115 protein-coding genes (2 of these 115 cut by a window edge) are annotated in these 115,343 nt (G+C 48.8%); 114 read left to right on the top strand and 1 reads right to left on the bottom strand.

Annotated features, from left to right (window positions below):
- The 22 genes from fabD to IEW11_RS15905 all read left to right on the top strand — a co-directional run.
- Positions 1–888 carry the 3' portion of an ACP S-malonyltransferase gene (gene fabD / locus IEW11_RS16010; protein WP_188532075.1) on the top strand. Its footprint begins 48 nt before the window's first position, so 888 of the gene's 936 nt are visible here — the last part of the coding sequence; the start codon falls outside the window, past its left edge; its stop codon occupies positions 886–888.
- Positions 889–926: 38 nt separating this feature from the next.
- The gene (fabG, locus tag IEW11_RS16005) at positions 927–1,679 is read left to right on the top strand and encodes a 3-oxoacyl-[acyl-carrier-protein] reductase (RefSeq protein WP_188532074.1); all 753 of its coding nucleotides are present in this window, start codon (positions 927–929) and stop codon (positions 1,677–1,679) included.
- 126 nt (positions 1,680–1,805) lie between these two features.
- Positions 1,806–2,039 carry an acyl carrier protein gene (gene acpP, locus IEW11_RS16000; RefSeq protein WP_188532135.1) on the top strand — a complete coding sequence of 78 codons (234 nt, stop codon included), beginning with the start codon at positions 1,806–1,808 and terminating at the stop codon, positions 2,037–2,039.
- A 149-nt stretch (positions 2,040–2,188) separates the two neighbouring features.
- Positions 2,189–3,430, top strand: a complete 1,242-nt coding sequence (gene fabF / locus IEW11_RS15995) for a beta-ketoacyl-ACP synthase II (protein ID WP_188532073.1) — start codon at positions 2,189–2,191, stop codon at positions 3,428–3,430.
- Complete coding sequence (gene rnc, locus IEW11_RS15990) at positions 3,420–4,121, top strand: ribonuclease III (RefSeq protein ID WP_188532072.1); 702 nt, start codon at positions 3,420–3,422, stop codon at positions 4,119–4,121. Before fabF ends, rnc begins: the two co-directional genes overlap by 11 nt.
- Positions 4,122–4,261: 140 nt before the next feature.
- Positions 4,262–7,837, top strand: coding sequence for a chromosome segregation protein SMC (gene smc / locus IEW11_RS15985; RefSeq protein WP_188532071.1), 3,576 nt, complete (start codon positions 4,262–4,264; stop codon positions 7,835–7,837).
- 63 nt (positions 7,838–7,900) lie between these two features.
- On the top strand, positions 7,901–8,896 hold the full coding sequence (ftsY, locus tag IEW11_RS15980; protein WP_188532070.1) for a signal recognition particle-docking protein FtsY: 996 nt from the start codon (positions 7,901–7,903) through the stop codon (positions 8,894–8,896).
- A gap of 115 nt (positions 8,897–9,011) precedes the next feature.
- The gene (gene ylxM / locus IEW11_RS15975; RefSeq protein WP_188532069.1) at positions 9,012–9,383 is read left to right on the top strand and encodes a YlxM family DNA-binding protein; all 372 of its coding nucleotides are present in this window, start codon (positions 9,012–9,014) and stop codon (positions 9,381–9,383) included.
- 32 nt (positions 9,384–9,415) lie between these two features.
- Positions 9,416–10,804, top strand: a complete 1,389-nt coding sequence (ffh, locus tag IEW11_RS15970; RefSeq protein WP_188532068.1) for a signal recognition particle protein — start codon at positions 9,416–9,418, stop codon at positions 10,802–10,804.
- 42 nt (positions 10,805–10,846) lie between these two features.
- Positions 10,847–11,119 carry a 30S ribosomal protein S16 gene (rpsP, locus tag IEW11_RS15965; protein WP_188532067.1) on the top strand — a complete coding sequence of 91 codons (273 nt, stop codon included), beginning with the start codon at positions 10,847–10,849 and terminating at the stop codon, positions 11,117–11,119.
- A gap of 26 nt (positions 11,120–11,145) precedes the next feature.
- Entirely contained in the window at positions 11,146–11,376 is a 231-nt protein-coding gene (locus IEW11_RS15960; protein WP_188532066.1) for a KH domain-containing protein, read from the top strand.
- 107 nt (positions 11,377–11,483) lie between these two features.
- Positions 11,484–12,002, top strand: a complete 519-nt coding sequence (rimM, locus tag IEW11_RS15955; RefSeq protein ID WP_188532065.1) for a ribosome maturation factor RimM — start codon at positions 11,484–11,486, stop codon at positions 12,000–12,002.
- Positions 12,003–12,005: 3 nt separating this feature from the next.
- Positions 12,006–12,761, top strand: a complete 756-nt coding sequence (gene trmD / locus IEW11_RS15950; protein ID WP_188532064.1) for a tRNA (guanosine(37)-N1)-methyltransferase TrmD — start codon at positions 12,006–12,008, stop codon at positions 12,759–12,761.
- 207 nt (positions 12,762–12,968) lie between these two features.
- Entirely contained in the window at positions 12,969–13,310 is a 342-nt protein-coding gene (gene rplS / locus IEW11_RS15945) for a 50S ribosomal protein L19 (RefSeq protein ID WP_188532063.1), read from the top strand.
- Between the two features lie 204 nt (positions 13,311–13,514).
- Positions 13,515–14,210 carry a signal peptidase I gene (lepB, locus tag IEW11_RS15940; protein WP_188532062.1) on the top strand — a complete coding sequence of 232 codons (696 nt, stop codon included), beginning with the start codon at positions 13,515–13,517 and terminating at the stop codon, positions 14,208–14,210.
- A gap of 15 nt (positions 14,211–14,225) precedes the next feature.
- On the top strand, positions 14,226–15,098 hold the full coding sequence (gene ylqF, locus IEW11_RS15935) for a ribosome biogenesis GTPase YlqF (protein WP_188532061.1): 873 nt from the start codon (positions 14,226–14,228) through the stop codon (positions 15,096–15,098).
- Positions 15,099–15,137: 39 nt separating this feature from the next.
- Positions 15,138–15,749, top strand: a complete 612-nt coding sequence (rnhB, locus tag IEW11_RS15930; RefSeq protein WP_188532060.1) for a ribonuclease HII — start codon at positions 15,138–15,140, stop codon at positions 15,747–15,749.
- Between the two features lie 252 nt (positions 15,750–16,001).
- The gene (locus IEW11_RS15925) at positions 16,002–17,861 is read left to right on the top strand and encodes a TP0910 N-terminal domain-containing protein (protein WP_188532059.1); all 1,860 of its coding nucleotides are present in this window, start codon (positions 16,002–16,004) and stop codon (positions 17,859–17,861) included.
- Positions 17,858–18,157: an EscU/YscU/HrcU family type III secretion system export apparatus switch protein gene (locus tag IEW11_RS15920; protein WP_188532058.1), complete on the top strand. Its 300-nt coding sequence runs from the start codon at positions 17,858–17,860 to the stop codon at positions 18,155–18,157. The genes IEW11_RS15925 and IEW11_RS15920 overlap by 4 nt, the downstream gene beginning before the upstream one ends.
- A complete protein-coding gene (locus IEW11_RS15915) occupies positions 18,150–18,581 on the top strand; it encodes a YraN family protein (protein ID WP_229725336.1) in 432 nt (143 codons plus the stop codon). The genes IEW11_RS15920 and IEW11_RS15915 overlap by 8 nt, the downstream gene beginning before the upstream one ends.
- 190 nt (positions 18,582–18,771) lie before the next feature.
- A complete protein-coding gene (locus IEW11_RS15910) occupies positions 18,772–19,104 on the top strand; it encodes a PadR family transcriptional regulator (protein ID WP_188532057.1) in 333 nt (110 codons plus the stop codon).
- Positions 19,101–20,441, top strand: coding sequence for an FtsW/RodA/SpoVE family cell cycle protein (locus IEW11_RS15905; protein ID WP_188532056.1), 1,341 nt, complete (start codon positions 19,101–19,103; stop codon positions 20,439–20,441). Before IEW11_RS15910 ends, IEW11_RS15905 begins: the two co-directional genes overlap by 4 nt.
- Before the next feature lie 27 nt (positions 20,442–20,468).
- On the opposite strand, the gene IEW11_RS15900 is transcribed toward IEW11_RS15905, so the two are convergent.
- A complete protein-coding gene (locus tag IEW11_RS15900) occupies positions 20,469–22,073 on the bottom strand; it encodes a YifB family Mg chelatase-like AAA ATPase (protein ID WP_188532055.1) in 1,605 nt (534 codons plus the stop codon).
- A 365-nt stretch (positions 22,074–22,438) separates the two neighbouring features.
- Here IEW11_RS15900 and sucC point away from each other — a divergent pair, with 365 nt between their 5' ends.
- From sucC to rny, 92 genes are all read left to right on the top strand, one after another.
- Positions 22,439–23,599 (top strand): ADP-forming succinate--CoA ligase subunit beta, encoded by a 1,161-nt coding sequence (sucC, locus tag IEW11_RS15895; RefSeq protein WP_188532054.1) that lies wholly within the window; start codon positions 22,439–22,441, stop codon positions 23,597–23,599.
- A 45-nt stretch (positions 23,600–23,644) separates the two neighbouring features.
- On the top strand, positions 23,645–24,580 hold the full coding sequence (gene sucD, locus IEW11_RS15890) for a succinate--CoA ligase subunit alpha (protein ID WP_188532053.1): 936 nt from the start codon (positions 23,645–23,647) through the stop codon (positions 24,578–24,580).
- Positions 24,581–24,776: 196 nt separating this feature from the next.
- Positions 24,777–25,895, top strand: coding sequence for a DNA-processing protein DprA (gene dprA, locus IEW11_RS15885; RefSeq protein WP_188532052.1), 1,119 nt, complete (start codon positions 24,777–24,779; stop codon positions 25,893–25,895).
- Between the two features lie 31 nt (positions 25,896–25,926).
- Positions 25,927–28,026, top strand: a complete 2,100-nt coding sequence (topA, locus tag IEW11_RS15880; protein WP_188532051.1) for a type I DNA topoisomerase — start codon at positions 25,927–25,929, stop codon at positions 28,024–28,026.
- A gap of 36 nt (positions 28,027–28,062) precedes the next feature.
- Positions 28,063–29,400: an FADH(2)-oxidizing methylenetetrahydrofolate--tRNA-(uracil(54)-C(5))-methyltransferase TrmFO gene (gene trmFO, locus IEW11_RS15875; protein ID WP_188532050.1), complete on the top strand. Its 1,338-nt coding sequence runs from the start codon at positions 28,063–28,065 to the stop codon at positions 29,398–29,400.
- A gap of 97 nt (positions 29,401–29,497) precedes the next feature.
- Positions 29,498–30,040: an ATP-dependent protease subunit HslV gene (gene hslV, locus IEW11_RS15870; protein ID WP_188532049.1), complete on the top strand. Its 543-nt coding sequence runs from the start codon at positions 29,498–29,500 to the stop codon at positions 30,038–30,040.
- A gap of 49 nt (positions 30,041–30,089) precedes the next feature.
- Positions 30,090–31,484 carry an ATP-dependent protease ATPase subunit HslU gene (hslU, locus tag IEW11_RS15865; protein ID WP_229725334.1) on the top strand — a complete coding sequence of 465 codons (1,395 nt, stop codon included), beginning with the start codon at positions 30,090–30,092 and terminating at the stop codon, positions 31,482–31,484.
- A 26-nt stretch (positions 31,485–31,510) separates the two neighbouring features.
- The gene (codY, locus tag IEW11_RS15860; RefSeq protein ID WP_188532047.1) at positions 31,511–32,281 is read left to right on the top strand and encodes a GTP-sensing pleiotropic transcriptional regulator CodY; all 771 of its coding nucleotides are present in this window, start codon (positions 31,511–31,513) and stop codon (positions 32,279–32,281) included.
- Between the two features lie 226 nt (positions 32,282–32,507).
- Positions 32,508–32,930, top strand: coding sequence for a flagellar basal body rod protein FlgB (gene flgB / locus IEW11_RS15855; protein WP_188532046.1), 423 nt, complete (start codon positions 32,508–32,510; stop codon positions 32,928–32,930).
- Complete coding sequence (flgC, locus tag IEW11_RS15850; RefSeq protein ID WP_188532045.1) at positions 32,927–33,376, top strand: flagellar basal body rod protein FlgC; 450 nt, start codon at positions 32,927–32,929, stop codon at positions 33,374–33,376. Before flgB ends, flgC begins: the two co-directional genes overlap by 4 nt.
- A gap of 17 nt (positions 33,377–33,393) precedes the next feature.
- On the top strand, positions 33,394–33,699 hold the full coding sequence (fliE, locus tag IEW11_RS15845) for a flagellar hook-basal body complex protein FliE (RefSeq protein ID WP_188532044.1): 306 nt from the start codon (positions 33,394–33,396) through the stop codon (positions 33,697–33,699).
- A gap of 33 nt (positions 33,700–33,732) precedes the next feature.
- A complete protein-coding gene (fliF, locus tag IEW11_RS15840) occupies positions 33,733–35,310 on the top strand; it encodes a flagellar basal-body MS-ring/collar protein FliF (protein WP_188532043.1) in 1,578 nt (525 codons plus the stop codon).
- An 11-nt stretch (positions 35,311–35,321) separates the two neighbouring features.
- On the top strand, positions 35,322–36,335 hold the full coding sequence (gene fliG, locus IEW11_RS15835; protein ID WP_188532042.1) for a flagellar motor switch protein FliG: 1,014 nt from the start codon (positions 35,322–35,324) through the stop codon (positions 36,333–36,335).
- A complete protein-coding gene (locus IEW11_RS15830) occupies positions 36,328–37,173 on the top strand; it encodes a FliH/SctL family protein (protein ID WP_188532041.1) in 846 nt (281 codons plus the stop codon). Before fliG ends, IEW11_RS15830 begins: the two co-directional genes overlap by 8 nt.
- Positions 37,154–38,479 (top strand): flagellar protein export ATPase FliI, encoded by a 1,326-nt coding sequence (gene fliI, locus IEW11_RS15825; protein ID WP_373289332.1) that lies wholly within the window; start codon positions 37,154–37,156, stop codon positions 38,477–38,479. The genes IEW11_RS15830 and fliI overlap by 20 nt, the downstream gene beginning before the upstream one ends.
- A gap of 8 nt (positions 38,480–38,487) precedes the next feature.
- Positions 38,488–38,934, top strand: a complete 447-nt coding sequence (fliJ, locus tag IEW11_RS15820; protein WP_188532040.1) for a flagellar export protein FliJ — start codon at positions 38,488–38,490, stop codon at positions 38,932–38,934.
- A gap of 41 nt (positions 38,935–38,975) precedes the next feature.
- Positions 38,976–39,869 (top strand): MotE family protein, encoded by an 894-nt coding sequence (locus tag IEW11_RS15815; RefSeq protein WP_188532039.1) that lies wholly within the window; start codon positions 38,976–38,978, stop codon positions 39,867–39,869.
- A 36-nt stretch (positions 39,870–39,905) separates the two neighbouring features.
- A complete protein-coding gene (locus tag IEW11_RS15810) occupies positions 39,906–41,288 on the top strand; it encodes a flagellar hook-length control protein FliK (protein ID WP_188532038.1) in 1,383 nt (460 codons plus the stop codon).
- Positions 41,289–41,332: 44 nt separating this feature from the next.
- Complete coding sequence (locus IEW11_RS15805) at positions 41,333–41,785, top strand: flagellar hook capping FlgD N-terminal domain-containing protein (protein ID WP_188532037.1); 453 nt, start codon at positions 41,333–41,335, stop codon at positions 41,783–41,785.
- Entirely contained in the window at positions 41,782–42,165 is a 384-nt protein-coding gene (locus IEW11_RS15800) for a TIGR02530 family flagellar biosynthesis protein (protein ID WP_188532036.1), read from the top strand. The genes IEW11_RS15805 and IEW11_RS15800 overlap by 4 nt, the downstream gene beginning before the upstream one ends.
- Before the next feature lie 92 nt (positions 42,166–42,257).
- Entirely contained in the window at positions 42,258–43,076 is an 819-nt protein-coding gene (gene flgG / locus IEW11_RS15795) for a flagellar basal body rod protein FlgG (RefSeq protein ID WP_188532035.1), read from the top strand.
- A gap of 56 nt (positions 43,077–43,132) precedes the next feature.
- Positions 43,133–43,354: a flagellar FlbD family protein gene (locus IEW11_RS15790; protein ID WP_188532034.1), complete on the top strand. Its 222-nt coding sequence runs from the start codon at positions 43,133–43,135 to the stop codon at positions 43,352–43,354.
- A gap of 2 nt (positions 43,355–43,356) precedes the next feature.
- The gene (locus tag IEW11_RS15785) at positions 43,357–43,842 is read left to right on the top strand and encodes a flagellar basal body-associated FliL family protein (protein ID WP_188532033.1); all 486 of its coding nucleotides are present in this window, start codon (positions 43,357–43,359) and stop codon (positions 43,840–43,842) included.
- A gap of 46 nt (positions 43,843–43,888) precedes the next feature.
- The gene (fliM, locus tag IEW11_RS15780) at positions 43,889–44,887 is read left to right on the top strand and encodes a flagellar motor switch protein FliM (protein WP_188532032.1); all 999 of its coding nucleotides are present in this window, start codon (positions 43,889–43,891) and stop codon (positions 44,885–44,887) included.
- Positions 44,877–46,106: a flagellar motor switch phosphatase FliY gene (fliY, locus tag IEW11_RS15775; protein WP_188532031.1), complete on the top strand. Its 1,230-nt coding sequence runs from the start codon at positions 44,877–44,879 to the stop codon at positions 46,104–46,106. The genes fliM and fliY overlap by 11 nt, the downstream gene beginning before the upstream one ends.
- Before the next feature lie 25 nt (positions 46,107–46,131).
- The gene (locus tag IEW11_RS15770) at positions 46,132–46,494 is read left to right on the top strand and encodes a response regulator (RefSeq protein WP_188532030.1); all 363 of its coding nucleotides are present in this window, start codon (positions 46,132–46,134) and stop codon (positions 46,492–46,494) included.
- A 111-nt stretch (positions 46,495–46,605) separates the two neighbouring features.
- Positions 46,606–47,136 (top strand): FliO/MopB family protein, encoded by a 531-nt coding sequence (locus IEW11_RS15765; protein WP_188532029.1) that lies wholly within the window; start codon positions 46,606–46,608, stop codon positions 47,134–47,136.
- Positions 47,133–47,885, top strand: a complete 753-nt coding sequence (gene fliP / locus IEW11_RS15760) for a flagellar type III secretion system pore protein FliP (protein WP_188532028.1) — start codon at positions 47,133–47,135, stop codon at positions 47,883–47,885. Before IEW11_RS15765 ends, fliP begins: the two co-directional genes overlap by 4 nt.
- Before the next feature lie 23 nt (positions 47,886–47,908).
- On the top strand, positions 47,909–48,178 hold the full coding sequence (gene fliQ / locus IEW11_RS15755; RefSeq protein ID WP_188532027.1) for a flagellar biosynthesis protein FliQ: 270 nt from the start codon (positions 47,909–47,911) through the stop codon (positions 48,176–48,178).
- Between the two features lie 11 nt (positions 48,179–48,189).
- Positions 48,190–48,981: a flagellar biosynthetic protein FliR gene (fliR, locus tag IEW11_RS15750; protein ID WP_188532026.1), complete on the top strand. Its 792-nt coding sequence runs from the start codon at positions 48,190–48,192 to the stop codon at positions 48,979–48,981.
- A gap of 12 nt (positions 48,982–48,993) precedes the next feature.
- Complete coding sequence (gene flhB, locus IEW11_RS15745; RefSeq protein ID WP_188532025.1) at positions 48,994–50,085, top strand: flagellar biosynthesis protein FlhB; 1,092 nt, start codon at positions 48,994–48,996, stop codon at positions 50,083–50,085.
- A 24-nt stretch (positions 50,086–50,109) separates the two neighbouring features.
- Positions 50,110–52,143 carry a flagellar biosynthesis protein FlhA gene (gene flhA / locus IEW11_RS15740; protein ID WP_188532024.1) on the top strand — a complete coding sequence of 678 codons (2,034 nt, stop codon included), beginning with the start codon at positions 50,110–50,112 and terminating at the stop codon, positions 52,141–52,143.
- Positions 52,140–53,429: a flagellar biosynthesis GTPase FlhF gene (flhF, locus tag IEW11_RS15735; RefSeq protein ID WP_188532023.1), complete on the top strand. Its 1,290-nt coding sequence runs from the start codon at positions 52,140–52,142 to the stop codon at positions 53,427–53,429. The genes flhA and flhF overlap by 4 nt, the downstream gene beginning before the upstream one ends.
- Positions 53,422–54,294: a MinD/ParA family protein gene (locus IEW11_RS15730; protein ID WP_188532022.1), complete on the top strand. Its 873-nt coding sequence runs from the start codon at positions 53,422–53,424 to the stop codon at positions 54,292–54,294. The genes flhF and IEW11_RS15730 overlap by 8 nt, the downstream gene beginning before the upstream one ends.
- A 26-nt stretch (positions 54,295–54,320) precedes the next feature.
- Positions 54,321–55,607, top strand: a complete 1,287-nt coding sequence (locus IEW11_RS15725; RefSeq protein WP_188532021.1) for a protein-glutamate methylesterase/protein-glutamine glutaminase — start codon at positions 54,321–54,323, stop codon at positions 55,605–55,607.
- Positions 55,608–55,653: 46 nt separating this feature from the next.
- Positions 55,654–57,732 (top strand): chemotaxis protein CheA, encoded by a 2,079-nt coding sequence (locus tag IEW11_RS15720; protein ID WP_188532020.1) that lies wholly within the window; start codon positions 55,654–55,656, stop codon positions 57,730–57,732.
- A gap of 13 nt (positions 57,733–57,745) precedes the next feature.
- Positions 57,746–58,207 carry a chemotaxis protein CheW gene (locus IEW11_RS15715; RefSeq protein ID WP_188532019.1) on the top strand — a complete coding sequence of 154 codons (462 nt, stop codon included), beginning with the start codon at positions 57,746–57,748 and terminating at the stop codon, positions 58,205–58,207.
- Between the two features lie 9 nt (positions 58,208–58,216).
- A complete protein-coding gene (locus tag IEW11_RS15710) occupies positions 58,217–58,831 on the top strand; it encodes a chemotaxis protein CheC (RefSeq protein WP_373289335.1) in 615 nt (204 codons plus the stop codon).
- The gene (locus IEW11_RS15705; RefSeq protein WP_188532017.1) at positions 58,828–59,322 is read left to right on the top strand and encodes a chemotaxis protein CheD; all 495 of its coding nucleotides are present in this window, start codon (positions 58,828–58,830) and stop codon (positions 59,320–59,322) included. The genes IEW11_RS15710 and IEW11_RS15705 overlap by 4 nt, the downstream gene beginning before the upstream one ends.
- Before the next feature lies 1 nt (position 59,323).
- Positions 59,324–59,740 carry a hypothetical protein gene (locus tag IEW11_RS15700; protein ID WP_188532016.1) on the top strand — a complete coding sequence of 139 codons (417 nt, stop codon included), beginning with the start codon at positions 59,324–59,326 and terminating at the stop codon, positions 59,738–59,740.
- Between the two features lie 43 nt (positions 59,741–59,783).
- Positions 59,784–60,569, top strand: coding sequence for a FliA/WhiG family RNA polymerase sigma factor (locus IEW11_RS15695; RefSeq protein ID WP_188532015.1), 786 nt, complete (start codon positions 59,784–59,786; stop codon positions 60,567–60,569).
- Positions 60,570–60,588: 19 nt separating this feature from the next.
- Positions 60,589–61,995, top strand: a complete 1,407-nt coding sequence (locus tag IEW11_RS15690; protein WP_188532014.1) for a flagellar assembly protein A — start codon at positions 60,589–60,591, stop codon at positions 61,993–61,995.
- Between the two features lie 35 nt (positions 61,996–62,030).
- The gene (locus IEW11_RS15685) at positions 62,031–62,348 is read left to right on the top strand and encodes a hypothetical protein (RefSeq protein ID WP_188532013.1); all 318 of its coding nucleotides are present in this window, start codon (positions 62,031–62,033) and stop codon (positions 62,346–62,348) included.
- A gap of 23 nt (positions 62,349–62,371) precedes the next feature.
- Positions 62,372–62,983 carry a hypothetical protein gene (locus IEW11_RS15680; protein WP_188532012.1) on the top strand — a complete coding sequence of 204 codons (612 nt, stop codon included), beginning with the start codon at positions 62,372–62,374 and terminating at the stop codon, positions 62,981–62,983.
- Positions 62,976–63,473 (top strand): hypothetical protein, encoded by a 498-nt coding sequence (locus IEW11_RS15675; RefSeq protein ID WP_188532011.1) that lies wholly within the window; start codon positions 62,976–62,978, stop codon positions 63,471–63,473. Before IEW11_RS15680 ends, IEW11_RS15675 begins: the two co-directional genes overlap by 8 nt.
- A gap of 202 nt (positions 63,474–63,675) precedes the next feature.
- Entirely contained in the window at positions 63,676–64,374 is a 699-nt protein-coding gene (rpsB, locus tag IEW11_RS15670; protein WP_188532010.1) for a 30S ribosomal protein S2, read from the top strand.
- 120 nt (positions 64,375–64,494) lie between these two features.
- On the top strand, positions 64,495–65,145 hold the full coding sequence (gene tsf / locus IEW11_RS15665; RefSeq protein WP_188532009.1) for a translation elongation factor Ts: 651 nt from the start codon (positions 64,495–64,497) through the stop codon (positions 65,143–65,145).
- Between the two features lie 92 nt (positions 65,146–65,237).
- Positions 65,238–65,966 (top strand): UMP kinase, encoded by a 729-nt coding sequence (gene pyrH / locus IEW11_RS15660; protein ID WP_229725331.1) that lies wholly within the window; start codon positions 65,238–65,240, stop codon positions 65,964–65,966.
- Positions 65,966–66,520, top strand: coding sequence for a ribosome recycling factor (gene frr / locus IEW11_RS15655; RefSeq protein WP_188532007.1), 555 nt, complete (start codon positions 65,966–65,968; stop codon positions 66,518–66,520). The genes pyrH and frr overlap by 1 nt, the downstream gene beginning before the upstream one ends.
- A gap of 92 nt (positions 66,521–66,612) precedes the next feature.
- Entirely contained in the window at positions 66,613–67,377 is a 765-nt protein-coding gene (gene uppS / locus IEW11_RS15650; protein WP_188532006.1) for an undecaprenyl pyrophosphate synthase, read from the top strand.
- A gap of 22 nt (positions 67,378–67,399) precedes the next feature.
- On the top strand, positions 67,400–68,188 hold the full coding sequence (locus IEW11_RS15645; protein WP_188532005.1) for a phosphatidate cytidylyltransferase: 789 nt from the start codon (positions 67,400–67,402) through the stop codon (positions 68,186–68,188).
- A 61-nt stretch (positions 68,189–68,249) separates the two neighbouring features.
- A complete protein-coding gene (locus IEW11_RS15640; protein WP_188532004.1) occupies positions 68,250–69,389 on the top strand; it encodes a 1-deoxy-D-xylulose-5-phosphate reductoisomerase in 1,140 nt (379 codons plus the stop codon).
- 76 nt (positions 69,390–69,465) lie between these two features.
- The gene (gene rseP, locus IEW11_RS15635) at positions 69,466–70,746 is read left to right on the top strand and encodes an RIP metalloprotease RseP (protein WP_188532003.1); all 1,281 of its coding nucleotides are present in this window, start codon (positions 69,466–69,468) and stop codon (positions 70,744–70,746) included.
- A 68-nt stretch (positions 70,747–70,814) separates the two neighbouring features.
- The gene (gene proS, locus IEW11_RS15630) at positions 70,815–72,263 is read left to right on the top strand and encodes a proline--tRNA ligase (protein WP_188532002.1); all 1,449 of its coding nucleotides are present in this window, start codon (positions 70,815–70,817) and stop codon (positions 72,261–72,263) included.
- 38 nt (positions 72,264–72,301) lie between these two features.
- On the top strand, positions 72,302–76,609 hold the full coding sequence (locus IEW11_RS15625; RefSeq protein ID WP_188532001.1) for a PolC-type DNA polymerase III: 4,308 nt from the start codon (positions 72,302–72,304) through the stop codon (positions 76,607–76,609).
- A gap of 543 nt (positions 76,610–77,152) precedes the next feature.
- Entirely contained in the window at positions 77,153–77,614 is a 462-nt protein-coding gene (gene rimP, locus IEW11_RS15620; protein ID WP_188532000.1) for a ribosome maturation factor RimP, read from the top strand.
- Between the two features lie 27 nt (positions 77,615–77,641).
- Positions 77,642–78,739 carry a transcription termination factor NusA gene (nusA, locus tag IEW11_RS15615; protein WP_188531999.1) on the top strand — a complete coding sequence of 366 codons (1,098 nt, stop codon included), beginning with the start codon at positions 77,642–77,644 and terminating at the stop codon, positions 78,737–78,739.
- A 46-nt stretch (positions 78,740–78,785) separates the two neighbouring features.
- Positions 78,786–79,100, top strand: a complete 315-nt coding sequence (gene rnpM, locus IEW11_RS15610; RefSeq protein ID WP_188531998.1) for an RNase P modulator RnpM — start codon at positions 78,786–78,788, stop codon at positions 79,098–79,100.
- Complete coding sequence (locus IEW11_RS15605; RefSeq protein WP_188531997.1) at positions 79,084–79,416, top strand: L7Ae/L30e/S12e/Gadd45 family ribosomal protein; 333 nt, start codon at positions 79,084–79,086, stop codon at positions 79,414–79,416. Before rnpM ends, IEW11_RS15605 begins: the two co-directional genes overlap by 17 nt.
- Complete coding sequence (gene infB / locus IEW11_RS15600; protein ID WP_188531996.1) at positions 79,409–82,090, top strand: translation initiation factor IF-2; 2,682 nt, start codon at positions 79,409–79,411, stop codon at positions 82,088–82,090. The genes IEW11_RS15605 and infB overlap by 8 nt, the downstream gene beginning before the upstream one ends.
- Positions 82,091–82,097: 7 nt before the next feature.
- Entirely contained in the window at positions 82,098–82,451 is a 354-nt protein-coding gene (gene rbfA / locus IEW11_RS15595; protein WP_188531995.1) for a 30S ribosome-binding factor RbfA, read from the top strand.
- Complete coding sequence (locus tag IEW11_RS15590; RefSeq protein ID WP_188532132.1) at positions 82,451–83,440, top strand: DHH family phosphoesterase; 990 nt, start codon at positions 82,451–82,453, stop codon at positions 83,438–83,440. The genes rbfA and IEW11_RS15590 overlap by 1 nt, the downstream gene beginning before the upstream one ends.
- Positions 83,441–84,355 carry a tRNA pseudouridine(55) synthase TruB gene (gene truB, locus IEW11_RS15585; protein ID WP_188531994.1) on the top strand — a complete coding sequence of 305 codons (915 nt, stop codon included), beginning with the start codon at positions 83,441–83,443 and terminating at the stop codon, positions 84,353–84,355.
- 31 nt (positions 84,356–84,386) lie between these two features.
- Positions 84,387–85,352, top strand: a complete 966-nt coding sequence (locus tag IEW11_RS15580; protein WP_188531993.1) for a bifunctional riboflavin kinase/FAD synthetase — start codon at positions 84,387–84,389, stop codon at positions 85,350–85,352.
- Positions 85,353–85,507: 155 nt separating this feature from the next.
- Entirely contained in the window at positions 85,508–85,777 is a 270-nt protein-coding gene (rpsO, locus tag IEW11_RS15575) for a 30S ribosomal protein S15 (protein WP_111149039.1), read from the top strand.
- A gap of 169 nt (positions 85,778–85,946) precedes the next feature.
- Positions 85,947–88,046 carry a polyribonucleotide nucleotidyltransferase gene (gene pnp / locus IEW11_RS15570; RefSeq protein ID WP_188531992.1) on the top strand — a complete coding sequence of 700 codons (2,100 nt, stop codon included), beginning with the start codon at positions 85,947–85,949 and terminating at the stop codon, positions 88,044–88,046.
- A 139-nt stretch (positions 88,047–88,185) separates the two neighbouring features.
- The gene (locus IEW11_RS15565; RefSeq protein ID WP_188531991.1) at positions 88,186–89,178 is read left to right on the top strand and encodes a polysaccharide deacetylase family protein; all 993 of its coding nucleotides are present in this window, start codon (positions 88,186–88,188) and stop codon (positions 89,176–89,178) included.
- Positions 89,179–89,220: 42 nt separating this feature from the next.
- Positions 89,221–90,486, top strand: coding sequence for a M16 family metallopeptidase (locus IEW11_RS15560; protein ID WP_188531990.1), 1,266 nt, complete (start codon positions 89,221–89,223; stop codon positions 90,484–90,486).
- Complete coding sequence (gene dut, locus IEW11_RS15555) at positions 90,467–90,910, top strand: dUTP diphosphatase (RefSeq protein WP_188531989.1); 444 nt, start codon at positions 90,467–90,469, stop codon at positions 90,908–90,910. Before IEW11_RS15560 ends, dut begins: the two co-directional genes overlap by 20 nt.
- A gap of 123 nt (positions 90,911–91,033) precedes the next feature.
- A complete protein-coding gene (dpsA, locus tag IEW11_RS15550; protein WP_188531988.1) occupies positions 91,034–91,933 on the top strand; it encodes a dipicolinate synthase subunit DpsA in 900 nt (299 codons plus the stop codon).
- A complete protein-coding gene (locus IEW11_RS15545) occupies positions 91,930–92,523 on the top strand; it encodes a dipicolinate synthase subunit B (protein WP_188531987.1) in 594 nt (197 codons plus the stop codon). Before dpsA ends, IEW11_RS15545 begins: the two co-directional genes overlap by 4 nt.
- Before the next feature lie 57 nt (positions 92,524–92,580).
- Positions 92,581–93,621, top strand: a complete 1,041-nt coding sequence (locus tag IEW11_RS15540; protein WP_188531986.1) for an aspartate-semialdehyde dehydrogenase — start codon at positions 92,581–92,583, stop codon at positions 93,619–93,621.
- Between the two features lie 64 nt (positions 93,622–93,685).
- Positions 93,686–94,900 (top strand): aspartate kinase, encoded by a 1,215-nt coding sequence (gene dapG, locus IEW11_RS15535; RefSeq protein ID WP_188531985.1) that lies wholly within the window; start codon positions 93,686–93,688, stop codon positions 94,898–94,900.
- A 96-nt stretch (positions 94,901–94,996) separates the two neighbouring features.
- Positions 94,997–95,869 (top strand): 4-hydroxy-tetrahydrodipicolinate synthase, encoded by an 873-nt coding sequence (gene dapA, locus IEW11_RS15530; protein ID WP_188531984.1) that lies wholly within the window; start codon positions 94,997–94,999, stop codon positions 95,867–95,869.
- Positions 95,870–96,103: 234 nt separating this feature from the next.
- Positions 96,104–97,783 (top strand): ribonuclease J, encoded by a 1,680-nt coding sequence (locus IEW11_RS15525; protein ID WP_188531983.1) that lies wholly within the window; start codon positions 96,104–96,106, stop codon positions 97,781–97,783.
- A gap of 161 nt (positions 97,784–97,944) precedes the next feature.
- The gene (locus IEW11_RS15520) at positions 97,945–98,691 is read left to right on the top strand and encodes a ClpP family protease (RefSeq protein WP_188531982.1); all 747 of its coding nucleotides are present in this window, start codon (positions 97,945–97,947) and stop codon (positions 98,689–98,691) included.
- Positions 98,688–98,930, top strand: coding sequence for a YlzJ-like family protein (locus tag IEW11_RS15515; RefSeq protein ID WP_188531981.1), 243 nt, complete (start codon positions 98,688–98,690; stop codon positions 98,928–98,930). Before IEW11_RS15520 ends, IEW11_RS15515 begins: the two co-directional genes overlap by 4 nt.
- A gap of 49 nt (positions 98,931–98,979) precedes the next feature.
- Positions 98,980–101,565 (top strand): FtsK/SpoIIIE family DNA translocase, encoded by a 2,586-nt coding sequence (locus IEW11_RS15510; RefSeq protein ID WP_188531980.1) that lies wholly within the window; start codon positions 98,980–98,982, stop codon positions 101,563–101,565.
- A 93-nt stretch (positions 101,566–101,658) separates the two neighbouring features.
- A complete protein-coding gene (gene sleB, locus IEW11_RS15505) occupies positions 101,659–102,465 on the top strand; it encodes a spore cortex-lytic enzyme (RefSeq protein ID WP_188531979.1) in 807 nt (268 codons plus the stop codon).
- A 138-nt stretch (positions 102,466–102,603) separates the two neighbouring features.
- The gene (gene yfmF, locus IEW11_RS15500) at positions 102,604–103,887 is read left to right on the top strand and encodes an EF-P 5-aminopentanol modification-associated protein YfmF (protein WP_188531978.1); all 1,284 of its coding nucleotides are present in this window, start codon (positions 102,604–102,606) and stop codon (positions 103,885–103,887) included.
- Positions 103,888–103,890: 3 nt separating this feature from the next.
- Positions 103,891–105,177, top strand: a complete 1,287-nt coding sequence (gene yfmH / locus IEW11_RS15495; protein WP_188531977.1) for an EF-P 5-aminopentanol modification-associated protein YfmH — start codon at positions 103,891–103,893, stop codon at positions 105,175–105,177.
- Positions 105,174–105,920 (top strand): elongation factor P 5-aminopentanone reductase, encoded by a 747-nt coding sequence (ymfI, locus tag IEW11_RS15490; protein WP_188531976.1) that lies wholly within the window; start codon positions 105,174–105,176, stop codon positions 105,918–105,920. The genes yfmH and ymfI overlap by 4 nt, the downstream gene beginning before the upstream one ends.
- Before the next feature lie 109 nt (positions 105,921–106,029).
- Positions 106,030–106,284 carry a DUF3243 domain-containing protein gene (locus IEW11_RS15485; RefSeq protein WP_188531975.1) on the top strand — a complete coding sequence of 85 codons (255 nt, stop codon included), beginning with the start codon at positions 106,030–106,032 and terminating at the stop codon, positions 106,282–106,284.
- Between the two features lie 140 nt (positions 106,285–106,424).
- Positions 106,425–107,189, top strand: a complete 765-nt coding sequence (locus tag IEW11_RS15480; RefSeq protein WP_188531974.1) for a DUF3388 domain-containing protein — start codon at positions 106,425–106,427, stop codon at positions 107,187–107,189.
- A 13-nt stretch (positions 107,190–107,202) separates the two neighbouring features.
- The gene (locus IEW11_RS24930) at positions 107,203–108,093 is read left to right on the top strand and encodes a RodZ domain-containing protein (RefSeq protein ID WP_229725329.1); all 891 of its coding nucleotides are present in this window, start codon (positions 107,203–107,205) and stop codon (positions 108,091–108,093) included.
- Between the two features lie 134 nt (positions 108,094–108,227).
- Positions 108,228–108,719, top strand: coding sequence for a YajQ family cyclic di-GMP-binding protein (locus IEW11_RS15470; RefSeq protein ID WP_188531973.1), 492 nt, complete (start codon positions 108,228–108,230; stop codon positions 108,717–108,719).
- Positions 108,720–108,851: 132 nt separating this feature from the next.
- Positions 108,852–110,180: a 30S ribosomal protein S12 methylthiotransferase RimO gene (gene rimO, locus IEW11_RS15465; protein WP_188531972.1), complete on the top strand. Its 1,329-nt coding sequence runs from the start codon at positions 108,852–108,854 to the stop codon at positions 110,178–110,180.
- Positions 110,177–110,770, top strand: coding sequence for a CDP-diacylglycerol--glycerol-3-phosphate 3-phosphatidyltransferase (gene pgsA / locus IEW11_RS15460; protein WP_188531971.1), 594 nt, complete (start codon positions 110,177–110,179; stop codon positions 110,768–110,770). The genes rimO and pgsA overlap by 4 nt, the downstream gene beginning before the upstream one ends.
- Positions 110,771–110,850: 80 nt before the next feature.
- Positions 110,851–112,095 carry a competence/damage-inducible protein A gene (locus tag IEW11_RS15455; protein WP_188531970.1) on the top strand — a complete coding sequence of 415 codons (1,245 nt, stop codon included), beginning with the start codon at positions 110,851–110,853 and terminating at the stop codon, positions 112,093–112,095.
- A gap of 222 nt (positions 112,096–112,317) precedes the next feature.
- Positions 112,318–113,376, top strand: a complete 1,059-nt coding sequence (gene recA / locus IEW11_RS15450; protein ID WP_188531969.1) for a recombinase RecA — start codon at positions 112,318–112,320, stop codon at positions 113,374–113,376.
- 55 nt (positions 113,377–113,431) lie between these two features.
- Positions 113,432–114,106, top strand: coding sequence for a regulatory protein RecX (locus IEW11_RS15445; RefSeq protein WP_188531968.1), 675 nt, complete (start codon positions 113,432–113,434; stop codon positions 114,104–114,106).
- A gap of 205 nt (positions 114,107–114,311) precedes the next feature.
- Positions 114,312–115,343, top strand: partial view of a ribonuclease Y gene (rny, locus tag IEW11_RS15440; RefSeq protein WP_188531967.1) — the 5' portion only. It continues 510 nt past the right edge of the window; 1,032 of the gene's 1,542 nt are visible here — the first part of the coding sequence; the start codon lies at positions 114,312–114,314; its stop codon lies beyond the right edge, outside the window.

Genomic DNA, 115,343 nt, shown 5'->3' with positions numbered 1-115,343 from the left:
GGCATGGGGAAAGATGTATATGATTCGATTGCAGCATCGCGCAGCGTCATTGACCGTGCGGATGAAGCGCTTGGCTTTAAGCTCAGTGATATTATCTTTGACGGACCTGACGAGCTCTTGAAGCAGACGGCGAATACGCAGCCGGCATTGCTCGCCGTCAGCGTGGCGCTGCTCGAGGCGTTCCGCGAGCGCGGAATGACACCGGATTATGTTGCCGGCCACAGTCTTGGCGAATACAGCGCGCTTGTTGCGGCCGGTGTACTGAGCTTTGAGGATGCGGTGCGGACGGTTCGCGCCCGCGGTGAGTTTATGGAGCAGGCGGTTCCGGGCGGGCAAGGAGCAATGGCTGCCGTTCTGGGCGCCGAGCGCGAAGCGCTGGCCCAGCTGTGTAGTGCGGTCAGCGCTGAAGCCGGTGCGGTGGAGCTCGCTAACGTCAACTGCCCGGGGCAGATTGTGGTGTCGGGCTCGGCAAGCGGTGTGGCAGCTGTCGTGGAACGCGGCAAGGAAGCCGGAGCCAAGCGGGTCATCCCGCTTGAGGTTAGCGGCCCGTTCCATTCCTCGCTCATGCAGCCGGCAGCGGGGCGTTTGCAGGCGGTACTGGAGAGCTTGACGCTTCAGGATGCTGGCATTCCGGTCATCGCGAACGTTACAGCGCTGCCTGTCCAGGATGCGGAGTCGATCCGCAAGCTGCTGGTGGATCAGGTCGTATCTCCCGTATTATGGGAAGATAGTGTCCGTTATATGATCGAGCAGGGCGTTGATACCTTTGTTGAGATCGGTTCCGGTACGGTGCTGGCCGGCTTGATCAAGAAAATTGACAAAAGCGTAACCATCCTGTCCATCAACAGCCTGACTGCGCTCGAAGCGGCGGTATCCGCCGGTTCATAAGGGAACGCGAAGTATATATCAAGTTGGGAGGGGTTACAATGTTTGGAGATTTATCAGGCAAAAGAGCGCTTGTGACGGGTGCGTCAAGGGGGATCGGCCGGGCCATCGCATTGGCGCTTGCCGAAGGCGGCGCGGATGTGGCCATCAATTATTCCGGCAGTGAAGCCGCAGCCACCGAAACGGCGAAAGCTGTAGAAGCGCTCGGGCGCCGTGCGCTGATCGTTCAAGCGAATGTGGGCAAGCCCGATGAGTTCGACCGGATGGTAAGTCAAGTAATTGAATCGTTCGGTGCAATCGATATTCTTGTGAACAATGCCGGCATTACAAGAGATAATCTCATCATGCGGATGAAAGAGGAAGAGTTCGATCAAGTCATCGAAACGAATCTGAAGGGTGTATTTAACGGGATCAAAGCCGTTACCCGTCCGATGATGAAACAACGCTCAGGCCGCATTATCAATATTTCGTCTGTTGTGGGTGCGCTTGGCAACCCGGGACAAGCGAATTATGTTGCGGCCAAAGCTGGCGTGATCGGGCTGACAAAGGCCACGGCACGCGAGCTGGCATCGCGCGGCATCACGGTTAATTGCGTAGCGCCTGGTTTCATTGAAACGGATATGACCGACAAGCTTCCAGCCGAGATGCGGGAGCAGCTGTCCGGCCAAATTCCGCTGGCCAGACTCGGCCAGCCGCAGGACATTGCGTCGGCCGTGCGATTCCTGGCTTCCGATTCGGCTGCCTATATGACGGGCCAGACGATACACGTTGACGGCGGCATGTATATGGGATAAAATACGCAAAGCCGGCGTCTGGAATCGGTATGAAACAAGGGGACAAAGCAGTCCGTGAAGGATTGTGAATGCCGTATGGCAATTTGTCCACAATTCTCGTATAATACCAAAGAGGAGGTGAACCGGATGTCCGACGTATTTGATCGCGTAAAACGCATCGTCGTTGACCGCCTTGGCGTTGACGAAGCTGAAGTCTCGCTGGAAGCATCTTTTAAGGATGACCTTGGCGCTGATTCTCTCGATGTCGTTGAATTGGTCATGGAACTAGAAGACGAGTTCGACTTGGAGATCTCTGATGAAGATGCAGAGAAAATCACCAGTGTGGGAGAAGTAGTGAATTACATACAATCTCATACGTAAGGTTTACAGAGTCCCGTTAAGCCAACGGGACTTCTCTCCATTTCGAATGTTCAAGTTTTATCTAACATGAAGATGAAAGCGGAAGCTTTTACATAAAAATAATGCTGGCATAATGTACTCCATTTTGCTGTCCGTAGAGGTGATTGGGTATGAAGCAAAGAGTTGTAGTTACCGGCATGGGGGTCATGACCTCGCTCGGCCATGATTTAGAAGAATTCTGGGGCAACTTGTTGGCAGGGAAATCTGGCGTTTCGTTGATTGAAGCGTTTGACGTATCGGAATATCCGACGCGCATTGCAGCGGAGATTAAAAATTTCGATCTTGAACAGTTTGGCGTGGATAAGAAAGAAGCGCGCCGTATGGACCGGTTCGTGCAGTTTGCCGTCGCTGCGAGCCAAATGGCGATTAAGGATGCGAACCTGAAGATCGGCGAGGATGCCGATCCGGAACGCGTCGGCGTCATGATCGGCTCGGGAATCGGGGGCCTTGGCACTTGGGAAGACCAGCATAACCTGCTGCTCGAGAAAGGGCCAAAACGCGTGAGCCCGTTCTTTATCCCGATGATGATCGCGAACATGGCTTCCGGCCAAGTCTCGATGTCGACCGGAGCGAAGGGGCCTAATAGTACCGCAGTTACCGCATGTGCGACCGGTACGCATTCCATCGGCGACTCTTTCAAGATGATTCAGCGCGGCGATGCGGACGCCATGATCTGCGGCGGTGCGGAAGCGACGATTCGTCCGACCGGCATGGCCGGCTTTTGCGCGATGCGCGCAATGTCGACCCGCAATGACGAGCCTGCAAAAGCAAGCCGTCCGTTCGATACCGGCCGCGATGGCTTCGTCATGGGCGAAGGCTCAGGCGTTCTTATCTTGGAATCGCTCGAACACGCGCAAAAGCGCGGCGCGCGCATCTATGCTGAAGTCATCGGTTATGGCATGAGCGGTGACGCGCATCATATGACGGAACCGGATCCGGATGGAGCTGCCCGCTGTATGACCCATGCGCTGCGTGACGCCGGGTTGCAACCGGAGGAAGTGGATTACATTAACGCGCACGGAACTTCGACGCCGGTAGGTGACCGGTCCGAAACCTCCGCAGTCAAGAAAGCGTTCGGCGAGCATGCATACAAGCTGGCTGTTAGCTCGACAAAGTCGATGACTGGCCACTTGCTCGGTGCAGCCGGCGGCGTGGAAGCGGTCATTCTTGGCTTAACCCTTCAAAATGGCGTGATTGCTCCGACGATTAATTTGGAAAATCAAGATCCTGAATGCGATTTGGATTACGTGCCGAATACCCCGCGCGAAGCGGATGTGAAGACAGCGATGTCTAACTCCTTTGGGTTTGGCGGGCATAATGCAACTATCGTGATGAGGAAGTATGAAGGCTAATCGATTTAATGAGCTCCAGCAGCGGCTGGAGCTGCGTTTCCGGCGCGGCGCGCTTTTGAAGCAAGCTTTCACGCATACCTCCTATGTGAACGAACATCGGCACGGCTCGGTGGAGGACAATGAGCGCCTGGAATTTCTCGGAGACGCGGTGCTGCAGCTGCTGGTTTCCGAGCATTTATACGTATCTTATCCGCAGCGGCCCGAAGGTGAATTAACGAGGATGCGTGCATCGATCGTCTGCGAGCCTTCGCTGGCCCGGTTTGCCGAGCTGCTGGATTTCGGGTCCTACGTGCTGCTCGGTCGCGGCGAGGAACAGCTTGGCGGCCGGCAGCGACCTGCGCTGCTGGCGGATTTATTCGAGTCGTTTATCGGTGCATTGTATTTGGATCAAGGCTTGGAGCAGGTCAAATCGTTTCTCGCTGAGCGGGTATTCCCGCATATTGAGAATGATGGGCCTATGCTGGTCAAGGATTACAAATCCAAGCTGCAGGAACGCGCGCAGCACAGCTCGCTCGGCCCTGTGGAATATCGGGTTGTCGAAGAACGCGGACCTGCGCATGACCGGGAGTTTGTCGTTGAGGTCAATCTTGGCGACGAGCGCTTTGGCAGCGGGATTGGCCGCACGAAGAAAGAAGCCGAGCAGCAGGCAGCTTCAGAAGCATGGCGCCGTCTGCTTAGCAACGGAGAATAGGCACAGGTCCCGGCGGAAGCCGGGGCCTGTTATTGTTTTGCGGCGACAGCCGTTTCAGCTCATTAAGGGCTTTTACTTATTTTTGCTCTACGTTTTGGTTAGGCTTATGGTACAATAATCGTTGAGGTGAAGGTGCAAAAATGTTCCTGAAACGAATCGAACTATCCGGATTTAAATCGTTTGCCGATCGGACCGAGCTGGAATTCGTGCGCGGCATTACAGCGGTCGTAGGGCCGAACGGCAGCGGCAAGAGCAATATCTCAGACAGCATCCGTTGGGTGCTGGGGGAGCAGAGCGCGAAAAGCTTGCGCGGCGGAAAGATGGAAGACATCATATTTGCCGGCAGCGATGCGCGCAAAGCGGTTAACTATGGAGAAGTGTCCTTAACGCTGGACAATACGGAGCAGACGCTGCCGCTCGATTTCAATGAAGTGACCGTCACAAGGCGGGTGCATCGAAGCGGTGAGAGCGAGTATTTGATTAATAAGCAGTCCTGTCGGTTGAAGGATATTACGGAGCTGTTCATGGATACCGGGATCGGAAAGGAAGCTTATTCGATTATCGGGCAAGGGCGGATCGAAGAAATTTTGAGCACACGCTCAGAGGACCGCCGCGGAATTTTTGAGGAAGCGTCAGGTATCGTCAAATATAAATCACGGAAACGCGAAGCGCAGAAAAAGCTGGATGAGACCGAGCAAAATTTGCTGCGGATCCACGACCTTGTCTCCGAGCTGGAAGACCAAGTCGAGCCGCTGCGCGAGCAATCCGAAAAGGCGATTCATTATAAAGAGCTAAGAGAGCAGCTGAAGACAAAAGAAATATCGATGTATGTTCATCAGATCGAACAGGTACATAGTTCTTGGACGGATTCTACCGCCAAGCTGGCCAAGCTGCAGGAAGAACAGCTTCTTTTGGCATCTGTCGTCAGCAAGCATGATGCGCATTTGGAAAAGGATCGCATGTTGCTTCGCGATCTGGAGGCGGCGCTTGATCAGCTCCATGAGTCGATGCTGCAGTACAGCGAGGAATATGAGAAGTGTGAGGGCTACGGCGAGGTACTGAAGGAGCGCAAGCGCAATCTGGAGCAGAATCACAAGCAGCTGGAGGAAACGATAACCGCTCAAAATGAGCGCATAGCCGGCCTTGCTTCCGAGGAAGCGGAGTTTCGCGGCAAAGCGGTTGTGCTTGAGGCCGACTTGGCCGCGCTGCAAGCGCGTTTGTCAGAAGAACAAGCGAACCTTCTGGGCGTAGCTGGTGAGATGGGCAGCGATTCGGAGGAGTCACTGAAGGGTGAATTGCTCGATGTGCTCAGCAGTATGGCGCAAGCCCGCAACGAAATCCGCTATGCAGAGCAGCAGCAGGAATCCGTGCAGCGGAGAATGGAACGGCTCGGTGATGAAGAGTCGAAGTGGCGAGAGCAGTTAGGCAAGCTTGAGGCACGCCGCGGTACGCTGCAGAAGAAGCTCAATGAGACGCTGTCCGATCTGGAAAAGGTGCGCACCAGTTATATAGAGGAGAACGAAAAGACGCTGGCGCTGCAAAAATTGCTCGAGGAAGCGTCAACTACTTCCCGTAAATGGGAGCAGAAGCAGGACGCGCTTGTGTCACGCCGCGATACGATGAAGGAAATGCAAAACGATCTGGACGGTTTCATGCAGGGCGTAAGAGAAGTGCTCAAAGCGTCCAGACGGCAGAGCGGAGGGCTTTCCGGAGTTCATGGTGCGGTTGCCGAGCTGATGCGGGTGCCTGAAAAGATTGAGGTCGCTGTGGAAACAGCGCTCGGGGGCGCGCTGCAGCATGTCGTTATGGGAGATGAACGTTCCGCGCGTGAAGCGATAGCGTTCTTGAAGCAGCGCCAGCTTGGGCGTGCGACCTTCCTGCCGCTCGACGTTATTAAAGGGAGATACATTCCGGAAAGTGACAAACGGACGATTCAAGAATTGGACGGATTTGTCGGTGTGGCGGCGGAATTGGTGTCCTGTGATGAAACCTATAAGGCCATTATTAATAATCTTTTGGGCAACGTGCTGATCGCTTCAACATTGGAACAAGCGAACCGCATCGCCTCCAGATGCCAATACCGCTACCGGGTCGTCACGCTTGAAGGGGACGTCGTTAACGCGGGCGGCTCGATGACAGGCGGCAGCCTGCAGAAGAAAGGCGCAAACCTGCTCGGACGGACCCGTCAAATCGAGCAGTTGGACCAAGAGATCAAAGAAACGGCACAGCAGCTTGTGAAGCTGAAGGATCGAATCGACGATGTCCGCAAGGAACTGTCCATCCGCAACCAGAACATCGAAGAGTTAAGAGAGCGCAGTGAGCGCCTGCGCATTGAAGAACAGCAGGTGCGGGCGGAGCTGCAGCAGATGGAGCATGAGAGCCGGAATCTCGAGGAACAGCGCCAGCTGTTCGAGGAGGATCGCAGCGGCCATTCGGCCGAGCAGCGCGATCTGGCCGCAGCAGCTGCCGCAGCAGAAGCAAGGCTGGTTCAACTGACCGAGCAGGAAGCGAGACTGCAGTCGGCGATCAAGCTTGCGGAGGATCGCCGGAAGGCAAGCGAATCCGCGAAGGAGGAACTGCAAGGGCAGCTCACGGACCTGAAAATCATGGTCGCGAAGACAGAACAGGAAAAGCATTCCTACGAGGATCAAGCTGCCAGAGTCCGTTCCGACATCAACCGTGCCAAGCAGGAGCTTGCAGGGATGCGCACGCTGCTTACGCAGCAGGAAGAAGAAATAAAAGGTCATGGCGAGGAGAGCGTCAAACAGGTAGAAGATTTGAACCACTACCGTTTGAAGAAGCAGAAATGTGCGGAGCAGACCGACTTCAAACGCTCGGAGCGGGCGGAGATGATCCGTCAGCTTGAGCTGGGAGAAAGCGAGACGAAAGAGCAGCGGGCACAGCTTCGCCAGGTGGAGGAGCAGATGCGGCAGACCGAAATCGCCGTGAACCGCCTTGATGTCGAACTGGACAATGTGCTGCGTAAGCTAAGCGAGGAATATGAGCTCAGCTTTGAATTGGCCAAAGAGCGCTATCCGGTTCCCGAGGATGTCGCCGGCACCCAGAATGAAGTGCGTGATTTGAAGCGCCGAATTACGATGCTTGGCGATGTTAATCTGGGGGCAATTGAGGAATACGAGCGTGTCAAGGAACGATATGAGTTTTTGAGTGAGCAAAAAAATGATCTTATCGAAGCTAAGACTACGCTTTATCAGGTGATACGGGAAATGGACGATGAGATGTCCAAACGTTTCAAAACAACGTTCGATGCCATCCGCAGCCATTTTGTCGTCGTGTTCGCCAAGCTGTTCGGCGGCGGGCGTGCCGACCTGATTATGGTCGAGCCGGACCGGGTATTGGATACAGGGATCGATATTGTCGCCCAGCCTCCAGGCAAAAAACTGCAAAATCTTCAACTGCTGTCCGGCGGCGAACGGGCGCTGACAGCGATTGCGCTGCTGTTCGCGATTCTGCAGGTGAAGCCTGTGCCATTCTGTGTGCTCGATGAAGTCGAGGCCGCACTGGATGAAGCCAATGTAGCGCGGTTCGCGCAATATTTGCGCGAGTTCTCTGAATTAACGCAGTTCATCGTGGTTACGCACCGTAAAGGCACGATGGAGGAAGCGGACGTACTGTACGGCGTCACGATGGAAGAGGGCGGCGTATCCAAGCTCGTATCGGTTCGCCTCGAGGACGAGGAAGCAGTATCGGCCTAACGGCGGCTTGCGGGACTGATGGGGTAACTTTAGTGCTTTTATAAAGGAAGGAAGATAATCACGATGAGTTTTTTTAAACGCTTGAAGGAGAGCATCGCCACCAAAACGGAAGCCGTCACAACGGTCTTTAAGGAAGGATTGACAAAGACCCGAACGGCATTTGTGGAGCGGGTCGAGGAGCTCATCACCCGCCGTAAAAAAATCGACGAGGAGTTCTATGAGGAGCTGGAGGAAATATTGATCGGCGCCGACGTTGGTGTCAGCACGGTCATGCAGCTCATTGAAGAATTGCGGGTTGAAGTGAAGAAACGGAAAATCGAGGATGCGTCGGATTTGCAGCCTGTACTCTCTGAGAAGCTCGTCGAGCTGCTGAAGGGCGATGAAAATCCGGGATTGCAAATGGCTGACAGCGGCATGACAGTCATCCTATTTGTGGGCGTTAACGGAGTGGGTAAGACGACAACGATCGGCAAGCTGGCACACCGTTTTAAGAGCGAGGGCAAAAGCGTCATGCTTGCAGCAGGGGATACCTTCCGCGCGGGCGCAATTGAACAGCTGGAGGTATGGGGCCAGCGTGTAGGTGTTGAAGTCATAAAACAGCAAGCGGGTTCCGACCCTGCGGCCGTCATGTACGATGCCGTCCAAGCGGCGAAGCAGCGGGGCATAGATGTGCTGCTGTGCGACACGGCCGGCAGGCTGCAGAACAAAACGAACCTGATGGAAGAGCTGAATAAAATTTTCCGGGTAATCAAGCGCGAAGTGCCGAGCGCGCCGCACGAGGTGCTGCTTGTGCTCGATGCGACGACCGGCCAGAATGCGCTTAGCCAGGCTAAGCTGTTCGGGGAAAAAAGCGGTGTGACCGGTTTGGTGCTTACCAAGCTTGACGGCACGGCAAAGGGCGGTATCGTCATTGCGATCCGCAACGAGCTCAATCTGCCTGTAAAATTCGTCGGTCTGGGTGAGAAAATGGGTGATCTGCAGGAGTTTGATTCGGAGCAGTTCGTGCATGCTTTGTTTGCGGGTCTGATACAGAAGGAAGAGCAGCAGGGCGAAGCTTGATCAAGGAAAATAAACTGACAAGGTATTTTACTTGACAGGCGCTTGCGCTTGGGATAAGATAAGAAGCGTTGAAGTGCTGTAAAGGTGTTTTGCTTGACGGGAGGAGGGGCTAGCGGTGACAACGATAGAACCGGGTGCCCTCGGAAAGACAAACCGTATCAATTTACTATTTGATTTTTATGAGCCGCTGCTCACTGAAAAGCAGCGTACGTTTCTTAAATATTATTTTCACGATGATTATACACTTGGAGAGATTGCGGCTGAGTTTGAGATCAGCAGACAAGCCATTTACGAACATATTAAACGTGCAGAGCAGGCGCTTGAAGGGTATGAAGAAAAGCTGGGGCTGCTGTCCCGCCACGAAACGGTTCGGAGCTTGATCTATGAGCTGGAGACAGCCGTAACACGGATGACCGGGCAAGGCGATGACAAAGAACGTTTGCTTGGTCTTGTGAAAGCCTTGAAACAGGCGGAAGGTTCAGAATAAAGGTTCATTCGTTATTCAGGAGGTGACGGTTCATGGCTTTTGAAGGATTGGCGAGTCGTCTTCAGAATGTGTTCGGCAAGCTGAAAGGCAAAGGGAAGGTTTCGGAGGAAGATGTCTCGGAAGCGATGCGCGAGGTACGACTGGCGCTGCTGGAGGCAGACGTTAACTTTAAGGTTGTCAAAGAATTCATCGCTAAAGTAAAAGAACGTGCGATCGGCCAAGATGTGATGAAAAGCTTTACCCCAGGCATGGTCATCATCGATATCGTTAATAAAGAGCTGACGGAATTGATGGGCGGTACGCAGAGCAAGCTCGCCAAAGCGAACAAGCCGCCGACGGTCATTATGATGGCCGGTCTCCAGGGTGCCGGTAAGACGACGACCTCCGGCAAGCTGGCGAAGCTGCTGCAGAAGGGCAACCATAAGCCGCTGCTTGTAGCCTGCGACATCTATCGTCCTGCCGCAATCAAACAGCTGCAAATACTGGGAGAGCAGATTGGTGCTCCGGTTTTTTCGATGGGAGACCAGACGAATCCGGTTGAGATTGCGCGCGCTGCGATTCAGCATGCGAAGGAGAACAACAACGATTATGTGATCGTGGATACGGCGGGCCGTCTGCACATTGATGAAGCGCTGATGGAGGAATTGAAGCAGATCCATGCGACAGTGAAGCCGGATGAGGTGCTGCTTGTTATCGATGCAATGACCGGCCAAGATGCTGTCAATGTAGCGGAAAGCTTCCACAGCCAGCTGGCGCTTAGCGGCGTTGTGCTGACGAAGCTGGACGGCGATACAAGAGGCGGCGCGGCCTTATCGGTTAAAGCGGTAACGGGCTGCCCGATCAAATTCGCCGCGATGGGCGAGAAGATCGACTCCTTGGAGCCGTTCCATCCCGATCGAATGGCGTCGCGGATTCTCGGCATGGGCGATATGCTCTCGCTGATCGAGAAAGCGCAGTCGAATATCGATGCCGAAAAAGCGGCGGAGATGGAACGCAAGATGCGCAATGCGGAATTCACGTTTGATGATTTTCTGGAGCAAATGGCACAGGTGCGCAAGATGGGGCCGATCGACCAACTGCTTGAAATGATGCCCGGCATGAACAAGATGAAGGGCCTGAAGGATATCAAGGTCGATGAGCGTCAGATCGCGCGCGTCGAAGCGATCGTGAAGTCAATGACGAAGGAAGAAAAGGGCAAGCCTGATCTTCTGAACCACAGCCGCCGCAAGAGAATTGCGGCAGGCAGCGGCACGACAGTCGCTGATGTTAACCGCTTGATCAAGCAGTTCGACGATATGCGCAAGATGATGAAGCAGTTCTCGTCGATGATGGGCGGGCCCAATGGCCCTAAGGGCGGCAAAAAAGGCATGAAGGGTATGAAAGGTCTGCTCGGCAAAGGGATGAAGTTCCCGTTCGGATAATAAGCAAGACAGCTATCGATTCTTTGAAGGAGGTGAATTTCCATGGCAGTTCGTATTCGTTTGAAACGTATCGGTGCGCACAAAGCACCTTTTTACCGCGTTGTTGTTTCCGATTCCCGTTCGCCTCGCGACGGTCGTTTTATCGAGGAGATCGGAACATACAACCCGATCGCTCAACCGGCACAAGTAAACATTGATGAAGAGAAAGCGTTGAAATGGTTGCAAACAGGAGCGCAAGCTTCTGATACCGTACGCAATCTTCTGAGCAAAGCTGGTGTCCTTGCAAAGTTCCATGAGCAGAAGCAACAGAAATAAGTGCTTGCGTTGCGGAGGGCCTTGAGATGGAAGAATTGATTCTTGTCATGGCAAGGGCTTTGGTGGATAATCCGGATGATGTGCGCGTCGAGGTCAAGGAAGATGATCGCGGCATCGTGTACGCACTTTCCGTGCATCCTGAGGATGTCGGTAAAGTAATCGGCAAGCAAGGCCGGATTGCCAAAGCGCTTCGAACGGTAGTCGCATCGGCTGCCGTCAAATCACAGAGGCGCGTCATCGTTGACATTATCTCGTAATAGCGCACATACGAAGCGGGGTTAGGAGCTTATTATTCCTAACCTTTTTTCGTATCCTAATACATAGATGGTTTGGACAAGCTTAGAATAGAAAGGTGGGATAGAATATGGCGCAGCAATGGTTAAATGTGGGCAAGCTTGTTAATACGCATGGACTGCGTGGCGAAGTAAAAGTGCTGCCTCAGACGGACTTCCCTGATGTACGTTTTGCTTCCGGCAGTAAGCTTATACTGCTCGATCCGGACGAGAAACAGTCTTTGCAGGTGGTGGTGCAGAGCGCACGTGAGCAGAAAGGGATGTTTATCGTTAAGCTGAAGGGCTTCGACGATATTAATCAGGCGGAGAAGTATAAGGGTTGGAGCATTAAAGTGTCCGATCAGGATTCCGTTGAGCTGGAAGAGGGCGAATATTACTATTATGAAATTATCGGTTGCCGTGTTGTAACCGATGAGGGTGAAGAGCTCGGCGTTATCAATGAAATACTGCGGCCGGGGGCCAATGATGTTTGGGTTGTGGAACGGTCCAAAGGCAAGCCGGTACTGCTGCCTGTCATCGATGATGTGGTGCTGGATGTGAATGTGGACGACAAATTGGTGACGGTCCGTCTCATGGAAGGATTGATTTGACGGATGAAAATCGATGTGTTGACGTTGTTTCCGGAAATGCTGGAAGGCGTATTCGGCGCGAGCATATTGGGCAAGGCAAAGGAGAAAGGCATTGTTTCTCTGAACGCGGTGAACTTTCGCGATTATGCAAACAATAAACATAACACAGTGGATGATTATCCATACGGCGGGGGCGGGGGAATGGTATTGAAGCCGGACCCGATCTTCGCTGCAGTGGAAGATCTGCTGCCTGAGAATGGAGCAAAGCCCCGCATTGTACTGATGTGTCCGCAGGGTGAAACGTTCACGCAGCGTAAGGCGGAAGAACTGTCAGGCGAGCAGCATTTAATTTTTATTTGCGGTCATTATGAGGGCTACGATGAACGCATTCGCCAGCATTTGGTTACCGATGAGCTGTCGATTGGCGATTATGTATTAACCGGCGGAGAATTGCCCGCCATGGTTGTCATCGATAGCGTGGTACGTCTGCTGCCGGGCGTACTGGGCAATGAATCATCGGCCGTCACAGATTCCTTCAGTACGGGCTTGCTTGAATATCCGCACTATACACGTCCTGTATCGTTCCGTGGCTGGGATGTGCCGGAGGTGCTTGTATCCGGGCATCATGCGAAGATCGAGGCTTGGCGGCGCGAGCAGTCGCTGCTGCGCACGCTCGAGCGAAGGCCGGAGCTGCTTGAACTTGTGGAGCTGACGGCCAAAGAGAAAGTCTGGCTGGAGGCCGAACGGAAAAGGCGCAGTGAACAAAAGGCATCGGAGTAGAAGTGTGCACAACGAATATCGGCGTAGAATAGGTACAGAATCGGCTGCAGCTCGATGAAGGATATTGTTGTTGTTTTTTCGTCAGGATTATGGTAAAATTTCAAATGTTGTTTGTAATAGTCGGACGGTCCGCTATCGGCCATGACCCGTTTCCAAGGGGAACGGCGAGCTTATATGAACGTCTGTTGTGGAAGGAGGCCATCAAATATGAATATTGTACAAGCGATTACGCAAGAACAGCTTCGCAAAGATATTCCCAGCTTTCGTCCAGGCGACACGCTGAAGGTATACGTTAAAGTAATCGAGGGATCCCGCGAACGGATTCAGTTGTTCGAAGGTGTTGTTATCAAACGCCGCGGCGGCGGAATCAGCGAAACGTTCACGGTCCGCAAAATCTCCTACGGAGTTGGCGTGGAAAGAACATTCCCGATTAATACGCCTAAGATCGATAAAATCGAAGTGGCTCGCCGCGGTAAAGTACGCCGTGCGAAATTGTACTACCTTCGCAATCTGCGTGGTAAAGCAGCGAGAATTAAAGAGATTCGTTAAGAAACGACATGGGGGGCTTGCGCAAACAAGTGCCCCTTTTCGTTGTTTTTAGAATTTGAGAATTAAATTTTTATGGACGGCTTGACCGCCTGTTAGTCAATAAATGTGAGCGCGGGTTGCCATACTATAGTCGAGATAGTATAAGTATCTAGATGCCTATCCGCATCCTATCCATTCATGCATAAGCGAAAGTAGGCGTACATTATGGATCAGAAATCACGTGACGGCTATATAACTCCTAATGCGGATTCCCGCGTGAAACCGGAACATGTTAATCATAACGAGGAACACCGTAACGAAGAAACAGCGCCTGAACCAGTACCACCTCAGGGAAGCGGCGCAAAAAAAGAGATCGTGGAGTGGATCAAAGCTCTGGTCATCGCGGCAGTGCTTGTGTTTATCATTAGAACCTTCCTGTTTTCGCCATTTATTGTGGACGGGCCCTCGATGCAGCCGAATTTTGAAACCGGAGAACGGGTTATCGTGAATAAGATCATTTATGATATTCGTGCTCCACAGCGCGGGGAAGTCGTTGTATTTCATGTTCCTGAAGAGGGACGCGATTTTATCAAACGGGTAATTGGTGTGCCGGGGGATAAAGTCAAGCTTGAAGACGACAGGCTTTATATTAATGGAACATTAGTTGAAGAGCCGTATTTGAAAGAGGCAATCGAGCAAGCGCATAGCCGTGGCGAGCTTTATAATACCAGCGAGAATTTTCCGAATATGAATGTGCAAAACGATATTGTTCCAGATAACATGATTTTGGCCTTCGGCGATAACCGGGGCAACAGCAAGGACAGCCGTTCAATCGGTTATGTGTCGATGGACGAGCTTGTTGGCCGGGCGGACGTCATTTTTTGGCCGGTTAATCAAATTAAATTTATTAAACAAGGATGAGGATGAGGTGATGACATGACGATACAATGGTTTCCGGGTCATATGACAAGAGCCCGGCGGCAGATTCAAGACAAATTAAAACTGATTGATATTGTCATTGAACTGCTGGATGCCCGTGTCCCGATGTCGAGCCGCAACCCGATGATCGATGAAATCCTGCAAGGAAAACCACGCTTAATCGTGATGAACAAGGCTGATTTGGCCGATCCACGGGCGACAGACCGGTGGATTTCTTTTTTTTCGGATCAAGGTCACGCATGTATGGCGGTCGATTCTTCTACAGGCACTAAGGTCATGGAAATACCGGATCGCGTAAAAGAGCTGCTGCACGATAAAATTTCCCGAATGATCGGAAAAGGGATGAATCCCCGCGCCATGCGCGCTTTAATTGTAGGCATTCCGAATGTCGGCAAGTCCACGCTCATTAACCGGTTAGCGGGAAGGAACATCGCGGCGACAGGAGACCGTCCCGGGGTAACGAAGGGCCAGCAATGGATCAAGGTCGGGACGGAGATGGAGCTGCTCGACACGCCAGGGATATTATGGCCCAAGTTCGAGGACGAATTAGTCGGATACAGGCTCGCGATGACAGGAGCGATTAAAGAGCAGATCTTGAATATCGAGGATATCGCTTTTTTTGCGGTTCGCGTATTGGCTCAGCGATATTGGCCTGCGCTTGCAGAGCGGTTCGGGCTGGATACACCGCCAAAGGATCCGGAGGATGCGGATGAAATTGTCCGGGTCATGGAGGATATTGGACGAAAGCGCGGTTGTTTGTTAAGCGGAGGTCGCGTCAATCTGGAGAAGGCATCGGGCATCATTTTGCGGGAGCTGCGTGCCGGCAAATTCGGGCGTATTACACTGGAGGAGCCTGAGCGAATCAACTAGGGCTGAAAGCAGAAAAAGCGTTGACGAGGGGGGAACGTCATGCTGGATTATGAGCAGTCGGTATGGGAGCAAGGTTACAGCCGGATTGCTGGAGTAGATGAGGTAGGGCGCGGCTGTTTGTTCGGCGATGTTGTGGCAGCGGCCGTCGTGCTGCCGCCCGGGCTTGTTCTGGAGGGCATAGATGATTCGAAAAAGCTGTCGGAAAAAAAGCGGGAGCTGCTCTATGATGTCATAATGGAGCATGCGGACGCTTGGGCAGTAGCTCATGTCAGTGCGCAAATCATCGATGAAATGAACATCAAGCAGGCATCGCGCCTGGCCATGAAAAATGCGGTGCTCTCCCTTCAGACGGCTGCCGATTATTTGCTCGTCGATGCGGAAAAGGTGGATATCGGACTGCCGCAGCTGGCGATTATTCACGGAGACGCGTGCAGCCAATCGATAGCGGCTGCATCGATTGTTGCTAAGGTGACAAGAGATCGCTTATGTATTGGTGAATGGGATGCGCTCTATCCGGAATATGGCATTGCAATACATAAAGGGTATGCGACAAAGCATCACCGGGAGCGGCTGCTTGAGTTTGGGCCGAGCCCGATGCACCGCCGTTCCTTTCTGACAAAATTGTTTGCAGAGCAGCAGGTGCTGTTCTGATCTACCCGCTGCTGAAAGAAGGGGTCCAGCTTGGACGCCGCCTCTCAGCAGCTTTTTATTTCTATACATATTATTTGTATAAGTATAGATGGGATTAGCAAAAAGAGAGCTCGGACGATAGCTTGGTGCACAAATACGAGCATTGATGAAATGGGGATAAAGGTTAGGGTTGCTCTGACCGATATAAAAAGAAAGAATATGGATAGAGCTGCTCTGGTATAAAGGGCATTTCATAGAGGACGGGGTGGCAGTATGAATATCGGACAACTGATGCGCGGTTTGCTCAGGGAACCTCAGCCAAGCGAGAGCCGCTCATTGGAATTGAAGGTTGGACAAATTGTCAGTGGTGTCATATTGGAAGTGATGGAAGGGCAGGACGCGCTTGTACAGATCAATGGCACACAAGTACGGGCCAAGCTTGAAATTCCATTGCTGCCGGGCCAGACGACGATGCTGCAGGTGCAGCCGGAATCGGCGGGCGGTACGCCGCTGCTCAAGCCTGTTGATCTGTCAGCGGCGAATGTTCGGGATGAGACGCTCCGGGATCTGGCGAAAAATCTCGGGATGCCGGACAAAAAATGGGCGTTGGAGCTGGTGCGGGACATGCGTCGTGAAGGCTTCCAGCTGAACCGGGAGCTTGGCCAGGCAATGGGACAAGCGCAGTCGGCTATGCCTGCGAATGCCGATGCAGAGCAATGGATGCATGCGGCTGCAACAGCGTTCAAACGCGGCCTTCCGGTCACGGGGACGACAATCGCCGCTTTGCAGCAGGCGATGTTCGGACAGCCGTCGCATGAACTGATGGAGGGTGTTCAGACGCAGCTTAAAGCATTGATAGGTGGGACTAACGAAACGGCACCCGCGTTAAAGGATGTCAATGTCCGCAATGCGGCCCTGCGCTTGCAAGCATTGCTGGATGAAGGGGCGGTGCTGCTCCGCACGCTTGAACAAGCAGCGGAGCAGCCGGCAGCAGCGAAAGCGGGAGCTTCATCTGCGCCAGAAGCGGGGGGGCGTGTCATAACGCCTGCTCAGCTGCAGCAGGCTGCACAGCCGCCAGTACAAACGGCAGCGCAGCCTAATGCGGGCCAAGCGAGCGCCGGCCAGGGAGCGGCTGCCGGCGCTGCAGGCGCTGCAGCCGCCGGATCAGCGGCGGGAACGGATAGCGGTGCGGTAAGCACCAGCGCAAGCGGCCCTGCCGCAGCAGGAACTTCCAAGGCCGGAGCCAATGGCTGGGCCTTGGAGGTACTGAAGTGGCTGGGCGTCGATCACGAGCGCCAACTGACGCGTTCTGCGGCGCCGGGCGGCATAGCCGGCGCCGCTGAAGCGGCCAAAGCCGGGGAAAGTGATTCCCCGGCTGGCCGCACCGCCTCCGGCGCGGAGGGGCAGGCGCACAGCGCGCCCCGTCCCGCCGATGCGCCGCAGCAGCCGCTGGCGGAACGCGCGGCTGTGGCGGCGGAGCGCGCGCCCGGGCAGGGGCTGCCCGTCCCGGGCGGCGCGCCGGAGGCGCAAGCGGCCGATGCCGGACGGCCGGCCGCGGCGCAGGAGTCGCTGAAGAGCGTGCTGCTGACGCTCGCTGCTTCCGACGAAGTGCCGCCTGCTTTGCGCGAAGCCGCGCAGCAGCTCGTGCAGAACATTACCGGCCAGCAGCTGCTGCTGACGCCGGAGCGCAATGGCGCGATGCTGTCGCATGTCACCATGTTCATTCCGTTTCATGGACCGGACGGCAGCCAAACGGCATCCGTCCATATCCAATCGCGCCGTGGGCGAAAGGGCGAATTGGATGCGGAAAATTGCCGGCTGCTCTTCGATCTAAAGATGAAACAGCTAGGCGATACGTTAGTCGATGTACAGGTGGTCGATAAGATCGTCAGCCTCAATGTATGGAACGACCATCCATTCATCAGCTCGCTCATCGAATCGTCGCGGCAGGACATAACGGAGGCTATGGGCCGCGCTGGATACCAATTGCTGGCGCTGCGCACCACTCCGCTGCCTGAACCGGCAGAGCAGACGACTTCACCCAGCAGCCAGCAAGGTCAATCGGCAGTTCAACCGCCTGATCGAAGCTCGTTTTCTTCCAGACCGTATAAAGGAGTGGATGTACGCGTATGAAAGAACCATCCGCTTCTCACACACCAATAAGAAAAGCAGTAGCTGTCAAATATGAACCGGAACAGCGCAGCGCGCCGGTCATCGTAGCAAAAGGCAAGGGCCAGCTTGCAGATGCGATATTGGAAAAAGCCGCAGAGCATGGAGTTCCTGTGCAGGAGGACGCTTCGCTTGTGGAGGTGTTATCCAAGCTTGACATTGATCAGGAAATTCCTCCTGAACTCTATACATTGGTGGCCGAGATTTTGAGTTTCATATACCGTTCCGATCAGAGAGCGAGGGATTGGAATCGTGAATAAGGAAAATGATCGTAAATATGCCGATGCCAATCAACCGGCCGCTGGTATTTCGAGGGCAAACCGTCAAGCGATCGGGCAGCTTGGAGAAGCCGCAGGGGCTGAATATTTGCTATCGCTCGGATGGACATTAGTTGAACGGAATTGGAGATGCCGATCGGGCGAGATCGATCTAATCGGGCATCCACCCGGAGAAAATAACCGTTTGGTGTTTATTGAGGTTCGAACCCGCCGCTCAGGCGGGCGCTACGGCACCCCGGCCGAGTCGGTCGACTATCGCAAGCAGGCCCGAGTGAGATCAATCGCCCAGTTCTATATGAATTATTACCGGGTGGCGGAGCGAAAGGTGCGATTCGATGTTATTGCCGTCACATTGGACGCCCGGTTAAATATTACAGATCTAAAGCATATCGAGGGGGCATTTTAATCAAGCTGCCCTCTCCCTAAATCCTCATAATCGACACCCTTTGAATGAAGCCGCTTATATTGAATCATTTCACTGAAAAGAAGCCCGGTAATATAGCCGTTGCTAAATGGGTATATTTGTTATACCCTAATACATAGATAAACGATGCATTATATATCTATGTATTGGCGAGAGGAGGAAGATGGAAGTAATGAAAGTCAGCAAAGAGCTCTTGAAAGGCAGCACTGTGATTCTTATTCTGTCCATGCTGGAGCAGAAGGATATGTACGGTTATGAATTAACCAAAGAAATTGAGAAGCGGTCGGAAGGCATTTTTGCATTAAAAGAAGGCACCTTGTATCCGATTCTGCACACGCTGGAGACCGATCAATGGGTGGACGCCTACTGGCAAGAGCAGGACGGGCGTAAGCGCAAATATTACCGCATCACAGCGGCCGGGAAAACCCGGCTGGGGGAAAAAAAGCAGGAGTGGAACGTATACCGCAATGCTGTGGAGCGCGTAATCGGGGAGGGATATGCATGAAATACATTTCATCCAATCCGGAAGCTGGCAAATTTTTACATAACGTAGGTAAGCATATCAAATCCAAGGAAGCCCGGTTAGCGGTAAAGGCGGAATTGGAATCCCATATTGCAGAGCTTGCCGATGAGCTCGTCGAGGAAGGGGTAGAAGAACAAGAAGCGGTACGCCAGGCAGTCCGGCGTATGGGGGAACCATCCGGGATCGGAAAAGAAATGCAGAAAATATATCGACCCGTAATAGATTTGGGACTTTTCACGATTCTTTTTATTCTGCTGGGGATCGGATTATTCGCGATGTATGTGATCGGGACTGTACTGTCGGAGCAAATGCAGACGAATATGGGCTTGTTCAATAAACAGCTTTTTTTTGCCGCGAGCGGCTGTTTGGCGGCAGCGGTTTTATGGCGGCTGGATTACCGGAAGTTTAAGTGGTTCTCTTCTTTGCTGTTTGGAGCGGGAATCGGGCTGATGCTGTTCACCCATATATTTGGCTTGCAAATCAATGGCAGCAAACAATACCTGGCCCTTGGAGGATTTGCGATTAACGGCATGATCGTCGCTATGTTCATGCTGCTGATTGGCGCTGCAGGGATGAAACCTCTCAAAGAGTGGGGATTGACAGAAGGAGTCAAACGATACGCCCTGCAATTTTGTCTCCCCATGTTTTTATTTTTATGGGCTCATGCGTATGTAACAAGTTTTTACTTCGTACTCGGTTTTTTTACCTTATTATGGTTGGGAAGCAGCAGCCTAAAGCAATTTGCCGCCATCGTATCGACGACGATTGTCTCGGCAGTTGTGTTGCTCTATTTCATGCTGGGTACAAGCGCGAACCTGTCATATGTCTTCCATCGCGCAACTATATTTTTACGCTTCTATGATGACCCGGCCGGTACAGGATATGCCACTTACAACGCCTTGGAAGCGATCCGTACCGCAGGCTGGTGGGGACATGGATCTGCTGCTTCAACGGATCAGCTTCCGTTTGCCTACAATGATTCTTTATTTGCTTATATGATCTCCAGCTATGGCTGGTCGATGGGCATATTAATTGCCTCTGCCTCGTTAGCGTTTCTTGGCATCATCGGATTCATTGCCTCGAACGTACGTGATGAGTATGGAAAGCGGATCGTAAGCGTTCTGCTTGTCGTGCTCGGTATACAGTTTGTTTGGGCCATCTTCATGTGCCTGGGGTGGGCGCCTTTTGTGGGCGTATCGATCCCGTTCATAAGTTATGGAAATACGATGTTATTCATTCACCTGGCCGTATTCGGACTCATCATAAGTGTTGGCAGGCGCAGACGGCTGCCGCACAGAAAAACAATACCCACCGGTTGACCGGTGGGAAGAAACAATCCATATCAATCATATAAGCTCTAATTTGCGGTCCAAGCTCCGGTATTGAATCGCCTCAGCGACATGCTCGGCTTCAATCGTATTGCTGTCCTGCAGATCGGAGATTGTGCGCGCCAGCTTCAGCACGCGGTCATGCGCCCGCAGGCTGAGGCCAAGCGACTTATAGGCCTGCTGCAGCAGCAGCTCCGCGTCTGCTTTCAGCCGCGCGCTTTGATGCAGCGCCCTGCCCTGCAATTCACTGTTCCAGCTCACGCCCGCCGTAGTACGGCGGGCGATTTGCCGTTCTCTGGCGAGCATGACAAGATCCCGCATTTGCGAGGAAGACAAGCCTGCGGTAGCGCTCAGAAAGGTTGATGGACGCGGGACCTCTACCTGCAGATCGATGCGATCGAGCAGCGGTCCGGAAATTTTCGTGCGGTAAGCGGCGATTTTGTGGGGAGAGCAGCCGCAGCGCTGCCGATCCGAATCATCTCCGAAATAGCCGCACGGACACGGATTCATTGATGCTGCAAGCATAAAATGAGACGGGTAGCGAAAAACAGCTCTCGTACGGGCGATGGTGACGCTGCGGTCCTCGAGCGGCTGCCGCAGCACCTCAAGCACATTTCTTGAGAATTCAGGAAGCTCATCCAGAAATAAAATGCCGCGATGGGCCAGCGTTACCTCCCCCGGTTTGGGAATGGATCCTCCGCCGATGAGCCCGCCGGGAGAAATCGTATGATGGGGAGAACGGAAAGGGCGCTCTCGTACCAAGGAGACAGCGCCTTGGGTAAGCTTTCCGGCAACACTGTATATTTTCGTGACCTCAAGCGCTTCTTCATCCTCCAGAGGGGGAAGGATGCCCGGAAGTCTACGGATCAGCATCGTCTTGCCCGTCCCCGGGGGACCGGAGAGCAGAATATTATGCCGACCGGCTGCAGCTGTCAATAAAGCCCGCTTGGCATGATGCTGACCGATGACTTCAATATAATCATAGTGGTTGTTCTCTTGATCACTGTGTCGGGGGATTTCTTTATCGTCATCTGTTGATGAAGATCGCCCTTCATTGTCAGATTGAAATACCTTAGCAAAGGTGACGTGCCTGTCATTCACATCAACATGGGGTGATCCGGCTTCTTCGTCTCCTAATTCCCGCAAGTGAGCGATGACGGTCAAATCCAAGCCGCCGATAAGTGAAGCCTCCGCCGCGTTTCCCGGAGCGACAAAGGCACGGGATATGCCTTGTTTCTTTGCCTCCTCGACCATTGGCAGTACGCCGGGAACGGGACGGATCGTACCGTCGAGCGAAAGCTCGCCGATGATGAGCGTATCCCGGAAGCGTTCTGTTTGAAGCTGACCGCTTGCCGTGAGAACGCCGACAGCGATTGCCAGATCATAGGCTGTACCCTCTTTGCGCAGGTCGGCAGGGGCTAAGTTCACAGTGATCCTCTCCAAAGGAAACACATAACCGCAGTTTTTGACAGCTGATCTTACACGTTCCACGGATTCCCGTATAGCAGGATCAGGAAGCCCGACGATATTGACCTGGGGCAAACCGTTTGCGATATCGACTTCCACTTCGATAATTCGTCCATCAACGCCGTGGACACTGGCACTGTTATGTTTTGTATACATACAAAAAGGCACCTCCAACGAATAATCGGCGAAGGTGCTTCCTTACAATCCCATATAATGTATAATCCTATCGCAATGGGGAGTGTCATGTCAACAAAACAACGTGGAAGTACGGACCTGATTAAGGAGAATATATACAATAATTGTTGATGAAATGGTCATACTATATGGGTGGTTAAGCCTGATCCGGCAAGATATATGCAGTCTTTGTCGATTTTCGTTCTCGAAACGAGATGAAAACCATATCAAAAAGTATATATTTTTTAATGATATAAATAAGGTAAGCCACAGAAAAAAGTGGTACAATGAGTAGGGTTTTGTTTACATATTTTGAGGATGAAACTGCGGATAGGAGGATTTCGTGAATGAATATCCATGAGTATCAAGGCAAAGAAGTCCTGAAGCAATACGGTGTTGTCGTTCCAGAGGGAAAGGTGGCATTTACCGTCGATGAAGCGGTAGAAGCGGCCAAGGCTCTCGGCACGCCTGTTGTTGTGGTCAAGGCGCAAATCCATGCGGGCGGCCGCGGTAAAGCCGGCGGTGTAAAGGTAGCCAAGGGATTAGACGAAGTACGCACGTATGCAAGCGAAATTTTAGGTAAGGTGCTTGTTACACATCAAACCGGTCCTGAGGGCAAAGAAGTAAAGCGCCTTCTGATCGAACAGGGCTGTGACATTAAGAAGGAATACTATATCGGGGTTGTTGTCGACCGCGGTACAGGCAGCGTTGTTATGATGGCTTCGGAAGAAGGCGGCACGGAAATTGAAGAAGTGGCTGCTCATTCGCCGGAGAAAATTTTCAAAGAGGCTGTTGATCCGGCCGTTGGTTTGCAAGCGTTTCAAGCTCGCAAATTGGCCTATGCCATCAACATTCCAAATGAGCTGGTCAACAAAGCGGTTAAGTTCATGCTGGCTTTGTACAAAGCGTTCGTGGAAAAAGACTGCTCGATCGCTGAGATTAACCCGCTTGTTGTTACCGGTGACGGTAATGTAATGGCGCTTGACGCCAAGCTGAATTTTGACTCCAATGCGCTGTATCGTCACAAGGATATCGTGGCTCTGCGCGATTTGGAAGAGGAAGACGAGAAAGAAATCGAAGCATCCAAATTCGACCTGAGCTATATTGCGCTCGATGGCAACATCGGCTGTATGGTTAATGGCGCCGGACTGGCTATGGCGACGATGGATATCATCAAATATTACGGCGGCGACCCGGCTAACTTCCTTGATGTTGGGGGCGGTGCGACGACTGAGAAGGTTACCGAAGCATTCAAAATCATCCTTTCCGATGCAAAGGTAAAGGGTATTTTCGTCAATATTTTCGGTGGCATTATGCGCTGCGACGTTATTGCTAACGGGGTAGTGGAAGCCGCGAAGCAGATCGGTCTCGACCGTCCGCTTGTGGTCCGTTTGGAAGGAACAAACGTAGAGCTTGGCAAGAAAATTCTGAATGAATCCGGCCTGAACATCGTTGCGGCGGATTCCATGGCAGACGGCGCTCAGAAAATTGTTGCCCTCGTCAAGTAATTTGACCTTCAGCACACGAAATTTTTCAGGGGATGTGAGCCTTCGATGAGCATTTTGGTAGGTAAAGATACGAAAGTCATTACGCAAGGCATTACCGGCGCAACCGGCCTTTTCCATGCGAAGGGTGCGCTTGAATATGGTACACAGATGGTCGGCGGCGTAACACCGGGCAAAGGTGGCACAAATGTCGACATCACGCTTGACAATGGACAAGTTGTTTCACTTCCTGTATTTAATACCGTTGCGGAAGCAAAAGCAGCCACTGGCGCTACAGCTTCTGTTATCTATGTTCCTCCGGCTTTCGCAGCTGATGCGATCATGGAGGCGGTTGATGCGGAATTAGATCTTGCCATTTGTATTACAGAAGGCATTCCGGTTCTTGATATGGTTAACGTTAAACGTTACATGGAAGGACGCAAAACACGTCTGATCGGACCGAACTGCCCGGGTGTCATTACTCCGGAAGAATGTAAAATCGGCATCATGCCGGGTTATATTCATTTGAAAGGCCATGTAGGCGTTGTATCGCGAAGCGGTACGTTGACTTACGAGGCTGTTCATCAGCTTTCCACACGCGGAATCGGCCAGTCCTCCGCAGTAGGAATCGGCGGCGACCCGGTTAAAGGTTCGGAGTTCATCGATATCCTGCATTTGTTTAATGAGGATCCGGATACACACGCTGTCATCATGATCGGTGAGATTGGCGGTACAGCGGAAGAAGAAGCGGCAGAGTGGATCAAAGCGAACATGAAAAAGCCGGTAGTCGGCTTTATCGGCGGCGCGACAGCTCCTCCAGGAAAACGTATGGGTCATGCGGGCGCGATCATCTCAGGCGGCAAAGGAACAGCTGCGGAGAAAATCGCAACATTGGAAGCGTGCGGCATCAAAGTGGCGCCGACGCCTTCGGACATGGGCTCGACGCTTGTCAGCGTACTCGAAGAACGCGGCATGCTGGAGCAGTGCACAACACGCAAAGCTTAAGGAAGCTTAAGCTTTAGGAGAGGTTGTCCTCTCGCATTATAGGTTGAAGACAAGCAGTCTTCCGATTCCCTTCAGAGGGAATGGAAGACTGCTTTTTTGTTATTGTTTCATAATTTAACGTTGGCCGCTTGCATTCTTCGATCATGTCAAGCAAAATAGGTAAAGAATGCTTGCGGTCCCGAAAGGGATGGAATAAATGAAATTTGATTCCGGTTGGAATGAGCGGTTAGTCATGCTGGCGCTCCACGAAACACAGGGTATCGGATGGCGCAGCATAGATAAAGTTCACAAGCATGCTTCTCTTATGGACTGTGTCCATTATAGTGACAAAGAATGGGCAGAGCTGGGACTGCGCGGCGATCAGGTGAAAGCCGTAAAGCAAGGCTTGCAGCTTGAACGGATACAGTCGATTAACGAACGTTATGAACGGCTCGGCGTTCAAATCATCACAGCCTTGGATGATCATTATCCCCCGCTGCTCAGACAGATGTTCGACCCGCCTTGGGTTATATATGTATTAGGCGATGAGCGGCTATTGCATGCACCTTCGATCGCGATGGTCGGCACCAGAGTGCCTACGGCATATGGCAGACAAACAGCGCTTAAGCTGGCGGAGCAGCTATCGGGCGCCGGCCTGACAGTAGTCAGCGGGCTGGCGAGGGGAATTGACCGATTTGCCCATGAGGGCGCGCTGCGCGGCATTGGATCGACTGTCGCTGTGCTGGGTACGCCGATTGATGTTGTTTACCCGCCTGATAACCGGACGCTGTACCGGTCCATTGCCGAGAGCGGCTTACTTTTATCAGAATATCCGATCGGTATGCGATCTCATCCTGGCTTGTTCCCTCAGCGCAATCGCATCATTGCCGGACTGTCTCTCGGTACGATAGTAGTGGAGGCCGCATTGCGCAGCGGTTCGTTGATTACTGCGGATCAAGCGCTTGACATGTCCAGAGAGGTCTATGCGGTCCCCGGTCCGATCAGCTCGCCTAAGAGTGAGGGAGCCAACAAATTAATCAAGCAAGGCTCCGCCAAGATGGTGACAGAGCTTAAGGATGTCCTTGAGGATTTTATCTACCGTTCGGATCTCCGGAATGCTTTGATGATGGCAGAGAAGCCTGCGGGAAAAACGGCCGCGGATCTAACGGATGAGGAACGGCGAATCCTTCAGCTGCTGCAGGATAAACCGGGTTCAGCGGATGAACTGCATGAGCAAACAGGCATACCGTTTGGACATTTGCACGCAGTTCTGATAAATTTAACTATAAAACATAAGATTGAACAGCATCCCGGTTTTATATACAGTGTCTTATAAAGGTAAGCAATAGGAGAGAGGAGGACGCTTAATGGCGGATTCACTTGTCATTGTCGAATCACCGGCAAAAGCCAAAACAATCGGCAAATATCTTGGCAGCAAATACATCGTCAAAGCATCCATGGGTCATATCCGCGATTTGCCGAAAAGCCAGATTGGCGTCGAGGTGGAAAACGACTTCAACCCCAAATATATTACGATTCGCGGTAAAGGCAGCGTGCTTAAGGAATTAAAGGATGCCAGAAAGAAAGTGAAAAAAGTGTATCTCGCAGCTGACCCCGACCGCGAAGGAGAAGCGATTGCTTGGCACTTGGCACATTATCTCGAATTAGATGAGACGGAAGATTGCCGTGTCGTATTTAATGAAATAACGAAGCAAGCGGTGAAGGATGCATTCAAAACGCCACGTAAGATCAACAAAGATCTTGTTAATGCGCAGCAGGCAAGAAGAATTCTGGATCGGCTCGTAGGCTACAAGATCAGTCCGCTGCTCTGGAAGAAAGTGAAGAAAGGATTGTCTGCCGGCCGGGTTCAATCCGTTGCCGTGAAGCTGATCATCGACCGGGAGAATGAGATCGATGCTTTTATCCCGGAAGAATATTGGTCGATCACCGCAAAGCTGGCACATGAGAAGTCGGTTTTTGAGGCGAAGTTTCACTCCGTGAACGGAGAGAAGCGTGAATTAGGCAGCGAGAATGATGTCAATGAAGTGTTGGCGGCAATGGGGAACTCGGAATTCCTAGTTGACGAGGTCCGTGAAAAGGAACGGCAGCGTCATCCGGCGCCTCCCTTCATTACAAGCTCGCTGCAGCAGGAAGCTGCGCGTAAGCTGGGTTTCCGAGCGGCCAAGACGATGTCGGTTGCACAGCAGCTGTATGAAGGGGTCGATCTGGGAAAAGAAGGCACGGTAGGTTTAATTACTTACATGCGTACCGATTCGACGCGGATTTCTCCAATTGCCCAAGAAGAGGCGAAAAGCTACATCTTGGATAAATTCGGCTCTGAATACGCACCGGAAGAACCGCGCGTGTATACAAAGAAGAACGCGAGTACACAGGATGCCCACGAAGCGATACGTCCAACTTCAGCGCTGCGCGAACCGGAGACGATGAAGCCTTTCCTCAGCCGTGATCAATTGCGCTTGTATAAGCTTGTTTGGGAGCGGTACATTGCGAGCCAAATGTCTTCGGCCGTGCTCGATACGATGACCGTAGACTTAAAGGTTGGTCCAGTGACATTCCGGGCGACCGGCTCAAAGCTGAAATTCCCGGGCTTCATGAAGGTTTATGTGGAAGGTAACGATGATGGAACAACAGAAGAAGACAAGTTTCTGCCGCCGCTTGCCAAAGGCGATGTAACCCAAAAGCAGGACATCGAGCCCAAACAGCATTTTACACAGCCTCCGCCGCGTTACACCGAAGCAAGGCTTGTGCGCACGTTGGAGGAACTGGGCATCGGTCGGCCAAGTACATATGCCCCTACCCTCGAAACGATCCAGAAGCGCGGTTACGTTGCGATCGAAGAGAAGAAGTTCGTGCCGACAGAGCTCGGCGATTTGGTCATTGAATTGATGGAAGAGTTTTTCCCGGAAATTCTGGATGCCGAATTTACCGCTCATATGGAAGGCGACCTTGACCATGTCGAAGAAGGAACTCAGGATTGGGTCAAGGTGCTGGCCTCGTTCTACGAATCCTTTGAGAAGCGTCTTGAAGTTGCCGAGGAAGAAATGAAGGAAGTGGAGATTCAAGATGAAGTGTCCGATGAGATTTGCGAGAAGTGCGGGAAGCACCTCGTATACAAAATGGGACGCTTTGGCAAATTTTTAGCTTGTTCCGGTTTCCCGGATTGCCGTAATACGAAGCCGATTGTAAAAGATATCGGTGTAACCTGTCCGAAATGCGGAGAAGGGAAAATCATTGAACGCCGCAGTAAAAAAGGACGTATCTTTTATGGCTGCGACCAATACCCCGGCTGCGAATTCGTCTCATGGGATAAGCCGATTGACAAGCCTTGTCCGAAATGCGGCTCGTATATGGTGGAGAAGCGTAACCGCAGCGGCGGCAAAATCCAATGTACTTCATGCGAACACACCGAAGAATTACCGGAAGAACAGGATCAAGCCGATGTGTAAGCGGCAGACTGTTTGATAGAAAGGCAGGATATAACATTGACTTCAACAAATAAAGTAACTGTAATTGGCGCTGGCCTTGCAGGCAGCGAGGCCGCATGGCAAATCGCCGCGCAGGGCGTGCCTGTCACCTTATATGAAATGCGGCCGGTGACCCGTACGCCCGCGCATCATACAGATAAATTCGCCGAGCTGGTATGCAGCAACAGCCTGCGTGCCAATGGCTTGACGAATGCGGTAGGGGTACTCAAGGAAGAAATGCGGCTGCTTGGATCGCTGATCTTGAACAGTGCGGACAAACACGCCGTACCTGCAGGAGGAGCCCTAGCCGTTGATCGTGAAGGCTTCTCGGGGGAAGTGACGTCCTCGCTCCGCAACCATCCTCTAGTGGATGTCAGAACGGAAGAGATGACGGAAATTCCGGAGGATGGCATCGTCGTCATCGCTACCGGGCCGTTAACCTCTCCGCAGCTCTCTCAGCAGATCAAAGATTTGATGGGCGAGGAGTATTTTTATTTCTATGATGCGGCGGCGCCGATTGTTGAGAAAGATTCGATCGATATGAGCAAAGTTTATCTGGCATCCCGTTATGACAAGGGAGAAGCCGCTTATCTAAACTGCCCGATGACGGAAGAGGAGTTTGAGACGTTTTATGACGCGCTCATCACGGCCGAGAAGGCGGAGTTGAAAGAGTTTGAGAAAGAGATCTATTTTGAAGGCTGCATGCCGGTTGAGGTCATTGCCAGCCGGGGCAAGCAAACGCTCCTTTTCGGACCGATGAAGCCGGTTGGCCTTGTTAATCCGCATACGGGCAAGCTGCCGCATGCTGTTGTTCAGCTCAGGCAGGATAATGCAGCGGGCACGCTGTATAATTTGGTCGGCTTTCAAACCCATCTCAAATGGGGAGAGCAAAAAAGAGTGCTTTCGCTTATTCCTGGTTTAGAACAGGCTGAATTCGTAAGATTCGGCGTTATGCATCGTAACACATTTATTAACTCGCCCAAGCAGCTTAGGCCGACCTACCAATTCAAGGGAAGAGACCGCTTAATGTTCGCAGGCCAAATGACCGGCGTTGAAGGTTATGTTGAATCGGCAGCTTCAGGTTTGATTGCCGGCATCAACGCAGGCCGGATGGCGCGCGGCCTTGAGCCGCTGGTCCTTCCAGCAGAAACGGCACTGGGAAGCATGGCTGAATATATTACGACGGCAGATTTCAAGCACTTCCAACCAATGAATGCAAATTTCGGATTATTCCCGCCGCTGGATAAACGAATTAAAAATAAAAAAGAAAAATATGAAGCCATTGCAAATCGCGCACTTGAGAAGCTCATACAATTTAAAGAAGAGCACATTGTAGAGAACAGTAAAGCAAAATAGAAGCTGAAGTGAATGCGATGCAGGCTTTGCTCCGCAAAACCTGGGATTATGCTTACGATGCAGGTTTTGCTCCGCAAAACCTTTAGGAGGCAACAATATGGAAATGCAATTTCATGCAACGACGATCTGTGCGATCCGCCATGAAGGAAAAGGCGCTATCGCAGGTGATGGACAGGTGACCTTCGGCAACAGCATGGTAATGAAGCATCATGCGAAAAAAGTGCGCAGGCTGTACCGCGGCCAGGTTATCGCAGGATTTGCCGGTTCGGTAGCTGATGCAATCACTTTATTCGAGAAATTTGAGGGCAAGCTGGAGGAGCATCACGGCAATTTGCAGCGTGCGGCAGTTGAATTGGCTAAGGATTGGCGCTCAGACCGGGTGCTGAGAAGATTGGAAGCGATGATGATTGTGATGGATGCAGGAGGGATGCTGCTCGTCTCGGGTAACGGTGAGATTATCGAGCCGGATGACGGCGTTCTGGCAATCGGTTCGGGCGGCAGCTTCGCGATGTCCGCCGCACGCGCATTGAAGCGGCATGCAACCGGGCTGGATGCGAGGGAAATGGCGAAATCCTCACTTGAAATTGCGGCGGATATTTGTGTGTTTACGAACCGGAATATTATTGTTGAAGAGGTTTGATCTCGGATACGCAACGGTAATGCCACTTTCGAAAACGGAGGGATGCAAGGTGAGTAACGAAGCGTTGACGCCGCGCCAGATTGTCGCGGAACTGGATAAATATATCGTCGGACAGAAGCTTGCCAAACGTTCGGTTGCAGTCGCACTTCGCAACCGCTATCGCCGCAGCCGTCTGGATGAAGCGATTCGGGATGAGATTGTTCCCAAGAACATATTAATGATCGGACCTACAGGCGTTGGGAAAACGGAGATTGCGAGAAGGCTGGCAAAGCTGGTTAACGCTCCATTTGTAAAAATCGAGGCGACTAAATTTACTGAGGTCGGTTATGTCGGGCGCGATGTTGAATCGATGGTCCGGGACTTGGTCGAGACCTCGATCCGCATGGTCAAGGCGGAAAAGACGGAGAAGGTAAAAGATAAAGCGGAAAAGCTTGCTACTGACAGGCTCGTCTCTTTACTCGTTCCTTCAGCAAAAAAATCGAAACCTCAGAAAAATCCGTTCGAGATGCTCTTCGGCAACCAGCAGACGCAAGAACAGGAAGAGCCGGAGACGGACACCTCCGTCATTGAGCGGCGCCATCAAGTAAGGGAACAGCTGGCTGCAGGTAAACTTGAACAAGAAATGGTCGAAATTGAGGTCGAGGATGCATCGCCTAACATGCTGGATATGTTATCCGGTCAAGGCAACGAAGGCATGGGCATGAATATGCAGGAGATGTTCGGCCAGTTCATGCCCAAGCGTTATAAGAAACGCAAGCTATCTGTGAACGAAGCGCGTAAAGTGCTGACGCAAGAGGAAGCCAACAAATTAATTGATATGGATGATGTCATTCAAGAATCGATCAAACGGGCTGAGCAATCCGGGATGATCTTCATTGATGAAATCGATAAAATCGCCAGTCCTTCACGCGGCACAGGCCCCGATGTATCAAGAGAAGGGGTGCAGCGGGATATTTTGCCGATCGTCGAAGGCTCTACGGTTATGACAAAATACGGACCGGTCAAAACAGACTTTGTCTTGTTTATCGCTGCAGGCGCCTTTCATATTGCGAAGCCTGCTGATTTGATTCCCGAGCTGCAGGGCCGATTCCCGATTCGGGTGGAGCTTAGCAATCTAAGCCTGGATGACTTTGTGAAAATATTGACCGAACCGAAAAATGCATTAACAAAGCAGTACTCTGCCCTACTGGAAACCGAAGGCATCCAGATTGTTTTCTCCGATGAAGCGATTCGTGAAATCGCGGCAATCGCTGCCGATGTGAACCGCAATACCGAGAATATCGGGGCACGGAGATTACATACCATTCTGGAGAAGCTGCTGGAGGATTTATCCTTTGAAGCGCCGGATTTAACATTGGAGCAAATGACCATCACGCCGGAATATGTCCGCGATAAAGTAGGGGATATTGCACAAAATCGTGATTTGAGTCAATATATATTGTAGTTGGACAGATTTTGGGAGGCCTATGCATGACGTTACTTGCAAAAACAAGAGCGCTGAACCGGCTGCTGCAGCGTGCGGCCGGTAAGGCGTTAAATTTTAGAGAGATGGCTGAAGTTCTATGCTCGACTATACAAGCCGATATCTTTGTCGTAAGCCGAAAGGGCAAGATTCTTGGCTGTGCGGCGGTAGGAGTATGGGAGCATGAGCGATTGCGCGCATCGACTGCCGATGAGCTTCGTTTTCCCAACGATTGCAATGAACGATTCCTTCGCATTGAAGAAACGGTAACTAACGTCGTACCGGATAGCGGTATTTCCGAAACCTTTCCCGATATGTCGGGACAAGAGATCATGACAGTGGTACCGATTCAGGGCGGTGGAGATCGTCTAGGCACATTGGTGCTGACGCGAAATATCGGGGCATTTGATGATGATGATTTGATTCTTGCAGAATATGGATCAACAATCGTAGGCATGGAGATTTTGCGTGAACGAGCAGAAGAGATTGAGATTGAAGCGCGCAGCCGCGCAGTTGTGTCTGTAGCGGTCAATTCGCTGTCGTTCAGCGAACTGGAAGCAGTGGAGCATATTTTTGAAGAATTAAGCGGTAAAGAAGGATTGTTAGTTGCATCTAAAGTAGCAGATCGGGTAGGAATTACCCGTTCGGTTATTGTAAATGCACTTCGCAAACTTGAAAGCGCCGGGGTGATTGAGACCCGCTCTTTAGGAATGAAGGGGACTTACATTAAAATTTTAAATTCCCAGCTTATTCAAGAGTTAGCGAAGATAAAAACTTAAAATTAGGTCTTAATTCCTTTAAAAGCTCTATCTTACACCAAAGATAGGGCTTTTTGCTTATTGTATAAGAAATGGAATTTATGGAACATTATCATGTCGGTAATGATCGACAAAGTTTCCTCATTTTTTTAATAAACTTTTGTCGAAGAAAGAAGGAAAGAAGCTAAATCTGTTGAATTAATAAAAGACTAATAAAAGACTAAAGCTGAGAAAGCGGGAGATTTCCGTGAAATTATTGAATGGCTCCGCGTTCCGAAGACTCGAAGGTGCGCTGCATGCTGCCGAACTGCGTCAAGAAGTAATTTCTAATAATATTGCTAATGCGGACACGCCATACTTCAAAAGATCCGAAGTCGTTTTTGAAAATATCTTGGATCAGGCAATGAACAAGGGGGAACCGGGCACGCAGCTGCCGATGAAAAGGACCCATCCCAAACATATGGGGCTTGCACATTCTGCCGAGGCGCCGCAAGCTCATATTGTTACGGACCAACTATCAGTGATGAATAACAACGTGAACAATGTCGATATTGATCGCGAAATGTCGTTATTAGCCAAAAATCAGCTGCGGTACAATTTGTTTGTGCAACAGGTCAGTCATGAGGCTCGAATGCTGCGAACAGGCATAAATGGGAGTGGTCAAGGGTGAAATTAAACAACGGATTTGATGCAAGTGCGTCAGCCTTAACGGCACAGCGCCTTAGAATGGATGTCATATCTTCGAATATTGCCAATGCTGAAACGACGAGGGGGAAGTTAGTAAACGGACAGTTTGAACCATACATACGAAAATTAACGGTCATGGAGCCGATTAAACCTAAGTTTTCTGATGTTCTGAACCGAGAAATGTCACACGGACAAGCGTCCGGGGGCGTTAAAGTGACTCAGATCATGAATGACCGAACGCCTTCAAAGCTGGTGTACAATCCAAGTCATCCGGATGCGGACGCTGCTGGCTATGTGAAGATGCCCAACGTTGACGTGCTCAAGGAAATGGTCGATATGATATCCGCCACACGTTCGTATGAAGCGAATGTGACGGCGTTGAATGCTACCAAATCCATGTTTGTCAAAGCGTTGGAAATCGGTAAATAACGAATGGAGGGATTACAATGATTACAAATGTGACGGTTGGAGCAGGACAGCCATCGCGGCTTATTGAATCGGCAGCCGGCCAAGCGGTTACCCCATCTGAGGTCACGAAAAGCTTTGGAGAGTTTCTTAAAACTGCGATAGATGGGGTAAACGAGCAAGAGCACGCTGTAAGTAAGGTAACCGATCGTTTCATTCTCGGTCAGGCGGATGTTTCCGAAGTTATGATTACTGCCGAGCAAGCTCAGCTAAGTTTGCAGCTCACTTCCCAAGTCCGCAACAAGGTGATTGAAGCTTATCATGAGATTATGCGGATGCAGCTATAATTGTACGAGCAAAGCATTGGGTGAGGTGGAATCGTGAACGAAAAAATCGCCCAATATCGGGTGAGGGCAGCTCAATATTGGATGCAACTAAGTAAGACACAAAAAATGTTATTCGGCGCAACAATCGGTATCTTAATCCTATCTACTATCTTTCTTACCATGATTTTTTCAAAAACGGAGTATGAGTTAGCGTTTCAAAACTTAGACGCGACTGATGCTGCAGCGATTATAAATCATCTGGAGTCAAGTGGTATCCCTTATCAATTAGGTCCTGACGGGACGACCATTTCCGTGCCAAGCGCGCAGGCATCCAAGGTTAGAGTGGATGTAGGGTCGCAAGGACTGGTGCAGAACGGTTCGATTGGCTTTGATGTTTTCGGTCAGAGCTCATCCGCATTCGGCAGAACCGACAACGAATTCAATGTCATGTACCGCAATGCGTTGAACGGCGAGATTCAAAGGTTGTTAAATGGGATGAACGGCATTCAAAGGACGAATGTGCTGGTGAATCTTCCCGAAGAAACGGTCTTTATGAATCCCGATCAGGTCGAACAGGCATCCGCATCGATCATGATGACCTTCAAACCGGGTTACCGGCCTACGCAAGCGGAAGTCGACGGATATTTCAATCTTGTCAAAACGGCGATTCCTAATTTGGCGGTTGAGGATATTACGATTACAAGTCAAGAAGGCGGCGAGTTGTTTCCTTCGTCGAAGCTTACCGGCAATGGGGTAGGCGCTTCGCAGCCGATTGATGTGCAATTTCAAATTCAACGTAAATTCGAAAATGAGATCAGACGGAATATTCAGCAGTTTTTAGGTGCCATGTATGGTGCTGAAGGTTTAGTTATCAGCGTTGCGAGCAGCTTGAATTTTGATCAAAAAAGCACGACGGAAATGCTTGTGCGTCCATTGGAAGATAACAATAACAATGGAATTATTATCAGTCAGTCCGAGACCAACAGCACATCTACCGGTACGGAAGGACAAGTTGGCGGTGTGACAGGTACGGGCGAAACGGATGTTCCTGGTTATCAAGCGACTGACGGACAGGGCACATCGAGTTCTGAAGATATGTCCCGCACCACAAATTATGATGTAAACCGAATTACCAATGAAATTGTTTCAGGTCCTTTTGTCGTGAAAGATCTTTCCATAAGTGTTGGTCTTGAAGCAGCTGAATTGTCCGATGACCGCAGAAATGAAATTACAAATTACCTAACCGCTCTTGTCCGCGCTCAACTTGCGGATTCAGGACAAAATGTTGATGATGATCTGCTGATGGGAAAAAAAGTGTCTGTTATTGCCCAGCAGTTTGCAGGCAACACGGGTGATACTTCCAATACCGGTCTTTCCTTGCCTTGGGCAATCGGGATTGGTGTCGTAGCACTGGCACTTATCGGCGGCCTTGCATTTATGTTGATCCGCCGGCGTAAACAAGCGGTTATTGAAGAAGAAGAGCTTCTCCAGCCTGCCAAAGTGGAATATCCGACGATCGATCTGGAAAACGTCACGAATGACAGTCAAGTACGGAAGCAATTGGAGCAATTGGCAAAACGCAAGCCCGAAGACTTTGTTAATTTGCTTCGCACATGGCTTGTGGATGAATAGAGGTGAGTCTAATGGCTAAAACAATGCAAGGGCTAACAGGACGACAAAAAGCGGCCATTTTGCTCATAACACTTGGCCCTGAAGTGTCGGCACAAATCTTTAAACATTTGCGGGATGAAGAAATCGAACAATTAACACTGGAAATTGCAAATGTTCGTAAGGTCGACAGCATAGAAAAGGACACGATTCTTGCAGAATTTCATCAGATATGTATGGCGCAGGAATATATTACACAGGGCGGCATCGCCTATGCAAAAACGATTCTAGAGAAGGCGCTCGGCGAGCAAAAAGCGCTTGATGTTATCAATCGTCTCACTGCAACATTGCAGGTAAGGCCGTTTGATTTCGCACGTAAAGCGGATCCGGGACAGATCTTGAACTTTATTCAAAATGAAAATTCTCAGACCATTGCTTTGGTATTATCCTATCTGCAGTCCGATCAGTCTGCGGCGATTCTATCGTCCTTGCCTCAAGAAAAGCAAGCGGATGTTGCAAGAAGAATCGCTTTGATGGACAGCACTTCCCCAGAAGTGATATCTCAGGTAGAGCGAGTCTTGGAACAGAAGCTTTCTGCTACCGTTACACAAGATTACACCATTGCAGGGGGTATTGAATCAATTGTTCAAATATTAAATGGTGTTGATCGTGGAACAGAGCGTACAATTCTCGATTCACTTGAGATTCAGGACCCTGAGCTGGCGGAAGAAATTAAGAAACGGATGTTTGTATTTGAAGATATAGTCAACATCGATAACCGTTCGATTCAACGGATTATCCGGGATATCGAAAATGCTGATCTTCAGCTGGCGCTCAAAGTTGCTAGTGAAGAGGTGCGTGATGCGATTTTCCGCAATATGTCCAAGCGCATGTCGGAAACATTCAAAGAAGAGATGGAATTCATGGGACCGGTCAGACTGCGTGACGTTGAAGAGGCCCAGACACGTATCGTAGCGACAATTCGCAGGCTTGAGGAAGCCGGTGAGGTCATTATCGCCCGTGGTGGAGGAGATGATATCGTTGTCTAATTTGTTCAAATCCTCGCATGTCATTGCGATTGAAGATTTGAAACATCTCCAATGGGAAAACAGATATGTGCCAGCTCCTGTCATTGAGAATGAGATTGTAGTGGAGCAGGAACCGCCTGGCCCTGATGACGAAACCATTTCAATGAGAGATCAGATTTTACAGGATGCCGAAGCATTCGCGGAAGAAAGGATCAAACAGGCAGCCGAGCAATCGGAGATCATGTTAAATGATGCCCGCGCCCAAATTGATGCATGGTGGCTTCAAAAGCGCGCTGAAGATGAGAAAACGGTCGAGGCCGTCCGTCAATCCGCTTACGAGCAAGGATATCAAGAGGGCTTCCGGCATGCTGAGGCCGAGAACAGCAGGAAATGGGAGGATACAATCAGTGAATCCAGCCAGCTGCTGCAGCAAGCCTATCTGATGAAAGAGCAAATCATTCAAGAAGCGGAGCCGTTTTTGGTTGAACTTAGCTGTGCAATTGCTGAAAAGGTACTTGGCAAGCAGTTGACCATCTCACCTGATATGGCTTTGGAATTGATTCGAAAATGTCTTTCAAGGAAGCGGGAGCAGGGCGTGATCACATTATGCGTCGCACCTAAATATTTATCCTTCGTTCAGGCAGCCCGGGAGGAATTGGCTTTGGCGATTGATTCGCAAGCTGAGCTGCAAATTTTGCCGGATGCAACAGTTAAGGATCATGGCTGTGTCATTCGATCTGCATTCGGCAGCATTGATGCGAGAATAGACACTCAGCTGGAGGAAATCAAACGCGAGCTTATACAACTGGCGCTGCAAAGCGAAGAGCGGAGGCTATCCGATGAACATGCCCAAGCTTGATGTAAATCGCTTTATCGAACATTTACGTCCATTGGATCCCGTCAGAGTCAATGGTAAGGTGACACAGGTAATCGGACTTACGGTAGAGTCTGAAGGACCCGATGCAAGTGTTGGCGATGTATGTTATATCTATCCGACCAAATCGGCAAAGCCTTTGAAAGCGGAGGTCGTCGGCTTTCGCAACAATAAAGTCATACTGATGCCGCTTGGTGATCTGCAATCGATTGGTCCCGGATGTGATGTCGTAGGAACTGGAAAGCCGCTTACCGTACAGGTCGGGTCGGAATTGCTAGGCAAAGTGCTTGATGGGTTAGGCCAGCCGCTTGACGGATCATTCATTTCAAGCCGCATGCCTCATTATTCGACTTATAACACACCCAGCAACCCGCTGCTTAGACCCCGGGTCGTACAACCGCTAAGTATAGGTGTCCGGGCAATAGACGGACTTTTGACCGTAGGCCAAGGCCAGCGGGTCGGTATTTTTGCCGGTTCAGGTGTTGGCAAAAGCACACTGCTGGGCATGATTGCGCGGAACACTTCGGCGGATGTCAACGTGATCGCGCTTATTGGCGAACGTGGCAGGGAAGTGCTTGAATTTATTGAGAAGGATCTAGGTCCTGAAGGACTTGCGAGGTCCGTTGTTATCGTTGCAACATCCGACCAGCCGGCATTAATCCGAATGAAAGGCGCGCTAATCGCGACCACGATTGCCGAGTATTTTAGAGATCGCGGATTAAACGTCATGTTGATGATGGATTCAGTCACCCGATATGCAATGGCGCTGCGTGAGGTTGGATTGGCGATTGGCGAGCCGCCTGCAACACGCGGTTATACGCCTTCTGTATTTGCTGAACTGCCAAAGCTGTTGGAACGTGCAGGTACCGGACCGAGCGGATCTATTACTGCTTTCTACACCGTGCTTGTCGATGGTGACGATATGAATGAACCGATCGCCGATGCCGTTCGTGGTATCCTTGACGGCCATATCGTTCTAAGCAGGGGGCTGGCGCATAAAGGACATTTCCCGGCAATCGATGTCCTCGCATCAGTCAGCCGTGTAATGAAAGACATCGTGCCGGAAGACCAACAGGATGCAGCGAATGAATTAAAACGACTGCTGTCTATATATAGAGATTCGGAAGATCTCATAAATATTGGGGCGTACCAGATCGGTTCAAATGCAGAGATTGATCGAGCCATCCAATATCATGATATGATTCGCGGTTTTACGCAGCAAAAAACAAGTGAAAAAGTCAGCTATGAAGAAGCTAAACAAAGGTTAATTATCGACTTCTACAGGAGATGAAGAATGGAATGGCCCGATATCACTATCCTTACCAGAAAATCGTCGATCTGAAGAAGAGTGAAAAAACGCAGGCGGAATGGATGCTTTCAACGGCGTTGGGTAAGCTTCAGTCGGAGGAGCAAAAGCTGGACCAGTTATTGCTCGATCGAGCGGCTTGGCAGGAAAAATTGCATAACGCATCCATGCAAATCGTTACTCTTTCTGAATTGACGCTTCTTCAAAGCTACTTAGACCATATCGATGAATGTATAGCCAAAAAATACAATGACGTACATACAGCGAAATCAGAAGTGGAGCTCGAGCAATCCAGATTATCAGTAAAAATGAAAGATGAGAAGGTATGGCTGAAAGCAAAGGAACAGGCTTTTCATCGCTTCTCACATACCATGCAGTTAAAAGAACAGAATGAACTGGATGAAATGGCAACCGCCCGTTACATGATTCCGGCTCAATAGTGAAGTAATGATCTAGCCTTGGGCAACGAGGAGGGAATAAATTGGCGGACTTAGAAGAGGAAAGAAGCTACAGCAGATTTGAGCGTTTTATGTTTTTTGTGACGCCAATTCTTTTTACGCTCGTTTTGCTCGGTGTGCTGTTGATCCTGTTTAATGTAGATCTTCGAAACAAAGCGCTCGAGATCGGCAATCAAATCCCGATCATAGGCAGCATGCTGCCGGATGCGCCGGGAGCGCAGAACGAGCTGTCAGAAGAAGCGCTTAGATCAACAAATACATCGAAGAGAATCACCGAGCTTGAAGCGCTGCTGGCATCTAAAGAAGCTGAACTCAGTCAAGCTACTGCCGATTCTACCAAACAAGATCAATTGATCGCTGATTTAGAAGGCCAAGTGGAGCAGCTCCAACGGATTAATGATGAGAAGCTTCTGGACGACGAAGAATACACCAGCCATATCCAAAACTTAGCTGCAATGTATGCGCAAATTACGCCAAGCAAAGCAGCTCCGATTATGCAAAGCATGGAAATGGAAGAGATGGTACTTATTCTAAATGCGATGAGACCGGAGAACCGGGTACGAATTTTGGAGCGGATGAATCCGAAAACGGCGGCAGATGCAACGATTTTAATGAAAGATATCACTTCGGCAAAAGATCAACAGATTGCGGCATTACAAGCCAGAGTGAATCGAATGCAATCGGCCACAGCGGTTGAAGCGGCTGTCCTGGATGAAGCCCAGTTAAATGCAACTTTTTCATCCATGCCTGCAGCAAGCGCAGCAGACCTGCTGTTAAAAATGGCTGAAGTTAGTCAAAGTAAGGTTTTGCGTATCCTGAATGCAGTTGATAGTGCTCCGCGCTCACAGATCCTCGCGGAAATGTCGGCCCAGAATGAAGATTTGACTGCTCGCTTGGTTTCTAACTTAATGAATTAATTTTCAAAGGCAAATTTCACGAAAGGAGGTGAAAAAATGCAAATGGCAGCAGGTCAAATTTTAGCGGCATCGGCAGTGACAGCATCGGCTACCTCACAGACTGGAGCTGTTAAAGCGGGCGCAGCCGAGGGTACCGCCGCAGCTGGCGGCTTTACGGATATGCTGGTTCATTTTATATCTGGCACTCCCGGGGCGCCACAGCCTACAGCTTCAACTACTCCGGGTCCTGTAATGCTCGCAAGCGCACTGACAGGCGACATAATGCCGCTTCTATCGGAAACGAAACAGACGGATTGGACAGCGTTAATTGATGAGCTGAAACAGATGATTGCCAATGCTGACACAGGACAAGAGGCGGATAGCGAGGATGTAGAACAGCTTGAAGCGATGTTTGAACAGTTGAACGCTCTATTGGTCTCAATGGGCCTGACCATCACGCACAAAACGGCTGATACAGATATCCCATCAGAGCAGGTAAACATGGTCCATGCGCTGCAGGGTGATAAACATTCCGAAACATCACTCAGATCAGGCATACATGAAGTATTAAGCCAATTGCAAGCATTGTTTAAGCAAGGAATGGGCAAGCAAACGGAACAAACCTTTGCTCCGATGATCGAACAACAGCTGCAAGCTTTAAAACAGCTTCTTGTCGGGAAAGCGGAACAAAACCAAACGGTGGTAAAAAGCGAACAAGACATGCTTGACCTGAAGGGCGGATCCGTTCAAGTCACTAACGCTGCTGAAGGGTCAAATTCGCAATTGCACCGATTGAGCCATTCCGTGTTCAATCCAATCTTGCTGGCGAAAGTAAACAGTGAAACGGCAAACCAATCCTCGGCTACAGAAGCAACCGCAGTTGAAGCTGACTCCAATCCTTTACTGGTCCATACAGCGACGGGTTCCCATGATGCAAGCAGAGTCCTGCATGCAGCGCCAAAGATGGAGGTGCAGCCGATACCGGTTCAGCAGTTTGCCGATAAAATGGGCAGCTTTATGGTCAAACAATTAAGCCTGACGAGCGCAACTGGTTTCTCTGAAGCTAAGATTTCCCTCTTTCCTGAGCAGCTCGGACAAGTGGATATTCGAATTACCATCCAGAACGGCCAGTTAACCGCCCATTTTATGACGGAGAACGGATTGGCGAAGGACATGATCGAGAATCAGCTTTCCCAGCTTCGAACCGCTTTGCAGCTTCAAGGATTGCAAGTGGACAAACTGGAGGTCACACAGAGCAGCAATGCTTTCCAAAGCCAGTTATTTCAGGATGGACGCCAATCCAATTCCGGGCAGCAGCATACATCGGAACAGCATAAATCAAAGGGTGAACGCTTTGAGGACGGTTTTGAACCCGAATTGGTCGAACAAGCCGTGATTCATGACTTGGGATATGGCAGAGGAATCAATGTAACAGCATAATCAGCAGTCGTGAATGAACGGACTGAATGGAGGTGAAGGCACGGATGGCGGGTGATATGATCTCAACCAAAAGTGTATGGCCTAACTATAATCAAAGCAATGTACAGGCGGCGGCTAAGCCGAAGGACAATACGCTTGGTAAAGATGATTTTCTTAAGATTTTGGTCACGCAATTAAGGCATCAGGATCCGATGCAGCCGCTTCAAGACCGCGAATTTATTGCACAGATGGCCCAGTTCTCTTCCGTTGAACAGCTTATGAATATGGCCAGTGAGATTACGTTGATGCGTCATAATCTTGGAACGGCATCCAATATGATTGGCAAAACAATCGAATGGATGGATGTGAACGGGGCAGGCCAAAACGTATTAAACTCCGGAACAGTAGACGCGATAGTCGTCACTGATGGTGTTCAATATGCGAGCGTAGGAGAAAAAACGATACCGGTAGATAAGATTCTCTCCATATCCGTAAAGGGTGGTGAGGAAGCGACATGAGTGATCGCATTAGTATCGGTCAGTTGTATCCCGCACATACTGCACCACTTAGTGTGCGCAAGCCTCCGGTTTCAACTGGGGCCGATTCCGGCACAAAGGGATTCCGGGATCTGCTGGATGAGAAGGTATTGAAATTTAGCCATCATGCGGAAGTTCGTATGCAGCAAAGAGGCATTTCATTCAAGCCTGAGCAGATCAATAGAATCGCAACCGCGATTGATCAAGCCGAAGCGAAAGGCGCAAAGGATTCTCTCGTGCTTTTCCGTGATATTGCAATGATCGTCAATGTTCCAAGCCGAACCGTCGTCACTGCTATGGAAGGGAAAACGATGCTTGGCAATGTTTTTACGCAAATTGATAGTGCCGTGGTCATTACTTAAGGGCTGGACCGAATAGGAAGCCCCGGGCTGCTGATCGATTGAAGCAGTCCAGTTCATTACGACAAACAGATAATCGGGAGGACGATTCCGCTATGTTAAGATCAATGTATTCCGGTGTATCCGGCATGCGCGGTTTTCAGACCAAGCTTGACGTGATCGGCAATAATATTTCAAATGTTAATACCGTTGGTTTTAAAGCTGGCCGAGTTATGTTCAAGGATATTTTAAGCCAGACAGTGTCCGGTGTGACAGCGCCTGAAGAGGGGGCTGTTGGCGGGGTAAATGCCAAGCAAATCGGACTTGGGGTCGCGATCGCCGCAATCGATACGGTACATACCCCTGGCAGCGCAATGACTACAAACGTTGCAACTGATTTGCGGATTGACGGAGATGGATTTTTTGCTGTAACCGCATCTCCGGATCAAGAGGTTCCTTACTTGACCCGTGCAGGCAATTTCACGCTTGACGCCAATCGCCAGCTTGTTACCGGTGACGGCTATTTCGTCAATACAGTAGGTGGCGGCTTGATCACGCTGGGCGAAGAAGTGACGGCTTTCTCGATCGCTCAGGATGGGACGATTATAGCGGTTAATGCGGACGGCACCAGTGAACCGACTGATTTTCAGGTCGGTGTCGTAAGGGTTGTGAATCCTAACGGCTTGGAGAAAATCGGCGGTAATATGTATCGTGTGACTCCAAATGCCAGCCCTGATGGTGTTGAGGTGGTTGCAGCCAATGATGCGGAAGCCGGTACAGGAGCAATCGTCTCCGGTCAGCTTGAGATGTCTAACGTTGATTTGACTTCTGAGTTCACCGAAATGATTATTGCCCAACGTGGCTTCCAAGCCAATTCCCGAATTATCACGACCTCGGATGAAGTGCTTCAAGAAGTTGTGAATTTGAAACGATAATCTTAGCGCCGGCGGAGAGGCGCTAGCCGCCTCTCCAGGGCTTTAGGAGGAAAACCATGATAGCTGTGACGCGATTGAACGGTACAACAGTGATTGTTAACGCGCTGCTGATCGAAACCATCGAAGAGGTTCCAGATACGCTGATCACCTTAACAACCGGAAAGAAATATTTGGCGCGGGAAAGCTCGGCAGAGCTGATCGCCTTGATCAAGGATTACCTTCGTACGATAGGTGTGTATGCAGCTAGTATGAGGATGGAACAAACGGAGGGACCTTAGAAATGAAAAAGATGCTGCCTTGGCTCATCACCATATTGCTTGCGATCACGTTGATTGCTGTTGTAGCGGTTTTCCTGTTCAATCAGTTTTTCAATAATCCTGAGCCGGGAAATGCAACTCAGGAAGCGCAGAGCAGTGTAGAAAATGTAGAACCTAAAAAAATCAGCGCTGAGAAGCGTGTTGAGCTGACATCCGAAATTTTGGATGTTCGGACAAATCTAGCGGATACCGACTACCTTGTCGTGATCAGCCTGGCGTTTCAATTAGATGCTAAAAAGACAAAAGAAGATTTCGAACAAATTAAAGATATTCAAATTAAACCGATTATTATTCGAACGTTATCTGACCTTACGCCTGAAGAATTACGGGGCTCCAAAGGAAAGGATGCGTTGTCCGCAAAATTGATTAATTTGATCAATCCCGTTCTGGAACCGGAAGGCAAGCTCACTAACGTTGAAATCACTAACTTTATAATAACCAGTCTGTAAGTTATGCCTTATATATATTTTTATTCCTTTGAGAGGGGGGAGAGGATTGGTAGATGTATTATCGCAGAATGAGATCGATGCGTTGCTTGCGGCGCTTTCTTCCGGCGAAATGGATGCTGAGGAACTAAAAAAGGAAGAAACGCAGAAAAAAGTGCGTGCCTATGATTTCAAGCGTGCAGTCCGCTTCTCGAAAGATCACATTCGAAGCTTAACGAGGATTCATGAGAATTTCGCCCGGTTTTTGACAACTTATTTCTCAGCACAGCTTCGCACCTTTGTCCAAATCAATGTTGTTCAGGTGGAGCAATTGCCTTACGACGAATTTATTCGTTCGATTCCGAAGATGACGATCCTGAACATTTTTGAAGCGGAACCTCTGGAAGGAAGAATGGTGCTTGAGGTACATCCGAATGTAGCCTATGCCATGTTGGATCGGCTGCTCGGTGGGCAAGGCTCCGCGCCTTCTAAAATCAATGCTTTGACAGAGATCGAAACCATTGTGATGGAAAGGATCTTCAGCAGGGCTTTCGATAGTTTGCAGGAGGCTTGGAAAACGGTTATAGATTTGTCGCCTAGGCTGGAGGCGCTGGAAACGAATCCGCAGTTTATGCAAATCGTATCGCCTAATGAAACGATTGCGCTAATATCGCTAAGCACTAAAATCGGTGAAACAACCGGTATGATCAACCTGTGTATTCCTCATGTTGTCATTGAGCCGATTATGTCACGTTTGTCTGTCCATCACTGGTTCGTCTCACAGAAGAAATCCCGTGCACCGGAAGAAGTCGAGGTTCTCGAACAACGGGTCTCCAAAGCAAAGCTGGCGATTGTAGCGGAGCTTGGAAGTTCAACCATATCGGTTCGTGAGTTTCTCGGATTGGCACTAGGAGATGTTATCGCTTTGAACAAAAATGTAGGTGAGGGATTACATATTAAAGTGGGCGAAAAACTGAAGTTTATCGGCAGTCCGGGCTCTGTAAAGGATCGGTTGGCTGTGCAGATCGATGAGATTGTCAGTGAAGGAGTTGAAGAACATGACGAGTAAGGATTATTTATCGCAAGAAGAGATTGATGCATTGCTGCGGCAATCTTCGGGTGAAGCGGAAGCTTCGGATAGCGGAGGCTCTCAGGATTTTAAGCCCGAGGACTACATTAGCTTTATCGAACAGGATGCGCTCGGTGAAATAGGGAATATCACCTTTGGCAGTGCAGCAACGGCTTTATCCACACTGCTCGGAAGAAAAGTTGATATTACTACACCTAAGGTAACGGTTATCAGGCGTGAGGACCTGGAAGCTGAATTCCCTAAGCCGCATGTTGCGGTGCATGTCCAGTATGTGGACGGTTTTCAAGGCATAAATTCCCTTGTCATCAAGACGCGTGACGCACAGGTTATCGCGGACTTAATGTTGGGCGGGGAGGGACAAGTTGATGAAGACCAGGAATTGAATGAGATTCATGTCAGTGCGGTTCAGGAAGCCATGAATCAAATGATGGGGTCCTCCGCAACTTCAATGTCCACGATCTTCAACCGGTTTGTTAACATATCACCGCCGGGAATCAATATTCTGGATCTCAACAGCGGAGAGGGCGTCAGCAATCTTCCTCCTGTTGATGTCTTTATCAAAATATCATTCAGTCTCAAAATCGGCACTTTAATCGATTCAACAATTATGCAATTGCTTCCGGTCACATTTGCCAAAGAGTTGGTATCCACGTTGATGGGAGGGGCAGTCTCAGAACCGGAACAGTCCTTCGATTCGGCTCCGAGCCCGGCTCCATCAGCGCCAATGGCACCACCTGCACCGCCTATGATGCCGCAAGCTGTGCATCCGGAACCATCGTATATGCCGCCTCCGCCTGTTCAACATCCGTACTCACAGGAAGCGCCGATGATGAGTCCTCAGGCTCCGAATACGTATGGCAGCATTCCTAACCGGAATATCAATGTACAACCGGTACAGTTTGCTAATTTTCAAGGCGCGCCTTATATACAGGCGGATGATACGAACCTGAATTTATTGCTCGACATTCCGCTTAGAGTAACTGTAGAATTAGGAAGGACGCAAAAGCAGATTAAAGAGATTCTGGAATTATCGCAAGGAGCGATCATTGAGCTTGATAAACTGGCGGGTGAACCGGTTGATATCCTTGTCAACAATAAGCTGATAGCCAAAGGCGAGGTTGTGGTCATTGATGAAAACTTTGGTGTCAGGGTAACTGACATTGTTAGCCAGTGGGACAGAATCCAAAAACTACAATAATTATTTCCCGGGAGGAACAAGAACGATGGCAAACCGCATTTTAGTCGTAGACGACGCAGCTTTTATGAGAATGATGATCCGAGATATATTGACCAAGAACGGCTACGAGGTCGTCGGAGAAGCCCAAGACGGCGCACAAGCAGTCGAAAAGTATAAAGAGTTGAAGCCTGACCTGATCACAATGGATATTACGATGCCCGAGATGGATGGCATCGCTGCCCTGAAAGAAATCAAAAAAATGGATGGCAACGCAAAAGTCATTATGTGCTCTGCTATGGGCCAGCAAGCGATGGTTATCGATGCGATCCAAGCCGGAGCGAAAGACTTTATCGTAAAGCCGTTTCAAGCGGACCGGGTTATTGAAGCCATTAAGAAAACGCTTGGTTAAGGCAGTATCGGAATGCGAACCCTTAGCATGATCCTATTCATCATTGGAGCCGAATTTTTTTTATGGACAAGCTCGTTGTCTGCGGCAGCCGCCAACGAGGGGATTAGCAACATGGACGTCCCGCCACAAATGAAGACAGACGATAATCTGCTTGGCAGCCTGGCATGGGTAATTATCGCTCTTTTATTAATTATCGGAATGATCATCGTTTTTGTTAAGTTTTTGTCCCAGCGAAGCCGGAGCTTTGGCATGAACCGCTCCATCCGGACGCTCGGGGGCGTCCCGCTGGGACAGAACAAATCACTTCAGGTTGTTGAGGTAGCAGGTAGAATATATGTTGTAGGTGTCGGCGAAGACGTAACGCTTCTGGATAAAATTATTGAACCGGAGGACGCCGAGGCGATTATTGCTTCTATGGAGCAGCAATCGGGAAGAGGGTTAAATGTATCGAGTGTAACGGAGCTGATTCAAAAGCTCCGTAACCGATCAAAGAGCGAGGAAACAGATATGGAGCTGTGGAATCCGCCATCTTCATTCCAAGACATATTACAAGACAAATTGAATCGCCAAGCGCAGCAGAAGCAGAAAGTCGAAGCAGCGCTCAAAGATTCAAAACATACGGATCGGTTGATGGATGAATGAAAAAAAAATTAGTGTTATCGATTTTTCTGCTGATGTTGTTAACTGCTGGTTTCCATACGCAAGCTTTTGCTGAGCCTTTGCCCAATATTAATATCGAAATCGGTAATGGAGAAGAGCAGCCGGCGACATCGGCATTATCGATCCTGCTGCTTATCACCGTCCTTAGCATTGCGCCTGCGATTCTCGTGCTGATGACAAGTTTTACGAGGATAGTAATCGTACTTGGTTTTGTTCGAACATCTTTAGGAACGCAGCAGATGCCGCCTAACCAGGTCCTGATCGGACTTGCACTGTTTCTTACCTTTTTCATCATGGCTCCGACCATATCGCAAGTGAATGAGGTTGCCCTGCAGCCCTATTTAAAAGGAGAAATTACTCAGACGGAGGCATTCTCTGAAGCAGCTGTGCCAATGAAAGAGTTTATGATCTCCCACACGAGAGAAAAAGATTTGCTGCTTTTCATGAACTATACACAAATGGAAAGACCGGCTCAACTCGAAGATATTCCGATTACGGTATTAGTACCGGCCTTTGTTATAAGTGAATTGAAAACCGCTTTTCAGATGGGTTTTATGATCTTTATTCCTTTTCTGATCATCGACATGGTTGTGGCAAGCGTATTGATGGCAATGGGGATGATGATGCTTCCGCCGATCATGATCTCATTACCGTTTAAGATCTTATTGTTCGTGCTGGTTGATGGATGGTACCTCGTTGTTCAGTCATTACTTCTTAGTTTTAACACCTAAGTCCGACAGGAAGGGGACAGACCATGAGTTCGGATTTCATCATCGGATTAGCAGGACAAGCTGTCTGGACGGTACTCAAAGCGAGTGCGCCGATGCTGATTCTTGGATTGCTTGTTGGTTTGATCGTCAGTATTTTTCAGGCGACCACCCAAATTCAGGAGCAAACATTAGCGTTCGTACCCAAAATTGTTGCTGTTTTACTTGCCGTTTTGTTGTTTGGGCCGTGGGTACTGAACACATTAGTCGATTTTACCTATAACCTACTAAATAATTTGTACAAATATATCGGATAGGCTGTGGATCGATGGATTTGTTTCTGCAGGCGGTTCCTATTTTTTTGCTAATCTTTTGTCGAATCACATCGTTTTTCGTCGTAGCGCCGATCTTCTCTAATCGCGGTGTGCCGGCAATGTTTAAAATAGGCCTTGGTTTCTTTGTCACTGTTCTTGTGTACCTGGTGTATGGAATTAACCAGACCGTTAATCTCGATGCAGGTTATATATTGTTTGTTATCCGGGAGATTTTAGCCGGTGTGCTGCTTGGATTTGTTGCGTATCTTTTTTTTACAGTCGTTCAGACGGCCGGCGCGTTTATCGATTTGCAGATGGGCTTTGGTATGGCCAATGTTATCGATCCAATGACAGGTACCTCTGCTCCGCTGCTGGGTAACTTTAAGTTTATGATCGTTGTACTGCTGTTTCTTACTATGAACGGTCACCATTATCTGCTGATGGCGCTTATGAAGAGTTACGATTGGCTGCCAATCTCAAATGAATTGTTTACGCGAATCTATGAGGGAAGCGTAAGCGAGTTTTTGGCCAGAACGTTTACACATACTTTCATGCTGTCACTGCAAATGTCTGCACCGCTTGTCGTCTCCATGTTTCTTACGGATGTCGGGCTTGGCTTCTTGGCTAGAACGGCTCCACAATACAATGTTTTTGTCATCGGCATCCCATTGAAGATTCTTGTTGGATTTGCCATGTTAATTCTACTGCTGCCTGGATTTGCTTCTTTGATTGGCCAACTGTTTGATCAAATGTTTATGGCAATGGAGAATCTGCTTAATATCGTGGATGCGGATACGAGTTCTTAGGGGGAATTTATGATGCGGGCCTATCGCTGGTCGCTTGATCTTCAGCTATTCTCCCAGGAAAAGACCGAAAAGGCGACTCCCAAGAAAAAGCAGGAGTCGAGACAAAAAGGGCAGGTTGCCAAAAGTATGGATGTGCCTGCAGCATTCATTCTCTTGTTTTCATTCCTCTCGCTGCTTATGATGGGAGATTATTACAAGGAAAGACTGCTCGGCATGTTCGGCAATATGTTCGAAGATATGCTCACAATGGAATTAACGACTGGCAACGTGGTGGATTTATTCGCTGATCTAATCGTGCAGGGGTTAATTTTATTGGCACCAATATTCATTATCGTGTTTGTGATTGCCTTAATCGGCAACTACATACAAGTCGGCTTTTTGTTAACTGGCGATCCCTTAATGATGAAATTTTCCAAGATCAATCCGATACAAGGCTTCAAAAATATTTTTTCAATGCGATCTGTTGTGGAATTTTTCAAAAGCATTTTGAAACTGACAATAATCGGTATCGTCGTTGCGATGACATTGTGGAATGAGCGGGAACATATTATGGCGCTTTCGCATGTTCCGATTGAATCCATTTTCAGCTTCACCGCATCGATAACCTTAACCTTAGGCTTGCAAATCGGGGCATTGCTTATTGTATTAGCTATTTTCGACTATCTTTTTCAACGTTACGATTACGAGAAAAGCTTGCGAATGTCAAAGCAGGATGTCAAGGACGAGTATAAAAAGACGGAAGGGAATCCCCTTATCAAGGGGCGGATCCGCGAACGCCAGAGACGAATGGCAATGCAGCGGATGATGCAGGAGGTTCCGAAAGCGGACGTGATCATTACGAATCCAACGCATTTTGCGATCGCCTTACAATATGATTCTGCAAAGATGGAAGCTCCGGTCATCATTGCAAAAGGGATGGATTATGTTGCCCTTCGCATCAAGGAGATTGCAAAAGAAAATGGTGTCATAACGATGGAAAACAAGCCGCTTGCCCGAGCTTTGTACGAGAGGACGGAAATCGGCGATGCCGTGCCGGCCGATTTGTTTCAAGCTGTGGCGGAAGTTTTGGCATATGTATATAAAATGAAACGCCGTGTGAACTAATCGGGAGATGAAGGGGGAAGGGCCATGAGAATCAAGGATTTATCTATCTTAGTCGGAATCATCGGAATCGTTCTCATGATGGTCATTCCTATTCCGATTGCGTTGTTAGATGTATTGCTCATTGTTAATATATCCGCAGCATTAATGATTTTGTTGATTGCAATGAACACACAAGAGCCGTTAGAGTTTTCTATATTCCCGGCTGTTCTGTTAATTACCACCTTATTTCGTTTGGGGCTCAATGTTTCCTCTACGAGAATTATTTTATCAGAGGCAGAAGGCGGTAGAGTTATTGAAACATTCGGCCAGTTTGTGGCCGGAGGTGAAATCGCGATTGGTTTCATCGTGTTCCTTATCTTGATTGTCGTTCAGTTTATTGTCATTACAAAAGGCTCTGAGCGTGTAGCTGAGGTAGCTGCCCGGTTCACCTTGGACGCTATGCCGGGTAAACAGATGAGTATCGATGCCGATTTGAATGCCGGACTTATTAACGAAACCCAAGCTCGCGAACGCAGAACAAAGATTGAACGCGAAGCTGATTTCTATGGTGCGATGGATGGTGCCAGTAAATTCGTTAAAGGTGATGCGATTGCATCGATCATTATGTTGTTCATCAACCTGCTAGGCGGATTTGTCATTGGTATGACGATTCATGGTATGGCGTTTGGGGAAGCTTTGGGCACCTATTCAATTTTGACCATTGGCGATGGACTGGTCAGCCAGATTCCGGCACTTTTGATTTCGACAGCAGCAGGTTTAATCGTTACCCGCGCATCGTCGGAAGGAAACCTTGCGTATGATTTAACAAGCCAGGTCACTCGTTTTCCAAAGTTGTTATATATCGTGGCAGGAACGCTTGCAATGCTTGGTATATTTACGCCAATCGGTCCCCTTGCTACGTTGCCATTTGCAGGACTTCTCGTTTTTGCCGGTTGGAAAATGTCGAATACCCTTGCACAGAAGCAGCTCGAAGTGGACCAACTCGAGGAAGAACAGCAAATTGAAGAAGTGCGCAGTCCGGAAAGCGTGATCAGCCTGCTTCAAGTGGACCCGATCGAATTCGAGTTCGGATATGGATTGATTCCGTTAGCCGATACACAGCAGGGCGGTGACCTGCTGGACCGAATCATCATGATTCGCAGGCAGTGTGCGCTTGAATTAGGCCTTGTCGTTCCAGTGATCCGAATTCGGGATAATATCCAGCTTAAGCCTAATGAATATGTCATTAAAATCAAAGGCAACACCATTTCAAAGGGTGATTTGTTATTAAATCATTATTTGGCTATGAGTCCTGGATTTGATGATGAGTCTATTATCGGTATTGAAACAAAGGAGCCTGCTTTCGGACTCACGGCGTTATGGATTGACGAGGCGACCAAAGAAAGAGCGGAGCTTTCCGGTTACACGGTCGTCGATCCTCCATCCGTCGTTGCCACGCATCTTACTGAGGTTATCAAGAAGCATGCCCATGAGCTGATCGGCAGACAAGAGACGAAAGCCCTAATCGAGAACGTCAAAGAAAATTATCCTGCATTGGTGGATGAGCTTATCCCGTCGATACTATCAATAGGTGATGTGCAAAAGGTGCTGGTGAAGCTGCTGCGCGAGAAAATATCGATTCGCGATATGGTTACGATCTTTGAAACCTTAGCGGATCACGGTAACTATACGAAGGATCCGGACATTCTCACAGAATATGTAAGGCAAGCGTTGTCGAGGCAAATTACGCATCAATTTTCAACAAGCGGAGATCCTCTTCGCGTCATTACGGTAGGACCGACGATTGAGAAGAAGATTGCTGAGTCCGTTCAACAATCCGATCAGGGGAGCTACCTGGCGCTTGATCCGGCATCGACACAGCAAATCTACCAGAAACTTAACGAACAGATTACTCGCCTGATTCAATCCGGACAGCAGCCGATCGTTCTTGCATCGCCAACAATTCGCATGTATTTGCGGCAAATTGTAGAACGCACGATGCAGGATATTCCGGTTTTGTCATACAGCGAGTTGGAGCCTAGTGTTGAAGTTCAGAGTGTAGGGGTGGTGAACATATGAGAGTAAAACGTTATGTCGTTAACACTGTGCCTGATGCGCTTCCAATGATTCGAAGCGAGCTTGGTAAAGATGCTGTCATTCTGAACACAAAAGAAATTCGTGTCGGCGGGTTTCTGGGGATGTTCCGAAAGAAGAAAATGGAGGTTATCGCCGCCGTTGAATCAGGAACACAGACTGATCATGGCGTTTCTCCGAAACCGCCAAGCCCAGTAAGGCAAGTGGCAAATCAAACAGCGGCCAACGCTTATTCAGCCGGAAGCGGACGGCCCTCAGCTGCAGCAAAGGCTGTGACAGCGATAGAGGAGCTGCCGCTCATTCCGCAGAACGAGACGCTGGAAAGTCCAAGTGTGCCTCCGCCTCCTGCGTTTGCAGCCCAGTCTGTGATGTCTGAGAACAAAAAAGAGCAGAATCAGCAGGATACGCTTATGGCAGAAATTAAACAAATGAAAGAAATGATGGTACAGCTTTCAAAAAAGCAGAATCACATTGAACTGCCAGCGCATTTTCAAATGCTGCATGAGCGTCTCAGTGCCCAGGAAGTGAACGGGCAATGGATTGATAAACTGCTCGAAGCGGTTCAAGCCGATGAGTTTTATCATCCTGAAATCGAGTTGACTGAATTATGGTCGATAGCGTCCCGGATCTTAAAGGAGTGGCTGGAGCCTTTGCAAGACAGCGGCATCAGCAGTTCGGTCCGTGTCATTCATTTTGTCGGGCCTACCGGGGTAGGCAAGACGACCACGATTGCTAAGCTCGCTGCGGAACAAACATTAAAGCACAAACGAAAAGTCGGGTTTATTACAGCGGATACCTATCGAATTGCAGCCGTGGATCAACTGAGGACCTATGCTAATATTTTGAATGTGCCGCTTGAAGTCGTTTTCTCGCCTTCCGAGCTTACAAGAGCTTTCAAACAGCTGGAAGACTGTGAACTGATCTTTATGGATACAGCAGGCCGAAATTTCCGCAATGAGCTGTACGTCTCTGAAGTAAACAGCTTGCTGCAGGTTAAGGATAACAGTGAAACTTATCTGGTTCTCAGCCTAACAGGGAAATCAAAAGACATGTATGTTGTAGCGGAGCAATTTGCCAGATTTGGCGTGAACAAAGTCTTGTTTACGAAGATGGACGAGACAGAGACGTTAGGCGCGATTATGAATGTAATGCTGGAGCATCATTACAAACCGGCTTATGTTGCTTGCGGTCAAACCGTGCCGGATGATATTGTGCCCTTTAAAATAGACAGCTATGTGCAGCAACTGATGGGGGCGGCTTCCTATGACTGATCAAGCGCAAGCGCTTCGCAAACTTGTTAGCGTATCAGAGCAGAAGGACGATGAAAGAGCGACAAGAATTGTTACCGTAACAAGCGGCAAAGGCGGAGTTGGAAAATCTAATTTCAGTCTCAATTTTGCTTTGACCTTGCAAAGGCAAGGACATCGGGTTCTTATCTTCGATGCTGATATCGGAATGGCTAACATCGATGTGTTGATGGGATTTTCTGCGCCATACAATTTATATCATTTATTGAAAAGAGAAAAGAACATCTGGGAGATCATCCAGCAGGGACCGCATGGATTGCATTTTATTGCCGGTGGTTCAGGATTTACGGATCTGCTCGATTTATCGAGCTCAGAGCTGGATTACTTCGCTGAACAGATAGGCAAGCTCCACGGCCATTACGACCTGATCCTATTTGATACAGGCGCGGGACTCTCCAAAGAGACCGTCAGATTCATCGTATCCGCACAAGAAACGGTAGTCGTTACAACACCTGAACCAACGTCGATAACAGATGCTTATGCACTGATCAAAATGGTTACCGCCATGAATCATAATGTGGATTTTAAATTAGTTGTCAATCGCGCTGCAGATGCAAGAGAAGGCAAGCAGACCGCTGACAAGATCCGTTTGGTGGCAAAGCAATTTTTGGAGCTTGAAATTCCGGTTCTCGGAATTGTATTGGATGATGCCAATGTAACTAAGGCAGTCAAAAAGCAAGTTCCATTCTCGTTAGCTTACCCCGGAGGCGATGCGGCCAAAGGGATCGATGAGATTGCACGCAGGTTCATGGACGGCTCAAGCGCGGTTACCGATACGGAGAGCGGTATAAAAGGATTCATACATCGAATGTTCAGGCTGAAGAAATAATCCTTTGAAAGAGAGGGGGAGTTCCCGTGTCTCCATATCGAGTGCTTGTCGTTGATGATTCAGCCTTTATGCGCAAGATGATCAGCGATTTGATTATGCAAAATCCAGAGTTCACTATTGTCGCAACCGCAAATACCGGAGCGGAAGCATTACATGCACTGGAAAAATGGAAGCCTGATGTGATTACAATGGATTTGGAAATGCCGGAGATGAATGGACTGGAAGCGTTAAAACGCATTATGGAATCGCAGCCTACTCCGGTTATCATGCTTTCCGGCATTAGTGACGACGGAACGAGGGAAACCATTGCGGCGTTGCAGCTTGGTGCATTTGACTTTATCTTAAAGCCTTCCAAATCGACCAGCGTAGAGCAGGTGGGGCAGCAGCTTCAGGAAAAGCTTAAAATTGCGGTTCAGACTTTGCGCAAACCGGCGGTATGGAACCAGCCTGAACAGCCTCAGGTGAAGCCGGAAAACAAACCGGCCGGTCGATTGCCGGTGGAGCGCAAACCGGATCCGTCCCCATTGCAGCAAAAAGGGAAGCCGGCACCAAGCACAAATGCTCCGCAAGTAAAGCCGGAACAAAAGCTTCCTAAGGCGACTGGCAAGCGTGAAGCGGATGAGCGATTTGGAAAGGCAAATGAAAAAGCAAATGAAAAAACGAAGGTTATCACAAAAGCCCATAGCGCATCTTTGGAAAAACCGCCTACAGCTGAAGCTTCAGTACGATCACGAACATTTCGGGATTTGGTCGCTGTCGGAACCTCTACAGGCGGTCCGCGGGCTTTACATCAACTGATCACCTCTTTACCGGAAGCATTCCCGGCTCCAGTGCTGGTCGTTCAGCACATGCCGCCAAAGTTTACCCATTCGCTGGCCCAAAGGCTGGATTCTTTCAGCAAAGTTCATGTGACCGAAGCGAAGCAAGGGGAGAAGGTGAAAGTAGGCACAGTGTATATTGCACCAGGCGGTTTTCATATGGAATTGGCTAAGGGAGAGCAAGGATACTACATACGATTAAGCGAAACGCCGCCTCGGCAAGGCCATCGTCCTTCCGTAGATGTGCTTTTTGAATCGCTGCTCCCGTTCCAGGAACTGAGAAGGCATGTTGTCATCATGACAGGGATGGGCAGCGATGGGGCAAAAGGAATTAAGGCTTTGGCGAATCAAGGTATTCCTACTGCGATAGCAGAAGCAGAAGAAACTTGCGTAGTATACGGCATGCCCCGTTCGGCGATCGAGGGGGGCGGCATTACGACGGTATTACCGCTGCATGAGATAGCATCGCATGTAGTGAAGGCTGTAATTAAATAACGCGGTAGTAACAGAGATTTATATTACATACAGGAGGTGTATGAGAATGGATATGAATGCGTATCTGTCGATGTTTATCGACGAGTCCAACGATCACCTGCAATCCCTAAATGAAAATCTGCTTCGCTTGGAAAGCGAGCCAGAAGATCTAAGCATTGTGCAAGTCATTTTCCGTTCTGCGCACACCTTGAAGGGCATGTCCGCAACAATGGGCTTTGAGGACCTCGCTTCATTGACGCATGAGATGGAAAATGTACTGGATCTTGTCCGCAACAACAAATTGAAAATGGACAGTTTTATTTTCGATACGTTGTTCAAAGGTCTCGACGCACTGGAGTCCATGGTGCAGGATATCGTTGGTGGAGGAACAGGTAAAGCAGACGTTTCGCCTATAGTCACCTCGCTTCAGTCGATTGTAAAAGGCGATTACAAAACGACAGTACCAGCGGCCGGAGCTTCTACTCATGCAAAGGATTCAAATGTTTCAAGAGATGCAAACGAAAATATGGCGCTTGATGAATTTCAAATCTCAGTGCTGAAACATTCGATGGAGAGCGGCCACAATGTTTACCACATTCAGGTTGCAGTGAAAGAAGATTGCGTCCTTAAAGCCGCTCGCGCTTATATGGTGTTCGACATCCTTGAACGCAACGGCGAGGTCATCAAATCCGATCCTTCCGTACAGGAACTGGAGCAAGAAAAATTTGATCGTTTCTTTTCTGTATATTACATTTCCCAACTTCCAGAGCAGACATTGAAAGAGCAAATCGAGAGTGTTTCTGAGATCGAATCAGCCTCTGTAACGATTCTTGATCAGGAGTCCATGTCTTTATTATCTCGTCCTTCCACAGCCGAAGCAACTGCTGTTAGTGCCGCAGACTCTTCCGCACCAAGTGAACCGGCTGCTGCGGAGTCCGGTTCTACAGGCCGTACGGCTAATGCTAAACCTGCTGCTCAAACATCTGCAGGCGCACCGACTCGCACGATCCGCGTGGATATTGAACGACTGGATACATTGATGAACTTGTTTAGCGAATTGCTGATCGACCGCGTAAGGCTGGAACAGTTATCCAGTGAAATTCGGCGTTCTGATCTGACTGAAACAGTCGAGCACATGACAAGAGTCAGCGGTGATTTGCAAAATATCGTATTGAAGCTGCGGATGGTGCCTGTTGATTCTGTATTTAACCGTTTTCCGCGTATGGTGCGCGATCTCGCCAAGTCATTGGATAAAAAGGTTGATCTGGTTATCTCCGGTGCTGAAACGGAGCTGGATCGTACCGTAATCGACGAAATCGGCGATCCGCTCGTTCATTTGCTCCGCAATTCGATCGATCATGGCGTAGAATCCATTGATGAGCGAATCGCTGCAGGCAAAAAGGATACCGGTACCGTTAACCTTCGCGCATTTCATAGCGGCAATCATGTATTTATTGAAATTGAAGATGATGGAAAAGGGATTAATCGCGATAAAGTGCTCAGTATTGCAATCAAGAATGAGGTTATCTCTGCGGAGCAGGCCAATAGCTTGAGCGATGAAGAAGTATATATGCTCTTGTTTGCTCCCGGCTTTAGCACCGCGGATAAAATATCGGACATTTCCGGCAGGGGCGTCGGACTCGATGTGGTGAAATCCAAAATAACATCGCTCGGGGGACATGTAAGTGTCACATCCACATTAGGAAAAGGCACGAAGTTTTCCATCCAGCTGCCGCTTACGCTTTCGATTATTTGGGCGATGTTAATCAAGCTCGGTTCGGAAAAATATGCGATTCCGCTATCTTCGATTGTCGAGACCGCGATTATCAAACGTGAGCAGGTCCGTCATATCCATGGCAATCGAATGATCGAATTCCGAAATGCAATTATCCCTATACTTTCGCTCAGCCGCATTCTTGAATCACCTGATTTCGATGAGGAGCAGGAGACGGACACAGAAATCGTCGTCATCCGCAAAGGGGATAAATGGGCAGCAGTGATGGTGGATGAATTTATCGGACAGAGTGAGATTGTCCTGAAGCCGCTCGGCAAATATCTGACCAATATTGAAGCCGTATCCGGCGCTACGATATTGGGTGACGGCCAGGTTGCATTAATTATAGATCCGAATGCATTAATCAAATAGAGGAGGGTTACCCGTGGGAGAAGAATTAAAAGTCATCGTGTTTGCGCTAGCTAATGAGGAATACGGGATTGAGGTTGATAAAGTTCGAACGATTGAAAGAATGACACCGATTACCCGAGTTCCCAAAACGCCCGCGTTTATAAAAGGCGTTATTAATCTTCGTGGAGTCGTCGTTCCAGTTCTTGATTTGCGGGGCCGTTTTGGACTAAGCGAGTCGGAGCCAACTGATAATTCACGTATCATCATCGTTGCGGTCAATGATCTGGAAGTCGGATTTATCGTCGATTCCGCTAACGATGTCATTGATATTGATACGGATTCGATCGATTCGCCACCTGAGGTGATTGGCGGAATCAAAGCCAAGTATCTGCGCGGTGTGGCAAAACTGGGTGAAAATCGACTGCTGATTATGCTTAACCTGGCCGAGGTTTTGAATAAAAATGAAATCATCCAACTAGAGCAGCTAGAGGACTAATCTGTGAGTATGTTTAATCATTTCGCAGAATTTAAAATGGATGTACTCAAAGAAGTGGGAAACATTGGGGCTGGAAATGCGGCCACTGCCCTGTCCCGCTTGATCGATAAACCTGTTGATATGGCCGTTCCTACGGTAAGCATGGTTCCATTCGAAGAAATTGCTGAACGGGTAGGCGGCTCAGAACAAGTTGTCGTTGCTGTATTTTTGCGTGTTGAAGGTGATGCGCCAGGCAATATGTTTTTTATTATCGAAACCAATTCTGCGAAGAAACTGCTTCATAATTTACTTTCAATCGAGGTTGAAAATGAAAATGAATATTCGGAAATGGAGTTTTCAGCTTTAGGTGAAATCGGCAATATATTGGCAGGCTCCTATCTGTCTTCATTGGCAGATTTTACGAAGCTGTCAATGGCACCGACAGTTCCGTCCATTGCCATCGATATGGCTGGTGCGATTCTAAGCTACGGCCTTCTCCAATTTGGACAAATGGGAGATGACGCACTGTTAATTGACACCACTTTTCTGGAGGATAAAGAAGCAATTGAAGGGCACTTCTTTTTGATTCCGGACCCGGAATCGTTCGAGAAAATATTCCGTGCTTTGGGAGTACCCTTCGAATGATACAGCAAAATCTTATCAAAATAGGGATGGCTGATCTTAATGTGGCAACGGACGGTGCGATGATTAAGACAACCGGACTCGGTTCATGTGTCGGAGTAACCTTATTTGATCCGAAAGTGAAAGTAGCCGGGATGGCACATGTCATGCTTCCCTTATCAAGCATCGCCCGAGAAAGCACATTTAATATTGCAAAATATGCGGATACGGCCTTGCCGGAGCTGTTAAGAAGACTAGCTGCAGCGGGGGCGAGGCGGGAACGTTTAATTGCTAAGCTTGCAGGAGGCGCCCAAATGTTCGCATTCTCCGGCCAATCGGATACGATGCGGATCGGCCCGCGCAATGTGGAAGCCTGCAAAATGATGCTTTCCCAGTATTCGATTCCTGTTATGGGCGAGGATACTGGCGGCAATTACGGGCGAACGATTGAACTCGACAGCAGCACAGGGGTATTGGTCATCAAAAGTGTCCAATATGGTGTAAAGGAGCTTTAATATGCTGGGTTCCATACGTTGGAATATCTTTTTTGGTTTGTTTGGCTTTTTTCTGATCTTCTTCTTCTCAATAAGTAGTAACGGTATCGCTGTCACTTTGCTAAAGAGCGTTTACGCTTTTGTCTCTTTTTTTGCAATAGCGTATGCGCTTCGCTTGGTATTGTACTTGATAGCTCCTCCCAACCATAGTCAACAGCCGGGGGTTGAAGAAGAGAATAAAGGTGCCGCGCTGGATATTGTCACTCCGGATGATAACGACGATTTGAACCGGATGTTAAAAGAGCAGATGGATGGTGGAAGCCAGCAAGAGATGCCTAAAGAAGCATTTGAGCCGCTAACGCCTCCAAAGCTTGTATCAACGCAAGACAAGTCGCCGGAACAATTGGCGCAGGCAGTGCGTCATCTTAGTGAACAATAATGGTTTATACAGGCGGAGCAGAAGGCTTTAGGAGGGTGAGACGATGATTGAACCGAAAACGCCTCATTTGTCCAACATCGAGATGTGGAGAAAATGGAAAGAAGATAGAGATATCGAAGCAAAAAAACAGCTTATCGAGCAGTATCTTCCGTTAGTGGAATATGTCACGAACCGGATGGCGATCGGCTTGCCCAAGAATGTCTCTAAGGATGATCTCGCCAGCAATGGGGTAATGGGACTAATCGATGCCGTTGAGAAATTCGATTACCGGCGGGGGCTTCAATTTGAAACTTACGCTTCCTGGCGTATTCGCGGTGCTATGATTGACGGCCTGCGTCAAGGGGACTGGGTGCCCCGTTCGATCAGGGAAAAGGCTAAAAAAATAGAGGATGCTTATCAGCAGCTAGAACATAAATATTTGCGTTCCGTCAGCGATGCGGAAATGAGCACATATCTTAATGTAAGTGAAAAAGATTTCGTACAGATGCTGCAGGATATTGCGGTTACGACAGTGTGTTCTTTAGAAGATCCGATTCGGGAAGAAGAGTCTGAAACCCGATTGTCCCTGTTGGTTGATGAAAAAGCTAAAAATCCGGATCATAAGGCCCATGAGTTTTACATGAAGGAAACACTTGTGAAAGGAATTGAACGTTTGACAGAGAAGGAAAGAATCGTGATATCTCTTTTTTATTACGAGGAGCTTTCGTTGAGTGAAATTGCGGAAGTCATGTCATTATCCCCTTCTCGAATTTCACAACTGCATTCCAAAGCGATATTACGCCTGCGCGGTGCCTTAGCTAAGCATAAGAACCAACTCATGGAACATTAATGGTGAATGGAGGGTTATTATGAAAGAAGAAAGGGCGTTGGAGGCCTATATCGGGATCGATATTTCGCAGGACAAGCTGAATGCGTCGCTCTTTTTCCTTCGCGCTGAGGATAGTTTTACGACGACCACCGCAGAACTGGAGCAATGGATTGCCTCAAACGGCATCGTTTTCGGGATCGATATCGCGGTCCTTGATCAAATTGCAAAAAATCCGAAACCGTTCTTTTATAATAAGACCGTTATTGCTAAGGGGCAGTCTCCTCAGGACGGCAGCAACGGGTCCATTAAATATATTTATGATATGGATGACCATCAATTAAAGCCGGCTGAGCTTGAAGATGGCAAGGTGGATTTAAAAGAAGTCATCCAGCTTCGAAATGTCAGGCGCGGACAGCTGATTGCAGAGAAGATTCCTGCTGAAGCCGCCCGGCATGGCAACGCTGTAACCGGTGAGGTGCTGTTTGGAAAAGATGGGAAGGAAGCCCGGTTCAAGGTAGGGAAAAATGTTGTGGTCGGACCGGATGAAACCTCACTATATGCAGCGATTGACGGGATGATTACAAAAACAGACCGTGACAAAATTAATGTATTTCCCGTTTATGAAGTAAACGGCGATGTGGATTACAATACGGGTAACATTGATTTTGTAGGAACGGTTGTTGTACGCGGTAATGTGTTGACCGGTTTTCGCATTAAAGCCTCCGGCGACATTCGGATTATTGGCGGTGTAGAAGGAGCGGAGCTGGAGAGCGAAGGTTCTATCGAAATAACCGGAGGCATTCTTGCCGGGCACAAAGGGCACATCTTAGCGGGCAAAAACATCAAGAGCTCTTTTATTCAGGAAGGGAATGTGTTCGCTGCAGAAGATATCATCGTATCCCAAAGCATTATGCATTCCAATGTACGCGCGGGGCACAACGTGCTTTGTGCGGGCGCAAAAGGCCTATTGGTAGGCGGTACGGTGCAGGCCGGTGAAAAAGTGTCAGCGAGAACGATCGGCAATACAATGTCAACCGCTACAACAATCGAGGTTGGTGTAAAGCCGGAACTGCGGGCCCAATTGAATGAATTAAGATCGCATCTCAAAACCTTGACTGAAAATCTTGATAAAACAGAGAAAGCGCTGGTGTTATTGGACCAGCTGGCGGCTGCAGGACAGTTATCTTCTGACAAGCTTGCCATGAGGATAAAGCTGACGGCAACCAAAAGACAAGCAGCTGATGAGCAAACTTCAGTCAAGGAACAAATTTTTGCGATTGAAAGAACATTAGATGATACTGACAGAGCGAGAGTCGATGCAGTCAATACGGTATACGGCGGTACAAAAATCGTCATTGGGCGTTATACGCGTTTTGTCAAAGAAACAGTACAGCGCGTATCTTTTCGTTACTCAGAGGGTGACATTGTAATGACTCCATATTATTGATCCGAAATCAAGATTACGGGTGGGGGGAATAACCAATGACCTTTAAATCGATTGATCTGCAAATTTCCATACCACGTACGCCTGAAGCAAGTAACCTGCAAAGCCATTTGATGCATAAACCGTTAGTTGAACAGAATAAACTTGCCGACGATGCGGCAAAACAAACGGAAATGCAACGGCACAAAAATACTAATATTGAAGAAACGGTTGGACTAAACGTCCATGATCAATCCAGCGGTTCCCAAGAAAAGCAGGAACAAAAAAAACGCAAGCCCCAGAAGGCTGCGCCGGATCATGGAGAAGTTTCCAGTTCACACCCTTACAAAGGCAAACACATCGACATTTCACTATAAATTAAGAACTGCAGGTGAGCGGTATGGATGAACCTTGGATATATATCGTATTACTAGGTGCCTTTGCAGTCGTCTGCGCACTGGCGCTTCCAAGGAAAGCAAAGACGTCTGACGGCAATCAAACCATCCAAAATATAGAAGTGGCTTTAGAGCAATTTATGGGGCAAATGGAAGCAGACAATCAGGATCTCGTTAAAACGGTATCCAAAACCCAAAAGGAATGGCGGGAGGATGCCGCCAAACAAGAGGGACGGATTCTTCAGCTTGAACGGCGATGCGCACAGCTTGAACAGCTTATTGAAGTGCAGGACCGAAAGTACGATGCCCTGCTGCAGCGGCTTCATGAAGATATCCGGTCGATTGCGTCGATGAGTCAGCCCAAAGGAATTACTGCAGTGGAATCCGATGCCGGGCAGGAAACCTCCGCACACCAAGCTATCGGCCGATCTATGGACAGCTTGGAAGATGAGATTACTTCTGGCACGCCGCTCATTCGCGATCGGTATGAGGAGCTGTTCCAAATGCATGAACAAGGCAAATCCATTGACTTCATTGCCAAAAAATCAGGCTTAAATAAAGGTGAAGTTCAACTCATCCTTCAGTTATCGAGGCAGGAGGAACGGCACCGTGTATAGAAAACGATCATTTGTCATCGGTCTGGGCATGGGATTGATCTTAGGTGCGCTGCTGCTTCAGCTTATGATTACTGCAAAGCAGCAAGAGTCGGATCTGATGCAGGCAGAACAGAATAGTACGGGTGTAACTGACAAGCTCTACTCTCAAGAGGAAGTCGATCAAATGATCGCTCAAGAGAGGGGGCGTCTTGCTGCTTTGGAACCGGAACATGCGGATGCGGAGCAAGCGGAAAAGGCAGCCGCAAATGAGCCGGATGAAAAGTCTTTGATTCGAATCGTACGAATTACGAGCGGGTCAAACTTGAATGATACGGCTCAAATGCTGGAGGATTACGGACTGATTGAAGATAAGTACCAGTTTATTTCTTCTATGCGTGATCGCAGCCGCAAGATCCGCAGCGGAACCTTTTATTTTGAGGGAATGCCAAGCGAGGAACAGGTTAAAGAAACCATCACTCAAGACCCGATTCTTTCTTTTCCGATTGAGTAGAGTAGATGGACAATGGCGATTTTTTGTCTGGAACATAATCTAGGTTGCATAGCATATACAGTTATGGTATAGTAATTGACGGTGTTAAAAACACACGCCAATCAATTTCGTCAGGGGTGCTTGCGGCCAGGTCGCGAGTCTTGCCGAAAGATGCGATAGGCGGAGGCAAAATTAAAAACCATTTACAGGAGGTGTTGTGGAGATGGCGGTAATTTCCATGAAACAGCTATTAGAAGCTGGGGTACATTTCGGTCACCAAACTCGTCGTTGGAACCCTAAGATGGATCGTTATATCTTCACCGAAAGAAACGGCATTTACATTATTGACCTGCAAAAAACGGTCAAAAAAGTGGAAGAGGCATACAACTTTGTACGCTCTGTAGCGGAAGAAGGCGGCACAGTGCTTTTTGTAGGCACGAAGAAGCAAGCTCAAGATTCCGTTAAAGAAGAAGCAGAACGTTGCGGAAACTTCTACATTAACCAACGTTGGCTCGGCGGCACGCTGACTAACTTCCAAACGATTCAAAAACGGATCGACCGTTTGCGTCAATTGGAAAAATGGGCTGAGGACGGAACATTTGAAGTTCTGCCTAAGAAAGAAGTTATCATTCTTAATAAAGAAAAAGATCGTTTGGAGAAATTCCTCGGCGGCATTAAAGGCATGAGAGGTTTGCCAAGCGCATTGTTTATCATCGATCCTCGCAAAGAGCGCATTGCTGTTGCAGAAGCTCGCAAATTGGGTATTCCAATCGTAGGTATCGTTGATACTAACTGTGATCCGGACGAGATCGACTACGTTATTCCGGGTAACGATGATGCTATTCGTGCCGTTAAATTGCTTACTTCCAAAATGGCTGATGCGATCGTGGAAGCTAACCAAGGCGAACAAACGACAGCATAATTGTATTGCTTGAACAAGAAGGGTGGTCAGAAGGTGTATAACCTCTCACCGCCCTTTTTTTAGAATAGTTAACAGTTAATCTGTTACATAATTTCATTGAGATGATCAGGAGGGTTAATCATGGCAGTTAGTGCAAGTGCGGTTAAAGAATTGCGCGAAAAAACAGGCGCTGGAATGTTGGATTGTAAGAAAGCTCTTGATGAAGCTAATGGTGATATCCAAAAAGCAACAGACATTCTTCGCGAGAAAGGTCTGGCAGCTGCGGCTAACAAAGCTGGCCGTATTGCAACTGAAGGTGTCGTTGAGTCTTATATTCATGCTGGTGGCCGAATTGGCGTATTGGTAGAAGTTAACTGCGAAACTGACTTCGTTGCCAAAACAGATCAATTCCGCGAATTTGCCAGAGATATTGCGATGCAAATCGCTGCAGCGAATCCAAAATATGTTCGCCGCGAAGAAGTGCCAGCAGAAGAGCTTGATAAAGAGCGTGAGATTTTGAAAGCTCAAGCTTTGAATGAAGGCAAGCCTGCTCATATCGTCGACAAAATGGTAGAAGGCCGCATCGGTAAATACTATGAAGAGTTCTGTCTCTTGGAGCAGTCCTTCATCAAAGATCCAGACAAAACCATCTCGACGCTTCTTAATGAGAAAGTAAGCACGATCGGTGAAAACATTTCGATCCGTCGCTTTGTTCGTTACGAACTGGGCGAAGGCTTGGAGAAAAAACAAGACAACTTCGTTGAAGAAGTTATGTCGCAAGCAAAACTTTAATCCGAACGCAAATGGCGGGGCGGCTCGTCCGCCCCGCTTCATTATTATATAAATGATCAACCTCGCTGAGGTGCAAGATGGAGGTAAATACGTTGGAGACTCCCGTGTTTAAACGCATTGTATTGAAGGTGAGCGGTGAATCGTTGTCCGGGCAAAATGGCTATGGCATTGATGCCGCAATGATCTCTTCAATTGCCGAACAAGTCAAGGAAGTTGTCGAGTTAAATGTAGAAGTCGCTATTGTCGTAGGAGGCGGCAACATTTGGCGAGGCATCGCTGGAAGTGCCAAAGGAATTGACCGGGCAACAGCAGACTACATGGGAATGTTAGCCACTGTGATGAATTCGCTCGCTTTACAAGATGCATTAGAGCAAATTGATGTACCAACCCGTGTGCAAACATCCATAGCGATGCAGCAAATCGCTGAGCCGTATATTCGCCGGCGTGCAATTCGTCATTTGGAGAAGGGTCGCGTAGTCATCTTTGCTGCAGGGACGGGCAATCCGTTCTTCTCAACGGATACGACCGCTGCGCTTCGGGCGGCGGAGATTGAAGCTGAAGTCATCTTGATGGCGAAGAATAAAGTGGACGGCGTATATTCTGCTGATCCGTTCAAGGATGAAACGGCAGAAAAGTTTGAGCAGCTGACATATCTTGAGGTTCTCAATCGCAATCTGGGCGTGATGGATTCTACAGCTTCATCGCTTTGTATGGATAATAATATACCGCTGGTCGTCTTCTCTATTACCGAGAGCGGCAATATTAAGCGGGTTGTGCTTGGTGAGAAAATCGGTACGATTGTGAAAGGAAGTGTCGACTAGTGCCGCAATCGATTAAGAAAAACACCGAAGAAAGAATGGATAAAGCCATTGCCGCATTAAAACGGGATTTGGCAACACTTCGTGCTGGGCGAGCAGTGCCGGCATTGCTGGACCGTGTGCAGGTGGAGTATTATGGCGCGATGACGCCTGTTAACCAGTTAGCCAATATTACGACGCCGGATTCAAGGACGCTGATGATCCAGCCTTGGGACAAAACGTCGCTTTCTTCCATCGAAAAAGCAATCCTTAAATCGGATTTGGGCCTTACGCCTTCAAATGATGGCAATATGATCCGCATTGGCATTCCTGCCCTTACCGAAGAAAGACGTGCTGAGCTTGTCAAAGCAACGAAGAAATTTGGCGAGGAAGCAAAAGTAGCTATCCGTAACATTCGCCGCGATGCGAATGATGATATTAAAAAACTCGAGAAAACGGACATTTCCGAAGACGAGTCACGCAGACATCAAGATGATATCCAGAAAACAACAGACCGTTTTATCGGTGAAGTCGACAAAGTGATGGCGGCAAAAGAGAAAGAGATTATGGAAGTTTAAAATGAACACCGGCCCCTCCGATAGGTGGGGTTTGTTGTATAATACAGTAAAAATAGATTTCACGCTTCAAGTCCCAACGGGGAGGAAATGGTATGATCGAGCGGTTGAAGAAATGGTTTGCCAAACCGTTGAGCAATACAGGGGAAGCATTGGATCCTGATAATATCCCTACGCATGTGGCTATTATTATGGACGGTAACGGCAGATGGGCCAAGAGTCGGGGATTGCCGAGAATGGCTGGTCATCATTCAGGTATGAAGACGGTCAAACGGATTACGATGGCCGCAGACCGGCTTGGTGTCAAATATTTAACGTTGTATGCCTTCTCAACAGAGAATTGGAAGCGGCCTAAGGCGGAAGTCGATTTCTTAATGAAGCTGCCCCAAGAGTTTCTCTCCATTGAGCTTGATGACCTAATGCGGAATAATGTTCAAGTGCGAATGATGGGGTACAAGGAGAATCTTCCGGATTATACGTTGGAAGCAGTTGAAGAAGCGATTCGCAAAACAGCAAATAATACGGGTCTCGTACTGAATTTTGCCCTAAACTATGGCAGTCGCAAAGAAATGATTGATGCTGTACGATGCATTGGGAATGAAGTCAAGCAGGGAAGGCTCGATCCTGATCACATCGCAGAGCGGCATATGGAGTCCTTTCTGCTATCGACAGGACTGCCTGATCCTGACCTGCTCATACGTACTAGCGGTGAGCTTCGAATCAGTAATTTTATGCTCTGGCAGCTGGCTTATAGTGAACTCTGGTTTACCGATGTGTACTGGCCGGAGTTTCAGGATGAGCATTTCTACGAAGCGATTCGTGAATACCAGCGGCGGGCTCGCCGTTATGGCGGGTTATAGCCCAATTGGAGCGTGCTGAACGTTGAAACAACGAATCATAACCGGAATTATAGCCGGATCGGGTTTTATTGGCATGGCCATACTTGGGGGCTGGCCATACATAGGTATGCTGCTTCTGCTTTCTTTAATCGGTTATGCTGAGTTTGTGCGCATGAACAGTTTAAAGTGGCATCAACCGGCAGCCCTGCTTGGTTTTGCTGGACTGCTTTTTTTGGTATTTCCTTGGAGCGAGCTCCAGCTTACAAGGCCATCCTCTGAGCTTATTCTATGGATGCTGATGTTTTTACTTCTCAGCATTACTGTCCTGTCCAAAAATAAAATCACGATCGATCACGCTGCCAGCCTGCTGATAGGTGCCGTTTATATTGGCTTTGGCTTTTCGGCGATGATGACAGTGCGTGCTCTTGATCCATATGGCCTGCTGTCCACTTTTTTGGCATTTGGATGTATCTGGGCTTCCGATATCGGTGCTTATTTCAGCGGACGGGCCTTTGGCAAAAACAAGCTTTGGCCATCGATCAGTCCAAACAAAACGGTAGAAGGTGCAATAGGGGGCGTATTATTATCGCTTGTTGTCGCTTTGGCGTTTGCTTTGTTAACCCCTGATTGGATAGGACTAGGCCAAGCGCTTATCATTGGCGTGGTTTGTGCTGTCGCAGGGCAATTAGGAGATCTTATTCAATCCGCCTACAAACGAGTTCGCGGCATTAAAGATACCGGGACCCTTCTTCCTGGTCATGGCGGCGTACTTGATCGCTGCGACAGTTGGCTGATTGTTTTCCCGATCCTTACTTTGACAGGCTTGCTTTGAGAGTGATGGTTTTTCTCACGAAGTTGTTTTTGCTTCGCAAAACCTGTAGGAGGAGTAATTGTTGAAAAAAATATCCATATTGGGCTCGACTGGATCGATCGGTACGCAAACGCTCGATGTCATCGCCTATCATCCGGAACAATATGAGGTTGTCGGATTGTCGGGTGGCACAAATGTCCCGCTTCTTGTGGAGCAGGTCCTTCAATTTCGCCCTCAGACGGTTTCGCTTTCTACAAAGGAGGCCGCTGAGCAGGCGGCATCTCTTCTTCCATCTGATATAAAGGTATTGCATGGGGAAGAAGGACTTATCGAGACAGCAGCGGGAACCGGGGCGGATTGTGTCGTTACGGCGCTTGTCGGCAGCCGGGGATTGCGATCCACATTAGCGGCTATCGATGCCGGAATTACGATTGGCCTGGCCAACAAGGAGACATTGGTTACTGCAGGACACCTGGTAATGAATCGTGCACGGGAAAAAGGTGTCTCCATTTTGCCGATTGACAGCGAACACTCTGCGATCTTTCAATGTTTAAACGGCGAGGACAGGGGAGCTGTCCAAAAGATCATTCTAACAGCCTCTGGCGGCTCATTTCGGGATAAAACCCGCGAGGAGCTGGATGGCGTAACGGTCGAGCAAGCACTGAATCATCCCAATTGGTCGATGGGTGCAAAAATAACGATTGATTCTGCTACAATGGTTAATAAAGGGCTGGAAGTCATCGAGGCGCATTGGTTATTTGATGTCTCTTATGATCAGATTGAAGTACTCATTCATCCCGAAAGCATTATCCACTCTTACGTGGAATTTGTCGATAACAGCAGTATTGCACAGCTTGGCTGGCCGGATATGCGGGTGCCCATACAATATGCTTTGACATATCCGCAGCGTTTCGTTACCCCTACGAAGCCGTTTCGGCTTGCTGAGGTAGGCAAGCTTCAATTTAGGGAAATGGATTATGAACGTTATCCTTGCCTGCGAATGGCATTTGAATGCGGCCGTAAGGGCGGTTCTGCCACAACGGTGTTTAATGCTGCGAATGAGGTAGCCGTTGCCCGCTTTCTAAGAGGAGAGATCACTTTTTTGGAAATCGAACGGATCCTGGAGAAGGTGCTCGAACGACATCAGCCTATAGTACTGCCTGATTTGCAAGCCATTGAAGAAACAGATACATGGGCAAGGGCGGTAGCAGAAAGCATCTAGTTGGCGGTTCTCTTGTAACGGCGGGGAGAATAATGATAATCTAGGTACAGGCCGTTACGAACAGGAGGCTGAACAAGTGGAATTGGTTCAGAACATCTTATTGACAGTTCTTGTCTTTTTTGTGATCGTATCCATTCATGAATGGGGGCATTTTTATTTTGCCAAACGGGCGGGTATACTCGTTCGGGAATTTGCGATCGGATTTGGTCCAAAGTTGTTTTCGCTTAAAAAGGGTGAAACAAGGTATACGCTGCGATTAATTCCGGCGGGTGGTTTCGTTCGAATGGCCGGAGAAGACCCCGAGCTTGTGGAGGTACAGCCTGGACAGACAATTGCTGTTCGATTGGAAGGCAATCAGGTTACAAAAATTTATTTGGACCGGTTGGATGAACGCAGTAATGTCATTCGCGGTGAAGTGGAAGCCATCGATCTGGAGAAAACGTTAAAGCTTTCTTTAAATATTGAAGGTGACCAGGATCATTATGACGTGCATCCGCAAGCTATGATGATTACCAAAGGTAAGGAAGTTCAAATTGCCCCGCTGGATCGGCAGTTTGGAAGCAAGACGGTCGGACAGCGTGCACTGGCGATTTTTGCCGGTCCGATGATGAATTTCGTATTGGCATTTGTGTTGTTTGCGGCTTATATCCAAATGGCCGGCGTTCCGATTGACCCGCCGCAAAAGGTCATGGTTGGCGAGATTATCCCGGATCGTCCGGCATCAAAGGCGAATTTAAAAGTCGATGATGAGATCAAGACGATTAATGGGGTTGAAATTGGCGGCGACTATAACAAAATGATCGAATTGATCAGCAGTTCGCCAAATGTGTTGATGAAATGGACGGTTGTGCGCGAAGGCCAGTTGATTAATTTGGAGATTACTCCGATCCCGGATCCTGATTCCGATTCAGGTGACGGCAAAGTCGGAATCGCACCCAAGTTCCCGACGCGCTCCGCTTCATTTACCGAAACATTCAAATTTGCCGGTCAAGCTATGAAGAATATGACGATTAACATTTTCGAAGGTTTTAAAATGCTCATTTTCGGTCAGTTCGCCCTTGATGATCTTGGCGGACCGGTGAGAACAGCGGAAATGACGAGTGAAATCGCCAGCAGAGGGATTGCGCAATTAACTTCGTGGACCGCAATTCTCAGTCTGTATCTTGGCATCTTTAATTTGCTCCCGTTCCCGGCATTGGATGGAAGCCGTCTTATCTTTCTTGGGGTGGAGGCGCTTCGCGGCAGACCGGTTGATCCGAATCGAGAGAGTATGGTTCATTTCATCGGTTTTGCAATGCTGATGCTGTTGATGATCGCAGTAACATATAATGATATTTTGCGCTTGGTAAGGGGTTAACGCCGATATTGTTTTGAAAGAATCCCGGCGGGTATACAACCACTTATCTACGTTTCTGGGAGGCCCTTATGTCGAAGGAAAAGCAGTTTGTCACGGAAATCACGCCTCAGAGTGAAGATTTTTCACGCTGGTATATTGATGTTATTAAGAAAGCGGAGTTAATGGACTACTCCCCTGTACGCGGCTGTATTGTTTTCCGGCCGGAGGGGTATGAGTTGTGGGAAAATATTCAGCGTGACCTGGACCGCCGTTTCAAGGAAACCGGACATCGCAACGCCTACTTCCCTTTATTTATTCCGGAGAGCTTCTTCCAGAAAGAAAAAGAGCACGTGGAAGGCTTTAATCCAGAATTGCCTTGGGTAACCGAGGCAGCTGGAGAGAAGCTTGAAGAGCGTCTTGCGATCCGTCCTACTTCTGAAACGATGATCGGACATATGTATGCAAAATGGATTCAATCCTATCGCGATCTTCCGGTGCTGATCAATCAATGGGCAAACGTGGTTCGTTGGGAAAAGCGGACGCTTCCTTTCCTACGTACGAGCGAATTTTTGTGGCAGGAAGGCCACACGGCACATGAGACGGAAGAGGAAGCGCGCAAGGAAACGATGCAGATGCTCGAGATCTACCGGGATTTCGTGGAAGACTTTTTGGCGATTCCGGTTATCGTTGGCCAGAAGACACCTTCGGAGAAATTCGCAGGAGCGGTCGATACCTTCTCGATCGAAGCGATGATGAAGGATGGACGCGCTGTACAAGCGGGAACCTCCCATTATCTGGGCACGAATTTTGCCATTGCTTTTGATATCAAATTCCTTGATCGGGAAAACACGCTGCAATTTGCGCATACGACTTCATGGGGTGTCAGCACGCGCCTGATCGGTGCGATGATCATGGTGCACGGTGATGATCGCGGTCTTGCTTTGCCGCCGAAAGTGGCGCCTACGCAGGTCATTATGATTCCGATTGGGCCGCCGAAATCCCGCGAACAGGTTATAGGACGAGTGGACGAGCTGTATGCCGAGCTGAAAAAAGCCGGTGTGCGTGTGCGTGTTGATGACCGGTCCGATGTAAGTCCGGGCTGGAAGTTCAATGAGTATGAGATGCGCGGCGTGCCGCTTCGTCTTGAGCTGGGACCGCGTGATATGGAAAACGGAGTGGTTGTGCTCGTATCCCGGATTAGCGGTGAGAAGCGTGTTGTCGCACAGGACAACCTGGTCGAAGAAGTCGAACGTATGCTGCAAGAGATTCATCAAGATATGTTTGAGAAAGCAAAAGCTTTCCGTGAAGATAACTTCCGGTCATTGGATACGCTGGATGAGATGAAAGCATTCGTAGAGGAAAAACGCGGATTTGTCGAAGCCGGTTGGTGTGGTTCCGATGCCTGTGAAAAGCAAGTGAAAGAAGAAACCGGCGCTACGAGCCGAAATATTCCATTTGAGGCATCAAGCAAGAAAGAAAAGTGTCTAGTATGCGGAGACCCTGCAGCACATACGGTTGTGTTTGCACGCGCTTATTAATACGCGTCGCAGCACCGCAGTAGGATTGGGAGGGAATCATGGACAAACCAGGGGATAAAAGGCATCGATTTGAATTATTGATGAAGCAAGCGGAGCTGCCGCAGGAGTTCATCGATACCTACTATAAGGACGGTCTGATCGAGAAAGTTCTGGTCAGTTCCACCAATCGGGAATGGACGTTTTGCATCCGCAAAACGTCCTTGGTGCCTTTACAGGCCCATATCCGATTTACGCAAACGATAAAAGATAAATTTGCTCATATCGCGTCGGTTCAATTCGTTACGGAATATGATCCGGATGTACAGACTGCAGAGCTTATCACAGCCTACTGGCCGCTGTTCGTAGAATGGGCGCAATCGGAGATGGCCTCGGTTAATGGCTGGCTTGGCAAAGCCAGATTAGAGATCGAAGGCGATCTGCTGTCATTGACGCTTCAGGATGAGACGGTTGTGGAGCTGGCAAAAAAGAAGAAGATTGATGAAGCGGCATCCCAGTTTTTTGAGCGAGGTTTTCGGCGCACGCTCCGAATGAAGCTTCTGGCAGGTGAATCCCGAGCGGAGGAGCTAGAGAAGTTTAACCAAAGGCAGGCGCAGGAGGAACGGGAAATCATCGAAGCGATGATGGCAAGCAGCGTAAGCGATGTGCCGGATGTCGATGAGGGCGATCTGAGGCTTGTGGTCGGTTATGATATTCGTGAAGAACCAACTCCGATTATGCAGATTTTGGAGGAGGAAAAAAAGGTCACAGTACAAGGAACGGTATTTGGCCTGGATGTGAAAGAGCTTCGTAACGGAAGTACGCTGTTTACATTTAATGTGACGGACTTCTCCGACTCGATCGCGATGAAGATGTTTGCCAAAACAAAGGAAGATGTAAAAATACTCAGCCTGCTGTCTAACGGGAAATGGATTAAAGCGCGCGGCAGAGTGGAATATGACCGGTTCATGCAGGAACCGGAGCTGGTTATGATGCCCAATGATCTTCATGAGGTCAAAGCGCCGGCGGAACGTAAGGATGACGCGGAAGAAAAGCGGGTAGAATTCCATTTGCACACAACGATGAGCACGATGGATGCCGTAACGCCAATAGATGCTTATATCAAGACAGCGGCGAAGTGGGGGCATAAGGCAATCGCTGTTACCGACCATAGCAACGTGCAGTGTTATCCTGACGCCTACAAAGCAGCTAAAAAGAATGGTATCCAAGTGCTGTTTGGCGTTGAGGCGAATGTCGTCAATGATGCCGTCCCGATGGTGCTTCTCCCGCGTGAAGAACCGCTGCAAACAGCAGTATATGTGGTATTTGATATCGAGACGACCGGTTTGTCGGTCATTAACAACAAAATTATTGAATTGGCCGGCGTCAAAATGAAAGAAGGCAAGGAGATCGACCGGTTCTCGACCTTCATTAACCCGCATGAGAAAATTCCTTATCATATTCAGCAGCTTACCAGCATTACGGATGATATGGTCGTTGACGCACCGGAGCTGGAACCGAAGCTGAGAGAGTTCGTTGATTTTATCGGGGATGCTGTGCTCGTTGCGCATAATGCGCGATTTGATATCGGTTTTATTCAGGCGGCCTGCAAAGCAAACGGTATGCCTGAGCTCATGAATCCTGTACTGGATACGCTGGAATTGGCTCGTTTTCTGCATCCGACTTTAAAAAATCACCGGTTGAATACATTGGCTGATAAATACAAAATCAGCCTGGAAAACCATCACCGCGCAATCGATGACTCGATCGCACTGGGCGGTATCCTATTTGGCCTCATACAGGATGCGGCAGCGCGCAATATTACCGGACTTCATCAGCTTAATGATTATGTAGGGCTGGATTTATCCAATATTCGTCCATTTCATTGCAATATTTATGCCATTAACGCTACAGGCAAAAAAAATCTGTTCAAATTAATTTCCATGTCGCATACTAAGCATTTCAAACGGGTTGCCTGTATTCCTAAAAGCAAGCTAGTTGAACTTCGGGAAGGGCTCATCGTCATCTCGGGCTGTGAGAAAGGCGAATTCTTCGAGACGGTATTAAACAAATCGCTTGAAGAAGCGGAAGAAACCGCGCGATTCTATGATGTGCTTGAGATTCAACCCGTTGGTTTCTATATGCATCTGGTCGACAAGGGATTGGTCGGTAGCCGTGCGGAGATCGAACAGGCACTTCGCAGAGTCGTCCAAATCGGCGAGAAGCTTGGCAAGCCGGTCATTGCTACGGGAAATGTCCATTATTTGAACCCGAGAGATAAAATTTATCGCGATATTACGATACATGGCATTACCGGATTCAGCCCGTTAAAGGACATGCGCAAGCCGGATGCGCACTTCCGTACGACCAATGAAATGCTCGAGGAATTTGAATTTTTGGGCAAGGAAATGGCGTATGAGGTTGTCGTTCGTAACACAGTGGATCTTGCGGCTCGTTTTGAGCCGTTCGAGATGTTTCCGGATAAGCTGTTTACCCCGATTATTGAGGGAGCAGACGACGAAATCCGGGAGAAATGTTACGAGACGGCCAAAGCAATGTATGGTGAGCCTGTGCCGGACGTGGTTGTACAGCGGCTCGAGAAGGAATTGGTACCGATTATCAAGTACGGCTTTTCGGCTAACTATTTAATATCTGAGCGTCTTGTAAAAAAGTCGAACGAAGATGGATATCTGGTTGGTTCCCGCGGTTCCGTAGGATCTTCCGTCGTTGCAACATTTCTTGGCATTTCCGAAGTAAACCCGCTGCCTGCCCATTATTTGTGCAAAAACCCGGAATGCAGGCATAGCGAATGGTTCTTGGATGGCAGTGTGCCGAGCGGCTTTGACCTGCCGGACAAAAACTGTCCGAACTGCGGCAAACCGATGAAGGGTGAAGGGCAGGATATTCCGTTTGAGACGTTCCTTGGATTTAAAGGGGATAAGGTTCCCGATATCGACTTGAACTTTTCCGGGGAATATCAGCCGCATGCGCACAACTACACAAAGGTGCTGTTCGGCGAGAAAAGCGTGTTCCGTGCGGGAACGATCGGCACGGTGGCCGAGAAGACGGCCTTTGGTTTTGCCAAAAAGTATGAAGAGGACCAAGCCAAGAAATGGCGAGGCGCCGAATTAAGCCGCCTTGCTAACGGATGTACCGGCGTGAAACGCAGCACCGGCCAGCATCCGGGCGGTATCGTCGTGGTACCGGATTATATGGAAGTAGAGGATATAACGCCTGTTCAGTTTCCTGCTGACGATACGAGCGCGGAGTGGAAAACAACGCACTTTGATTATCATGCTTTTGATGCCAACCTGCTTAAGCTTGATATTCTTGGGCACGATGATCCGACGATGATGCGTATGCTGCAGGATTTGACGGGAGTCGATCCGACAACCATCCCGATGAATGATCCGAAGGTCATGAGTTTATTTAATTCTACGGAAGCCTTGGGCGTATCCTCGGAACAGATCCGCACGCCGGTTGCAACCTATGGGGTTCCGGAGATGGGCACCAAATTCGTGCGCCAGATGCTGCAGGAAACACAGCCTTCCTCGTTTGCGGATTTACTGCAAATCTCAGGGCTTTCACATGGAACCGGAGTGTGGCTTGGCAACGCTCAGGAACTAATTAAAAACAATACATGTAACATCAAGACTGTTATCGGCTGTCGGGATGACATTATGTTGTTCTTGATTTATAAAGCGGGAATGGATGCCGGATTGGCGTTCAAAATAACCGAGAGTGTTCGTAAAGGGAAAGGCTTGACTCCCGAATGGATCGACGAAATGAAAAACTGTAAAGTGCCGCAGTGGTATATTGATTCCTGCTTGAAGATTGAGTATATGTTTCCGAAGGCGCATGCCGCAGCTTATGTTATTTCGGCTGTAAGAACGGCCTTTTTCAAGCTGTATTATCCAATAGAGTTTTATGCGACTTATTTTACGGTCCGGGCGGAGGATTTTGATCTTGAGCTTTTGTGCCAAGGTTATGATGCGATTAAGCGGAAATTGATTGAGATTGACGCCAAGGGGTTCCAAGCTACGCCGAAGGAAAAAGCTATGGTATCGATTCTGGAGATGGCGCTGGAGATGACGGCGCGGGGCTTCTCATTCAAGCCTATCGATCTGTTCAAATCGGATGCGCTGCGTTTCACAGTTGAAGGAGACTCGCTGATCCCTCCGTTCGCCGCGATTGCCGGCATCGGCGACAACGCCGCCCGCAATATCGCCGCAGCGAAGGAGCAGGGCGATTTCCTCTCCATCGAAGACTTCCAGCAAAAATCGAAGGCGAGTAAAACCGTCATCGAAGTATTAAACAGTATGGGCTGCTTCCGAGGCCTGCCGGAGTCCAATCAGTTATCGTTGTTCTAAAATGCCTTGCGAGAAGGATTAGAGGTTAGATCCGGTTATTGAAGTGGTTATGGTTTTTCTAGCGAACCATTGTTTTAATTTAGGTGTCGTATTGGGTTTGTATTTGTTGGTTTGTATTTGAGTGTGCAATAGCATTAGCATTTTGTTATTGCACATACTTCTTCTTTCCTGCTTGGTTTTTGGTTTTGCATTTGGGGTTGACGGTGCGGCAAAAGCCGCAGCGAAGCGCAAATGGAAGCTGCCGGAGAGTTTACGTGCCGCCTTTGAAGCCTTGTTGCATCCATAGGATATAATTCTGGGAACAAGGCTTCAACCGCGGCCGGAGGCAGCTCCATTTGCGCGAAGCGGAGGCGACTGCCGCACCACCCCGGTTGTGAAAACAAAAACCAGCATTTTCATAATCATCTTGTCACTCCCACTTGATTATGGTATAATTTTTCTGGTAATCCTGATGATAAAGTATTTCCTGTAGAAGAGTGGGGCAACCCACTCTTTAGCTTTTGTCAACCCAATTTCGCATTTACGATCGGGAGGTCAAGACGTTTGACTACAAACACAATTAAAACCGCCGTCGAAGATATGGTTCGTCCGTACCTGGATAGCCACGGCTTTGAATTGGTCGATATCGAATACGTCAAGGAGGGAAGTAATTGGTTTCTCCGCGTCTTTGTAGATAAGGAAGGCGGCATTGATATTGACGAGTGCGGCCGGATCAGCGAGTTTTTAAGCGAACAGTTGGATCAGAATGATCCGATCTCTGTCGCTTATTTTCTGGAGGTATCTTCCCCGGGAGCGGAGCGTCCGCTTAAGAAGCCTGATGATCTTCGCAAAGCAGTCGGCAAATACGTATTTATATCTACTTATGAGCCGATTGACGGCTTGAAAGAATTTGAAGGCACACTGCTTTCCTTTGACGGTGAGCAAGCAACAGTTGAGATTGGCAAGAAACAACATACGATTCCATACGCGAAAGTCGCCAGCGCGCGGTTGGCTATTGTTTTCTAATTGCCCACGAGGAGGAACTCATTTCAAATGAGCATGGATTTTATTGAAGCACTGTCGGAAATCGAACGGGATAAGGGAATCAGCAAAGACGTTTTAATTGAGGCGATCGAAGCTGCTCTGATCTCCAGCTACAAGCGTAATTTTAACACCGCCCAGAATGTTCGTGTGGACATCAATCGCTTTACCGGTGTAATTAAAGTTTACGCGCGCAAAAACGTTGTTGAAGAGGTGTTGGATCCGCGGCTGGAAATTTCAGTTGAAGCAGCACGCGAGGTCAACCCGCACTACCACCTGGAAGATATCGCCGAGATCGAAGTCACGCCAAGGGATTTTGGCCGGATTGCAGCGCAGACAGCCAAACAGGTTGTAACGCAGCGCATTAGGGAAGCTGAACGCGGGCTAATCTACAATGCGTTTATCGACAAGGAAGAGGATATCGTTAACGGGATCGTGCAGCGGCAAGATACGCGCAATCTGTTCGTCGATCTGGGGAAAGTGGAAGCGGTGCTGCCATTGACGGAATTGATGCCGACGGACAAATTTAAACACGGCGACCGTGTGAAATCCTTCATTACGAAGGTAGAGAATACGACAAAGGGACCGCAGATTATTTTGTCCCGCACACATCCTGGTTTGCTCAAACGTTTGTTCGAGCTGGAAGTTCCGGAAATTTATGACGGTGTAGTGGAGATTCGTTCGGTAGCCCGGGAAGCCGGTTTCCGTTCTAAGATTGCAGTACACTCCCGCAATGAAGAAGTAGATCCGGTTGGATCCTGCGTCGGTCCTAAGGGAATGCGGGTACAGACGATCGTCACTGAGCTTAAAGGCGAGAAAATCGATATCGTGCGTTGGTCCGAAAACGTGGATGAATATGTGGCGAATGCGCTTAGCCCTTCCAAAGTTTTGGAGGTTATCGTATTCGAACAAGAGAAAATGGCCAGAGTGATCGTACCGGATTATCAGCTGTCGCTGGCAATTGGGATCAAAGGCCAAAATGCGCGCCTTGCGGCAAAGCTGACAGGCTGGAAGATCGACATTAAAAGCGAGACCCAAGCGGAGCAGGAATACGGCCGTCCGCGTACGGAAGAGGGCACCATGCATCAGGATTCTGTCTCCATCGATTGATTCTGCTGGTGTACCCTGGCAGATCAAGGAAACGGAGGGAGCAAGCATGAAGCCGAGAAAAATACCGCTTCGCAAATGCGTGGCATGTCAAGAAATGATGCCCAAGAAAGAACTCATTCGTATCGTACGCACCCCGTCCGAAGAAACGTTAATCGACCTGACGGGGAAGAAAGCCGGCCGCGGCGCATACCTTTGTGGAAAAGTGAGCTGCTTTAAGCTAGCCAAAAAAAGCAAGGCGTTGGATCGTGCTCTAAAGGTTACCGTCCAACCGGAAATCTATGACCAATTGGAACAGGATTTCATTGAGGTACAGGATGAGTTTCTTGCCGGTAAGGAGTCGTCCAATGACAACGGCGAATAAAGCGTTATCCGCGCTGGGTATGGCAATGCGGGCGGGCAAGCTCGTAACAGGCGATGAAACTGTGCTTAAGGCCGTCCGGCAAGGAAAGGCACATCTGGTGATTGTTGCCGGAGACGCTTCGGAAAACACGAAAAAGAAATTTCGTGATAAATGCGATTCTTACGGGGTTACTATGATGGAAGCTTTTGACCGGGAAACTATCGGCAATGCAATCGGAAAAGCGGAGAGAGTGCTCATAGCTGTAACTGACCACGGTTTCGCATCGATGATACGAAAGCATTTGAGTCATCTTACGGAGGTGGAGAATATTGAGTAAACAAGACAACAAGGATAAATTACGCGTATATGAATATGCAAAATCGCTCAATATGAGCAGTAAAGAAATTATTACAATCCTGAAACGTCTGAACCTTCCTGTAAATAACCATATGAGCGTCATGGAAAATGAGATGGTGAACAAGGTGGAAGGTTTTTTTCGGGACATTAAAGCCAATGCAGCTGCAAAGCGGGCTCAGGACAGCAACGTGACCGTATCTGCTGCGGCAGCGGCTTCGAACAGTGCAAAAACGCAAGAGGCCAGGAGCCCGCAGGCTGGGCAGCCATCACAACCAAGCCAAACCCAACTTCAAGGAAACAAAAATAACCAGAATCGACAGGAGCCTATGAATTCAACAGAACAAAGATCTAATACCCAAAACAATCAGCAACAACGACCTGCACAAAACGCATCAGGCGAAGGGCAGAGAAGACATAATCCACAAGGTCAAAGCCAAGGCGCAGGACGCACGAATCAACAGCAGCGTCCTGCCCAAAACGGTTCCGGGCGTCCAGCACCAGGAGGCCAAGGCGCAGGACGTAACAATGGAACAGGACGTCCAGCTCCAAGCGGACAGGGCGGTCAAGGCGGTCAAGGCGGCCAGCGTACCGGCCAGCAGCGTCCTGGTGGTCAAAGCTCCCCCGGCGGTCAAGGCGGAGGACAGCGTTTTGACAACAATCGTCCTTCTCAGCCGAACCGACCAGCTGCCGCACCGGCAGGAGGCCGTTCTACTGATTCCGATGCTTCACGCGCTGGAGGAAACGCAGGAAGAAACAATAGAAAAACAAATCAAAACCCGAGCCAGAAACGCTTTGAAGATTCCCGTGGCGGCAATTTCAGAGGCGGCAACAACCGTGGCGGCAAAAATAACCGTCGTGGCGGCAATAACCAAAATCAACCGCCGCGCGAGAAGATTGACAATACACCAAAGAAAATTATCGTCCGCGGCAATATGACCGTTGGCGAGCTTGCTAAGCTTCTGCATAAAGATGCTTCTGAGGTCATCAAGAAGTTAATGTTCTTAGGCGTGATGGCTACCATCAACCAAGAGCTCGATTTGGACGCTGTTCAGCTTGTAGCTAATGAATATTCCGTGGAAGTCGAACTTAAAATTCCGGTTGAAGAAGATGCTTTCGAAACCTTCGAAGAAAATGATGATGAAGCAGATCTGGTGGCTCGTCCTGCAGTCGTTACCATTATGGGTCACGTTGACCATGGTAAAACCACATTGCTTGACGCGATTCGCCATACGAACGTAACGGGTGGAGAAGCTGGCGGGATTACACAGCACATCGGCGCTTATCAAGTTGAGGTTAACCATAAGAAAATCACATTCCTCGATACGCCGGGTCACGAAGCGTTCACAACAATGCGTGCGCGCGGAGCTCAGGTAACGGATATTACAATTCTTGTTGTAGCGGCGGATGACGGCGTTATGCCGCAAACCGTTGAAGCCATTAACCATGCGAAGGCAGCGGGCGTGCCGATTATTGTCGCTGTGAACAAAATCGATAAACCGGATGCAAACCCGGATAAAATCAAACAAGAATTGACGGAATATGAGCTGGTACCGGAAGAGTGGGGCGGCGATACCATTTTCGTTAACCTTTCCGCAAAACAGCGCATTGGCCTGGAGGATCTGCTTGAGATGATCCTGCTTGTCGCTGAAGTGAATGACTACAAAGCGAATCCGAACAAGCGCGCCCGTGCTACCGTCCTTGAGGCTGAGCTTGATAAAGGTAAAGGACCGGTTGCGCGTATCCTCGTTCAACACGGTACGTTAAAAATTGGCGATGCTTTCGTAGCAGGCAATTGCTTTGGACGCGTCCGCGCAATGGTCAATGATAAAGGCCGTAAAATGAAGGAAGCTGGACCGTCCACACCGGTTGAAATTACCGGATTAACGGAAGTTCCTTTAGCTGGGGATCCATTCCTTGCTTTCGAAGATGAGCGCAAAGCACGTGCCATCGCGGAGCGCCGTGCGATTAAACATCGTCAATCCGAGCTCGGCTCGCACACACGCGTTACGTTGGACGATCTGTACCAGCACATCAAAGAAGGCGAGATCAAAGACCTTTACGTCATTATCAAAGCCGATGTGCAGGGTTCTTTCGAGGCGCTGAAGGGCTCATTGGAAAAAATCGAAATCGAAGGCGTACGCGTAAAAATCATTCACAGCGGCGTAGGTGCGATTACAGAATCCGATATTATTTTGGCCTCTGCATCCAACGCCATCGTTATCGGCTTCAACGTCCGTCCAGAACCGCAAGCGAAGCAAACCGCCGAGCAGGAGAAGGTTGATATCCGTCTCCATCGTGTCATCTATAATGTCATCGATGAAATCGAGCAAGCGATGAAAGGTATGCTTGATCCTGTATTCAAGGAGAGCGTTATTGGGCACGCTGAAGTAAGAAACCTCTTCAAAGTAAGCAAGGTGGGAACGATTGCGGGATGTATGGTAACATCCGGTAAGATTACCCGCTCTGCAGAAGCTCGTGTAATCCGTAACGGAATCGTCGTTTTCGAAGGCAAAATCGAATCATTGAAACGATTTAAAGACGATGCGAAAGAAGTTGCGCAAGGATATGAATGCGGGATTACCCTTGATCGTTATAACGATTTGAAGGAAGGGGATACCATCGAAGCCTTCGTTATGGAAACTGTAGAGAGGTGAGTCAAGCATGGCGAAAATTCGGGTAGGCCGAGTTGGAGAGCAGATAAAAAAAGAATTAAGCCAAATTATACAAACAGAACTCAAGGATCCGAGAATCGGGTTTATAACGGTAACCGGCGTCGAGGTAACCAGCGATCTCTCGCAAGCTAAAGTGTTTCTAAGTGTGCTTGGCAGTGACGAGCAAAAAGAAGAAACATTGAAGGCTTTAGGGAAAGGATCAGGTTTCATTCGGTCAGAGCTTGGTAAAAGAGTTCGTTTGCGCCATACACCAGAGCTTATATTCAAGTTTGACAGCAGCATTGAATATGGCAGCCGTATCGAATCGCTGCTGGAACAAATCAATGGGAAAGAATCCGTATGATGGAATCGCAGGCTGATTATAAGCAGCGGCTCACAGACGCAATAGACTTTATCAAAACGGGAGACGACTATTTGGTCGTCTCCCATGTTCAGCCGGACGGCGATGCGATCAGCTCTACCGTTGTCGTAGCTTGGCTGCTTGCCAAGTTAGGCAAGAAAGCAGTCCTTATTAATGAGGGCGCAGTGCCCTCCCGTCTTCATTATCTTACTTTGGCCGACCAGATCGGCAACTTGTCAAAAGCTCCGCTTGAACGGAAGTTTTCAAGAGTAATCAGCGTTGATTGTGCGGATTTCAAACGCATTGGACTCGTAAGCGAATGGTTCAGCCCGGATGTCCAATTGCTTAATATTGACCATCACCCCACGAACGACGGATTCGGCTCGACGAATTTGATTCGTACCGATGCCGCAGCGACCGTGGAAATTTTATATGATCTTGTCGAGTATATGGAGCTCGAGCTTGATGTCGAAGCTGCGACTGCTATTTATACGGGATTGCTGACAGATACAGGCGGTTTCCGTTATTCGAACACAAGTCCTCATGTCATGGAAGTGGCATCGAAGCTTCTTATGAAGGGCGTCAACGGCAATGAGCTCGCCGACCATCTGCTCGAAAAGATGTCGATGCCGCAGCTGCGCCTCCTGCAAAGAGGGCTTTCGCGATTAACGTTTACAGAGGATGGGAAAATCGGTTGGCTGTACATTGAACCGTCGGATCTTGTTGAAACGGGAGCGGTCGGCGAGGATTTGGAAGGGCTGGTCAATTACGCACGCAACATTGACGGTGTTGAAGTCGGCATTCTGTTTAAAAGTACGGAGGAAGGCCAGATCAAAGTCAGCCTTCGTTCGGCCGGCGTTGTGGATGTCGCAGCAATTGCCCAAATGTTCGGCGGCGGCGGCCATGTCCGGGCCGCAGGTTGCCGTCTTGACGCTACGCTGACTGATGCAAGCACTCAGGTTGTGAATGCAATCAGGAGGGTACTGATTTAGATGAATGGAATTTTGGCAGTATGGAAGCCGGCCGGCTGGACGTCGCACGATGTTGTCGCCAAAGCTAGAAGACTGCTTCGCACAAAACGCATAGGCCATGCGGGCACATTAGATCCTGAGGTAACCGGCGTATTGCCGCTGTGCATCGGAAGGGCGACTCGAGTGGTAGAATACATGCAGGAGCTTCCGAAAGCTTATGAAGCGGTGCTTCAATTCGGCGTAAGCACGGATACGGAGGATCTTACCGGTACAGTGACTGAGACTGCCCTGAATGTCAGCCTAACTGAGGAGCAGGTGCGTAATGCGCTCGATTCCTTTGTTGGTGAGATTGAGCAGGTTCCGCCAATGTACTCGGCTGTTCGTGTCGACGGAAAGCGTCTGTACGAGCTCGCTCGTGAAGGTAAGGTCGTTGAACGCAAGAAGCGGAAGGCAACAATTCATGAGATTCAATTATTATCACTTGATTTGGAGGCTGCTCACCCGCGTATCACATTCCATGTGACTTGTTCTAAAGGTACTTATATCCGTACACTCTGTGTTGATATCGGCAAGGCGCTTGGTGTGCCTGCTGCGATGGCGTCGTTAAAACGAACGCTTTCTGCGGGCTTGACCGAAGCGGACTGTTTAACGCTTGAGCAGATTGAGCAGCTGCAGGGCCAGAATGCGATGATTCCGCGCTTGCTGCCTGTCGATGCCGTATTGAACCATATGGACAAGCTTACCGTTAATCACGAAACAGCAGTGCTTGCGCTGCAGGGAAAAAAACTGGCTTTTGATGACGTGACGCCTAAACCAAGCGGTACCGGACTAACAAGGCTTTATAATGAAGATCAAACTTTTCTAGGTATCTATGAGAAGGACTTCAATAGTGGACTTATTCGGCCTGTTAAAGTATTTTCTCCGGTTGAATCTTAGTTCATGAAAAAGAAATGCAGGTGTAACAGCAGTGGAAATCATCTCGTTGAGTTATCCTTTGTCCGATGACGACCGGTTGGCTTACGGTGTACCCCAGACCATGGCGATCGGCCATTTCGACGGTGTTCATAAAGGACATCAAAAGGTTATATCCCGGGCCGTTCAAGCTGCACGGGCTGAAGGAATTCGGGCTTCAGTTATGACTTTTTCCCCACATCCCAAGGAAGTGCTTGGGCAAGGAGATCGATATATGACGAGCTTGACTCCTCTCGAAGATAAAATGGCTCGATTCGCTGACTTGGGTGTAGACACGGCTTATGTGTTCCGGTTTGATCAAACATTTGCCAAAGTAACACCGGAGCAATTTGTAAGAGAAGTGCTTCAAGCCCTTCAGGTCAAGCGTGCTGTGGTTGGATTTGATTTCACTTTCGGCCACCGTGGAGCAGGCGATCCTGCGATGCTCGAATCATTAGGCGCGCCGTTAATGCAGGTCGATGTAGCTGAACCCTTTCATCTCGATAATAAAAAGGTAAGCAGTACATCGATTAGGGAACGTCTTTTGGAGGGCAATGTAGAGGAAGCTGCACGTTTATTGGGGCGGCCGTATCAGATATCAGGCGTTGTGTCGCATGGCGACGGGCGCGGTCGTACGATCGGCTATCCAACAGCAAACATAAGTCTGTCCGGCAGATATGCACTGCCTCGATTAGGTGTGTACGCGGTCATCCTGCGTGTCGGTGATCGGAGCTGCCCGGGTGTAATGAACATCGGGGTCAAACCGACATTTGGTTCGAATGAAGCGCAGCCTACACCTGAGGTTCATCTTTTTGATTTTAACGGGGATTTGTACGGCCAGTTGGTTCATGTCGATATCCAATCCTTTATTCGAGCGGAACAGAGGTTTAATTCGGTTGAGCAGCTGATTGATCAGATCAATAAAGATGCTTTAATAGCCAGGCAACTGCTGCAGAACATGAATAATATTTCGAGTTTTTAATGCATGAGAGAGAAACATTTACTTTGCTCTTCTCTTTATGTTATAATTGACAACGTTGTGGACACTGCTCTGCAGCACATGAACCATGGCTTGGTCGTTCGCTCTCACCATCGGCGGCGAGGCCATCGGCGATTATAATCAAGGAGGTGAAAAGGATGGCAATTACCCAAGAACGTAAGAATGAATTGATCGAACAGCACAAAACTCACGCAAGTGATACCGGTTCACCGGAAGTGCAAGTCGCTATCCTGACAGAAAACATCGTCAATTTGACGCAGCATCTTCGGGAGCACAAGAAAGATCATCATTCCCGTCGCGGTTTGCTCAAGATGGTAGGTCAGCGCCGTAAGCTGCTGGCATACTTGAAGAACAAAGACGTAAGACGTTATAGCGCGTTGATCGAGAAGCTCGGCCTTCGCCGATAAACAATTGCGGGGAAAAAAGCAACCTGGTTGTTCAGTCGTCCGGTGTTCCGGCGGGGCTGTTCATCGGGTTGCTTTTTGTAAATAACGGCAGCACTTTTGCTTACATAAGCTTTCAAAGCAGGAAATGCCATGAAAGCTGTCGAATGGAAATATTGACAGGAGGGATACCATGTTACAACAAGTTGAAATGCAGCTAGGCGGACGCAAGCTCGTACTGGAAACAGGACGATTAGCCAAACAAGCGAACGCATCTGTTACAGTGAAGTATGGTGACACCGTTGTATTGTGTACCGTTACTGCATCGTCTGCACCTAAAGACCTGGATTTCTTTCCGCTAACCGTTAACTATGAAGAACGGTTATATGCGGTTGGTAAAATTCCTGGCGGATTTATTAAAAGAGAAGGCCGTCCCAGCGAGAAGGCGATTCTTGCAAGCCGGCTGACAGATCGTCCGATTCGTCCGCTTTTCCCGGAAGGCTTCCGCAATGACGTCCAGATTCTTGATCTGGTTATGAGCGTGGATCAGGATTGTTCCCCGCAGATTGCTGCAATGATCGGTACATCCGCAGCGCTCTCAATCTCGGATGTGCCGTTTGACGGCCCTGTCGGAGGCGTGATTGTCGGTCGTGTAGATGGACAGTTCATTATTAATCCAACGATCGAACAAGAAGAGAAAAGCGATATCTACGTTGTCGTAGCCGGCACTAAAGACGCCATCATGATGGTTGAAGCCGAAGCGAATGAAATCTCTGAGGATATCATGCTCGAGGCCATCATGTTCGGTCACGATGAAATTCGCAAGATCGTAGATGTACAGGAAGAGCTTGTTCGCATTGCAGGCAAGCCTAAGATGGAAGTACAGCTGCACGCTGTGAATGCAGACGTGAATCAAGCGGTTCGCGATTATGCGCAGGCTCGACTGGTCGATGCGATTCGCATTCATGAAAAGCATGCCAGACAAGACGCGATCGATGCGATTGAAAACGAAACAGTAGAGCATTTCCAATCCGTATATGCAGAAACGCCTGATTTGATGGATGATGTCAAAGAAGTTCTTCACGACATCGTGAAAGAAGAAGTTCGCAGGTTGATTACTGTAGATAAAATTCGTCCGGACGGACGAGCATTGAATGAAATTCGTCCAATCGAATGTGATGTTGCCCTGCTGCCGCGCACGCATGGCTCTGGCTTGTTCACACGCGGACAGACGCAAGCGCTTAGTATTTGTACACTTGGCGCACTTGGCGATGTTCAAATTTTGGACGGCATCAGCCTTGAGGATACTAAACGTTTCATGCATCATTACAACTTCCCTCCGTTCAGCGTTGGGGAAGCCAGGCCGCTGCGGGCCCCGGGAAGACGCGAAATCGGACACGGAGCGCTTGGCGAGCGCGCATTGTCGAAGGTTATACCGCCGGAAAATGAATTCCCTTATACCATTCGCCTGGTATCTGAGGTTCTTGAATCCAATGGTTCCTCGTCGCAAGCAAGCATTTGCGCAAGCACACTTGCCATGATGGATGCCGGCGTGCCGATTAAAGCACCGGTGGCCGGAGTTGCAATGGGATTGATCAAGGAAGGCGAGCATTTCTCCATTCTGACGGATATTCAAGGGCTGGAAGATCATCTTGGCGATATGGACTTCAAGGTAGCGGGAACTGCAGAAGGCGTGACGGCCATCCAAATGGACATCAAAATTGCCGGTATCGACCGCGCTATTTTGTCCCAAGCACTTGAGCAAGCCCGTGAAGGACGGATGTTCATCCTTGGCAAAATGACTGAGATCATGCAGCAGCCTCGTCCTAGCTTGTCGCAATACGCGCCCAAAATTCTTATTCTTCATATTAATCCGGATAAAATCCGCGATGTTATCGGAGCAGGCGGTAAAATTATCAACAAGATTATTGAAGAAACCGGCGTGAAAATCGACATCGAGCAGGATGGTACGGTGTTTATCGCTTCATCTAACGAAGAGATGAACCAGAAAGCGAAGCAAATCATCGAAGGCATCGTCAAAGAAGTCGTAGTTGGCGAAATCTATGATGGTACGGTTAAACGTGTTGAGAAGTTTGGCGCATTTGTAGAGATTTTACCGGGCAAGGAAGGTCTCGTACACATTTCCCAGCTTGCCGCAGAGCGCGTTGCCAAGACGGAAGATGTTGTCCAAGTCGGAGACAAGATCATGGTAAAAGTAACAGAGATCGATGGACAAGGACGTGTCAACCTCTCCCGCAAAGCAGTATTAGCGGCACAGGTGCCTGCTGAATAATCAGCGCTGTTTAAAGCTTATATAACATAACGACAAAGAGTCAGATTCCCTCTGTCTCTTTTTTGTTTTGCCTGCTGTTTTCGTTTCATATTCTCGTCCCACTCTTCATAGGATGAAGGGAGTGAGAGGAGTTGGGACGATGTTCAGCAAAAAAATAACGCTTATCACCGTCAGTTTAGCAGCAATGCTGGTATTGTTCGGCATGAATGACAGTCTGAATGAATATGTTAGAAATGTTAAGCAGGCCGGCATAACGGTTTCCGCTTTTTTTGACGGGGAAGAAAAGCTGAATGGACCCCTTTATGAGCAAATATTGCAGGAAGCGGCTAAGAGACGGATCCCGCCGGTGGATGCGAAGGTAGATCGCGTATGGAAAGCGATACCTGGTTATAACGGATTAGAAGTGGATGTCGAAAAAACGTACCGAATTGCCAAGTCCGCTCCTTTGCATGAGCCGATTCGTTACATCTATCGTGAGGTTCCGCCTGCAGTAAGCTTGGAAGATTTGGGACCCCATCCGATCTACAAAGGCAACCCGGATAAAAAGATGGCAGCGCTGATGATAAATGTCGCATGGGGAAACGAGTATCTGGAGCCGATGCTGAACGTACTGGATCAGGAGCGTGTTAAAGCCACCTTCTTTTTTGACGGCAGCTGGCTAAAAAGAAATGTCGAAACGGCCAAGCTGATCCAGAGCCGCGGACATGAGATGTCCAATCATGCCTATTCCCATCCGGATATGAGTAAGCTTAGCAGGTCATCGGCCTATCAACAGATTGCAAAGACAGAGGCGCTGTTACAAGAATCATTAAAGGTGAATAATCAGTGGTTCGCTCCTCCTTCAGGAGATTTTAATCAAATGACGGTCGAGGTTGCAGCAGAGCAAGGGCTAAAAACCGTACTGTGGACGCTGGATACCGTAGATTGGCAGAAGCCTTCGCCGGAATGGATCATTCGCAAAATCAGGCTCCGCATTGAACCGGGCGCGTTAATTCTCATGCATCCTACTTCATCTGCCAGTCAGGCGCTGCCAGGCATCATCAGGGAAATTAAAAACAAAGGCTTGGCACTAGGGACGGTAAGCGAGACGTTATCCGAGACACGCGTGCCTGCGGTTGAGCCGGAGCCGTAATTCTGATATAGTGAAATCATTGATTTACAAGGAGGGGACCCGGTGAATAATTATACATTAAAGAACGGACTGCGCGTTGTGATGGAGAACATTCCGACATGCAGGTCGGTTTCCTTCGGCATTTGGGTGAAGACAGGATCCCGGAACGAAACGCCAGATAATAACGGGATATCGCATTTTATCGAACATATGCTTTTTAAAGGAACCAAACAGCGCAGCGCAAAAGATATTGCGGATCTGTTTGACGGCATCGGCGGTAATGTAAATGCTTTTACGTCAAAGGAATATACGTGTTATTTCGCGAAGGTACTCGATCAGCACCTGCCGATTGCAGTGGAAGCGCTGGCCGATATGTTCTTCGAATCCCAGTTTGATCCGGCGGAACTGGCTAAAGAGAAAAACGTCATTTTGGAAGAAATCTCAATGTATGAAGATACACCGGATGACAAGGTGCATGATGAAGCGTCGAGAGCCGCTTTCGGCGACCATCCGCTCGCATATTCAATTCTTGGTTTGGAAGACCGCCTCCAGGCGATGGATTCCGATACCCTGAAGCAGTTTATGCAATCCCATTACCGGATCGACAATACGGTGATTAGCATTGCCGGCAATGTGGACGAAAAGGCGGTATTGGAGCTCCTCGAGAAGTATTTCTCAGCTTTCAGCAACCGTGGAGAGAGCAGTGGCATTGTCGAGCCGAGCTTTAGAGGCGATTATTTGTTCCACAAGAAGAAAACCGAACAGAATCATATCTGCTTGTCTTTTCCAGGCTGCTCGATTTCTGATTCAAAACTATATGCGATGATTCTTCTGAATAATGCAATCGGAGGCGGAATGAGCTCCCGCTTATTCCAGGAAATCAGGGAGAAGCGGGGACTCGCGTACTCGGTATATTCTTACCATACCTCCTATGCGGATAGCGGACTTTTCACCATCTATGCAGGTACGGCTCCCAAGCAAACGAAAGAAGTGTTAGATTTAACCGTTGAGATGATGGGCGAGCTTTTAACGGATGGATTGTCTGATTCTGAGCTGCATCGCGGTAAGGAGCAGCTTAAAGGCAGCCTCATTCTAAGTCTGGAAAGCACCAGCAGCCGAATGAACCGAATCGGCAAAAATGAATTGATGCTGGGAAGGCACTACACGTTGGACGAAATGCTTGAACGTATCGATAACGTAACAATCGAGGATATACAGGATATTACCAAACGTATGCTCTCCGTTCCTTTTGCCGTTTCGATGGTAGGATCAAGCGATAAAGCAGCAGCCGCATTAGGGAGGAATAGTCTTGTATCCAGTTCAATTTAAACGACTGCCGGGTAATGAGGACGTCACGCTTCCTCAGAAAATGTCTGAGTGGGCCAGCGGATTCGATCTTCATGCAGCGGTCACAGAAGAAGTCATTCTGGCACCGGGTGAGCGTAAGCTCATTCCGACCGGATTTGCGATGGCCATGCCGCAGGAGCTTGAGGCCCAGATCCGTCCCCGCAGCGGCCTTGCATACAAACATGGAATCACGTGCCTGAACACGCCGGGAACGATCGATGCGGATTACCGCGGTGAAGTCAAAGTGCTGTTGATCAACCTTGGCCAAGAGCCATTCTCGATTACCCGCGGCGAGCGAATCGCACAGATGGTATTTCAAGTCGTGCCTCAAGTAACGGTTGAGGAAGTCAGTGAGCTCTCCGATACCGTCCGTGGTGCCGGCGGTTTCGGCCACACCGGCAAGTAAAGTATATAGGGTTTCAAAAAAGCCTTGCGAGTTTTTCGCAATGGCTTTTTTTGTTTTTCACCCCCTTCTGGGCGCAAGCATAAGATGATGTATATCCAAGTGCGCAGAAAGGAGTGAGCCAAGATGCTGACAGGGACGCAGGTGTTGGTGCTCGGTGGTGATGCGAGGCAGCTTGAAGTAATCCGCAAGCTCAGCGAATTGGATGCGAGCGTGATGCTAAGCGGGTTCGATGGACTGCTTACCCCGCTTGAAGGAGCGATTCATGTTGAACTGCGCGATGATGTGCTCGAACGGATTGATGTTTTGATCCTGCCTGTTGTAGGAACGGATGATGATGGGGAAGTAACCGCTGTGTTCAGTGATCGCGCGCTAAAGCTGCTGGATGAGCATGTTTCAAAGCTTCAGAAACATTGCAAAGTGTATACGGGCATGGCAAAACCTTATTTGCGGCACCTATGCGAGAATCACGGCATCCGGTTGATTGAATTGCTTGACCGTGACGATGTGGCGATCTACAACTCTATTCCGACGGCGGAAGGGGCTGTCATGATGGCGATTCAAAACACGGACATCACGATTCACGGTTCCGTGTGCATAGTGCTGGGATTAGGCAGAACCGGATATACACTTGCGCGAACATTGCAAGGCCTAGGGGCAAAAGTGAAGATGGGAGTGAGGCGGGAAGAGCATTATGCCAGGGCGTTTGAGATGGGCTTTAAACCCTTCTATATCAAGGATTTAATGCATGAAAGCGGCAATATTGACTTGCTTTTTAATACAATTCCGACTATGATAGTCACAGCGCAAATTATTGCGAAAATGCCTGCCCGCGCCGTTATTATCGACCTGGCTTCCAAGCCTGGCGGTACGGATTTCCGTTTTGCAGAAAAGCGTGGAATCAAGGCGTTGCTAGCTCCCGGACTTCCCGGTATCGTCGCACCGAAAACAGCTGGACGTATCTTAGCGGATTGCTTAAGTCGGTTGATTTCGGATGATATACGACAACGGGGGGATGGACAATGAATTGGCAGGGCAAAACGGTCGGTTATGCTTTATCAGGCTCTCATTGCACTTTTGAGGAAGTCATGCCACAGATCAAACGATTTGTCGATGCAGGCGCAAGCGTTGTACCGATCGTAACGCAGACAATTATGACGACGGACACCAGATTCGGTACTTCTGCAGAATGGCAGCGTCAGCTGAAGGATATAACAGGCAATGAGCTTATTTCAACGATTGTTCAAGCGGAACCGCTGGGACCATCTAAGCTGCTCGATGTTTTGGTGATCGCCCCATGTACGGGGAACACGACGAGCAAGCTGGCCAACGCTATGACTGACAGCGCTGTGCTAATGGCCGCGAAGGCGCAGATGCGTAACCAACGACCAGTTGTACTGGCCGTGTCGACAAATGACGGATTAGGTCTCAATGCATCCAATATCGCAAAGCTCCTGGTAGCTAAACACATTTACTTTGTCCCATTCGGCCAGGATAATCCTCTGCAAAAGCCGAATTCGCTCGTCGCCAGGATGGATTTGATCCTTGAGGCTTGCGAAGCCGCTCTGGAGGGAAAGCAACTGCAGCCAATGCTCATTGAACGATATAGTTATTAACAGGAATGAAGCGATTCATTTTTTAATGTAATGTTTGGAAAGTGGGGAGAGCACTAAATGACGAACCAAAAAATGTTTAACGTTGCCGTGGTTGGGGCGACAGGTGCGGTAGGGGAACAAATTCTTAAACTACTTGAAGAGCGTAACTTCCCGATCAACCAACTGAAGCTTTTATCATCTGCGCGCTCCGCAGGAACCAAAATTACGTTTAAAGGTCAAGAGCTTATCGTAGAGGAAGCAACGCCGGACAGCTTCAAAGGGATTGAGATCGCACTGTTTAGTGCAGGCGGCGACGTCAGTAAAGCACTTGCCTCGCACGCGGTTGCCCATGGCGCTGTATGTATTGATAATACGAATGCATTCCGCATGGATCCGGAAACGCCTCTTATCGTTCCAGAGGTCAATATAGATAAAGTTAGCGAACATAAAGGAATTATTGCAAATCCTAATTGTTCGACAATTCAAATGGTCGCAGCACTGAAACCATTAAGCGACCGTTATGGAATCTCTCGTATCATTGTTTCCACTTATCAAGCCGTTTCCGGGGCAGGAAGCCGGGCGATTGATGAAATGCTGCGCCAAACGAAGGAAGCGCTGGATGGCAATGATATCAATCCTGATATTTTGCCTGTAGGCTCCTTGCCGGTAAAACATCAAATCGCCTTCAATGTAATCCCGCAAATTGATAAGTTCCAAGATAATGGTTATACGCTGGAAGAAATGAAGATGGTACGGGAAACAAAAAAAATTATGGGCGACGAATCCATCGCCGTCACTGCAACCTGTGTACGTGTTCCAGTCGTATATGGTCATTCGGAATCGGTATATGTCGAATTCAAGAATGAGTATGATCTGGAAGACGTAAAACGCATTTTGTCCGAAGCGCCGGGAATTACGCTTGTAGACGATCCAGCTAATCAGCAGTATCCGCTCGCAACCGATTCAGCAGGTAAACCAGACGTCTTTGTTGGCCGATTGCGCCGTGATTTAGGGAGCCCGCTTGGCTTGAATATGTGGATCGTATCAGACAATCTGCTTAAGGGCGCGGCATGGAATGCGGTTCAAATTGCCGAGTACATTGCGATCGGACAAAAATAAATAACACGGGTTTCATTTAACGGAGTTCGGATGTTGCTTCTGTCCGTTACGGAGGATTAGCATCATGCGAATATTGGTTCAAAAGTTTGGAGGCACTTCCCTTTCTACCGAACGAGCCAGAGAACATGTTATCCGTCATATCGAGAGAGAACTGAAACAAGATTACCAACTAGTCATCGTTGTTTCGGCCATGGGCCGAAACGGCGATCCTTATGCGACAGATACATTGTTATCCTTAATTGGAGCTCAGAATAGCACATTGCCTGCAAGGGAGCGGGATTTGCTTCTTTGCTGCGGGGAGATCATTTCTGCAGTTACGCTTTGCGGTCTGCTGCGGGAAAGGCAGATTCCTGCGGTTGTTTTAACAGGCGGCCAAGCCGGTATCATAACGGACGGGCAATATGGCAATGCACGGATTCTGGAGATAAAGCCCGAGCGGATTCAACATCATCTGGATCAGCAATCTCTTGTTATTGTTGCCGGTTTTCAAGGAAGATCCGATTCCGGGGAGCTGACGACACTGGGACGAGGCGGCAGCGACACTTCAGCGACAGCGCTTGGCGCGGCTCTGAAGGCGGAACGGGTGGACATCTATACGGATGTCAACGGCATTTTAACGGCTGATCCGCGAATTGTTGAAAATGCTAAACCTTTAACAAATGTCAGCTATGCCGAAATTTGCAACATGGCCAGGCAAGGAGCGAAGGTGATTCATCCTAGAGCTGTAGAAATCGCCCAGGCGGCGAGTCTGCCGCTGCGGGTTCGTTCAACGTTTTCAGAGGATGAGGGTACGTTAGTCACCCATCTGGGCCCCAAAACGTCCGGATCGGCAGTCAATGACCGCCACGTGACTGGTATTGCCCATGTATCAGGGGTGACGCAAATCTCTGTTACATCTAAGGACAATCAGAGCGATCTTCAGCTGCAGGTGTTTCAAGCGATGGCAATCCATCGAATCAGCGTCGATTTTATCAACGTAACGCCAGGGGCTGCCGTATACACTGTATTTGACGATGACGCTCCCAAAGCGGTCTCCGTTCTACAGCAGAGCGGCTTTGCTCCGCATACATTATCAGGCTGCGCAAAGGTGTCTGTCATAGGCGGCGGAATGAACGGCGTTCCAGGCATAATGGCCCGGATTGTTGAAGCGCTGACAGAGCAAGACATTCAAATCCTCCAATCAGCCGACTCGAACAGTACGATATGGGTACTTGTGAGACAGCAAGATATGGCGGGGGCATTACGCGCACTTCACAGTAAATTCTCGCTGCATCTTTAACAGCGATTTAATTACTAATTAGATAGGATTCTCATAAAACTTAGTGTATGATTACGAAGTTAGTTTGGTTTCGTAAAACTTTTAGGAGGAGTCAACATGGATTTTGGAAGATTAGTGACCGCAATGGTAACCCCTTTTGATGCGGATGGTCAAATTGACTGGGATACGACCGGCCGGTTAATCGACTATTTAATAAACGAGCAGCAGAGCGACAGCCTCGTCGTTGCAGGAACGACCGGAGAATCGCCTACGCTTTCTGACGAGGAGAAGCTGGAGCTGTTTCGCTTTACTGTCAAACATGTTGGGGGAAGGTGCAAGGTCATTGCGGGAACGGGCAGCAATAATACGGCTCATTCCATCCATTTGACTCAAGCGGCAGAAGAAGCGGGGGTTGATGGCATCTTACTTGTCGCGCCATATTATAATCGGCCGAGCCAAGAAGGGATGTACCAGCATTTTTATGCGATTGCACAATCGACGAAGCTGCCTGTCGTCCTTTATAACGTGCCCGGCCGTACTGGTGTCAATATCAGTGTGGAGACAACGCTTCGCTTAGCAGAGGTTGATAACATCGTTGGAACGAAGGACTGCGCGCCATTGGATCAGCTTACGCAGATTATTAGCGGTGCTCCGGAAGGATTCCTCGTATACAGCGGTGACGACAGCGCGACGCTGCCTCTGCTTGCAATCGGGGGCCACGGCATCATTAGCGTAGCCAGCCATATTATCGGCAAAGAAATGAAGTTATTGATTCATTCCTATCTGAAGGGCGATGTGCAGCAGGCTGCAGCGCTTTATCGCCAATACCATCCTATCTTTAAAGGGCTGTTTGAATGCCCGCATCCGGTTCCAAATCCTGTAGCCGTTAAGTACGCACTTGGCTTGCGCGGTTTTCCTGTAGGTGGGGTTAGACTGCCGCTTGTGGGCGTAACAGAAGCGGAAGCGGAATTTTTACGCAAACTTGTTTGATACCCGGGAAGATGGTGAAATGACGGTAAACCGGTGCGTCCAGCATCGGTTTTTCTGTTTTTGGAGAACCTAATGAGAACATAATGACACAAACAAGAAATTAGACTTACTTGTATTTTGTTAAAATAATCATGTATAATGATTTCAAGTGACTGGGTGCGGCAAATATTAGAAAATTTGAAAATTGAATAACGTTTTTATTGACGTTGAACAAATTTAGGAGGAAAGATACACTTGTCAAAGAAGAACAACCAAGATAAATTACTGATCTTTGCACTGGGCGGCGTCGGTGAGATCGGGAAGAATATGTATGTCATCCAACATGGATCTGACATCGTTGTTGTGGATGCGGGCCTCAAGTTTCCGGAAGAGGATATGCTCGGAATTGATATCGTAATTCCGGATATTACGTATTTAACGGAGAATCGTGACAAAGTCAGAGCCATTCTGATCACGCACGGACATGAGGATCATATTGGCGGATTGCCTTATGTGCTCAAACATTTGAATGTACCTGTATACGGTACAAAGCTTACATTGGGACTTATCGAAGGAAAGCTAAAAGAAGCGGGACTGCTGGGGGAAACGAAACGGATCTTGATCAACGCCGATTCCGAAGTGCAGCTTGGTTCAATCAAAGCCACTTTCTTCAGAACAAATCACAGTATACCGGATTCGGTTGGCGTATGTTTGGACACGCCTGAAGGTACAGTCGTACACACAGGAGACTTCAAATTTGATCATACACCAGTTAATGATCAATATGCCGACTTACAGCGTATGGCTGAAATCGGCAGCCGTGGAGTGCTCGCGCTTCTGTCTGACAGCACGAACGCTGAACGTCCGGGATTCACGCCGTCTGAGAGCATGATTGGCGTGGAATTCGAAGATATTTTCCGAAAAGCAACCCAACGGGTAATTGTTGCAACATTTGCATCGAATGTGCACCGGATTCAACAGGTCATCAATGCCGCGATGGCCACCAAACGCAAAATTGCCGTTATTGGACGGAGTATGGTAAACGTTGTAAATATCGCCTCTGAGCTAGGATATTTAAACATTCCGGAAGGAATGCTGATTGAGCCCGACGAAGTGAACAAGATGGCCGCCGATCGTGTGGTCGTGCTTTCAACAGGAAGTCAGGGAGAACCGATGTCGGCTTTGACGAGAATGGCTCGTTCCACTCACCGTAAAGTTGATATCTTACCAGGAGATACGGTGATCATTGCCGCGACACCAATTCCTGGAAATGAGAAGTATGTCGGCCGTACGGTCGATGAGTTGTTCCGTTTAGGCGCCAACGTGATATACGGTCCGGGATCTGTATCCGGCGTTCACGTTTCCGGTCATGGCAGCCAAGAGGAACTTAAATTAATGCTTAATTTGATCAAACCGAAATATTTCATTCCAATTCACGGTGAATATCGCATGCTGCGTCAACATGCTCTGCTTGGTGAAGCAATCGGCATTGAGAAAGAAAACATTTTCTTGCTTGATAACGGCGATACGGTTGAACTGCAGGGCGGAAATGCACGTAAAGGCAATAAAGTTCCTGCGGGTAATGTATTGATCGATGGACTTGGCGTTGGCGATGTAGGCAATATCGTTCTGCGTGACCGCAAGCTGCTTTCGCAAGACGGAATTCTTGTTGTCGTCGTAACGCTCAGCAAGCAGGATGGTACCATTCTCTCCGGGCCTGACATCATTTCACGGGGATTCGTATATGTTCGTGAGTCAGAAGGGCTGCTTGAGGAAGCCAACCGCATCGTAACATCCACGCTCAATAAATTGATGAATGACAAAGTCAATGAATGGGCATCACTCAAAACAAATGTAAAAGATGCATTAGGCCGTTTCTTGTATGAACAAACGCGCCGCCGTCCGATGATTTTGCCGATCATTATGGAAGTATAATTCGACATGATAACAAGCTCAATGTTTCCCGCAAAGGGAACGTTGAGCTTGTTTTTTTATTGTTTTCATTTGTATAAATCGCCGTATACAACTCATACTATGACGAGCTTTGGTCATGTAAAAATAAGCAGTAACAAAACAAGATAAAAGGGGGACATAAAATGTGGCAGGAATTCCCTGTACTAAATCAAGAGCAACCCGTGCCCGGTGCAGATGAGCAAAGAAAGGCGCCAAATGTCGTTGATACCATTCATCAGCTCGGCCAAACAACAACACCGGCTTTGGAATCGAATATTTATTGCATGACAATCATCGGTCAAGTGGAAGGCCATCTCGTGCTGCCGCCCCAAAACAAGACGACCAAATACGAACATCTGATTCCGCAATTAGTGGCAGCAGAACAAAATTCCAAAATAGAGGGGGTCTTGATCGTTCTCAATACGGTCGGCGGTGATGTTGAAGCAGGTCTTGCCATTGCCGAAATGATCTCCTCGATCTCAAAGCCTACCGTCACGCTTGTGCTTGGAGGAGGCCATTCAATCGGCGTGCCGATAGCCGTAGCAGGCAATAAATCGTTTATTGCGGAAACCGCGACAATGACGATTCATCCGATCCGACTGAACGGATTAGTTATCGGTGTACCGCAAACCTTTGAATATTTGGATAAAATGCAGGAGCGGGTCGTACGTTTTGTTACGTCGCATTCCAATGTTACCGAATACACATTCAAGGAATTGATGTTCAAGACGGGTGAGCTGACACGGGATATTGGAACGACAGTTATTGGACCGGATGCGGTCCGTCACGGATTGATCGATGCAGTTGGCGGCATAGGTGATGCGATTCGCGAATTAAACCGCAGAATAGAAGAGAATCGTATGCATATGACGGGAGGTGCGATTCAGTGACATTATATACAAACATGCCGCTCGAATTAGTGCTGGAAGGCATGCAGCAGGAAAGGCCGCCTTTGATTGAAACAATCGTTGACGGTGTACGGCTTCAGCTAGAGCCTGTTACGCCTGGAGTTGGGAAAATTGTGCGTTTGCTCCACGGTTCACTGAATGATTATTTAAGGCCGGAGCTGATGCCTGGCCAGTTATTGGCCTATGGTAACTTCACGGATAACGCGACGAACCGCTCATAGGAACATCTGTCCACCTATGGTATAATGTTATACCAAGAGGTGACTGAATTTGGCAAAGCGTAAACGCAAAAAGAAATCAATCGGTGTAAACTTAAAATATGAAGTATATGGCATTCTGTTAATTACAATTTCGGTAATCGCATTATCAGGCGAGGCCACGGTAGGCCGCTCATTGTCCAAGCTGTTCGGACTTGCGTTGGGCAAATTTTACTTTGTGCTCGCGCTGGTAGGTATTTATATCGGGTTATCAGTCATGGTGAAGCGGGCCTGGCCAAGCGGCTGGTCAAATCTCAAATCCGGTCTCGTATTGTTCGTCCTTGCGCTGACGCTTATGAGTGCAATCGCGGAAATCGATTTGAAGCTGGGACCTACAGGCGGTGAAATTACTGCGGGCGTGATTCTATCCCAGCTGGGCAGCGATATACGGGGCGAGCTGTTAAGCACGAGTACGAGTGGTATAGAAGAGACGCCTATGATGTTTAAAGCGATCAGCGGCGGTTATGCAGGGGCAATCCAATATTCAATTCTGTATATGCTGTTTGGAAGTATCGGCTCCAAATTCGTTATGGTTGTGATGTTTGCGATTTCGATCATGCTGATAACCGGTAGATCATATGTAGACCTTATCAAAACATTAAATACTAAAGGCGGAAGGCTGTTTAAACTGCTAAGGCACAAGTTTGCCGGCTCGATGCGAAGCAATATGAAGCCGGCGCCTTCCTCCTCCTCAGCTGCAGCGCAGTCAGCTAATGTTCCTGTGATGGTGCTTGATGATGACGAAGAGATGGATTTCGAATATGAAGAAGCTCAACCGCGTCCTGAAAAAAAGAAAAAGTCACTCTTCTTCTCCTGGTTGAATGAATCCCCGGATAAGAAACCAAAAGCGGGCGAACCGGAGTGGGAAGAGCATGAAGGTCATCCAATATCTCCGCTTGAAAATCCGGAATGGGTGGAGCAAGAGCGCAGCACGAATCGGCTTGATGATGATCATTGGCACGAGCCGAACCCGCCTGAGGTTGAACATCATCAGGCGGATTGGCCTGAAGCGTTATCTCCTGCTGCAGCAACGGATGTCGAAGACTATGCTGATATAGAGGATACGGTCCTTGACATGGGTGCTGAGACGCCGAATGAAGAATTAGATTCCAGCAGCGGGCTTGTCGAGAAACCGGTTCCTACAGCCGGGGCTGGACAGAAGCCTTCCCATTCGACCGAAAAGCCTTATCAGCTGCCTTCATTAGCGCTTCTATCAAGGCCGCAGGCGGGCAAATCGGGACCATCCGACACGTCGGATTCAAAGCGTAAGCTGGAAGCCACGCTGGAGAGCTTCGGCGTTCGCGCGAATGTTCTGGATGTCGTACGCGGACCTGCGGTTACCCGCTATGAGGTACAGCCAGCTTCCGGCGTTAAAGTTAGCCGGATTGTCGGACTAACGGATGATATCGCGTTAGCGCTCGCTGCCAAAGACATCCGGATGGAAGCGCCAATCCCGGGCAAGTCAGCGATCGGTATCGAAGTGCCGAATACCGAGGTATCGGTCGTGACGATGCGTGAAGTGATGGAGACGACAGCCTTCCAGCATGCGCCTTCCAAATTATCGATTGCGTTCGGGCGTGACATTTCCGGACAACCAATTGTCGGCAATTTGGCACGCATGCCGCATCTTCTCGTCGCCGGTGCGACCGGATCCGGGAAATCGGTTTGTATCAACGGAATTATAACGAGCATTTTATACAAAGCGACACCGGAAGAAGTGCGGTTTTTGATGATTGACCCAAAAATGGTCGAGTTGAATGTGTATAACGGAATACCGCATTTGCTCGCTCCGGTCGTTACAGATCCGCGGCGCGCATCGCTGGCGCTTAAAAAGATCGTTGTCGAGATGGAGAAGCGTTATGAATTGTTCTCCAAATCGGGAACCAGAAACATTGAAGGTTATAATACGTTGATGGTGGAGAATCCAGCGGCCGCGCTTCCACTAATCGTCGTCATTGTAGACGAGCTGGCGGATCTGATGATGGTCGCTGCCAATGATGTGGAGGATGCGATCACCCGTCTGGCACAAATGGCGCGTGCGGCAGGCATTCATCTTATTATCGCCACGCAAAGACCTTCGGTAGATGTCATTACCGGAGTTATCAAAGCAAACATTCCTTCCCGCATTGCGTTTGGCGTATCCTCCCAGATCGATTCCAGAACGATTCTGGATATGGCTGGAGCGGAGAAGCTGCTTGGACGGGGCGATATGCTGTTTCTTCCGGTTGGCATGTCAAAACCGATTCGTGTGCAGGGGGCATTTCTTTCGGATCAAGAGGTCGAGGCTGTCGTTAATTACGCCCGCGGTCAAGCGGAGGCGGAATATAAAGAAGATCTGGTGCCGGAAGTGGAAGAGAGCGCAGTGGATGGGAATGGCGATTTGGACGAGCTGTATGACCAAGCCGTTCAAATTGTGCTGGAGGCAAAACAAGCTTCCGTTTCGCTGCTGCAGCGCAGGATGCGAATCGGCTATACAAGAGCAGCGAGATTGATTGATCAAATGGAAGCCAGAAGCATCGTGGGCCCTTATGAGGGAAGCAAGCCGCGGGAAGTTCTTCTGTCTATGGATCAGTATCAAGCCAGTAAAATTACCTCCTAATGCTGCATAGAAGAAGAGCCAGTTTCTCATACTAGGTACAGCAACGTTCGCTTATGCGAAATAACTATGTATGAGAAAGGCAGAGTTCACAGCATGAGAAACCGATTGATAATCGTAACTGCAGTAATCGTCTTCTTGTTGTTTGGCGCTTTTGCGCTTAAACAATTCGATAGCGGCCCGTCTGCTGAAACGTTCGGCAATGCCACACTTACCCTTGGCACGTCCGGCAAAGACGTATATGAGCTGCAAGGACGGCTTAAGTTTCTGGGATTCTACGATGGCAAGGTGGATGGAGATTTCGGTCAGAAAACGAAGGATGCCGTAACATGGTTTCAATGGGAATTTGGAATGAAGTCAGATGGTGTTGTCGGTGCGAAGACAAAGCTCAAGCTTTGGGAGGCTACGAAGAGCTGGAAACCGAGCGCCGACGAGCTGCCTAAAGGAACAACAGCGGGTGGCGGACAAGCCGGAGCCGGTGGAGCCGGGCAACAAGGCGGGGGCGCTTCCGATGATGGGAATCTGGCACAATCCAATCGATTAGGATTATCTGAAAACGATTTGAAGCTGATGTCAAATGCGGTATATGGTGAAGCGCGCGGCGAGCCCTATGAGGGACAGGTTGCAGTCGCAGCCGTCATACTCAACCGATTAAAATCGGAGAGCTTTCCTAACTCTATTTCGGGGGTTATCTTTGAACCGTTAGCATTTACCGCTGTAGCAGACGGACAGATCTGGCTTGAACCGAATGAACGGGCACGCAAAGCGGTTCAGGATGCCATTAACGGATGGGATCCGACTGGAGGGTGTACGTATTACTTCAATCCAGAGACGGCCACTTCCAAATGGATATGGACGCGGCCCCAAGTAAAAACGATAGGAAAACATATATTCTGCATGTAATCATGCCTTTAAGAAGTAACCCGTCAGCATTGTGAATGCGGGTTGCTTCTTCCATTTCTGATGGGTTAGAATGGTATAGAAACAAATAAATTGGAATAGATTGACTTTGTATGATGCGACGGAAGGAGCTATCTCAAAGTGACAGTGACACCTTTTGAAAGAGGTTTATTGAACAGAATAAGGCTGCATGTGCTGCCGACCAAACGTTTCAAAACATTTGCAATATCGTTATATGCCGGGATTCCGCTTGATGAACATACGGTTACGAACACCGCGTTGATCCCTTTCGTATTAAGAAGAGGAACGTCGTCCACTCCCGAAACGATTGCGTTTCGCGAACGACTGGACGATATGTACGGAGCAGGTTTCGGATTTGACGTTTACAAACGGGGTGATGCGCAAATCGTCCAATTTCGCCTCGATGTCATTCACGATCAATTCGTTGCATCTTCGGCTTCACTGCTGGCTTCGGCATTGAAATTGTTAGGAGAAGTAGTTACTGAGCCTGCGTTAGACGAACAAGGCGTTTTTCTCGCGAAATATGTGGAAGCGGAAAAAATGACGCTGCAAAAAAGATTGCAATCGATCATTAATGATAAAATTCGGTATGCCGCTGAACGATGCTTGGAAGAAATGTGTGCTGATGGGCCGTACCGGCTTCATCCGTTGGGGCGGCTTGATGATATTGCCGCAATAACGCCGGCCTCTTTGCACAATGCCTTTCAGGATTGGCTGAAGCATGCCGCTTTCGATCTGTACGTCGTTGGCGACACAACATTGGAAGAAGTCCAGGCAGTCGCAGCAGAAGCTTTTCAGACGGGAGTAGGGCAGCCTTCCGTATACAGCAAACCTGAAGTGAGCAACAAGATTTCGGAAGTAAAAACGATCGTCGAGCGGATGGATGTAAGCCAAGGAAAACTCAACATGGGCCTGCGCACCAATGTCGGATATGCGGATGATGATTATCCTGCATTACTGATGTATAACGGGATTCTTGGCGGGTATCCGCACTCCAAGTTATTTTTGAATGTCAGGGAGAAGGCTTCACTTGCTTACTATGCCGCGTCCAGGCTGGATGGGCATAAAGGCATCTGTACGATTCAATCCGGAATTGAAATCGGTAACTATGAGCGTGCCGCATCGATTATTAAAGAGCAGCTGCAAAGCATGAGAAACGGACAGCTCACCGAACTGGAAATGAACCAGACAAAAGCGATGATCTCCAATCAGCTCAGAGAAATGCAGGATTCGGCGTTTGAGATGATTGGGTTTGATTTTAATGCGGTATTGTCCGGTCGAATCCGTACGGGTGAACAATTATTGAATGCCGTTAATGCGGTTACAGTCGAAGATATCGTAAAAATAGCTCATAAGGTCGAATTGGATACGATCTATTTTCTGCGTGATGGGAAGGAGGCATAAGGTATGGAAGTACTCGATTACCCTGGAGTTAAGGAAAAACTGTATCACGAGAAGCTGCCTAATGGGCTGGAAGTGTATATTTTACCTAAGGAAGGCTTTCAGAAAACGTACGCAACCTTCTCAACCCGTTTCGGTTCGGTTGATAATTGTTTTGCTGTCGGGGATCGGTCTTATGTTCGCGTTCCGGATGGAATTGCGCATTTTCTTGAGCATAAGATGTTTGAAGAGCCAACAGGCGATATCTTTGCCACGTTTGCTTCGCAAGGCGCCTCTGCCAATGCCTTCACAAGCTTTGACCGGACAGTATATCTCTTTTCTGCAACTGAACAAATTCAAGCCAATTTAGAAACCCTGCTTAATTTTGTTCAGCATCCTTACTTCACCGATGAAAATGTCGAAAAGGAAAAGGGGATTATTGAGCAGGAAATCAATATGTACAAAGACAATCCCGATTGGCGTGTATATACAGGTCTAATCGATGCGCTGTATCATAAACATCCTGTGCATATCGATATCGCCGGATCTGTAGAGTCCATTCGAAGCATTGATAAAGAAAGCTTGTATACCTGTTACGAGACATTTTATCATCCTTCCAATATGATGCTGTTTGTGGTTGGAGGGGTTCGCGCGGAAGAAATCATGGAGCTTGTGAGAGCGAATCAATCCGGAAAATCATTTGAGCAGCTTGATTCGATCAAGCGCCAATTCGAGGATGAGCCTGTAAACGTTAAAATTCCGAAAAAAACGGCTGTTCTTCCTGTTTCGCTGCCAAAATGCTTATTCGGATTCAAAGAGAAACAACTGGTGCATGAAAGTGCTGAACTTCAAAGACGGGACATCACTACCAAATTGATGCTGGATGTGTTGTTAGGCCAAAGCTCGCAGTTGTATCAATCGCTCTATGATGATAATTTGATTTCCGATTCGTTCGGTTATGAATATAATTCCAGCTATGACTATGCATTCTCGATTATCGGAGGGGAAACGCGCGACCCGGACGAGTTTCTGCGCCGGATCCGTTCTTCGATTGAAGAGGCGTTGAAGGCAGGTTTGCAGGAAGAAGCATTTGAGAGGACTCGCCGCAAACGGATTGGCGGCTACCTGAGAATGTTGAATTCACCTGAAGCGATAGCAAATGAATTTACCCGCCATAAGTTCAGGGGAGGCGATTTGTTCCAGCTTCTCCCGCTGTTTGAACAAATTACGTTAGAAGAAATAAATGAGCGAATGCGGGAGCATTTTGACTTTGATCAAATGGCCGTTTCCATTGTAAGCAAGGAGAATGTATGAAGCCTTTAAGCGAAATGACGGTTCTTATTACCGGAGCCAGCCGCGGAATTGGCGCTGCGATTGCGCAGCGCTTCGCGGCTGAGGGAATGAACCTTGTCATCCACTATTTGAATTCCCATGAAGCGGCAAATGAAACGGCAAGGATCTGCATGCGAAGAGGTTCGAATGTCATGACGGTCAGCTCGGATTTGCGCTCGCGCGACCAGCTGAACAGAATGCATGAAAAATTAGAGACGCATGGGATGCTTCCCGATATATTGGTAAACAATGCAGGCATCTCACATTACGGGCTGCTTTCTGATGTGACCGACGAGGTTTGGGATGATGTGATGTCGGTTAATTTAAAGGGGATGTTTCTTTGTACGCAAACCTTTATGCCGGCGATGGTCAAGAGTAAATACGGCCGGATCATCAATGTCTCCTCTGTATGGGGAATATCCGGGGCATCCTGCGAAGTGTTGTATTCCACCACTAAAGGAGGAATGAACGCTTTTACGAAAGCATTGGCCAAGGAGTTGGCCCCTTCGGGAATTACCGTTAACGCAGTCGCTCCAGGCGCAGTCGATACGATGATGAACAACAATTTGGACGAGCAGGAGAAGGCTGCTTTATCGGAAGAAATTCCGGTCGGGCGATTTGCTCAGCCCGATGAGATTGCTTCCCTCGTATATTTTCTTGCTCTGCCGGAATCCAGTTATATTACAGGCCAGATTATAAGTCCTAACGGCGGTTGGGTCACCTGAGGGCTGAAACATTTTTCCGGAGCAATTTATCGCATAATATCATCCCGTCAAGCTAACAATAGGACTGTTGATAATTCCTTTCTCAACGATAAAAAGGAGGCGAAAAGGCGTGTCAACTGTCCTAACAGATTTTGATACCTGGAAGCAATTTTTGGCTGACCGAGTGCAACAAGCAAAGAAGATCGGGTTAAGCGAAGAAACGATCTCCAACCTCGCTTACGAGATCGGCACATTTCTCGATGAGAAAGTGGATCCCAAAAATGACGAGCAGCGTGCGCTCAAGGAACTATGGGATGTAGGCGATGCAGAAGAGCGTAAGACAATCGCTCGTCTTATGATGAAGCTTGTAGATCACTCGAAATAGTCGCTTTGCAGGAAAGCCTCCCGTCAAGGGGGCTTTTCTGCAATGTTTCTTAAATGTTTTGCAGGAGTTTGACGAAAATTGTAGAATTATGTGTTGTAACGTAAATTAAAGGTTTTTCAATTATCAGGCAGAGGTGTTGTATGGAATTTAAGCAATGGTACATGGAGTATAAAATACATAAGAACAGGCCCGGGTTGCTTGGCGATATCGCCTCCTTGCTCGGTATGCTGGAAGTGAACATCATAACCATCAATGGCGTAGAAGACCGGACACGGGGAATGCTGCTGCAAACGGATGACGATGAAAAGATTGAATTGCTTGGCAAAATGCTTAAAAAAGTCGACAATATTACATTGAATGCGCTTCGTCCACCGAAGCTTGTTGATATACTCGCGGTCCGTCATGGCCGTTACATCGAGCGCGACTCAGATGATAAGAAAACGTTCCGTTTTACAAGGGACGAGCTGGGCCTGCTTGTTGACTTTCTGGGAGAGGTGTTTAAGCGGGAAGGGAATCAAGTCGTTGGATTGCGCGGTATGCCGAGGGTAGGGAAGACTGAATCGATCATTGCAGGCAGCGTATGCTCCAACAAACGATGGACCTTTGTGTCTTCAACACTGCTGCGTCAGACGGTCCGCAGCCAGCTCTCGGAAGAGGAAATGAATGAGAATAATATTTTCATCATTGACGGGATTGTCAGCACGATCCGCTCGAATGAGAAGCATCATGCCCTGTTGCAGGAGCTTATGGCGATGCCCTCAACCAAGGTAATTGAGCATCCGGATATCTTCATTAAGGAATCTCATTATGATTACAGCCATTTTGATTGTATTATAGAGCTCCGCAACACCCCGGATGAAGAAATAACGTATGAAACATTTACCGGCTACAATGATTTCGAATGAAGGAGGTGAGGGCATGTCGGAATTGGGCGAACTGCTGAAAAAGGCCAGGAACGAGAGAGGGCTTTCGCTTGAAAATATAGAAGAAATGACAAAAATTCGAAAACGGTATTTGGAAGCTATTGAAGAAGGGGATTATAAGGTACTTCCCGGGAATTTTTACGTTCGCGCATTTGTGAAGAACTATGCGGAGACCGTCGGTTTGGATGCTGAAGAAGTGCTGCGACTGTACAATAACGAGATCCCTTCTGTACCGAACGAAGCGAAACTTGAGCCGATGATGAAGCCTCGCCGCTCCTCCGCCCGAACATCAGACCGATGGAGCAAATGGGGATTTACCTTGTTGATGTGGTCGTTTCTCATCCTAATCGGTGTTATTATCTATACATTTGCCATCAATAGACCAGATGACGGCAACAATAATGTAAAAACTGATGACAGCACCCAAATATCTACGGACAGCCAACCGCCTGCCGCAAACAATGATACAGCGGGCGAGAATGGTTCAGATCAGCCGGTAGAGCCTGAACCGGAGCCGAGTCCTGAACCGGAACCGGAGCCAGAGCCAGAGCCGACCACAGCATTGACGCTGGTGAGAGAAAGTGCCAGTACCGATTATTATGAAATCAGCCCTGCAGGCGTTCACACCTATGAGCTTAAAGTATCGGGTAGCGGTTCTTGGAACGAGATCAGACTCGGAAACAACAGAGGGGAAGTTCAGCACTCGGGAACGGATACGGATGGAACCGTTCTAACCTTTGAACTGGAAGGCAGCGTATACGTGAATGTCGGAAGAGCCGACAATATCGAGCTGAGAGTAGACGGAATTCTGATTGACGATAAAAACAGACCGAGCTCCAAAAAGTTACAGTTCGATCCTGTTGACGAACCGGCGGTTGGGGAATAACGGCAATCGGTCGTCGATGACAAGCTTATACCTTGAAAGGCATCCCTGCCTGGTACTGGGATGTCTTTTCTTGTCAGCTTGAATCGGGTATAATTTTGGTAGTAATAAGGTACATAAGAGGAGTTGAAGCTACTATGAGTTCAGAAAGCTCATTTGATATCGTATCGAAGGTTGATATGCAGGAATTGAGCAATGCCATTCAACAAGCGGAGCGGGAAATCGAGACCCGTTTTGATTTTAAAGGAAGCAAAAGCAGCATCGGGCTTGAGAAAGAGGATTTGATTGTGGCCTCGGACGACGAGTACAAATTAAAAAGTGTAATCGATATTCTTCAGTCCAAAATGATCAAACGCGGCGTGCCGATCAAAAACCTGGAATACGGAAAAATCGAACCGGCCTCAAGCGGGACTGTGAGACAGCGCATCAAATTAAAACAAGGCATCGAACAGGACATTTCCAAGAAAATTAATATTTTGATCCGTGATTCCAAACTAAAGGTGAAAAGCCAGGTTCAGGGCGATCAAATTCGCGTAACCGGTAAAAGCCGCGATGATCTGCAAGCGGTAATGGCGCTGCTTCGCGGGGCTGATCTTGCGATCGACCTTCAGTTCACCAACTACCGATAGCGGCATCTTTATGTCCCTTTCGTCGTTAATTATAGGCGGCCAAAGGGATTTTTGCATTTTGACACATGATTGAGACATGTATTATACTTGATGGGATAGTTTTACGGAAGAGATCTGGAGGAGTTCTTAAAAATGACGGAACGTGTAAAAGTGGTTACACTGGGTTGCGAGAAGAACCTGGTCGATTCGGAGATTATGGCTGGTTTGATTCATGGACGGGGATATGAGTTGGTTGAAGAGCCGGAACAAGCAACCGTTATTATTGTGAATACATGCGGATTTATTGACGCTGCCAAAGAAGAATCGGTGAACACAATTATTGACTTGGCCGAGCTGAAGGATACAGCGCGATTGAAAGCGTTAATCGTGTCAGGCTGTTTAACCCAGCGATACAAACAGCAGTTAATGGAAGAGATGCCTGAGATTGACGGAATCGTCGGAACAGGGGATTTTCACCATATAAATGAGATCGTTGACGAGGCACTGCGGGGCAAAAAACCGGTTAAGGTCGGCAATCCGGTATTTGACTATGAGCAAGCGCTGCCGCGTATCGTGACGTCACCGCGTTACACAGCGCATGTTAAAATTGCTGAAGGCTGTGATAATGCTTGTACCTTTTGCAGCATCCCGATTATGCGCGGCAAATTCCGCAGCAGATCGATGGAATCGATTATTACGGAAGTGCAGCAGCTCGCTTCGCAAGGTGTCAAGGAGATCAGTCTTATCGCACAGGATTCCACAAATTACGGCACCGATTTATATGATGGATTTATGCTGCCGGAGCTGATGAACCGGGTTAGCGCAGTGCCAGGAATCGCATGGGTACGGCTTCATTATGCTTATCCTGGATTTTTCACGGATGAACTGCTTGAAACGATTGCGACGAATCCTAAAATTTGCAAATATATCGATATGCCATTGCAGCACAGCGAGGATGCCATTTTAAAACGGATGCGCCGTCCGGGAAGACAGCGCGATGCGAGAGAGTTGATCGCTAAGATTAGAGCCCGTATACCGGAGGCGGCGCTTCGAACATCTATCATTGTTGGATTCCCAGGTGAAACGGAAGAGGATTTCGAGCGTTTATGCGATTTTGTAAGAGAGATGAAGTTTGACCGTCTTGGTGTATTCACTTATTCAAGTGAAGAGGATACGCCGGCCGTTCGCCTTCCGGATCATGTGGACGATGAAGTGAAGCAATGGCGCGCGAATACGTTGATGGAGATCCAGCGCGAGGTAGCTAAAGATAACGGAAGCAAATATATCGGCCGGGAAATCGAAGTGCTGGTCGAGCGTTATGATGGCCGCAGCGACGTGTATATCGGCCGTTCGCAATACGATGCCCCTGAAATCGACGGTGAGGTTTACATCTCAAAATGTTCCGTTAATATCGGTGAGATACAAAAAATCAGAGTGACCCACGCCTATGAGTTTGATCTTTCCGGGGAGGGAATTGCATGAATCTGGCCAATCGAATTACATTGGCGAGAATATTTCTGGTACCGATCATCATGTTTCTTCTTCTTGTGAATTGGGACCAGTGGCTGAAATTGGATTTGAATCCGATCTTGGTCGGAGACTTTTCCATTACATACAATCAAATTGTAGCCACGCTCATTTTTATTATTGCGGCAAGCACCGATGGTTTGGACGGGTATATCGCCCGGAAGAACAAAATCGTGACAAACCTTGGCAAGCTGCTTGATCCGCTTGCGGACAAGCTGTTAGTCGCTGCGGTTCTGATCTCGCTTGTGGAGATGGATAAGCTTGATGCATGGATCGCCATCGTTATTATTAGCCGTGAATTTGCAGTGACCGGCCTGCGCCAGGTTGCTTTGTTAGAGGGTTCTGTGCTCGCGGCCAGCAAATGGGGAAAATGGAAAACGGCTGTACAGATTACAATGATTATCGCACTGCTGCTTAACAATTTTCCATTTGCATTCATCGATATCCGATTTGATATCATCTCTACTTGGGCAGCGGCACTCATTACGGTATACTCCGGTATTGATTATTTTGTGAAGAATAAGAACATTATTCCGGCGGAGTAAAATTGAATTCGTTAGGTTATAAAACATCATTCCCGACCGGAATGGTGTTTTTCATCTTATTTTTGCAGGGAGCGGATGGCATGAAAGCTGAAATCATTGCAGTTGGCACGGAATTGCTGCTAGGGCAAATCGTCAATACAAATGCGCAGTTTTTGTCACAGGGCTTGGCTGAGCTGGGGATTGACGTTTATTTTCAGACGGTAGTGGGAGATAATGCAGGCAGGCTGCAGGAAGCGATTAAAATTGCCAGAGGGCGTGCGGATCTTATTTTGTTTACCGGCGGGTTAGGTCCGACGCAGGATGATCTGACAAAGGATGCCCTCGCTGACGAGCTAGGCAGGCGTCTTGTACTGCATGAACCGTCAATGGCAAAGATAGAAGCGCTGTTCGCTTCGCGCGGTGCCCATATGGTAGAGAGCAACCGGAGGCAGGCGCTCATGATCGAAGGAAGCCATCCGCTGGACAACGAGACGGGACTGGCGGTTGGCAATGCGCTTACGGTGGGACAGACCCATTACATGCTGCTGCCCGGGCCGCCACGAGAGATGAAACCGATGTTTGAAGGGCCTGCAAAAGTTTGGCTGCGGTCTTTGATGGGGGATGAGAAGCCTCTCTATTCGAGATTGCTCCGATTTGCCGGAATCGGCGAGTCGAATCTCGAAGCCGCGCTGCTTGATCTTATCGACAAACAGACGGACCCGACGATCGCTCCTTACGCCAAAGAAGGGGAGGTAGCGCTTCGGATCTCAACAAAAGCAAGCAATGAAGCGGAGGCGCTAATCCGAATTGACGCAACGGTCGAGGCGATCAGCCAGCGTGTGGGACAATTCATTTATGCGCAGGATGATATCGCGATCGAAGAAGCGGTTGTGCGGCTGCTGCGCAGCTCCATGCGGACGCTGGCGTCGGCGGAAAGCTGCAGCGGTGGACTGCTTGCCGAATTGATAACGAGCGTTCCAGGCAGCAGCAGTGAATTTTTGGGCGGTGTGGTGACGTATACAAATAAGATGAAAAATCAGCTGCTGGGCATACCGCTCTCCCAACTGGAGGGGCCGGGGGCGCCTGGAGCGATCAGCGAATCGACAGCGGCAATGATGGCCGAGCGAGTCCAGGCGTTAGCGAGCAGCGATTTTGGCGTTTCCCTTACAGGGGTTGCCGGTCCTTCGGAAAGTGAAGGCAAAGCCGTGGGCCTGGTGTATCTTGGCATTGCTCAGCTGGGAAAACCCACGGAAGTGCACGAGCTTAAGCTGATGGGGAATCGAAGTACGATTCGACTGCGGGCGGTAAAGGCGGCGTTATATCGGCTATGGCAAGCTTTAAAATAACCGACTGCATCCCTGATAAAATGCTTGCCAATATTACGGATCTGGACTATACTGGCTTTAGTTGACGGAAGAACCGTAGCGAAGAACACTTTGCTGCGGTTTTTTATGTGTTCATATTGTCACGTGTTCTCAAAAAAAACGAATGTATGTTCGAAAAAAAGCTTGGCAAAGGGTTGGAAACAAGGTATCATGAGACTATAACTTGTGAAGGATGTGAGTTTGTTGTCAGATCGCAAAGCTGCACTTGAGATGGCACTTCGCCAAATAGAGAAACAATTCGGTAAAGGCTCCATAATGAAATTGGGAGAGAATGCTGGCATGCAGGTCGAGACCGTTCCAAGCGGTTCGCTTGCTTTAGATATTGCTTTAGGAATCGGCGGGCTGCCAAGAGGTAGAGTTATCGAGGTATACGGGCCGGAGTCTTCCGGTAAGACGACTGTAGCGCTTCATGCGATTGCAGAGGTTCAAAAAATTGGCGGACAAGCCGCGTTTATCGATGCGGAGCACGCTCTTGATCCACTGTATGCGAGCAAGCTGGGCGTTAATATCGACGAACTGCTGCTCTCGCAGCCGGACACGGGAGAACAAGCGCTGGAGATTGCAGAGGCGCTTGTCCGAAGCGGTGCGGTCGATATTATTGTCATTGACTCTGTTGCGGCTTTGGTGCCTAAGGCGGAGATCGAAGGCGATATGGGAGATTCGCACGTAGGGCTTCAAGCTCGTTTGATGTCGCAAGCGCTGCGGAAGCTGTCCGGTGCGATCAGTAAATCCAAGACGATTGCGATATTCATTAACCAGCTTCGCGAGAAGGTCGGCGTTATGTTCGGTAATCCTGAGACAACCCCGGGCGGCCGCGCTTTGAAGTTCTACTCGAGCGTTCGCCTGGAAGTTCGCAGAGTCGAGACAATCAAGCAAGGCAATGATATGGTCGGTAACCGTACACGTATCAAAGTTGTCAAGAACAAAGTCGCGCCTCCTTTTAAGCAGGCGGAGATCGATATTATGTATGGCGAAGGGATCTCCAGAGAAGGCAGCTTGGTCGATATCGGAACGGAGATGGATATCGTTCAAAAGAGCGGGGCCTGGTTCTCATATAATGGTGAACGGCTTGGGCAAGGACGCGAGAATGCTAAGCAGTTCTTGAAGGATCATCCTGAAATTGCGCTAGTGATTGAGAAGGAAGTGCGTAATGCCAGCAACCTGTCAGCCGCTGCCGTGCCTGCTGAATCTCTCTCCACTGACGAGGACGAGGAAGATTTTGAAGAAGTAGAACTACTATAATACACCCAAAGCACCTTTTCGAAGGTGCTTTCTTCATTGAAAGGAGCTGCTGGCGTTGAACTTCGGGAAAGAAGAACGTGAAGATGCGTTCCGAATCACTTCCGTCGAGCGTGACCTTAAGAAGCGGGACCGCTATTTCATTTATGCTGATCATTCCGAAGAACCGATTCTGTCCGTACATGAAGATATATTGATCGAATACACGCTGCTGAAGGGGCACTCCGTGTCCGTTTCCGACCTGCCGGGTATCTTGGAAGCGGACCAGAAACAAAACGCTTATACGCTTGCGCTAGCCTATCTAGGCATGAAGCCTAGAACCCGCAAAGAAATTGAACGCTATTTAATCCGCAAGGAGATTGCTCCCGAGGTAATCGAACAAGTGGCTAACCGCTTGGAAGCAGAGCATACCATCGATGATGGTGATTACGCGAAGCGGTTTGCGGAACAGCGGCTAAGAAATCATTTAAAAGGCAGGCTGTCCATCAAACAAGAGCTGTTGCAGCGGGGCGTATCGAAATCGCAGGCCGCTGAGGCGATTTCAGAGCTGGATGAAGATTTCGAGCTGGAAGCAGCTGTACGGGCCGGCGGGAAAAAATGGCCCTTCATTAAAGGCGAGACAAGGGACCGGATACGGAAATTAACGATGTTTTTAATGCGCAGAGGATACCCTGGCGGTGTTGTCAGAGAAGCGGTTAAACAGGTAATGAACGACAAACGTGGGGATGAATAGGGCTAATGCTTGACAATTGATTTTACCAAAAGATAAAATGAGTTTGTATTCCTTCCTAATTTGAATCAGTTTTCCTTCCAAAAATTGATTCGAATCGATTATTTTCGTCAATACTTTGTGTCGATGAACGGTATGGAAACCGGCTTGAAAACCTAATATCATCCCAAGCGTTTGCCTTGGTGAATGCAACGAGGAGGTGAGAAAGATGGATACTTGGATCTGGATTCTGATCACTCTCGTTGTTGGCGCGATATTCTTAGGTATTGGTTATTTTATTCGAAAGTCGATTGCCGAGGCCAAGATTTCAAGCGCTGAGCAAGCTGCCGTTCAGATTGTTGAGAACGCGAAGAAAGAAGCGGAAGCGCTAAAGAAAGAAACGGTGCTCGAAGCAAAAGACGAAGTCCACAAACTCCGTTCGGAAGCAGAAAAAGACATTCGTGAGCGTCGTAATGAAATACAACGTTTAGAAAGACGTTTGCTGCAGAAAGAGGAGTCACTGGATAAGAAAATAGAGCAGCTGGAACGCAAAGAAGAAAATGTGGCCAACAAAGAGAAACGGATCGAGGAAACCCAGGAACAAATTGACTCGATTTACAAGCAGCAAATCACGGAACTAGAGCGTATTTCCAGCCTCACGATGGAGGATGCCAAACAGCTTATTCTCTCGAATGTCGAGCAGGAGGTACGTCACGAAACCGCGCAAATGATCAAAGAAATCGAACAACAAGCAAAAGAAGAAGCCGACAAAAAAGCACGTGATATTATTTCGTTGGCCATTCAACGTTGTGCGGCGGATCATGTGGCGGAAACGACAGTTTCTGTTGTTTCATTGCCGAATGAAGAAATGAAGGGCCGCATTATCGGCCGTGAAGGCCGCAATATCCGAGCGCTGGAAACATTGACCGGTATCGATCTGATCATTGACGATACGCCGGAAGCGGTCATCTTGTCCGGTTTTGACCCGATTCGCCGCGAGATTGCCCGCACTTCTCTTGAAAAGCTTGTAGCTGATGGACGAATCCATCCGGCACGCATCGAGGAAATGGTCGAAAAATCCCGTAAAGAAGTGGATGAACGCATCCGTGAATACGGGGAGCAAGCGACCTTTGAAGTGGGTGTGCATGGCCTGCATCCTGACTTGATCAAAATTCTCGGACGATTGAAATATCGGACAAGTTACGGTCAGAATGTGCTGAAACACTCCATGGAAGTGGCATACTTATCGGGCCTTATGGCT

Origin of the sequence: Paenibacillus abyssi, assembly GCF_014640295.1 — a bacterium.
Classification (GTDB): domain Bacteria; phylum Bacillota; class Bacilli; order Paenibacillales; family Paenibacillaceae; genus Paenibacillus_D; species Paenibacillus_D abyssi.
Note: the sequence above shows the minus strand (reverse complement) of the source record. Positions and strands in the feature narration are given on the sequence as shown.

Coding starts and splice junctions, on each gene's coding strand:
- fabG (WP_188532074.1), top strand. CDS start 927: ATGTTTGGAGATTTATCAGGCAAAAGAGCGCTTGTGACGGGTGCGTCA.
- acpP (WP_188532135.1), top strand. CDS start 1,806: ATGTCCGACGTATTTGATCGCGTAAAACGCATCGTCGTTGACCGCCTT.
- fabF (WP_188532073.1), top strand. CDS start 2,189: ATGAAGCAAAGAGTTGTAGTTACCGGCATGGGGGTCATGACCTCGCTC.
- rnc (WP_188532072.1), top strand. CDS start 3,420: ATGAAGGCTAATCGATTTAATGAGCTCCAGCAGCGGCTGGAGCTGCGT.
- smc (WP_188532071.1), top strand. CDS start 4,262: ATGTTCCTGAAACGAATCGAACTATCCGGATTTAAATCGTTTGCCGAT.
- ftsY (WP_188532070.1), top strand. CDS start 7,901: ATGAGTTTTTTTAAACGCTTGAAGGAGAGCATCGCCACCAAAACGGAA.
- ffh (WP_188532068.1), top strand. CDS start 9,416: ATGGCTTTTGAAGGATTGGCGAGTCGTCTTCAGAATGTGTTCGGCAAG.
- rpsP (WP_188532067.1), top strand. CDS start 10,847: ATGGCAGTTCGTATTCGTTTGAAACGTATCGGTGCGCACAAAGCACCT.
- IEW11_RS15960 (WP_188532066.1), top strand. CDS start 11,146: ATGGAAGAATTGATTCTTGTCATGGCAAGGGCTTTGGTGGATAATCCG.
- rimM (WP_188532065.1), top strand. CDS start 11,484: ATGGCGCAGCAATGGTTAAATGTGGGCAAGCTTGTTAATACGCATGGA.
- trmD (WP_188532064.1), top strand. CDS start 12,006: ATGAAAATCGATGTGTTGACGTTGTTTCCGGAAATGCTGGAAGGCGTA.
- rplS (WP_188532063.1), top strand. CDS start 12,969: ATGAATATTGTACAAGCGATTACGCAAGAACAGCTTCGCAAAGATATT.
- lepB (WP_188532062.1), top strand. CDS start 13,515: ATGGATCAGAAATCACGTGACGGCTATATAACTCCTAATGCGGATTCC.
- ylqF (WP_188532061.1), top strand. CDS start 14,226: ATGACGATACAATGGTTTCCGGGTCATATGACAAGAGCCCGGCGGCAG.
- rnhB (WP_188532060.1), top strand. CDS start 15,138: ATGCTGGATTATGAGCAGTCGGTATGGGAGCAAGGTTACAGCCGGATT.
- IEW11_RS15925 (WP_188532059.1), top strand. CDS start 16,002: ATGAATATCGGACAACTGATGCGCGGTTTGCTCAGGGAACCTCAGCCA.
- IEW11_RS15920 (WP_188532058.1), top strand. CDS start 17,858: ATGAAAGAACCATCCGCTTCTCACACACCAATAAGAAAAGCAGTAGCT.
- IEW11_RS15910 (WP_188532057.1), top strand. CDS start 18,772: ATGAAAGTCAGCAAAGAGCTCTTGAAAGGCAGCACTGTGATTCTTATT.
- IEW11_RS15905 (WP_188532056.1), top strand. CDS start 19,101: ATGAAATACATTTCATCCAATCCGGAAGCTGGCAAATTTTTACATAAC.
- IEW11_RS15900 (WP_188532055.1), bottom strand. CDS start 22,073: ATGTATACAAAACATAACAGTGCCAGTGTCCACGGCGTTGATGGACGA.
- sucC (WP_188532054.1), top strand. CDS start 22,439: ATGAATATCCATGAGTATCAAGGCAAAGAAGTCCTGAAGCAATACGGT.
- sucD (WP_188532053.1), top strand. CDS start 23,645: ATGAGCATTTTGGTAGGTAAAGATACGAAAGTCATTACGCAAGGCATT.
- dprA (WP_188532052.1), top strand. CDS start 24,777: ATGAAATTTGATTCCGGTTGGAATGAGCGGTTAGTCATGCTGGCGCTC.
- topA (WP_188532051.1), top strand. CDS start 25,927: ATGGCGGATTCACTTGTCATTGTCGAATCACCGGCAAAAGCCAAAACA.
- hslV (WP_188532049.1), top strand. CDS start 29,498: ATGGAAATGCAATTTCATGCAACGACGATCTGTGCGATCCGCCATGAA.
- codY (WP_188532047.1), top strand. CDS start 31,511: ATGACGTTACTTGCAAAAACAAGAGCGCTGAACCGGCTGCTGCAGCGT.
- fliE (WP_188532044.1), top strand. CDS start 33,394: ATGATTACAAATGTGACGGTTGGAGCAGGACAGCCATCGCGGCTTATT.
- fliG (WP_188532042.1), top strand. CDS start 35,322: ATGGCTAAAACAATGCAAGGGCTAACAGGACGACAAAAAGCGGCCATT.
- fliI (WP_373289332.1), top strand. CDS start 37,154: ATGAACATGCCCAAGCTTGATGTAAATCGCTTTATCGAACATTTACGT.
- fliJ (WP_188532040.1), top strand. CDS start 38,488: ATGGCCCGATATCACTATCCTTACCAGAAAATCGTCGATCTGAAGAAG.
- IEW11_RS15810 (WP_188532038.1), top strand. CDS start 39,906: ATGCAAATGGCAGCAGGTCAAATTTTAGCGGCATCGGCAGTGACAGCA.
- IEW11_RS15805 (WP_188532037.1), top strand. CDS start 41,333: ATGGCGGGTGATATGATCTCAACCAAAAGTGTATGGCCTAACTATAAT.
- IEW11_RS15800 (WP_188532036.1), top strand. CDS start 41,782: ATGAGTGATCGCATTAGTATCGGTCAGTTGTATCCCGCACATACTGCA.
- flgG (WP_188532035.1), top strand. CDS start 42,258: ATGTTAAGATCAATGTATTCCGGTGTATCCGGCATGCGCGGTTTTCAG.
- IEW11_RS15790 (WP_188532034.1), top strand. CDS start 43,133: ATGATAGCTGTGACGCGATTGAACGGTACAACAGTGATTGTTAACGCG.
- IEW11_RS15785 (WP_188532033.1), top strand. CDS start 43,357: ATGAAAAAGATGCTGCCTTGGCTCATCACCATATTGCTTGCGATCACG.
- fliY (WP_188532031.1), top strand. CDS start 44,877: ATGACGAGTAAGGATTATTTATCGCAAGAAGAGATTGATGCATTGCTG.
- IEW11_RS15770 (WP_188532030.1), top strand. CDS start 46,132: ATGGCAAACCGCATTTTAGTCGTAGACGACGCAGCTTTTATGAGAATG.
- IEW11_RS15765 (WP_188532029.1), top strand. CDS start 46,606: ATGGACGTCCCGCCACAAATGAAGACAGACGATAATCTGCTTGGCAGC.
- fliP (WP_188532028.1), top strand. CDS start 47,133: ATGAAAAAAAAATTAGTGTTATCGATTTTTCTGCTGATGTTGTTAACT.
- fliQ (WP_188532027.1), top strand. CDS start 47,909: ATGAGTTCGGATTTCATCATCGGATTAGCAGGACAAGCTGTCTGGACG.
- fliR (WP_188532026.1), top strand. CDS start 48,190: ATGGATTTGTTTCTGCAGGCGGTTCCTATTTTTTTGCTAATCTTTTGT.
- flhB (WP_188532025.1), top strand. CDS start 48,994: ATGCGGGCCTATCGCTGGTCGCTTGATCTTCAGCTATTCTCCCAGGAA.
- flhA (WP_188532024.1), top strand. CDS start 50,110: ATGAGAATCAAGGATTTATCTATCTTAGTCGGAATCATCGGAATCGTT.
- flhF (WP_188532023.1), top strand. CDS start 52,140: ATGAGAGTAAAACGTTATGTCGTTAACACTGTGCCTGATGCGCTTCCA.
- IEW11_RS15730 (WP_188532022.1), top strand. CDS start 53,422: ATGACTGATCAAGCGCAAGCGCTTCGCAAACTTGTTAGCGTATCAGAG.
- IEW11_RS15720 (WP_188532020.1), top strand. CDS start 55,654: ATGGATATGAATGCGTATCTGTCGATGTTTATCGACGAGTCCAACGAT.
- IEW11_RS15710 (WP_373289335.1), top strand. CDS start 58,217: ATGTTTAATCATTTCGCAGAATTTAAAATGGATGTACTCAAAGAAGTG.
- IEW11_RS15705 (WP_188532017.1), top strand. CDS start 58,828: ATGATACAGCAAAATCTTATCAAAATAGGGATGGCTGATCTTAATGTG.
- IEW11_RS15700 (WP_188532016.1), top strand. CDS start 59,324: ATGCTGGGTTCCATACGTTGGAATATCTTTTTTGGTTTGTTTGGCTTT.
- IEW11_RS15695 (WP_188532015.1), top strand. CDS start 59,784: ATGATTGAACCGAAAACGCCTCATTTGTCCAACATCGAGATGTGGAGA.
- IEW11_RS15690 (WP_188532014.1), top strand. CDS start 60,589: ATGAAAGAAGAAAGGGCGTTGGAGGCCTATATCGGGATCGATATTTCG.
- IEW11_RS15685 (WP_188532013.1), top strand. CDS start 62,031: ATGACCTTTAAATCGATTGATCTGCAAATTTCCATACCACGTACGCCT.
- IEW11_RS15680 (WP_188532012.1), top strand. CDS start 62,372: ATGGATGAACCTTGGATATATATCGTATTACTAGGTGCCTTTGCAGTC.
- rpsB (WP_188532010.1), top strand. CDS start 63,676: ATGGCGGTAATTTCCATGAAACAGCTATTAGAAGCTGGGGTACATTTC.
- tsf (WP_188532009.1), top strand. CDS start 64,495: ATGGCAGTTAGTGCAAGTGCGGTTAAAGAATTGCGCGAAAAAACAGGC.
- uppS (WP_188532006.1), top strand. CDS start 66,613: ATGATCGAGCGGTTGAAGAAATGGTTTGCCAAACCGTTGAGCAATACA.
- proS (WP_188532002.1), top strand. CDS start 70,815: ATGTCGAAGGAAAAGCAGTTTGTCACGGAAATCACGCCTCAGAGTGAA.
- IEW11_RS15625 (WP_188532001.1), top strand. CDS start 72,302: ATGGACAAACCAGGGGATAAAAGGCATCGATTTGAATTATTGATGAAG.
- nusA (WP_188531999.1), top strand. CDS start 77,642: ATGAGCATGGATTTTATTGAAGCACTGTCGGAAATCGAACGGGATAAG.
- rnpM (WP_188531998.1), top strand. CDS start 78,786: ATGAAGCCGAGAAAAATACCGCTTCGCAAATGCGTGGCATGTCAAGAA.
- IEW11_RS15605 (WP_188531997.1), top strand. CDS start 79,084: ATGACAACGGCGAATAAAGCGTTATCCGCGCTGGGTATGGCAATGCGG.
- rbfA (WP_188531995.1), top strand. CDS start 82,098: ATGGCGAAAATTCGGGTAGGCCGAGTTGGAGAGCAGATAAAAAAAGAA.
- IEW11_RS15590 (WP_188532132.1), top strand. CDS start 82,451: ATGGAATCGCAGGCTGATTATAAGCAGCGGCTCACAGACGCAATAGAC.
- truB (WP_188531994.1), top strand. CDS start 83,441: ATGAATGGAATTTTGGCAGTATGGAAGCCGGCCGGCTGGACGTCGCAC.
- rpsO (WP_111149039.1), top strand. CDS start 85,508: ATGGCAATTACCCAAGAACGTAAGAATGAATTGATCGAACAGCACAAA.
- pnp (WP_188531992.1), top strand. CDS start 85,947: ATGTTACAACAAGTTGAAATGCAGCTAGGCGGACGCAAGCTCGTACTG.
- IEW11_RS15565 (WP_188531991.1), top strand. CDS start 88,186: ATGTTCAGCAAAAAAATAACGCTTATCACCGTCAGTTTAGCAGCAATG.
- dpsA (WP_188531988.1), top strand. CDS start 91,034: ATGCTGACAGGGACGCAGGTGTTGGTGCTCGGTGGTGATGCGAGGCAG.
- IEW11_RS15545 (WP_188531987.1), top strand. CDS start 91,930: ATGAATTGGCAGGGCAAAACGGTCGGTTATGCTTTATCAGGCTCTCAT.
- IEW11_RS15540 (WP_188531986.1), top strand. CDS start 92,581: ATGACGAACCAAAAAATGTTTAACGTTGCCGTGGTTGGGGCGACAGGT.
- dapG (WP_188531985.1), top strand. CDS start 93,686: ATGCGAATATTGGTTCAAAAGTTTGGAGGCACTTCCCTTTCTACCGAA.
- dapA (WP_188531984.1), top strand. CDS start 94,997: ATGGATTTTGGAAGATTAGTGACCGCAATGGTAACCCCTTTTGATGCG.
- IEW11_RS15520 (WP_188531982.1), top strand. CDS start 97,945: ATGTGGCAGGAATTCCCTGTACTAAATCAAGAGCAACCCGTGCCCGGT.
- sleB (WP_188531979.1), top strand. CDS start 101,659: ATGAGAAACCGATTGATAATCGTAACTGCAGTAATCGTCTTCTTGTTG.
- yfmH (WP_188531977.1), top strand. CDS start 103,891: ATGGAAGTACTCGATTACCCTGGAGTTAAGGAAAAACTGTATCACGAG.
- ymfI (WP_188531976.1), top strand. CDS start 105,174: ATGAAGCCTTTAAGCGAAATGACGGTTCTTATTACCGGAGCCAGCCGC.
- IEW11_RS15480 (WP_188531974.1), top strand. CDS start 106,425: ATGGAATTTAAGCAATGGTACATGGAGTATAAAATACATAAGAACAGG.
- IEW11_RS24930 (WP_229725329.1), top strand. CDS start 107,203: ATGTCGGAATTGGGCGAACTGCTGAAAAAGGCCAGGAACGAGAGAGGG.
- IEW11_RS15470 (WP_188531973.1), top strand. CDS start 108,228: ATGAGTTCAGAAAGCTCATTTGATATCGTATCGAAGGTTGATATGCAG.
- rimO (WP_188531972.1), top strand. CDS start 108,852: ATGACGGAACGTGTAAAAGTGGTTACACTGGGTTGCGAGAAGAACCTG.
- pgsA (WP_188531971.1), top strand. CDS start 110,177: ATGAATCTGGCCAATCGAATTACATTGGCGAGAATATTTCTGGTACCG.
- IEW11_RS15455 (WP_188531970.1), top strand. CDS start 110,851: ATGAAAGCTGAAATCATTGCAGTTGGCACGGAATTGCTGCTAGGGCAA.